The organism is Geopseudomonas sagittaria (genome assembly GCF_900115715.1).
GTDB classification, from domain to species: Bacteria; Pseudomonadota; Gammaproteobacteria; order Pseudomonadales; family Pseudomonadaceae; genus Geopseudomonas; species Geopseudomonas sagittaria.
In genome coordinates this window covers 172,141-287,483 of sequence record NZ_FOXM01000003.1, presented here as the reverse complement: position 1 = coordinate 287,483, position 115,343 = coordinate 172,141, and the positions used below count along the sequence as shown (strand labels likewise).

General features: G+C 67.0%; 90 protein-coding genes, 4 tRNA genes and 2 pseudogenes (2 of these 96 only partly in view). 53 read left to right on the top strand and 43 right to left on the bottom strand.

Translation table 11 applies throughout. From position 1 onward, the window contains the following. Together BM297_RS05445 and BM297_RS05440 are read right to left on the bottom strand one after the other, a co-directional pair. A protein-coding gene (locus BM297_RS05445) for an SDR family NAD(P)-dependent oxidoreductase (protein ID WP_092429083.1) crosses the window boundary here: on the bottom strand, positions 1-50 show its start. It extends 718 nt beyond the left edge of the window; only the first 50 of its 768 coding nucleotides appear in the window; the start codon lies at positions 48-50; the stop codon falls past the left edge of the window. Positions 51-111: 61 nt separating this feature from the next. Next, positions 112-1,710 (bottom strand): AMP-binding protein, encoded by a 1,599-nt coding sequence (locus tag BM297_RS05440; protein ID WP_217648242.1) that lies wholly within the window; start codon positions 1,708-1,710, stop codon positions 112-114. A gap of 331 nt (positions 1,711-2,041) precedes the next feature. Between BM297_RS05440 and BM297_RS05435 the strand changes: the two genes are divergently transcribed. The 10 genes and pseudogenes from BM297_RS05435 (at position 2,042) to BM297_RS05390 (ending at position 12,949) form a co-directional block, all read left to right on the top strand. Further along, on the top strand, positions 2,042-2,818 hold the full coding sequence (locus tag BM297_RS05435; protein ID WP_092429079.1) for an enoyl-CoA hydratase: 777 nt from the start codon (positions 2,042-2,044) through the stop codon (positions 2,816-2,818). Between the two features lie 70 nt (positions 2,819-2,888). After that, positions 2,889-3,731: pseudogene (locus BM297_RS05430) on the top strand (enoyl-CoA hydratase-related protein); the annotation flags it as partial. Positions 3,732-3,796: 65 nt separating this feature from the next. Next, positions 3,797-4,978, top strand: coding sequence for an acyl-CoA dehydrogenase family protein (locus BM297_RS05425; RefSeq protein WP_092429075.1), 1,182 nt, complete (start codon positions 3,797-3,799; stop codon positions 4,976-4,978). Positions 4,979-4,989: 11 nt separating this feature from the next. After that, entirely contained in the window at positions 4,990-6,132 is a 1,143-nt protein-coding gene (locus tag BM297_RS05420; protein ID WP_092429073.1) for an acyl-CoA dehydrogenase family protein, read from the top strand. 29 nt (positions 6,133-6,161) lie between these two features. Further along, a complete protein-coding gene (locus BM297_RS05415; RefSeq protein WP_092429071.1) occupies positions 6,162-6,911 on the top strand; it encodes an electron transfer flavoprotein subunit beta/FixA family protein in 750 nt (249 codons plus the stop codon). Next, on the top strand, positions 6,911-7,855 hold the full coding sequence (locus tag BM297_RS05410) for an electron transfer flavoprotein subunit alpha/FixB family protein (RefSeq protein ID WP_092429069.1): 945 nt from the start codon (positions 6,911-6,913) through the stop codon (positions 7,853-7,855). Before BM297_RS05415 ends, BM297_RS05410 begins: the two co-directional genes overlap by 1 nt. 56 nt (positions 7,856-7,911) lie before the next feature. Further along, positions 7,912-9,435, top strand: coding sequence for a 3-hydroxyacyl-CoA dehydrogenase (locus BM297_RS05405; RefSeq protein WP_092429068.1), 1,524 nt, complete (start codon positions 7,912-7,914; stop codon positions 9,433-9,435). After that, positions 9,432-10,634 carry a 3-oxoadipyl-CoA thiolase gene (locus tag BM297_RS05400; protein WP_092429066.1) on the top strand — a complete coding sequence of 401 codons (1,203 nt, stop codon included), beginning with the start codon at positions 9,432-9,434 and terminating at the stop codon, positions 10,632-10,634. The genes BM297_RS05405 and BM297_RS05400 overlap by 4 nt, the downstream gene beginning before the upstream one ends. A 40-nt stretch (positions 10,635-10,674) precedes the next feature. Continuing rightward, complete coding sequence (locus BM297_RS05395) at positions 10,675-11,856, top strand: acyl-CoA dehydrogenase (RefSeq protein WP_092429064.1); 1,182 nt, start codon at positions 10,675-10,677, stop codon at positions 11,854-11,856. A gap of 277 nt (positions 11,857-12,133) precedes the next feature. Next, positions 12,134-12,949 carry an alpha/beta fold hydrolase gene (locus tag BM297_RS05390; protein WP_092429062.1) on the top strand — a complete coding sequence of 272 codons (816 nt, stop codon included), beginning with the start codon at positions 12,134-12,136 and terminating at the stop codon, positions 12,947-12,949. An 18-nt stretch (positions 12,950-12,967) separates the two neighbouring features. On the opposite strand, the gene BM297_RS05385 is transcribed toward BM297_RS05390, so the two are convergent. From BM297_RS05385 to BM297_RS05360, 6 genes are all read right to left on the bottom strand, one after another. After that, positions 12,968-18,115, bottom strand: a complete 5,148-nt coding sequence (locus BM297_RS05385; RefSeq protein WP_092429060.1) for a RecQ family ATP-dependent DNA helicase — start codon at positions 18,113-18,115, stop codon at positions 12,968-12,970. A gap of 175 nt (positions 18,116-18,290) precedes the next feature. Then, a complete protein-coding gene (locus tag BM297_RS05380; protein ID WP_092429058.1) occupies positions 18,291-19,961 on the bottom strand; it encodes a bifunctional protein-serine/threonine kinase/phosphatase in 1,671 nt (556 codons plus the stop codon). A 118-nt stretch (positions 19,962-20,079) separates the two neighbouring features. After that, entirely contained in the window at positions 20,080-21,291 is a 1,212-nt protein-coding gene (locus tag BM297_RS05375; protein WP_092429056.1) for a nitrate/nitrite transporter, read from the bottom strand. 467 nt (positions 21,292-21,758) lie between these two features. Then, a complete protein-coding gene (locus BM297_RS05370) occupies positions 21,759-22,553 on the bottom strand; it encodes an ABC transporter ATP-binding protein (RefSeq protein WP_175526605.1) in 795 nt (264 codons plus the stop codon). A 22-nt stretch (positions 22,554-22,575) separates the two neighbouring features. Next, complete coding sequence (locus tag BM297_RS05365; RefSeq protein ID WP_092429052.1) at positions 22,576-23,568, bottom strand: ABC transporter permease; 993 nt, start codon at positions 23,566-23,568, stop codon at positions 22,576-22,578. Between the two features lie 59 nt (positions 23,569-23,627). Then, on the bottom strand, positions 23,628-24,995 hold the full coding sequence (locus tag BM297_RS05360) for a CmpA/NrtA family ABC transporter substrate-binding protein (RefSeq protein ID WP_092429050.1): 1,368 nt from the start codon (positions 24,993-24,995) through the stop codon (positions 23,628-23,630). Between the two features lie 444 nt (positions 24,996-25,439). On the opposite strand from BM297_RS05360, the gene BM297_RS05355 reads away from it, so the two are divergent. Further along, a complete protein-coding gene (locus BM297_RS05355; RefSeq protein ID WP_092429048.1) occupies positions 25,440-26,366 on the top strand; it encodes a 1-phosphofructokinase family hexose kinase in 927 nt (308 codons plus the stop codon). 398 nt (positions 26,367-26,764) lie between these two features. On the opposite strand, the gene alaC is transcribed toward BM297_RS05355, so the two are convergent. From alaC to BM297_RS05340, 3 genes are all read right to left on the bottom strand, one after another. Further along, on the bottom strand, positions 26,765-28,000 hold the full coding sequence (alaC, locus tag BM297_RS05350; protein ID WP_092429046.1) for an alanine transaminase: 1,236 nt from the start codon (positions 27,998-28,000) through the stop codon (positions 26,765-26,767). 173 nt (positions 28,001-28,173) lie between these two features. Further along, positions 28,174-28,752: an ANTAR domain-containing response regulator gene (locus tag BM297_RS05345; RefSeq protein ID WP_092429044.1), complete on the bottom strand. Its 579-nt coding sequence runs from the start codon at positions 28,750-28,752 to the stop codon at positions 28,174-28,176. Positions 28,753-28,770: 18 nt separating this feature from the next. Then, complete coding sequence (locus tag BM297_RS05340) at positions 28,771-29,982, bottom strand: CmpA/NrtA family ABC transporter substrate-binding protein (RefSeq protein WP_092429042.1); 1,212 nt, start codon at positions 29,980-29,982, stop codon at positions 28,771-28,773. A gap of 234 nt (positions 29,983-30,216) precedes the next feature. On the opposite strand from BM297_RS05340, the gene xdhA reads away from it, so the two are divergent. The 4 genes from xdhA (at position 30,217) to BM297_RS05320 (ending at position 35,427) form a co-directional block, all read left to right on the top strand. Then, positions 30,217-31,674 (top strand): xanthine dehydrogenase small subunit, encoded by a 1,458-nt coding sequence (xdhA, locus tag BM297_RS05335; RefSeq protein ID WP_092429040.1) that lies wholly within the window; start codon positions 30,217-30,219, stop codon positions 31,672-31,674. Continuing rightward, positions 31,661-34,021 (top strand): xanthine dehydrogenase molybdopterin binding subunit, encoded by a 2,361-nt coding sequence (gene xdhB, locus BM297_RS05330; RefSeq protein WP_092429038.1) that lies wholly within the window; start codon positions 31,661-31,663, stop codon positions 34,019-34,021. The genes xdhA and xdhB overlap by 14 nt, the downstream gene beginning before the upstream one ends. Beyond that, complete coding sequence (gene xdhC / locus BM297_RS05325; RefSeq protein WP_092429036.1) at positions 34,014-34,799, top strand: xanthine dehydrogenase accessory protein XdhC; 786 nt, start codon at positions 34,014-34,016, stop codon at positions 34,797-34,799. The genes xdhB and xdhC overlap by 8 nt, the downstream gene beginning before the upstream one ends. Before the next feature lie 160 nt (positions 34,800-34,959). After that, on the top strand, positions 34,960-35,427 hold the full coding sequence (locus BM297_RS05320) for an RNA methyltransferase (protein ID WP_092429034.1): 468 nt from the start codon (positions 34,960-34,962) through the stop codon (positions 35,425-35,427). Between the two features lie 122 nt (positions 35,428-35,549). On the opposite strand, the gene acnB is transcribed toward BM297_RS05320, so the two are convergent. Then, positions 35,550-38,159, bottom strand: a complete 2,610-nt coding sequence (gene acnB / locus BM297_RS05315) for a bifunctional aconitate hydratase 2/2-methylisocitrate dehydratase (protein ID WP_092429032.1) — start codon at positions 38,157-38,159, stop codon at positions 35,550-35,552. Between the two features lie 329 nt (positions 38,160-38,488). Here acnB and BM297_RS05310 point away from each other — a divergent pair, with 329 nt between their 5' ends. Then, positions 38,489-38,965 carry a DUF1289 domain-containing protein gene (locus tag BM297_RS05310; protein WP_092429029.1) on the top strand — a complete coding sequence of 159 codons (477 nt, stop codon included), beginning with the start codon at positions 38,489-38,491 and terminating at the stop codon, positions 38,963-38,965. A 90-nt stretch (positions 38,966-39,055) separates the two neighbouring features. Here BM297_RS05310 and BM297_RS05305 read toward each other — a convergent pair whose 3' ends face one another. Further along, positions 39,056-39,922, bottom strand: coding sequence for a universal stress protein (locus BM297_RS05305; RefSeq protein WP_092429027.1), 867 nt, complete (start codon positions 39,920-39,922; stop codon positions 39,056-39,058). 139 nt (positions 39,923-40,061) lie between these two features. Here BM297_RS05305 and miaE point away from each other — a divergent pair, with 139 nt between their 5' ends. After that, positions 40,062-40,664, top strand: a complete 603-nt coding sequence (gene miaE, locus BM297_RS05300) for a MiaE family protein (RefSeq protein ID WP_092429025.1) — start codon at positions 40,062-40,064, stop codon at positions 40,662-40,664. Between the two features lie 12 nt (positions 40,665-40,676). On the opposite strand, the gene BM297_RS05295 is transcribed toward miaE, so the two are convergent. The 3 genes from BM297_RS05295 to BM297_RS05285 are packed head-to-tail and all read right to left on the bottom strand — an operon-like array spanning position 40,677 to position 45,122. Continuing rightward, positions 40,677-42,029: a TolC family outer membrane protein gene (locus tag BM297_RS05295; RefSeq protein WP_092429023.1), complete on the bottom strand. Its 1,353-nt coding sequence runs from the start codon at positions 42,027-42,029 to the stop codon at positions 40,677-40,679. Next, entirely contained in the window at positions 42,030-43,376 is a 1,347-nt protein-coding gene (locus tag BM297_RS05290) for an HlyD family type I secretion periplasmic adaptor subunit (RefSeq protein WP_092429021.1), read from the bottom strand. A 6-nt stretch (positions 43,377-43,382) separates the two neighbouring features. Next, entirely contained in the window at positions 43,383-45,122 is a 1,740-nt protein-coding gene (locus BM297_RS05285) for a type I secretion system permease/ATPase (protein ID WP_092429019.1), read from the bottom strand. 918 nt (positions 45,123-46,040) lie between these two features. Here BM297_RS05285 and BM297_RS05280 point away from each other — a divergent pair. After that, the gene (locus tag BM297_RS05280; RefSeq protein ID WP_092429017.1) at positions 46,041-56,627 is read left to right on the top strand and encodes a peroxidase family protein; all 10,587 of its coding nucleotides are present in this window, start codon (positions 46,041-46,043) and stop codon (positions 56,625-56,627) included. A 103-nt stretch (positions 56,628-56,730) separates the two neighbouring features. Beyond that, a complete protein-coding gene (locus BM297_RS05275; protein WP_092429015.1) occupies positions 56,731-57,393 on the top strand; it encodes a response regulator in 663 nt (220 codons plus the stop codon). 9 nt (positions 57,394-57,402) lie between these two features. Here the strand turns inward: BM297_RS05275 and BM297_RS05270 are convergent, their stop codons facing one another. Next, entirely contained in the window at positions 57,403-58,899 is a 1,497-nt protein-coding gene (locus BM297_RS05270; RefSeq protein ID WP_092429013.1) for a sensor histidine kinase, read from the bottom strand. Positions 58,900-59,065: 166 nt separating this feature from the next. After that, positions 59,066-59,722 (bottom strand): hypothetical protein, encoded by a 657-nt coding sequence (locus tag BM297_RS05265; protein ID WP_092429011.1) that lies wholly within the window; start codon positions 59,720-59,722, stop codon positions 59,066-59,068. 63 nt (positions 59,723-59,785) lie between these two features. Here BM297_RS05265 and BM297_RS21455 point away from each other — a divergent pair, with 63 nt between their 5' ends. Beyond that, the gene (locus tag BM297_RS21455) at positions 59,786-60,064 is read left to right on the top strand and encodes a hypothetical protein (RefSeq protein ID WP_139231021.1); all 279 of its coding nucleotides are present in this window, start codon (positions 59,786-59,788) and stop codon (positions 60,062-60,064) included. 55 nt (positions 60,065-60,119) lie between these two features. Here BM297_RS21455 and lpxH read toward each other — a convergent pair whose 3' ends face one another. Both lpxH and BM297_RS05255 read right to left on the bottom strand, forming a co-directional pair. Next, the gene (lpxH, locus tag BM297_RS05260; RefSeq protein WP_092429009.1) at positions 60,120-60,845 is read right to left on the bottom strand and encodes a UDP-2,3-diacylglucosamine diphosphatase; all 726 of its coding nucleotides are present in this window, start codon (positions 60,843-60,845) and stop codon (positions 60,120-60,122) included. Positions 60,846-60,849: 4 nt separating this feature from the next. After that, positions 60,850-61,347: a peptidylprolyl isomerase gene (locus BM297_RS05255; RefSeq protein ID WP_092429007.1), complete on the bottom strand. Its 498-nt coding sequence runs from the start codon at positions 61,345-61,347 to the stop codon at positions 60,850-60,852. Positions 61,348-61,503: 156 nt separating this feature from the next. Between BM297_RS05255 and BM297_RS05250 the strand changes: the two genes are divergently transcribed. Both BM297_RS05250 and cysS read left to right on the top strand, forming a co-directional pair. Then, the gene (locus BM297_RS05250; RefSeq protein ID WP_092429294.1) at positions 61,504-63,177 is read left to right on the top strand and encodes a glutamine--tRNA ligase/YqeY domain fusion protein; all 1,674 of its coding nucleotides are present in this window, start codon (positions 61,504-61,506) and stop codon (positions 63,175-63,177) included. Next, positions 63,178-64,563 carry a cysteine--tRNA ligase gene (gene cysS, locus BM297_RS05245; RefSeq protein WP_092429005.1) on the top strand — a complete coding sequence of 462 codons (1,386 nt, stop codon included), beginning with the start codon at positions 63,178-63,180 and terminating at the stop codon, positions 64,561-64,563. A 66-nt stretch (positions 64,564-64,629) separates the two neighbouring features. Here the strand turns inward: cysS and BM297_RS05240 are convergent, their stop codons facing one another. The 3 genes from BM297_RS05240 to BM297_RS05230 all read right to left on the bottom strand — a co-directional run bounded on the left by BM297_RS05240 (position 64,630) and on the right by BM297_RS05230 (position 66,032). Continuing rightward, a complete protein-coding gene (locus BM297_RS05240) occupies positions 64,630-65,052 on the bottom strand; it encodes a DUF6306 domain-containing protein (protein WP_092429003.1) in 423 nt (140 codons plus the stop codon). A gap of 214 nt (positions 65,053-65,266) precedes the next feature. After that, entirely contained in the window at positions 65,267-65,479 is a 213-nt protein-coding gene (locus tag BM297_RS05235; RefSeq protein WP_090308277.1) for a cold-shock protein, read from the bottom strand. A 463-nt stretch (positions 65,480-65,942) separates the two neighbouring features. After that, a tRNA-Ser gene (locus BM297_RS05230) sits at positions 65,943-66,032 on the bottom strand. A 169-nt stretch (positions 66,033-66,201) separates the two neighbouring features. On the opposite strand from BM297_RS05230, the gene earP reads away from it, so the two are divergent. Beyond that, the gene (gene earP, locus BM297_RS05225; RefSeq protein ID WP_092429001.1) at positions 66,202-67,347 is read left to right on the top strand and encodes an elongation factor P maturation arginine rhamnosyltransferase EarP; all 1,146 of its coding nucleotides are present in this window, start codon (positions 66,202-66,204) and stop codon (positions 67,345-67,347) included. A gap of 34 nt (positions 67,348-67,381) precedes the next feature. Further along, positions 67,382-67,954, top strand: a complete 573-nt coding sequence (efp, locus tag BM297_RS05220) for an elongation factor P (protein WP_092428999.1) — start codon at positions 67,382-67,384, stop codon at positions 67,952-67,954. Between the two features lie 58 nt (positions 67,955-68,012). On the opposite strand, the gene BM297_RS05215 is transcribed toward efp, so the two are convergent. Beyond that, positions 68,013-68,966, bottom strand: coding sequence for a LysR family transcriptional regulator (locus tag BM297_RS05215; protein ID WP_092428997.1), 954 nt, complete (start codon positions 68,964-68,966; stop codon positions 68,013-68,015). Positions 68,967-69,064: 98 nt separating this feature from the next. On the opposite strand from BM297_RS05215, the gene BM297_RS05210 reads away from it, so the two are divergent. After that, positions 69,065-69,820 (top strand): sulfite exporter TauE/SafE family protein, encoded by a 756-nt coding sequence (locus BM297_RS05210; protein ID WP_092428995.1) that lies wholly within the window; start codon positions 69,065-69,067, stop codon positions 69,818-69,820. Here BM297_RS05210 and BM297_RS05205 read toward each other — a convergent pair. Beyond that, entirely contained in the window at positions 69,810-70,661 is an 852-nt protein-coding gene (locus BM297_RS05205; protein ID WP_092428993.1) for a LysR substrate-binding domain-containing protein, read from the bottom strand. The genes BM297_RS05210 and BM297_RS05205 overlap by 11 nt on opposite strands. A 96-nt stretch (positions 70,662-70,757) precedes the next feature. Here BM297_RS05205 and BM297_RS05200 point away from each other — a divergent pair, with 96 nt between their 5' ends. Continuing rightward, positions 70,758-70,979, top strand: coding sequence for a DUF1127 domain-containing protein (locus BM297_RS05200; RefSeq protein WP_245768213.1), 222 nt, complete (start codon positions 70,758-70,760; stop codon positions 70,977-70,979). Positions 70,980-71,030: 51 nt separating this feature from the next. Here BM297_RS05200 and BM297_RS05195 read toward each other — a convergent pair whose 3' ends face one another. Then, complete coding sequence (locus BM297_RS05195) at positions 71,031-72,377, bottom strand: class II 3-deoxy-7-phosphoheptulonate synthase (RefSeq protein WP_092428989.1); 1,347 nt, start codon at positions 72,375-72,377, stop codon at positions 71,031-71,033. A gap of 142 nt (positions 72,378-72,519) precedes the next feature. Here BM297_RS05195 and BM297_RS05190 point away from each other — a divergent pair, with 142 nt between their 5' ends. Both BM297_RS05190 and BM297_RS05185 read left to right on the top strand, forming a co-directional pair. Continuing rightward, positions 72,520-73,266, top strand: coding sequence for a spermidine synthase (locus BM297_RS05190; protein WP_092428987.1), 747 nt, complete (start codon positions 72,520-72,522; stop codon positions 73,264-73,266). A 258-nt stretch (positions 73,267-73,524) separates the two neighbouring features. Further along, positions 73,525-75,242, top strand: a pseudogene (locus tag BM297_RS05185) (DEAD/DEAH box helicase). 120 nt (positions 75,243-75,362) lie between these two features. Here BM297_RS05185 and BM297_RS05180 read toward each other — a convergent pair. Then, on the bottom strand, positions 75,363-76,130 hold the full coding sequence (locus tag BM297_RS05180) for a DODA-type extradiol aromatic ring-opening family dioxygenase (protein WP_092428983.1): 768 nt from the start codon (positions 76,128-76,130) through the stop codon (positions 75,363-75,365). 109 nt (positions 76,131-76,239) lie between these two features. Between BM297_RS05180 and BM297_RS05175 the strand changes: the two genes are divergently transcribed. Then, complete coding sequence (locus BM297_RS05175) at positions 76,240-76,896, top strand: thiopurine S-methyltransferase (RefSeq protein WP_092428981.1); 657 nt, start codon at positions 76,240-76,242, stop codon at positions 76,894-76,896. A gap of 36 nt (positions 76,897-76,932) precedes the next feature. On the opposite strand, the gene BM297_RS05170 is transcribed toward BM297_RS05175, so the two are convergent. The 4 genes from BM297_RS05170 to BM297_RS05155 all read right to left on the bottom strand — a co-directional run bounded on the left by BM297_RS05170 (position 76,933) and on the right by BM297_RS05155 (position 80,383). Beyond that, positions 76,933-77,580 (bottom strand): DUF2959 domain-containing protein, encoded by a 648-nt coding sequence (locus BM297_RS05170; RefSeq protein ID WP_092428979.1) that lies wholly within the window; start codon positions 77,578-77,580, stop codon positions 76,933-76,935. 121 nt (positions 77,581-77,701) lie between these two features. Continuing rightward, positions 77,702-78,577: a protease HtpX gene (gene htpX, locus BM297_RS05165; RefSeq protein ID WP_092428978.1), complete on the bottom strand. Its 876-nt coding sequence runs from the start codon at positions 78,575-78,577 to the stop codon at positions 77,702-77,704. A gap of 90 nt (positions 78,578-78,667) precedes the next feature. Then, complete coding sequence (locus BM297_RS05160) at positions 78,668-79,120, bottom strand: hypothetical protein (protein WP_092428976.1); 453 nt, start codon at positions 79,118-79,120, stop codon at positions 78,668-78,670. Between the two features lie 51 nt (positions 79,121-79,171). Then, positions 79,172-80,383: a pyridoxal phosphate-dependent aminotransferase gene (locus BM297_RS05155; protein ID WP_092428974.1), complete on the bottom strand. Its 1,212-nt coding sequence runs from the start codon at positions 80,381-80,383 to the stop codon at positions 79,172-79,174. A gap of 171 nt (positions 80,384-80,554) precedes the next feature. Between BM297_RS05155 and msrB the strand changes: the two genes are divergently transcribed. Further along, positions 80,555-80,950 (top strand): peptide-methionine (R)-S-oxide reductase MsrB, encoded by a 396-nt coding sequence (gene msrB, locus BM297_RS05150; RefSeq protein ID WP_092428972.1) that lies wholly within the window; start codon positions 80,555-80,557, stop codon positions 80,948-80,950. Between the two features lie 119 nt (positions 80,951-81,069). On the opposite strand, the gene BM297_RS05145 is transcribed toward msrB, so the two are convergent. Next, positions 81,070-83,394 carry a hybrid sensor histidine kinase/response regulator gene (locus BM297_RS05145; protein ID WP_092428970.1) on the bottom strand — a complete coding sequence of 775 codons (2,325 nt, stop codon included), beginning with the start codon at positions 83,392-83,394 and terminating at the stop codon, positions 81,070-81,072. Positions 83,395-83,501: 107 nt separating this feature from the next. Here BM297_RS05145 and BM297_RS05140 point away from each other — a divergent pair, with 107 nt between their 5' ends. Further along, on the top strand, positions 83,502-84,404 hold the full coding sequence (locus BM297_RS05140; RefSeq protein ID WP_092428968.1) for an ATP-binding protein: 903 nt from the start codon (positions 83,502-83,504) through the stop codon (positions 84,402-84,404). A 61-nt stretch (positions 84,405-84,465) separates the two neighbouring features. On the opposite strand, the gene BM297_RS05135 is transcribed toward BM297_RS05140, so the two are convergent. Continuing rightward, positions 84,466-85,140 (bottom strand): glutathione S-transferase family protein, encoded by a 675-nt coding sequence (locus BM297_RS05135; RefSeq protein ID WP_092428966.1) that lies wholly within the window; start codon positions 85,138-85,140, stop codon positions 84,466-84,468. 276 nt (positions 85,141-85,416) lie between these two features. Here BM297_RS05135 and BM297_RS05130 point away from each other — a divergent pair. The 3 genes from BM297_RS05130 to BM297_RS05120 all read left to right on the top strand — a co-directional run bounded on the left by BM297_RS05130 (position 85,417) and on the right by BM297_RS05120 (position 85,738). Further along, positions 85,417-85,492 (top strand) — tRNA-Glu (locus BM297_RS05130). Positions 85,493-85,497: 5 nt separating this feature from the next. Continuing rightward, a tRNA-Gly gene (locus BM297_RS05125) sits at positions 85,498-85,573 on the top strand. Between the two features lie 89 nt (positions 85,574-85,662). Further along, positions 85,663-85,738: transfer RNA gene (locus BM297_RS05120), tRNA-Gly, on the top strand. Between the two features lie 109 nt (positions 85,739-85,847). Here BM297_RS05120 and BM297_RS05115 read toward each other — a convergent pair. Then, entirely contained in the window at positions 85,848-86,258 is a 411-nt protein-coding gene (locus BM297_RS05115; RefSeq protein WP_092428964.1) for a PA2817 family protein, read from the bottom strand. A gap of 153 nt (positions 86,259-86,411) precedes the next feature. Here BM297_RS05115 and BM297_RS05110 point away from each other — a divergent pair, with 153 nt between their 5' ends. From BM297_RS05110 to queF, 3 genes are all read left to right on the top strand, one after another. Then, on the top strand, positions 86,412-87,341 hold the full coding sequence (locus BM297_RS05110) for an ABC transporter ATP-binding protein (protein ID WP_092428962.1): 930 nt from the start codon (positions 86,412-86,414) through the stop codon (positions 87,339-87,341). Then, positions 87,342-88,121, top strand: coding sequence for an ABC transporter permease (locus BM297_RS05105; protein WP_092428960.1), 780 nt, complete (start codon positions 87,342-87,344; stop codon positions 88,119-88,121). An 82-nt stretch (positions 88,122-88,203) separates the two neighbouring features. Further along, the gene (gene queF, locus BM297_RS05100; protein ID WP_092428958.1) at positions 88,204-89,034 is read left to right on the top strand and encodes an NADPH-dependent 7-cyano-7-deazaguanine reductase QueF; all 831 of its coding nucleotides are present in this window, start codon (positions 88,204-88,206) and stop codon (positions 89,032-89,034) included. Positions 89,035-89,109: 75 nt separating this feature from the next. Here the strand turns inward: queF and BM297_RS05095 are convergent, their stop codons facing one another. Further along, positions 89,110-89,376: a DUF4404 family protein gene (locus BM297_RS05095; protein ID WP_092428956.1), complete on the bottom strand. Its 267-nt coding sequence runs from the start codon at positions 89,374-89,376 to the stop codon at positions 89,110-89,112. Positions 89,377-89,586: 210 nt separating this feature from the next. Between BM297_RS05095 and BM297_RS05090 the strand changes: the two genes are divergently transcribed. The 3 genes from BM297_RS05090 (at position 89,587) to rssC (ending at position 92,148) form a co-directional block, all read left to right on the top strand. Next, positions 89,587-90,288: an MlaA family lipoprotein gene (locus tag BM297_RS05090; RefSeq protein ID WP_092428954.1), complete on the top strand. Its 702-nt coding sequence runs from the start codon at positions 89,587-89,589 to the stop codon at positions 90,286-90,288. 190 nt (positions 90,289-90,478) lie between these two features. Continuing rightward, on the top strand, positions 90,479-91,669 hold the full coding sequence (gene rssB, locus BM297_RS05085; RefSeq protein WP_092428952.1) for a two-component system response regulator RssB: 1,191 nt from the start codon (positions 90,479-90,481) through the stop codon (positions 91,667-91,669). Then, complete coding sequence (rssC, locus tag BM297_RS05080; protein WP_092428950.1) at positions 91,666-92,148, top strand: anti-sigma factor antagonist RssC; 483 nt, start codon at positions 91,666-91,668, stop codon at positions 92,146-92,148. Before rssB ends, rssC begins: the two co-directional genes overlap by 4 nt. 69 nt (positions 92,149-92,217) lie before the next feature. Here rssC and tal read toward each other — a convergent pair whose 3' ends face one another. From tal to BM297_RS05065, 3 genes are all read right to left on the bottom strand, one after another. After that, positions 92,218-93,144: a transaldolase gene (tal, locus tag BM297_RS05075; RefSeq protein WP_092428948.1), complete on the bottom strand. Its 927-nt coding sequence runs from the start codon at positions 93,142-93,144 to the stop codon at positions 92,218-92,220. Between the two features lie 69 nt (positions 93,145-93,213). Beyond that, entirely contained in the window at positions 93,214-94,209 is a 996-nt protein-coding gene (gene dusA, locus BM297_RS05070; protein WP_281250235.1) for a tRNA dihydrouridine(20/20a) synthase DusA, read from the bottom strand. A 387-nt stretch (positions 94,210-94,596) separates the two neighbouring features. After that, positions 94,597-94,776 (bottom strand): hypothetical protein, encoded by a 180-nt coding sequence (locus tag BM297_RS05065; RefSeq protein WP_092428946.1) that lies wholly within the window; start codon positions 94,774-94,776, stop codon positions 94,597-94,599. A gap of 380 nt (positions 94,777-95,156) precedes the next feature. Between BM297_RS05065 and tcuA the strand changes: the two genes are divergently transcribed. Genes tcuA through BM297_RS05040 form a run of 5 tightly spaced genes read left to right on the top strand, consistent with a single transcriptional unit; the run spans position 95,157 to position 100,669 of the window. Further along, a complete protein-coding gene (tcuA, locus tag BM297_RS05060; protein ID WP_092428944.1) occupies positions 95,157-96,665 on the top strand; it encodes an FAD-dependent tricarballylate dehydrogenase TcuA in 1,509 nt (502 codons plus the stop codon). A 10-nt stretch (positions 96,666-96,675) separates the two neighbouring features. Continuing rightward, on the top strand, positions 96,676-97,494 hold the full coding sequence (locus BM297_RS05055) for an aspartate/glutamate racemase family protein (protein WP_092428942.1): 819 nt from the start codon (positions 96,676-96,678) through the stop codon (positions 97,492-97,494). 12 nt (positions 97,495-97,506) lie between these two features. Further along, positions 97,507-98,880 (top strand): FAD-dependent oxidoreductase, encoded by a 1,374-nt coding sequence (locus BM297_RS05050; protein WP_092428940.1) that lies wholly within the window; start codon positions 97,507-97,509, stop codon positions 98,878-98,880. A gap of 14 nt (positions 98,881-98,894) precedes the next feature. Beyond that, positions 98,895-99,686: an electron transfer flavoprotein subunit beta/FixA family protein gene (locus tag BM297_RS05045; protein ID WP_092428938.1), complete on the top strand. Its 792-nt coding sequence runs from the start codon at positions 98,895-98,897 to the stop codon at positions 99,684-99,686. Continuing rightward, on the top strand, positions 99,683-100,669 hold the full coding sequence (locus BM297_RS05040; RefSeq protein WP_092428936.1) for an electron transfer flavoprotein subunit alpha/FixB family protein: 987 nt from the start codon (positions 99,683-99,685) through the stop codon (positions 100,667-100,669). Before BM297_RS05045 ends, BM297_RS05040 begins: the two co-directional genes overlap by 4 nt. Before the next feature lie 109 nt (positions 100,670-100,778). On the opposite strand, the gene BM297_RS21445 is transcribed toward BM297_RS05040, so the two are convergent. The 4 genes from BM297_RS21445 to BM297_RS05025 form a co-directional block, all read right to left on the bottom strand. After that, positions 100,779-102,851 (bottom strand): hypothetical protein, encoded by a 2,073-nt coding sequence (locus BM297_RS21445; RefSeq protein ID WP_139231019.1) that lies wholly within the window; start codon positions 102,849-102,851, stop codon positions 100,779-100,781. Positions 102,852-103,326: 475 nt separating this feature from the next. Then, positions 103,327-104,541 (bottom strand): type II toxin-antitoxin system HipA family toxin, encoded by a 1,215-nt coding sequence (locus BM297_RS05035; RefSeq protein WP_092428934.1) that lies wholly within the window; start codon positions 104,539-104,541, stop codon positions 103,327-103,329. Continuing rightward, on the bottom strand, positions 104,538-104,855 hold the full coding sequence (locus tag BM297_RS05030; protein ID WP_092428932.1) for a helix-turn-helix domain-containing protein: 318 nt from the start codon (positions 104,853-104,855) through the stop codon (positions 104,538-104,540). The genes BM297_RS05035 and BM297_RS05030 overlap by 4 nt, the downstream gene beginning before the upstream one ends. 57 nt (positions 104,856-104,912) lie before the next feature. Continuing rightward, entirely contained in the window at positions 104,913-105,875 is a 963-nt protein-coding gene (locus tag BM297_RS05025) for a LysR family transcriptional regulator (protein ID WP_245768211.1), read from the bottom strand. An 86-nt stretch (positions 105,876-105,961) separates the two neighbouring features. Here BM297_RS05025 and BM297_RS05020 point away from each other — a divergent pair, with 86 nt between their 5' ends. From BM297_RS05020 to BM297_RS05005, 4 genes are all read left to right on the top strand, one after another. Further along, positions 105,962-107,407 carry an FAD-dependent oxidoreductase gene (locus BM297_RS05020; RefSeq protein ID WP_092428930.1) on the top strand — a complete coding sequence of 482 codons (1,446 nt, stop codon included), beginning with the start codon at positions 105,962-105,964 and terminating at the stop codon, positions 107,405-107,407. Position 107,408: 1 nt separating this feature from the next. Continuing rightward, on the top strand, positions 107,409-108,140 hold the full coding sequence (locus BM297_RS05015) for an SDR family NAD(P)-dependent oxidoreductase (protein WP_092428928.1): 732 nt from the start codon (positions 107,409-107,411) through the stop codon (positions 108,138-108,140). Positions 108,141-108,165: 25 nt separating this feature from the next. Continuing rightward, positions 108,166-108,741: a cysteine hydrolase family protein gene (locus tag BM297_RS05010; protein WP_092428926.1), complete on the top strand. Its 576-nt coding sequence runs from the start codon at positions 108,166-108,168 to the stop codon at positions 108,739-108,741. Between the two features lie 136 nt (positions 108,742-108,877). Beyond that, complete coding sequence (locus BM297_RS05005) at positions 108,878-109,384, top strand: DUF1993 domain-containing protein (protein ID WP_092428924.1); 507 nt, start codon at positions 108,878-108,880, stop codon at positions 109,382-109,384. A gap of 139 nt (positions 109,385-109,523) precedes the next feature. On the opposite strand, the gene BM297_RS05000 is transcribed toward BM297_RS05005, so the two are convergent. Further along, positions 109,524-111,377, bottom strand: a complete 1,854-nt coding sequence (locus BM297_RS05000; RefSeq protein ID WP_092428922.1) for a sigma-54-dependent Fis family transcriptional regulator — start codon at positions 111,375-111,377, stop codon at positions 109,524-109,526. Between the two features lie 368 nt (positions 111,378-111,745). Between BM297_RS05000 and BM297_RS04995 the strand changes: the two genes are divergently transcribed. The 4 genes from BM297_RS04995 to BM297_RS04980 all read left to right on the top strand — a co-directional run. Further along, positions 111,746-112,645, top strand: coding sequence for a VOC family protein (locus BM297_RS04995; RefSeq protein WP_092428920.1), 900 nt, complete (start codon positions 111,746-111,748; stop codon positions 112,643-112,645). A 22-nt stretch (positions 112,646-112,667) separates the two neighbouring features. Beyond that, positions 112,668-113,546, top strand: coding sequence for an alpha/beta fold hydrolase (locus tag BM297_RS04990; RefSeq protein WP_092428918.1), 879 nt, complete (start codon positions 112,668-112,670; stop codon positions 113,544-113,546). Positions 113,547-113,629: 83 nt separating this feature from the next. Beyond that, entirely contained in the window at positions 113,630-114,850 is a 1,221-nt protein-coding gene (locus BM297_RS04985) for an acyl-CoA dehydrogenase family protein (RefSeq protein ID WP_092428916.1), read from the top strand. Between the two features lie 109 nt (positions 114,851-114,959). Further along, positions 114,960-115,343, top strand: the 5' portion of a protein-coding gene (locus BM297_RS04980) for a DUF1302 domain-containing protein (RefSeq protein ID WP_092428914.1). 1,308 nt of this gene lie beyond the right edge of the window; only the first 384 of its 1,692 coding nucleotides appear in the window; it begins with the start codon at positions 114,960-114,962; its stop codon lies off the right edge, out of view.

Below are 115,343 nucleotides of genomic sequence, written 5' to 3'. Positions count from 1 at the left end.
CCGCCGCCGCCGCCGGTGACAATTACGGTTTTTCCATTCAGACCTTTCATCGCTTGTCTCTCTCTTGTCGGATGACTGCTTGTCGGAAGATTGCGCACGCTGCTGCCGGACTCAGGCATGGGCCTGCTGGTTGTGGAAGATGTCCTTGGCCATGTCCCGCAGCTTGAATTTCTGGATCTTCCCGGACGGGGTGCGCGGCATGGCCGGCAGCACCTCGAGGTATTCGGGCAGGTACTGGCGGGTGAATCTCTGCTCCATCAGGAAGTCGGTGACGTCCTTGAGGGTCAGCATGGCGCTGGCGTCGTGCAGGGTGACGTAGGCGCACAGGCGCTCGCCCAGGCGTTCATCGGGCGCGCCGACCAGCGCGACGGCCTGGATCGCCGGGTGCTGGTACAGGCTGTTCTCGATGTCAGCGATCGGCAGGTTCTCGCCGCCGCGGATCACCACGTCCTTGCTGCGCCCGGTGATGCGGATGTAGCCGGCCGCGTCCTTGCGGGCGATGTCGCCGGTGGCGAACCAACCCTCGGCATCGACGCTGTACATGTCCGGCTGGCGGAAGTAGCCGACACACTGGCTGGCGCCGCGCACCAGCAGGTCGCCTTCCTCGCCGGCCGGCAGTTCGTTGCCGTGCTCGTCGACGATCTTGATCTGCATATAAGGCAGGGCCACGCCGTCGAAGTTGACCGCGGTGGTCTGCGGGTCCTCGGGGCGGGTGGTGGTTACCGCGCCGTTCTCGGTCATGCCCCAGGCCGAGATGACCTTGGTGCCCTGCATCACGCTGGCGGCCTTCTCGACCAGGGCGCCGGGAATCGGTGCGCCGGCGGAGATGAAGGTCTTCAGGCTGGCCAGACGGCCGCGCTCGGTGCGGGCCTGCTCGGCCAGGTCGGCGAGGAAGGGGGTGGAGCCCAGGGTCAGGCTGCAGCCTTCCTCGGCGATCACCCGGACGGCGAATGCCGGCTCCCAGACGTCCTGGAGGATGGCGGTGGCGCCGAGGTACATCGGCAGCATCAGGCCATAGAGGAAGCCGAGCTGGTGGGCCAGCGGCGAGGGCATCAGGATGATGTCGTCGGCACACAGGCGCTGGCGCTCGCTGAACGGACGGATGTTGCTGAGCAGGGTGTTGGAGGTGTGCATCACCCCCTTGGGCTTGCCGGTGGTGCCGGAGGTGTACAGCAGCTGCACCACATCGTCGGCGCTCGGCCGGCGCTCGGCGAACAGCCGGGTGGTGTCGACTTCCTCTTCCCAGGCGCGCTGCAGCAGCACCTTGTCGAACGACTGCTCGTCGTCGCTGTCGATCACCAGCACGTGCTTGAGGTCCGGCAGCTCGCTGCGCAGGCCGCGGAGCATCGCCTGGTGGTCGAAGTTGCGGAAGGTCTTGGGGACCACCGCCACCTTGCTCTGCGCATGGGCGAGCATGTACTGCATCTCGTGCTCGCGGAAGATCGGCATCAGCGGGTTGCACACCGCACCGATGCGCACGCAGGCCAGGAACAGGGCGCTCATCTGCCACCAGTTGGGTAGCTGGCAGGACACCACATCACCCTTGTCGACGCCCAGGCCGGCCAGGCCGGCGGCCATGCGGGTGATCTGTCGATCCAGCTCGCTGTAGCTCAGCGAAACGCGATCGTCAGCATGAACCCGGTAGCCGGTCAGGGCGATCTTGTGCGGCGTCGCTGTGACCGCCTTCTCAAAGCAATCTGTAATGATCATGTCATTCCAGGCGCCGCATGCGTACATCTCCGTACGCCGCCCTTCGTGCATGTTTGTTCTTATTTTCATGCATTCCCTCACTTTATAGAGGTTTATCGGTTCTTTTAGGCAAACCACTGCGTTCCTGCTGAGAGCCAAGATAAGCCCTGCAATTTTAATATGTCAACATGTTGTCTTTAATTTTGAGCGGGACTATTCTCGGGTCACGGTTCGGGGATCACCACGAGCCGAGCGTCATGCGCGAAACCTTGCCGGTCGGTGTGATCAGGCACGACAAGAACAAGAAGCTGACCCGGACCTGATGGGTTCGGGAGCTGCAGAGGAGCAGGTCATGGAGTTCGACAACATTCAGATAGAGGTCCAGGGGGCGGTCGGTCTGATCCGCCTGCATCGACCGGAAGTCCACAACGCGCTGAACGGCGCGCTGATGCGCGAGCTGGGCGCCGCCTTGCGGCTGTTCGAGCGGGAAACGAACGTCCGCGCCATGGTCATCACCGGCAGCGACAAGGCCTTCGCCGCCGGTGCGGACATCTCCGAGCTGCAGTTCAAGACCTTCTCCGACGTCTATCTGGAGAACTTCGTGACCGCCACCTGGGAGGAGGTGACCCGCTGCCGCAAGCCGGTGATCGCCGCGGTGGCCGGCCTGGCGCTGGGCGGCGGCTGCGAGCTGGCGATGATGTGCGACTTCATCATCGCCGCCGACAACGCGCGCTTCGGCCAGCCCGAGGTCAAGGTCGGCACCCTGCCGGGGGCCGGTGGCACCCAGCGCCTGACCCGCGCGGTCGGCAAGGCCATGGCCATGGACATGTGCCTGACCGGCAGAACCCTGGATGCTGAGGAGGCCGTGCGCTTCGGCCTGGCCAGCCGGGTGGTGCCGCTGGACAAGCTGCTCGACGAGGCCATGACCTGCGCCGCGCAGATCGCCAGCTACTCCGGCATGGCGGTGCGCCTGAACAAGGAAGCGGTCAACCGCGCCTTCGAGACCACCCTGGCCGAGGGCGTGGAGTTCGAGCGCCGCCTGATGCACGCCAGCTTCGGTTCCGAGGATCAGAAGGAAGGCATGCAGGCCTTCGTGCAGAAGCGCAAGCCGCTGTGGCGGCACCGCTGAGCCGCACGTAGTACCGACTCCACCGCACAACAACAAGAACGCAGGCCCGCGAGCCTGCAGGAGCTGATCGATGTCATCCCTTGTGCAGTATTCCCGCCAGGGCGCCATCGCCCTGATCACGGTCGACAATCCCCCGGTCAATGCCCTCGGCCACGCGCTGCGTGCGGCCCTGCTGGACGCCTTCCGCCAGGCCGAAGCCGACGCTGCGGTACAGGCCGTAGTGCTGAGCTGCGCCGGGCGCACCTTCATCGCCGGCGCGGACATCCGCGAGTTCGGCCAGACCCCGCAGGCGCCGCTGCTGCCGGAGCTGGTCGAGGCCATCGAGGCGTGCCGCAAGCCCTGCGTCGCCGCCATCCACGGCTCGGCCCTCGGTGGCGGGCTGGAAGTGGCGCTGGCCTGCCACTACCGCATCGCCCGCTGCGACGCCAGCCTCGGCCTGCCGGAGGTCAAGCTTGGGCTGATCCCCGGCGCCGGCGGCACCCAGCGCTTGCCGCGCCTGGTCGGCGTGGCCCGCGCGCTGCGCATGATCACCAGCGGCACGCCCATCGCGACCGCCGAGGCGCTGGCTTGCGGATTGGTCGACGACTACTTCGACGGCGAGGCGCAGGCCGCCGGGCTGGCTTTTGCCGAGCGCCTGCTGGCCGAGGGGCGCGGCCCGCGGCGCAGCGGCGAGCGCCGCGAGCAGCTGCAGGTCAGCGATGCGGCGGGGCTGTTCTCCGCCCGGCGCAGCGAGCTGGCGCAGCAGGCGGAAGCCTTCGCGCCACTGCGCGCCGTCGACGCCATCGAGGCCGCTACCCTGTTGCCGCTGGCCGAGGGCCTCAAGCGCGAGCGCGCGCTGTTCGAGCAGTGCCTGCAGTCGCCGCAGCGCGCCGCCCTGGTGGCGGCTTTCTTCGCAGAGCGCGCCGCGCGCAAGGCGCAACCGGCCGCCTGATCCCAGTCACCGTGGGCGGCCCGGCCGCCATCAATCGAGGAGTCTTCATGGACATCAACTACAGCGCGGAAGAACTCGCCTTCCGCGACCAGGTGCGCGAGTTCCTGCGCGCCGAACTGCCCGCGGACATCGCCGAGCGGGTGCGCCTCGGCAAGCATCTCGGCAAGGACGACCACCAGCGCTGGCAGCGCATCCTCAATACCCGCGGCTGGTATGCCGCCAACTGGCCGGTGGAGTTCGGCGGCACCGGCTGGAGCGTGGTGCAGAAACACATCTTCGAGGAGGAGTGCGCCGCCTTCGGTGCGCCGCGGCTGATCTCCTTCGGCGTCAACATGGTCGCCCCGGTGATCATCAAGTTCGGCAGCGCCGAGCAGAAGGCCCACTACCTGCCGCGCATCCTCGACGGCAGCGACTGGTGGTGCCAGGGCTACTCCGAGCCGGGCGCCGGCTCCGACCTGTCCTCGCTGAAGACCCGCGCGGTGCGCGAGGGCGATCACTACGTGGTCAACGGCCAGAAGACCTGGACCACCCTCGGCCAGCACGCCAACTGGATCTTCTGCCTGGTGCGCACCGACCCGCAGGCCCAGCAGCAGCGCGGCATCTCCTTCCTGCTGATCGACATGGCCAGCCCCGGCATCAGCGTGCGGCCGATCATCACCCTGGACGGCGAGCACGAAGTCAACGAGGTGTTCTTCGACAACGTGCGGGTGCCGGTGGGCAACCTGGTCGGCGAGGAGAACCAGGGCTGGACCTGCGCCAAGTACCTGCTCACCCACGAGCGCACCGGCCAGGCCGGCATCGGCATCTCCAAGGCCGCGCTGGCCCACCTCAAGCAGGTCGCCGCCCGCGAGGGGCGCCTCGCCGACCCGCTGCTGCGCGCGCAGATCGCCGAAGTGGAGATGCAGCTGCTGGCCATCGAGGTCAGCACCCTGCGCATCCTCGCCGCCGCCCAGGCCGGCGGCGTGCCGGGCGCGGAAAGCTCGATCCTCAAGATCAAGGGCTCGGAAATCCGCCAGGCGATCAGCCACCTGCTGCGCAAGGTCATCGGCCCCTGCGCGCTGCCGTTCCTCGAGGACGAGCTGGCCCCGGCCTTCGCTGGCGCGCCGCTGCACGGCGACTACTGCGCCGGCCCGGCCAGCCAGTACTTCAACCTGCGCAAGCTGTCGATCTACGGCGGCTCCAACGAAATCCAGAAGAACATCATCTCCAAGATGATCCTCGATCTGTAGGAGAGCACCCCATGGACTTCAAATTGACCGAAGAGCAGCAGATGTTGCAGGATACCGTGGCCCGTCTGGTGCGCGACAGCTACGGCTTCGAGCAGCGCGAGCATTTCTACCGCAGCGAGGCGGGTTTCAGCCGCGAGTTCTGGCAGCAGCTGGGCGAGCTGGGCCTCTGCGGCGTGCCCTTCAGCGAGGCCCACGGCGGCTTCGGCGGCAGTGGCGTGGACAACATGCTGATCATGACCGAGCTGGGCCGCGGCCTGTGCCTGGAGCCCTACCTGCAGTCGCAGATCCACGCCGGCGGCCTGCTGCAGCAGCTGGGCAACGCCGAGCAGCACGAACGCCTGCTGCCGGTGGTGACCAGCGGCGAGCTGCAGCTGGCAGTCGCCCTCGAGGAGCGCCAGAGCCACTACCACCTGCACGACGTGCAGACCCGCGCCGAGCGGGTCGACGGCGGCTGGGAGCTGAGCGGACGCAAGGTGGTGGTGATCGGCGGGCACAGCGCCAGGATGCTGCTGGTATCGGCCCGCACCCGCGGCGCGGCGCGCGACGAGCAGGGCATCTCGCTGTTCCTGGTCGACGCCCAGGCCGAAGGGCTGAGCCGCCGGGTCTACCCGACCATCGACGGGCCGAAGGCCTGCGACCTGCTGCTCGACCGCGTGCTGGTGCGCGACAGCGACCTGCTCGGCGAGCCGGGCCAGGCGCTGGCGGCGCTGCGCTACCAGCAGGGCCGCGCCATCGCCGCCCAGTGCGCCGAGGCCATCGGCAGCATGCAGGAGGCCTGCCAGCTGACCCTCGACTACCTGAAGACCCGCCAGCAGTTCGGCGCGCCGATCGGCAAGTTCCAGGCCCTGCAGCACCGCATGGTCGACATGCGCACCGAACTGGAGCTGGCCACCTCCATGGCCATCCTCGCCGCCTGTGTGGCTGACCAGGCCGACAGCCTGGAGCGCAGCCGGCGCCTGGCCGCCGCCAAGTTCATCGTCACCCGCGCCGCGCGCTTCATCGCCGAGCAGGCGATCCAGCTGCACGGCGGCATCGGCATGACCTGGGAATACAGCCTGGCCCACCACGCCAAGCGCCTGGTGATGCTCAGCCACCAGCTGGGCGACGACGACCATCACCTGCAGGCTTACTCCGAACTGCTGCACAGCGCCTGAATTCCATCCGAAGACCTGAGGACAACAAGATGAAGATACTGGTCGCGGTAAAACGAGTGGTCGACTACAACGTCAAGGTCCGCGTCAAGGCGGACGGCTCCGGCGTCGACCTCGCCAACGTCAAGATGGCGATGAACCCCTTCTGCGAGATCGCCGTGGAAGAAGCCGTGCGCCTGAAAGAGAAGGGCGTGGCCAGCGAAGTGGTGGTGGTCAGCATCGGCAGCAACGCTGCCCAGGAACAGCTGCGCACCGCCCTGGCCCTCGGCGCCGACCGCGCCGTGCTGGTCGAGTCCAACGACGAGCTGAACTCGCTGGCGGTGGCCAAGCTGCTCAAGGCCGTGGTCGACCAGGAACAGCCGCAGCTGGTCATCCTCGGCAAGCAGGCCATCGACAGCGACAACAACCAGACCGGGCAGATGCTCGCCGCACTGACCGGCTTCGCCCAGGGCACCTTCGCCTCCAAGGTGGAAGTCGCCGGCGACCAGCTCAACGTCACCCGCGAGATCGACGGCGGCCTGCAGACCGTCGCCCTCAAGCTGCCGGCCATCGTCACCACCGACCTGCGCCTCAACGAACCGCGCTACGCCTCCTTGCCCAACATCATGAAGGCCAAGAAGAAGCCGCTCGACGTGCTGACCCCGGAGGCGCTGGGCGTGTCCGTCGCCTCCACGGTGAAGGTACTCAAGGTCGAGGCACCGGCCACGCGCAGTGCCGGCATCAAGGTGGGCTCGGTCGCCGAGCTGGTCGACAAACTCAAGAACGAAGCGAAGGTGATCTGATGGCCATTCTCGTCATTGCCGAGCACGACAACGCCGCCCTGGCCGGCGCCACCCTGAACACCGTGGCTGCGGCGCAACAGATCGGTGGCGACATCCACCTGCTGGTCGCTGGCGCTAACTGCGGAGCCGTGGCCGAGGCCGCCGCCAAGGTCGCCGGGGTGGCCAAGGTGCTGGTCGCCGACCACGCCGCCTACGCCCACCAGCTGGCGGAGAACCTCGCCCCGCTGGTGGCCGAGCTGGTCTGCGGGACCTCGCCGGCCGCCTACAGCCACGTGCTGGCCCCGGCCACCACCAACGGTAAGAACCTGCTGCCGCGCGTCGCCGCGCTGCTCGACGTCGACCAGATCTCCGAGATCGTCAGGGTCATCGCGCCGGATACCTTCCAGCGGCCGATCTATGCCGGCAACGCCATCGCCACCGTGCAGTCTTCGGCCACCGTGAAGGTGATCAGCGTACGCGGCACCGGCTTCGACGCCGTGGCCGCCAGCGGTGGCTCGGCCAGCATCGAGACCATCGCCAGCGTCACCGATGCCGGCATCTCCCGCTTCGTCGGCGAGGAGATCGCCAAGTCCGAACGCCCGGAGCTGACCGCCGCCAAGATCATCGTCTCCGGCGGTCGCGGCATGCAGAACGGCGAAAACTTCCAGCTGCTCTACAGCGTGGCCGACAAGCTCGGCGCCGCGGTCGGCGCCTCGCGCGCGGCGGTGGACGCCGGCTTCGTGCCCAACGACATGCAGGTCGGCCAGACCGGCAAGATCGTCGCGCCGCAGCTGTACCTCGCCGTCGGCATCAGCGGGGCGATCCAGCACCTGGCCGGCATGAAGGACTCCAAGGTCATCGTGGCGATCAACAAGGACGAGGAGGCGCCGATCTTCCAGGTCGCCGACTACGGCCTGGTCGGCGACCTGTTCGAGGCGGTTCCCGAGCTGGAGCGCCAGCTCTGAGGACGCTTTCCGACCGCCCTGCGGGGCGGTCATCCAGCCCAGGTGAAGGAGGCAGGATGTTCAAACGAATTGGCGTGATCGGCAGTGGTGCGATGGGGCGTGGCATTGCCCAGTTGTTCGCCACCGCCGGGGTCGAGGTGCTGCTGCATGACAGCCGCAGCGAGGCCATCGACCAGGCGCTGGCCTATAACCGCGAGACGCTCGAGCGCGCGGCGGCCAAGGGCCGGCTGAGCCCCGAGCAGCTCGAGGCGACCCTGGCGCGCCTGCGCCCGGCGGCAAGCCTGGCGGAACTGGCCGACTGCGACCTGCTGATCGAGGCCATCGTCGAGAACCTCGAGGCCAAGCAGGCGCTGTTCCGCGAGCTGGAGGCGCTGGTCGCCGCCGATGCGGTACTGGCCACCAACACCTCGTCGCTGTCGGTGACCCGCATCGCCAGCGGCTGCCGGCACCCCGAGCGGGTCGCCGGTTTCCATTTCTTCAACCCGGTGCCGCTGATGAAGATCGTCGAGGTGGTGCGCGGCGAGCGTACCGACCCGGCGGTGATCCGCCGTCTGGCGGCGCTGGCCGAGCAGGCCGGGCACTTCCCGGCGAGCACCCCGGATACCCCCGGCTTCTTGGTCAACCACGCCGGCCGAGCCTACGGCACCGAGGCGCTGCGCATCCTCGCCGAGGGCGTGGCCACGCCGGCGCAGATCGATCGCATCCTGCGCGACAGCCTGGGCTTTCGCATGGGGCCGTTCGAGCTGCTCGACCTGATCGGCCTGGATGTCACCCAGGCGGTGATGGAATCGGTGTACCAGCAGTTCTACCAGGATCCGCGCTACACGCCGTCCTACCTGGTGGCGCCGCGCCTGGCCGCCGGCCTGCTGGGGCGCAAGAGCGGCGAGGGTTTCTACCGTTACGTCGACGGCCAGATCCAGCACGAGGCCGAGCCGGCCCCGGCGCCGGTGGCCATCGAGCGGCCGTTCTGGCTGGACAGCCGCGATCCACAGGTGCGCGGGCAGGTCGCCGCGGTGCTGGCCGCCGCCGGCGCGGTGCTGGAGGAGGGCGCCCAGCCCTCGGCGCAGGCCATCTGCCTGGTCACCCCGCTGGGCGAGGACGCCAGCAGCTGCATTGCCCGCCAGCAGCTGCCCGCCGCGCGCAGTCTGGCGCTGGAAACCCTCGCCGGCTTCGCCACGCGCCGTGTGCTGATGCGCCAGCCGGGGCTCGACCCGCAGCTGCTGGCCCAGGCCCGTCAGGCGCTGGGCGCCGATGGCGTGCCGGTGGAAGTGATCAACGACTCGCCCGGCTTCGTCGCCCAGCGCGTGCTGGCCGTCATCGTCAACCTCGGCTGCGAGATCGCCCAGCGGCGCATCGCCAGCCCGGCGGTGCTCGATCGCGCCGTGCAGCTGGCGCTGGGCTATCCCCATGGCCCGCTCGGCTTTGGCGAGCAGTTTGGCGCGGCCCGCGTCGAGCAGATCCTCCATGAGTTGCACGAGCAGTATCAGGAGCCGCGCTACCGGGTCAGCCCGTGGCTGCGTCGGCGCGTGCAGCTCGGCCTGCCGCTCACCACCCCGGAAGATCAGGAGCCATCGGCATGACTGCCTACATCTATGACGGCCTGCGTTCGCCCTTCGGCCGCTATGCCGGTGCCCTGGCCTCGCTGCGCCCGGACGACCTGCTGGCCAGCGTGGTCCGCGCCCTGGTGGCGCGCAATCCGTTCACCGGCGAGGTCTACGAGGACATCGTCGCCGGCTGCACCAACCAGGCCGGCGAGGACGCGCGCAACGTGGCGCGGCATGTCGGCCTGTTGTCCGGCTTGCCGTTGTCGGTGGGTGGTCTCACCGTCAACCGTCTGTGCGGCTCAGGACTGGCGGCGGTGCTGGATGCCGCGCGCGCCGTGCGTACCGGCGAGGGCGAGCTGTTCGTAGTCGGCGGCGTGGAAAGCATGAGCCGCGCGCCCTTCGTGCTGGCCAAGAGCGAAAGCCCCTACGCCCGCGAGCTGCGCGTGTTCGACAGCACCATCGGTGCGCGCTTCGCCAACCCGCGGGTGGAGGCCGAGTTCGGCGCCGACTCAATGCCGGAAACCGCCGACAACGTGGCGCAAGCGCTAAACATCAGCCGCGAGGCGGCCGACCGCTATGCTGCGCGCAGCCAGCAGCTGTATGCCGCGGCCGCCGCGGCGGGCTTCTACAGCGGCGAGATCCTGCCCATCGAGGTGACGCAGGGCCGCAAGCAGCCGCCGAAGGTGGTGGCGAGCGACGAGCATCCGCGTCCGGAAAGCACCTTCGCGGCGCTGTCGCGGCTGAACCCGCTGTTCGAAGGTGGCGTGGTCACCGCCGGCAATGCCTCCGGGGTCAACGATGGCGCCGCGGCGCTGCTGATCGGCTCCAAGGCCATCGGCGAGCGCTTCGAGTGCCAGCCGCGGGCGCGCATCCTCGCCGGCGCCATCGCCGGGGTGGAGCCGCGGCTGATGGGCCTCGGTCCGGTGCCGGCGATCCGCAAGACGCTGCAGCGCAGCGGCCTGACCCTGGGCGACATGGACGTGATCGAGATCAACGAGGCCTTCGCTGCCCAGGTGCTCGGCTGCACCCGCGAGCTGGGCCTGGCCTGGGACGACCCGCGCCTCAACCCCAATGGCGGCGCCATCGCTCTCGGCCACCCGCTGGGCGCCTCCGGTGCACGCCTGGCGCTGACCGCGCTGCGCCAGCTGGAACGCACCGGCGGGCGCCATGCGCTGGTCAGCCTGTGCATCGGCCTGGGGCAGGGCATCGCCTGCGTCATCGAACGGCTCGATTGAATCCATACCCATAACAAGACCCATACCGAGGACTACCGACATGGCCAACAAGGCAAGCTTCAACTGGGCAGATCCGCTGCTGCTCGACCAGCAACTCAGCGAAGAAGAGCGCATGGTGCAGGACAGCGCCCGCAAGTTCGCCGCCGACCGCCTGGCGCCGCGAGTGCTGGAAGCCTTCCGTCACGAGCACACCGACCCGGCGATCTTCCGCGAGATGGGCGAGACCGGCCTGCTCGGCGCGACCATCCCGGTCGAGTACGGCGGCAGCGGCCTCAACTACGTGTGCTACGGCCTGATCGCCCGCGAGGTCGAGCGCATCGACTCCGGCTACCGCTCGATGCTCAGCGTGCAGTCCTCCCTGGTGATGGTGCCGATCAACGAGTTCGGCAACGAGGCCACCCGGCAGAAGTACCTGCCGAAGCTGGCCAGCGGCGAGTGGATCGGCTGCTTCGGCCTGACCGAGCCGAACCACGGCTCCGACCCGGGCTCGATGATCACCCGCGCCAGGACGGTCGACGGCGGCTACCGGCTGACCGGCAGCAAGATGTGGATCACCAACAGCCCGATCGCCGACGTGTTCGTGGTGTGGGCCAAGGACGACGCGGGGGAGATCCGCGGCTTCGTGCTGGAGAAGGGCTGGCAGGGCCTGTGCGCCCCGGCGATCCACGGCAAGGTCGGCCTGCGCGCCTCGATCACCGGCGAGATCGTCATGGACAACGTGTTCGTCCCCGAGGAGAACGTGTTCCCCGAGGTGCGCGGCCTCAAGGGTCCGTTCACCTGCCTGAACTCGGCGCGCTACGGCATCGCCTGGGGTGCACTGGGCGCCGCCGAGGCCTGCTGGCACACCGCGCGCCAGTACACCCTCGACCGCCAGCAGTTCGGCCGCCCGCTGGCCGCCAACCAGCTGATCCAGAAGAAGCTGGCTGACATGCAGACCGAGATCACCCTGGCCCTGCAGGGCTGCCTGCGCCTGGGCCGCATGAAGGACGAGGGCACTGCGGCGGTGGAGATCACCTCGATCATGAAGCGCAACAGCTGCGGCAAGGCGCTGGACATCGCCCGCCTGGCCCGCGACATGCTGGGCGGCAACGGCATCAGCGACGAGTTCGGCGTGGCCCGCCACCTGGTCAACCTCGAGGTGGTCAACACCTACGAGGGCACCCACGACATCCACGCGCTGATCCTCGGCCGCGCGCAGACCGGCATCCAGGCGTTCTACTGAGCCTGAACCCCGGACTCGCAGGATGGGTTGAGCACAGCGATACCCATCAATCCGCCCGATGGGTTACGCCGCACGGCGGCTAACCCATCCTACGCTCTGAGTGCCACTGGGCGGGGAGCCGGGTCACCCCCGGTTCCCGCCATTTGCGGGCACCACTGCGGGGGGCGAGCAGTGGTGTCCGACTTTTTGCCTATGCCCGTGATGTCCCGGCGCTGGCCGGCGCCGAGCGAGGCACGGCACATTCGCCGGCCGACAAGAACCATCAGGAGCGTTCCCCATGCATGACGTCGAGTGGCTCGACCTTGCCCATGCCCGTCTCGAATACCAGCAGATCCCGGCTCGCGCGGCGGGGCTGCCGACCCTGGTGCTGCTGCACGAAGCCCTCGGCGGCATTGCCCACTGGAAGGATTTCCCCCGTCAGCTGGCCGAGCACAGCGGCTGCGCGGTGCTGGCCTACAGCCGTCAGGGCCACGGCCGCTCCAGCCCGGCGCCGCAGCCGCGGCCCCTCGACTACCTGAGCGTCGGCTGCCCCGACGAACTGGGCGCCTTGCTCGAAGCCCTCGACCTGCGCAACGTGGTGCTGGTCGGCCACAGCGACGGCGCCTCCATCGCCCTGGCCTACGCCGCGCGCAACGACCCGCGGGTGCTCGGCGTGGTCGCCATGGCGCCGCACGTGATCGTCGAGGAGGCCACCCTGGCCGGCATCCGCGCGGCCGACGCGCATTTCAGCAACAGCGACCTGCTCGAGCGCCTGCGCGTCTACCACGGCGCCAACCTCGAGGGCGTCTTCCATGGCTGGGTGGATACCTGGCAGCAGCCCGAGTTCGCCGCCTGGAACCTCGACCGCGAGCTGGCGCAGATCCGCGTGCCGCTGCTGGCCTTCCAGGGCGAGGGCGACCAGTACGCCACCGCCGAACAGCTGGCGCGCATCGCCCGCGGCGTCGCCGGCCCCTGCCGCACCGCGCTGCTCGGCGACTGCCGGCACATCCCGCACCGCGAGGCGGGCGCAGCGACCCTGCGCTTGATCGGGGAGTTTCTGGCGCAGAACGGGCTGGTTGCGGCCGAGGCGCTGGGGGCGATGGAGCCGGTCTGAGTCGGGGGCGGCGCCGAGCTACTGACGGCTATCTCGCCCACGCAGGCGCGGCACGACGATCTCCCATTGCCCGCACCTTAGGCGGTCGCGGAACTCCTCGCTGCTGTCGTCGGCGAAGCGGGTGACGATGCCTGCCACCTCGCAGTGCTCGGCGTGCAGGGTGGGGCGGAAGGCGCGGGCGGTACGGCCGACGGTGCGGCCCTGGCGGTCGAGGATCTGGTAGCGCCTGCCGTCCTCCTGCAGCTGCAGGGTATCGCCGGTCTGCAGCTCCCGGATCGCCTGGTGGATAGGCGCCTGTGTGCTGTGCCGGCCGGGGTAGTCGATGTCGATCTCCTGCAGGCCGAGCATCTGGTAGCGGATCTCCAGTTGTGGATCATGGCGGCCGGCGAACTCCTGCTCCAGTACTGCGCCGGCCAGCGAGCGGGTGAACGGGTTGCCGGGCTGGAACTCGCCGAGGGTCAGGGTTTCCCGGGCGCGAGTCATTCCGACATAGTACAAGCGGCGCTCCTCTTCCAGATGCTGCGGGCTGCGGCTCCAGCCACCGTCGAGCAGCACCACATGGCGGAATTCCAGGCCCTTGGCCGAATGCACCGTGCCCAGGTACAGTCCGGGGCGCGCTTGCTGACGCAGCTCGCGGGCGTAGTCGTAGAGCCAGTCGGTCAGTGCGGCCGTGGACAGCCGGCAGTCGCCGAACTCGCCCTGGAGCTGCTCGACAGCGGTGGCGAAGAACGCCTGCCAGGGAGCGTCGAGTGCCAGTTCGCCAAGGCGCTCGCGCACGCCGGCGACATCGAACTGCGGCTTGCCGCCACGCAGCTGGTCGATGGCCTGGATGAAGCCGCGCTGTCGGGTCAGCGGCAGGCTGACCTTGTCGTCGGCGAGGTGGTAGGCGATGCCCTGCTGCTCGCACCAGGCCTGCAGCGGCTGCAGGTAGCGGTGGCTGCGCGCAAGGATGGCGCAGTCCTGCCAGTCGTCGCCACGTTGCTCCAGGTCCAGCAGGCGCTTCAGCTCGCCGAGCACGGCCTGGGCCTGCAGGTTGCCGTGTTCTCGATCGCCGGCCGGCAGGCGCAGGCACAGCACTCGGCCCTCGCGCGCAAGATCGAGACTCTGCCAGTGGCCGCTGGCGGGGTCCTCCTCGCGTTGCTTGTCGATGCGGATCGGCTGTGCGGCCTTGAGCCGCGCCGGGTTGTGCTCGATCAGCTGGTTGGCGGCGGCGATGATCGTCTGGCTGGAGCGGTAGTTCTCCACCAGGTAGCTGATGTCGGCCTGGTATTCCGCTCGGTAGTTTTCGATATGCCGGTTGCTGCCGCCGCGCCAGTGATAGATGTTCTGGTCGTCGTCGCCGACGGCGAGGATGCACAGCGCGGCGTCGCTCTCACTGTCGCCGCGCCGTTTGGCCAGGGCGCTGACCAGACGATACTGGTGCTCGTCAATGTCCTGGTATTCGTCCACCAGGATGTAGCGGTAGCCGCGCAGCAGGCGCTCGCGCAGGTCGTCCTCGCCCTCCACCAGATGCTGCCCTTCGAGCAGTTCGGCGGCACGCTCGAGGAGGGCCTGCAGCTCGCGCTCCTCGACCTTCTCGCGGCGCTCGAAGCGGGTACCGGTGAGGCGCATGGCCATGGCGTGGTAGGTCAGCACGGTCAGCCCCCACGCTTCCTGGCCGACCAGTTCGAGCAGGCGCCGGCGGATCTCGTTGGCGGCGTGGCGGTTGAAGGTCAGCGCGATGATGGCGCTGGCCGGCACCCGGCGCACCCGCAGCAGGTAGGCGATGCGGTGCACGATCACCCGCGTCTTGCCGGAGCCGGGGCCGGCGAGGATCAGCCGGTTGCGGTCGTCGTGGTCGGTGACGATGAGCTTCTGCGTGGCGTTGAGCGACCCGACGATGGACTTCCACGAGGCCTCGCTGGTGGCCAGGGCGAGCACTTTCTCCTTGCCGGCGAAATAGCGGCGCAGGAACTCCTGCTTGCTGTCGCTGAAGTAGTGCAGCACCAGGCCCAGGGCGGCGGCCATTTCCTTGAGGGCGATTTCCGCATACTCGCGCATTACGTGCACCTGGATGCGCCGCTCGCGGTAGTGCTCGTCGAGGCGCTGGAAGTCCTCCTTGAGATAGCGCTGGCCCTGGCGCTCCGGGCTGATGGCGATGGTCATGGCCCGACGCATCACGGTCATGCCGTGGTTGAGGGTCAGCACTTCCTGCTGGTGCAGGTACAGCAGCGTATGTTCGATGGCCGCCTGGCGCTGCTCCGCCGGGATATAGGTGCGCAGCTCGAGGTCGGTGTCGAGCAGCTGGAGCAGTTCGCCGAAGGTGGTCTGCACCAGCAGGTCCTTGCCGCGGGCGCCGGCGGGCAGCTTGTCGAGCAGGAAGGGCAGCAGGGCGGCGGCGATGGCGCGACGCCTGTCCCCCTGGCGCGCCAGCTGCTGCCAGCTGCGACCGTTGCGCAGGCGCAGCTTGAGGTAGTCATGGTTGATCTGGCGTAGCTCGAGGGTGCTGCCCTGCTGGCGGTCGCCGTCGCGATCCTGCGCTAGGCTGTGCAGCAGGCGCAGGATGTGCAGCGGCAGCAGGTCGGCCAGGCCGCTGACCTCGCGCAGGCGGGCGCTGAGCGCCGGCAGATGGACGTCCTGCCAGCCGCCCTGGTCGGCATCCGGGGCCTGTTCGCGCATCTCGTCGAGCAGCGCCTGCTCCAGCTGCAGCGACTGCTTGAGCCGCTCGGCGGACGCGCCGGCGATGGCGTGGCGCAGGTAGAGGGTCAACTGGGTGTCGTTCTCCAGCAGGCCGAGGTCTTCCAGCTGGCGCAGGCTGCCGGCGACTTCCTCGGCGGTCTGCCCGGTGAGCGCCATCAGCTGGTCGGTGTTGATGCGCTCGTCGGCCTCGGCGGCGTAGAGGAACTGCAGGATGGCGCGGAACTCCTCCAGGCGCCGGGCCGGCAGGTCGGCCAGCGCCAGGCGCGCCTCGGCCTGCTCCTCCGGCAGCTTCAGGCGCGCCGGAAACACCCGCGTGTGGTTCTCCTCGCGGCGCAGAAAGCGGCCGCGCTCCAGCCAGGCGATGGCGGTGGCCACCTTGGTTTCGGCGTCGCGGTCGTCGGCGTCGAAGCTGGTCTGCACGCTGTCGTCCTGGAGGATCTCGCCGGCGGTGATGACCAGCTGGCCGCCCTTGCGTCGGCCGCTTTCAGCGCGCAGCTTGGCGAGGATCTGCTGGATGTCGCGCTGGCTGAGCTGCGAGCGCTCGCTGAGGCCGAACTGGGTCTCGATGTCCTGCGGGTCGTAGAGCAGCACACAGCGCGCCTGCTGCTGGTCGCGGCCGGCGCGGCCGGCTTCCTGCAGGTAGTTCTCCAGCGAGCCGGGGATGTCGGCGTGCACCACCAGGCGCACGTCCTGCTTGTCCACGCCCATGCCAAAAGCGTTGGTGGCGACGATCACCCGCAGTCGGCCATCCTTGAACTCGTCCTGGATGTCCTTCTTCTCGTGGGGCTGCAAGCCGGCATGGAAGAAGCGGCAGGCCCAGTCCTGGCGCTGCAGGAACTCGGCCAGGGTCTCGGCGTTCTTGCGGCTGGCAACGAAAACCACCGCGCCGCCGTCGCGCTGCCCCAGCTCGTCGCCCAGCAGCTGGTGGGTGCGCGGCCACTTCTCGCCGGCGCCGACCGGCAGCACCTCGAAGCTCAAATTGCTGCGCTCGGGCGTGCCGATGAAGTCGCGGAAGGTGATCCCCAGTTCGTCGCGAAAGTGCGTGCGGATGTCCTCCAGCACGTCTTGCTTGGCGGTGGCAGTGAAGCAGCCGATCGGCGCCAGGGGCTGAGCGACGCTGAACTCGCGGATGAAACGGGCGGCGTAGAGATAGTCCGGGCGGAAGTCGTTGCCCCACTTCGACAGACAGTGCGCCTCATCGAAGATCCAGGCGCCGATCTGGCGCTGGGCGATGGCGCCGCGCAGGGCCTTGTTGCGGAACTGCTCCGGCGACACCAGCAGCAGGCCGATGTCGCCCATCTGGATCTTCTCCAGTACATCGGCACGCTCGGGCAGGGTCAGCAGGCCGTTGAGGGCGGCGGCGCACTGCACGTTGCGCGCCAGCAGGCCGTCCACCTGATCCTTCATCAGCGACTGCAGCGGCGAGATGATCACCGTCAGGCTGCCGTTGCGGTGGTAGCGATTGAGTGCCGGCAGCTGGTAGCACAGCGACTTGCCGCCGCCGGTGGCGAGCACCGCCAGCACCGACTGGCCCTGCATGCCGGTCTGCACGATGTCCTGCTGCGCGCTGCTGCCGTCCGCCTCGCGGCGGAAATCGTCGAAGCCGAAGTAGCGCTTGAGTTCGTGGCGCGGGTCGTGGGCGCTGCGGCAATACTGGCAGGCGGGATCGCTGCACGGTTGGTCGCGCAGTTCGCCGATCAGCTGGCTGACCGCAGGGAACTGGTGGCGCACCCAGGGCGCCAGCACTGAGTTGCCGCCGGCCACTCGCAGCCAGGCCAGGGCGTAGGCCAGTGGCCAGTGCCGCTCGGGTTGGTGCAGGTCATCGACCAGCAGGCGCTGCAGGCGGGTGCGACAGACCTTGAGATCGCGCGCCAGGGTCGGATCGTTCTCGCGCAGCAGGTCGTGCAGCAGTTCGTTCAATCGCTCGATGGGTAACGGCCGCTGGCCGCTCATGTGCATGAAGAAGTTGCCGAGACCTGCGCCGACCTGCGGAGCGATCAGCGCCTGGTAGCAGAGCAGTTCCTCGGGGCGGCTGGTGTTGAGTTGACGGAAGGCCTGGTGCTGGTCGAGAAACAGCGCCAGGGTCGCCCGGCAGTCGGCCAGCGGCGAGTTGAGGCTGGCGCGGATCAGCTTGTAGTCCTTGATCAGCCGGTGATAGGGATTCTGCGGAAAGGCCAGCGGCGACAGGCGCAGGGTGTCGACCGCCGGCAGACGCAGAAGGGCGAGTTGCGGAGCGAGCGCCTCGAGCAGTGGCAGATCGTGGACCTGCAGGTTGTGACCGAGCAGGAAGCTGGCCCCCTCGGCCATCCGTTCCAGCTGGGCGAGGGCGGCGTCGAGCCGCTGCCGGGACGGGGTGTCGAGTTCCAGCTCCTCGCCGGTGTCGGGGCGCAGGGCGCCGAGCTTGATGATCCGCGCCGGCTGCTCCGGGGTTTCCGGTACCACCTCCAGATCGAATACCAGGCATTTCGGTTGCGGAGGTAGTGCCATGAGTCGAGTCGTCCCTGAGAGCAAAGCTGCAAAGGCGGCGACTTTACCCCAGAGGCCCCGATGCCGGGAGGGGTTGGTGCAGGGAAAGCGCCGTGCTGGCTGTATCCGCTAGATGACGCTCCACGCCCTGCGCCGACACCGGCTGCGAGCGCGAGTCTCGCTGGCCGGGCCGGCCTCAATGCCTGAGCAGCAGCACCAGCAACGCCAGATTGACCAGCAGCGAAACCAGCGCCAGGCCGCGCCAGAACTTCAGCGGCTCGCGCTCGAGCAGCGGGCGGGCCGGCAGGTCCTGGGCGCGGCGCTCGCCCTGGTCGAGGGCCAACAGCCATTCCTCGGTGGTCTCGAAGCGCTGCGCGGGGTTGTTGGCCAGCGCCTTGAGGAGGATTTCGTCGAGCCAGGCCGGCAGGTCCGGGCGATAGCGGCTGGCCGGCGTCGGCGCGCGATTCGGCGGCTGCTGGAAGGCTTCGACCTCGCCGTAGGGGTAGTGGCCGGTCAGCAGGCGATAGAGGGTGACCCCGGCGGCGAACAGGTCCTGGCGCTCGTCCGGCGGCTGGCCGGCGAAGGCCTCCGGGGCGATGTAGCTGGGCGTGCCCGGCAGGCTGTGGGCCTCGTCCTCGGAGAGGCCCGGGCAGTAGGCCAGGCCGAAGTCGAGCAGGCGCAGCTCGCCGTCGGCGCCGACCAGCAGGTTCTCCGGCTTGATGTCGCGGTGCAGGATGTTGCGCCGGTGCAGCTGGCCCAGCGCGCGCAGCAGGCTGCGCGCCAGCGCCAGCCAGTCGGCCAGCGGCAGCGGGCCCTGCTGCTCCAGGCGCGCCGCCAGGGTCTGCCCGGCGTATTCGCGCATGACGAAGTACAGGTGCTGGCGCTGCGCCAGGCCGTGCACCTCGGGAAAGCTGCGCCCGGCCACGCGGCGCAGGAACCATTCCTCCAGCAGCAGGGCTTGCTGGGTGTGCGGATCCTCGGCCAGCGCCGGGGTCAGGGTCTTCAGCAGCCAGGGGCGGCCCTGGCCGTCACGCACCCGATAGAGCAGCGACTGGCGGCTTTCGCCGAGCAGGCGCTCCACCTGCCAGCCCTCGAAGCTCTGGCCGTCGCGCAGGCGTGGTGGCAGCGGCCACTGCTGCAGGCGGGCGAGGGCGTCGGCCAGGCTGCTTTCCGGCAGCGCGTCGATGCGCACCAACAGGGCGCTGGCGTTGTCCTGGCTGCCGGCGCGGTGGGCGGCGCCGACCAGCGCGGCCGCGGCGGCCTGCGGTTCGGGTTCGGCTTCGAGGATGCTGCGGATGATCGAGTCGTTGAGCACCGCCCAGACGCCGTCGCTGACCAGCAGGAAGCTTTCGCCGACCTGCAGGTCGCCGTCCAGATAGTCCATCACCAGATGCTGGTCGAGGCCGAGGGCGCGCTTGAGCACGTGCTGCATGCCCTCCTGCTCCCACACGTGCTCGCTGGTCAGGCGCTGCAGCTTGCCGGCGTGCCAGCGATAGGCGCGGCAGTCGCCGACGTGGGCGAGGGTGAAGCGTCGGCCGCGCAGCACCAGCGCGGTGAGCGTGGTGAGCAGCGGCTGGCCACCGCCGGCCGCCTGCAGCCAGCGGTTGTGCGCCAGCAGCAGGCGGTCCAGTGATTGCGCCACCGGCCAGGTTTCCGGCGTGGCGTAGTAGTCCAGCGCCAGCGCCTGCAGGGTGGCACGCGCCGCCAGGCCGCCGTCGGCGCACTGGCTGACGCCGTCGGCCAGGGCCAGCAGATGGCCCTTGCTGGCGGCCAGCGCCGGCGCCGGGGTCACCACGCGCAGGGCGTCCTGATTCTCGCTGCGCGGGCCGGTGGCGCTGGCTTCGCCGGTGGTCAGTTGCAGGGGCATGGGCGGGTCCGTGGTGATTGGCGGGGTGCGGGGAGGTGTTGGGGATCGTCTGTGGCACCACCCAACCTACGCCATTGCACAGGATGGGTGGTGCGCAGCGCTCGCCATCGGCTGCCGATCAGACCCGTGCGGCGGTCACCGCCGCCGAGCCCCAGGTGGTTCTCCAGCGCAGCTTGACGCCGTGCAGGCCGATCCAGGCGACCACGCCGAGGGCGGCGAACAGCCACAGGCCGAGCTGGTAGTCGCCGGTGGCCTGCTTGATCGCGCCGAGGCCTGCGGTCAGGGCGAAGCCGCCGATGCCGCCGGCCATGCCGATCAGCCCGGTCATCACGCCGATCGACTGGCGGAAGCGCTGCGGCACCAGCTGGAACACCGCGCCGTTGCCGGCACCCAGGCTGAGCATGGCGACCACGAACAGGGCCAGGGCGGCCGCCGAGCTGGACAGGTTGAAGCCGACCACGGCGAGGCACAGCGAGGCGATGGTGTACATCACCAGCAGGGTGCGGATGCCGCCGATGCGGTCGGCCAGCGCACCGCCCAGCGGGCGCAGCAGGCTGCCGGCGAACACGCAGGCGGCGGTGTAGTAGCCGGCCTTGACCGGGTCGAAGCCGTACTGGTCGTGGAAGTAGCCGGGCAGGGTGCTGGCCAGGCCGAGGAAGCCGCCGAAGGTCACGCTGTAGAACAGCATGAACCACCAGCTGTCGCGGTCGGTCAGCGCCTTCAGGTAGTCGGCGCCCGACTTGGGCTTGGCCCGCTCGGGGGCGTTCCTGGCCACGCTGGCAAAGATGATCAGGGTCAGTACCAACGGGATCAGCGCCAGGCCGAACACGTTGCCCCAGCCGAAGGCGCTGGCCAGCACCGGCGCGAACAGGGCGGCGAGCACGGTGCCGGAGTTGCCGGCGCCGGCGATGCCCATGGCCTTGCCCTGGTGCTGCGCCGGGTACCACTGCGAGGCCAGCGGCAGGGCTACGGCGAAGGAGGCGCCGGCGAAGCCGAGGAACAGGCCGAGCAGCAGCGCCTGCTCATAGCTGTGCACGCCGTGCAGCCAGGCCACCGCCAGGGCGGCGATGACGATCACCTGGCCGACCAGGCCGGCGCTCTTCGGCGAGGTGCGGTCGGCCAGCATGCCCATCAGGAAGCGCAGCACCGCGCCGGCGAGGATCGGCGTGGCGACCATCATGGCGCGCTGCTGGGTGGTCAGGCCGAGGTCGGCGGCGATCTGCACGCCCAGCGGGCCGAGCACGTACCAGACCATGAAGCTCAGGTCGAAATAGAGAAATGCGGCGAACAGGGTTGGCGTATGGCCGGCTTTCCAGAAACTCGTGTTCATCTGACACCTCGAATCCAAAGTTCGCAAAAGGCCGGGGGCTGGCGTGGAACCGAGCCTGGTCGGATGGTCCGCGCCTGCCTCCGGGTACGCCGGGCTTGTGGCCAGGCGCTGGTGGCATGGCCACCCAAGGGGGAAGGGTTACTGGGCAGCGGTGCGGATCGCGCGCCCGCCGCCCGCCCCGGGCATTGGGGCGTGCAACGAAAAAGGCGTCGCAGCACGCCAGCCGGAGCTGGGTGATGCGACGCCTTTGTCTTGGTCGACCACCGCCATTGGTTGTCGATGCGATGGTTATTGCAAGTGATGGGCCAACTTTCTGCGACGCTGGCCTGGCGCGGCTTTGCCGGCGATGGCCTGGTTCACTTCACGAGGTTGGCGAGCAAAAAGGGGGCGGCTGGCGGTATTGCTGCGTTGTTCTGGTGCGTGGTGCGCCCGGCTGTCCGGGCCGGGCGCTGGTCAGGAATAGCCACTCAGGCCGCCGGCCGGCGCTGACGCTGGTAGAGGAACTCCAGCACCGCCGCGCGGTACTCGTGGTAGCGCGGGTCGTGGGCCAGCGCCATGCGCTCGCGCGGGCGCGCCAGGTCGACCTTGAGGATGTCGCCGACGGTGGCCGAGGGGCCATTGCTCATCATCACGATGCGGTCGGAGAGCAGCACGGCCTCGTCGACGTCGTGGGTGATCATGATCACCGTGTTGCCCAGATCGGCGTGGATCTCCATCAGCGAGTCCTGCAGGTGGGCGCGGGTCAGCGCGTCGAGGGCGCCGAACGGCTCGTCCATCAGCAGCACCTTGGGCTGCATGGCCAGCGCGCGGCCGATGCCGATGCGCTGCTTCATGCCGCCGGAGATCTCGCTGGGGCGCTTGTCGCGGGCGTGGGTCATGTGCACCAGGGCCAGGTTGTGCTCGATCCACTCGCGCATCTCGGCCTTGCCCTTCCTGCCCTTGAACACCTGCTGCACGGCCAGCTCGATGTTCTGGTAGCAGGTCAGCCAGGGCAGCAGGCTGTGGTTCTGGAACACCACCGCGCGCTCGGGGCCGGGTGAATTGACCTCCTTGCCGTCGAGGATCACCCCGCCGGTGCTGGCCTGGTAGAGGCCGGCGACGATGTTGAGCACGGTCGACTTGCCGCAGCCGGAGTGGCCGATCAGCGAGACGAACTCGCCCTTGTCGATCTTCAGGTTGACGTTCTGCAGGGCGCAGAACAGGCCCTTGTCGGTGGGGAAGCTGATGCCGACGCCGGTCAGTTCGAGGTGGTTGTGGTTCATGGCGATCTCCTTGGGGCGGCGCTTAGCGCAGGTCGGCGTTCTTGTCCCAGCTGACGCGGCGCTGCAGCGCGAGCATGAGACGGTCGAGGACGAAGCCGATCAGGCCGATGACGATCACGGCGACCATGATGCGGCCGAGGGAGTTGGAGCTGCCGTTCTGGAACTCGTCCCAGATGAATTTGCCCAGCCCCGGGTTCTGCGCCAGCATCTCGGCGGCGATCAGCACCATCCAGCCGGTGGCCAGCGACAGGCGCAGGCCGGTGAAGATCATCGGGATGGCCGCCGGCAGGACGATGCGCCGCACGTGGCTGAGCGGCGACAGGCTGAGCACGCGGCTGACGTTGAGTAGGTCCTTGTCCATGTTGGCCACGCCGACCGTGGTGTTGATCACCGTCGGCCACAGGCAGCACAGCGCCACGGTGAGGGCCGAGGTGACGAAGGACTTGGCGAACAGCGGATCGGTGCTGGTGTACACGGCGCTGACCACCATGGTCACCAGCGGCAGCCAGGCCAGCGGCGACACCGGCTTGAACACCTGGATCAGCGGGTTGATGGCGTTGTAGATCGGCCGGCTCAGGCCGCAGACGATGCCCAGCGGAATGGCGATCAGCGAGGCGATGGCGAAGCCGGTCATCACCGTGTACAGGCTGGTGAGGATCTGCTTGAAGAAGGTCGGCTTGCCGGTGTACGGACGCACGGTCACCTTGGCGTCGGGGTCCCTGGCCAGGCGCTCGGCGTTGCGCGTCTCCTGGCGCTGGTAGAAGGCGTCGGCCTTGCGCTGCTCGGCGATGTGTTCGTCGACCAGGCTGGAGAACTGGCTGACCGCCTGGGCCGGGCCGGGGAACTTGCCGAGGCTGGTGTCGATGCTGCCGGCAGCGAGCTGCCAGAACAGCAGGAAGGCGAGCAGGCCGACCACCGGCAGCAGCAGGGCGGGCAGCCAGCGCTTGACCAGAGCCGCCTTGCGCGCGGTTTTCAGGGTGTCTTGGATCGGTTGGGCGACGGCAGGGTTGCTCATCGTCGTGTCCTCGGATTCATGGGGAGCCGGTTTTACCGGCTCCCGCTGCATGGGCAATGTCACAGTTTGCTGTCGGCTTTCAGGCCGATGCCGAACTGCTCGATGTAGGCATTCGGCTGGCGCCCGTCATAGGTCAGGCCATCGATGAAGTCGCTGCTCGGGGCGCGGAAGCCTTCCTCGCCGGCCGCCGGGAAGTCGGCGGCCTTGGCCTTGCCTTCGGCGACCAGTTCGCTGGCGGCGGCCTGGTAGATCTCCGGCAGGTAGACCTTCTTGGCGGTCTCGAAGTACCAGGCGTCCGGCTTGGCCTCGCCGATCTGCCCCCAGCGGCGCATCTGGGTCAGGTACCAGATGGCGTCGGAGTAGTAGGGATAGGTCGCGTTGTGGCGGAAGAACACGTTGAAGTCCGGTACCTCGCGCTTGTCGCCCTTCTCGTACTCGAAGGTGCCGGTCATCGAGTTGGCGATGACCTTGGCGTCGGCGCCGACGTATTCCGGACGGGCGAGGATCTCCACCGCCTCGGCGCGGTTGGCGTTGCCGTTCTCGTCCAGCCACATGGCGGCGCGGATCAGTGCCTTGACCAGGCGCTTGTGGGTTTCCGGGTTGGCCTCGGCCCAGGCCTTGGACACGCCGAGGACCTTTTCCGGGTTGTTCTTCCAGATCTGGTAGTCGGTGATCACCGGCACGCCGATGCCCTTGAACACCGCGGCCTGGTTCCACGGCTCGCCCACGCTGTAGCCGTGGATGGTGCCGGCCTCCATGGTGGCCGGCATCTGCGGCGGCGGCGTCACCGAGAGCAGCGCGTCGGCGCTCAGGGTGCCGGTGATGTCGCCCTTGGCCGGGGCGTAGTAGCCCGGGTGGATGCCGCCGGCGGCCAGCCAGTAGCGCAGCTCGTAGTTGTGGGTGGATACCGGGAACACCATGCCGAGGTTGAACGGCTTGCCCTGGGCCTTGTACTGCTCGATTACCGGCTTGAGCGCGTCGGCCTTGATCGGGTGCACCGGCTTGCCGTCCGCCATCGGCACGTGCTTCTTCATTTCCGCCCACACCGCGTTGGACACGGTGATGGCGTTGCCGTTGAGGTCCATGGAGAAGGCGGTGACCACGTCGGCCTTGGTGCCGAAGCCGATGGTTGCGCCCAGCGGCTGGCCGGCCAGCATGTGCGCGCCGTCCAGCTCGCCGGTGATCACCCGGTCGAGCAGCACCTTCCAGTTGGCCTGGGCCTCAAGGCTGACGTACAGCCCCTCATCCTCGAAGAAGCCCTTCTCGTAGGCGATGGCCAGCGGGGCCATGTCGGTGAGCTTGATGAAGCCGAGCTTGAGTTCTTCCTTCTCCGGATCGGCGGCCAGGGCGATGGAGCTGGCCAGCGGCGCAAGCAGCAGGGCGGCGGCGGCCAAGGCATGCTTGAAGAGGCGACTGCGAATTTTCATGGCGATTTCCCAAAGGTCAGAAACGAAAAAAGACGTCGCAAGCGCGCCGATCCTGCAGGGATCAGCCGGCTTTTGACGTCTTTGTCAGTTCGTCCCGATCACCGCCGTTGGCGATCCGAAGACGGATGTACGGTCACTGTAGCAAGGGGCTTGCCAGTTTTTCGGCTCAGCGGCACACATTCGCCTGGACCCGCCCCTGCTGCCCGGTTTCTACCGATAAGCGCTGTTGAATCAATGGCTTGCTGTTTTCTGCGGGCAGGCGGGCGGTTGCCGCGCAGCGACTGCCGCGCTGGCGCGCTGGGTCATGGCTGTGCGTGGGTGGTGCGCACTGGGCATTTTTGGTTCATGACGGCCGCTTGGGGCAGAATGGGCCCTGGCTGACCGCAAGGCTGAAAACCCCTGTTTCGGTCGCCTGTCCGCCGACCGAACCGCCTGGAGCACCCGATGTCCCGCATTGCCACCCTGACCCTCAACCCGGCGATGGATCTCTCGACTGGCGTCGAGCGGGTCGAGCCGACCCGCAAGCTGCGCTGCAGCCTGCCGCACTACGATCCGGGCGGCGGCGGCATCAACGTGGCGCGGGTGGTCGCCACCCTCGGCGGCGCCGCCGTGGCGGTCTACCCGGCCGGCGGTCCGTTCGGCGACATGCTGCAGCGCATGCTGGCAGCGCTCGGCGTGGTGCAGGTACGGGTGCCGATCGCCGGCGACACCCGCGAGAGCTTCACCGTCGACGAGGGCGCCACGGGCCGGCAGTTCCGCTTCGTGCTGCCCGGTCCGGAGCTGGCGGCGGCCGAGCAGCAGGCCTGCCTGGCGGCCATCGCCGCGCTCGATCCGTTGCCCGGCTATGTGGTGCTCAGCGGCAGCTTCCCGCCCGGCGTGGCGCCGAGCTTCTTCGACGCGGTGGCCGCGCTGGCGCGGCGCATCGGCGCGCGCCTGGTGCTCGACTGCTCGGGCGAGGCGTTGCAGTACGCGGCCGGAAAAGGCGGCATCCATCTGCTCAAGCCGAGCCTGAGCGAACTGGCCACCCTGGTGGGAAGCAAGGTGGAGGGCGAGGCCGCGCAGGAAGCGGCGCTGCGCCGCCTGATCGAGCGGGGCGTGGCGGAGATCGTGGTGCTGTCGCTGGGCGGCGAGGGCGCCGTGCTGGCGAGCAGGGAAGGGATCGAGCGCTTCGCGCCGCTGGACGTGCCGGTGTGCAGCGCGGTGGGCGCCGGCGACAGCATGGTCGGCGCCATGGTCCTCGCCCTGAGCCGCGGCTGGAGCCTGCAGAAGGCCGTGCGCTACGGCATCGCCGCTGGTTCGGCGACCATCATGCGCCCGGGCACCGAGCTGTGCCGGGCGGAGGATGTGCAGCGCTTGTTTGGTGCGGATTGAAAGACGTCGCGGCGCCGCTCTTGTAGAAGGCCCGACCCCGGGGCGATGCTTTTTGCCCTTGGCGGTCCTGCGGCCCGCATCGCCGCGAGGGCGCGCCTCCTACACCATACCCGGCGCTGCCTGATGCGCCTGTAAAATGCCCGGCGCTGACTAACACCTTGTGTAGGAGGCCCGACCCCGGGGCGATGCTTTTTGCCCTTGGCGGTCCTGCGGCCCGCATCGCCGCGAGGGCGCGCCTCCTACAACATGCCCGGCGCTGCCTATGCGCCTGTAAAATGCCCGGCGCTGACTAACACGTTGTGTAGGAGGCCCGCCCCCGGGGCGATGTTTTTTGCCCTTGGCGGTCCTGCGGCCCGTAGCGCCGCGAGGGCGCGCCTCCTACAACATGTCGTTTCGTCTTAGCCGGCGCTGTCGCCCTTGGCCGCCTTCGGCGGCAGCAGGCCGTCGGCGCGGAACATGGCCTTGATGCCGCGGATCGCCTGGCGGGTGCGGTCGAGGTTCTCGATCAGCGCGAAGCGCACGTGGTCGTCGCCGTAGTCGCCGAAGCCGATGCCGGGCGAAACGCAGACCTTGGCCTCCAGCAGCAGCTTCTTGGCGAACTCCAGCGATCCGAGGTGGGCGTAGGCTTCGGGAATCTTCGCCCAGATGTACATCGCCGCCTTGGGCTTCTCGACCATCCAGCCGATCTCGTGCAGGCCCTTGACCAGCACGTTGCGCCGCTCGCAGTACTTGTCGGCGATCTCGTGCACGCACTGCTGGTCGCCTTCCAGCGCGGCGATGGCGGCCACCTGCAGCGGGGTGAAGGTGCCGTAGTCGTGGTAGCTCTTGATCCGCGCCAGGGCGCTGACCAGCTCCGGGTTGCCGACCATGAAGCCGATCCGCCAGCCGGCCATGTTGTAGCTCTTCGACAGGGTGAAGAACTCCACGGCGACGTCCTTGGCGCCCGGCACCTGCATGATCGACGGCGCCTTCCAGCCGTCGAAGACGATGTCGGCGTAGGCCAGGTCGTGCACCACGAGGATGTCGTACTGCTTGGCCAGCGCCACCACGCGCTCGAAGAAGTCCAGCTCCACGCACTGCGCGGTGGGGTTGGAGGGGAAGCCGATGATCATCATCTTCGGCTTGGGGATCGACTCGCGGATCGCCCGCTCCAGCTCGGCGAAGAAGTCCACACCGGGCACCAGCGGCACCGAGCGCACCTGGGCGCCGGCGATCACCGCGCCGTAGATGTGGATCGGGTAGCTGGGGTTGGGCACCAGCACGGTGTCGCCATGGTCGAGGGTGGCCAGCATCAGGTGCGCCAGGCCTTCCTTGGAGCCGATGGTGACGATGGCTTCGCTGTCCGGGTCGATCTCCACCTGATAGCGATCCTGGTACCAGCGCGAGATGGCGCGGCGCAGGCGCGGGATGCCGCGCGAGGTGGAGTAGCCGTGGGTGTCGTCGCGCTGGGCGACCTGCACCAGCTTGTCGACGATGTGCGGCGGGGTGGCACCGTCGGGGTTGCCCATGCTGAAGTCGATGATGTCCTCGCCACGGCGGCGGGCGGCCATCTTCAGTTCGGCGGTGATGTTGAAGACGTAGGGGGGGAGGCGATCGATGCGCGCGAAGCGGCGCCCGGAACGGGAGTCGGTCATGAATTTTCTCGAATACGTAAGCGCCCGGAACCGTCCGAGCGACGTTGGCCAGTGCGCTGGCCTGCGCGCAGAAACATACGCCGGCGCGCGCGGGCTGTCGAGAGGGACTGACGCGGTTTGACCGTTGCCGCCCGTCCGTGGGGCAACGGTCAACCGGGCGAGTTGGAATCGGCTCAGTTGCCGAGCATCTCGTGCATGGAGATGATCTGCTCGGCCACCTGGATCAGTTTCTGCTGCTTGCTCATGGCCTGGCGGCGCATCAGCGTGTAGGCCTCTTCCTCGTTGCACTGGCGCATCTTCATCAGCAGGCCCTTGGCCAGCTCGATGCGCTTGCGCTCGGCCATCTGCTGGTCGCGGGCGTTGAGCTGGGCGCGCAGGGCCTGGTCGCTTTCGAAGCGCGCCATGGCCACGTCGAGGATCGGCTGCAGGCGCTGGGCGTGGATGCCCTCGACGATGTAGGCGCTGACCCCGGACTGGATGGCCTGGCGCATCACCTTCGGGTCGTGCTCGTCGGTGAACATGACGATCGGGTGCGGCTGGTCGCGGCTGAGCAGGCAGACCTGCTCCATCACGTCGCGGCCCGGCGATTCGCTGTCGATGAGGATCACGTCCGGGCGTACCGCGGCGACCCGCGCCGGCAGGTCGATGGTCAGCCCGGACTCGTCGACCACCTCGAAGCCGGCTTCGATCAGCGCGCTTCGCAGGCGGCCGACCTTCTTCGCGGTGTCGTTGATCAGGAGAATGCGCAACATGGACAGGTCTCCTGCGGATCAGAGGGCCAGTGACTGGCGTTCGGCCAGCGCGTGCAGCGCGAAGCTGCGGGCGTAGCCAGCCGGGTCGCTGCCGTCCCAGACCTTGCCATCCTGCAGGGTGGACCTGCGCATGGGCTGCGGCACGGCAATGCCCAGCGCATCCGCGGCTTCTCGGTACAAGGCTAGCTGATGCACTTCGCTGGCCAGTTCATGGTACGCCGGATCGTCGCGCAATAGACCCCAGCGGCGCAGTTGGGTGAGAAACCAGATGCCGTCGGACAGGTAGGGCATGTTCACCGTGCCTTCGGCGAAGAAGCGCAGCGGGTGGGCATCCAGCCAGGCGTGGCCGAGGCCGTCCTGGTAGTGGCCGAGAAAGCGCGGCTCCAGGGTGCTCGCCGGCGCGTTGACGAACTCCGCGGCGCTCAACAGCTGGGCGGTGCTGCGGCGGTTCTCCGGGCTCGCGTCGATGAAGCGACTGGCCTCGAGCAGCGCCATGCTCAGGGCGCGCGCGCTGTTGGGGCACTGCTCGACGAACTCGCGGGTGACGCCAAGGACCTTTTCCGGGTGATCCGGCCAGATCGACTGGCTGGTGGCGATGGTGAAGCCCAGACCCTCGTCGACCGCGTGGGCGCCCCAGGGGTCGCCGGCGCAGAAGCCGTCGATGCGTCCGGCGCGCAGGTGGGTGACCATCTGTGCGGGCGGCACCACCACGCTGTTGACGTCGCTGAGCGGATGGATGCCGTGGCCGGCCAGCCAGTAGTACAGCCACAGGGCATGGGTGCCGGTGGGGAAGGTGTGGGCGAAGGTGAGTTTCGCACCGTGGTGGTGCGTATGCTCGCGCAGTGCCTCGGCAGAGGTCACGCCGGCCTCGCGCAGCGCCGTGCTCAGGTTGATCGACTGGCCGTTCTGGTTCAGGCCCATGAGGATGGCCATGGGCGTGGCCGGGCTGCCGATGCCCAGATGGGTGCCGTAGACCTGGCCATAGAGCATCTGCGCCGCGTCCAGTTCGCCGCTGACCAGCTTGTCGCGCAGGCCGGCCCAGGAGGCCTGGCGGTGCAGGTTGAGGGTCAGGCCGTAGGGCTGGGCGAAGCCCTGGGTGGCGGCGACGATCAGCGACGCCGAGTCGGCCAGGGCCATGAAGCCGAGGTCGAGGACGTTCTTTTCCGGGGCGTCCGAGCCGGCGACCCAGGACAGGGCATCGTGGCGGGGGGCGGGGGTATGGTCGGGCATGACAGGTTCCAGAGACGGGCAGGGCAGGCGGGCTGCATGCCAGCGATAAAGCAAGCCGTATGCCAGTCTGGCAGCCGGTCGCGCCAACGATGCCGTTGCCCGTCCCGTGGCGCACGCCCGTGCAGTAGGGGGCGCTACCGCCGACGGCGATGGCCAGGGGTGGTTGCTCAGGCGCGCCGGGCTCACTACAGTCCTTTCAAGGGCTTATCGAAAAAGCCAAGGCAGGGGGCCGCCGTGATCCAGTTTCTGCTCAACCGCGAGCTGCGCTGCGAGACTGCGCTCGATCCTAACCTGACGGTGCTCGAATACATGCGCCGCCATCTCGGCCGCAGCGGCACCAAGGAGGGCTGTGCGTCGGGCGACTGCGGAGCCTGCACCGTGGTGGTCGCCGAGCCGGACCCGGCCGCCCGCGGCGAGCGCCTGCGCTACCGCAGCCTGAATGCCTGTCTGACCTTCATGTCCGCGCTGCACGGCAAGCAATTGCTCAGCGTCGAGGATCTTGGCCAGCCGGGCCATCTGCACGGCGTGCAGCAGGCGATGGCCGACTGTCACGGCAGCCAGTGCGGCTTCTGTACGCCGGGCTTCGTCATGTCGCTGTTTGCCCTGCACAAAGGTGGCAACGCTTACGACCGCGCGCAGGCAGTCGATGCGCTGACCGGCAACCTGTGCCGCTGTACCGGCTATCGGCCGATCCTCGCCGCCGCCGAACAGGCCTGCACGGACAAGCAGGCGGACACCTTCGATCGCCATGCCGCCGAGACCCTGGCCGCCCTGCGCGCCATCGCCAGCCAGGACGAGGCCGGGCTGGCGCGGGGCGAGCGGCGCTGCTGGCTGCCGCAGACGCTGGACGAGCTGGCGGAGCTCTATCGGGCCCAGCCGCAGGCGCGCCTGCTGGCCGGCGGCACCGACCTGGCGCTGGAAGTCACCCAGCAGCACCGCGCCTTGCCGCTGCTGATCGACCTCGGCCGGGTGGCCGAGCTCAAGCGTATCGCGGTGACCGACAGCCACCTCGAGATCGGCGCGGGCGTCGCGCTGAGCGACTGCCAGGCCGTGCTGGCCGGCGAATATCCGGACTTCGGCGCGCTGCTGGCGCGCTTTGCCTCGCGGCAGATCCGCAACCGCGGCACCCTCGGCGGCAATCTCGGCAACGCCTCGCCGATCGGCGATACGACGCCGCTGCTGATCGCCCTCGGCGCCGAGCTGCTGCTGCGCTGCGGATCGGCGCGCCGCACCCTGGCGCTGGAGGACTTCTTCCGCGACTACCGGGTGACAGCGCTGGCGCCCGGCGAGTTCATCGAGTGCATCCGCGTGCCGCGGGCCACGGCGGGGCAGGCGCTGCGCGCCTACAAGGTCAGCAAGCGTCTGGACGACGACATCTCCGCGGTCTGCGCGGCGTTCAGTCTGCACCTGCACGACGGCGTGGTGACGCAGGTGCGCATCGCCTTCGGCGGCATGGCGGCGACGCCCAGGCGCGCCTTGCAGTGCGAGCAGGCGCTGCTCGGCACGCGCGGCGAGGCGGCGGCCATCGAGGCGGCCTGCCAGACGCTGGCCGGCGAGCTCACCCCGCTCAGTGACCAGCGCGCCAGCGCCGCCTATCGCCTGCAGGTGGCGCAGAACCTGCTGCGCCGCTGCTTCATCGAGCTGCAACAGCCTTCCGTGGCTACCCGGGTGTACCAGCATGAACAGGCCTGAACGCTCTCCTGACCAGCCATCCCAGCAGGAGCTGGCGGAACGCTTCCGCGCCGGCATCGCCAGCGGCGTCGGCCGGCCGCTCAAGCACGAGAGCGCCGACAAGCACGTGTCCGGCACGGCGCTGTATGTCGACGACCGTCTGGAGTTCGCCAACCAGCTGCACGTCTGCGCGCGGCTCTCCGAGCACGCCCATGCGCGCATCCTGCGCATCGACACCTCGCCCTGTTACGAATTTCCTGGCGTGGCCATCGCCATCACCAGCCGCGACGTGCCCGGAGAGCTGGACATCGGCGCGGTGGCGCCCGGCGATCCGCTGCTGGCCGACGGCATCGTGCAGTACGCCGGGCAGATGGTGCTGGCGGTGGCCGCCGCCGACCCCGAGATCGCCCGCCAGGCGGCGCAGGCCGCGCTGATCGACTACGAGGTGCTGGAGCCGCTGCTCGACGTCGAGGAGGCGCTGCGCCGTGGCGAATTGGTGCGCGACAGTCACCGCCAGCAGCGCGGCGATGCCGATGCGGCGCTGGCCGGCGCGCCGCATCGCCTGCAGGGGCGTCTGCGCGTCGGTGGCCAGGAGCATTTCTATCTGGAGACCCAGGTCTGCGCGGTGCTGCCCAGCGAGGACGGCGGCATGCTGGTGTATTCCTCGACGCAGAACCCCACCGAGATCCAGAGCCTGGTCGCCAAGGTGCTCGGCGTGCCGATGCACCAGGTGGCGGTGGACATGCGCCGCATGGGCGGCGGCTTCGGCGGCAAGGAAACCCAGGCCGCCGGCCCGGCCTGCCTGTGCGCGGTGGTCGCCCTGCTGACCGGGCGGCCGGCGAAGATGCGCCTGTCGCGCGCCGACGACATGCGGACCACCGGCAAGCGCCATCCGTTCCTGATCGACTACGACGTCGGCTTCGACGAACAGGGCGTGCTGCAGGGCATCGACATCCAGCTGCTGGCCAACTGCGGCTTTTCGCCGGATCTGTCCGGGGCGATCGTCGATCGCGCCATGTTCCATGCCGACAACGCCTACTACCTGGGCGGCGCGCGGGTCACCGGCCATCGCTGCCGCACCAACCTGGCGTCGAACACCGCCTTTCGCGGCTTCGGCGGCCCGCAGGGCATGCTCGGCATCGAGGAGGTCATGGAGCGCATCGCCCGCCATCTGGGCCTCGATCCGCTGGAAGTGCGCAAGCGCAACTACTACGGCGCCGCGCCGCGCAACGTCACCCACTATTACCAGACGGTGGAGCACAACCTGCTGGCCGAGCTGACCGCGCAGCTGGAGGCGAGCTGCGACTATCGGGCCCGCCGCGCAGCGATCCGCGCCTTCAATGCCGCCAGCCCGGTGCTGAAGAAGGGCCTGGCGCTGACCCCGGTGAAATTCGGCATCAGCTTCACCTCCAGCTTCCTCAACCAGGCCGGCGCGCTGCTGCACATCTACACCGACGGCAGCATCCACCTCAATCACGGCGGCACCGAGATGGGCCAGGGTCTGCACACCAAGGTGGCGCAGGTCGTCGCCGAGACCTTGCAGGTGGACATGGCGCGCATCCACATCAGCGCCACCCACACCGAGAAGGTGCCGAACACCTCGCCGACCGCCGCCTCCTCGGGCAGCGACCTCAATGGCAAGGCCGCGCAGAACGCCGCCTTGATCATTCGTCAGCGTCTGGTGGCCTTCGCCGCCACGCACTTCGAGGTCGATCCGGACCAGGTCGAGTTCGGCAACGGTCAGGTGCGGGTGGGCGAGCGCTACCTGAGCTTCGACGAGCTGATCGCGCTGGCCTATGTCGGCCAGGTGTCGCTGTCCAGCACCGGCTTCTACGCCACGCCCGGCGTGCACTACGACCGCGAGCAGGCGCGTGGCCGGCCGTTCTACTACTACGCCTTCGGCGTGTCCTGCTCCGAGGTGCTGGTGGATACCCTGACCGGCGAATACAAGGTGCTGCGCACCGACATCCTCCACGACGTCGGCGACTCGCTGAATCCGGCCATCGACATCGGCCAGATCGAGGGCGGCTTCATCCAGGGCATGGGCTGGCTGACCTGCGAGGAGCTGGTCTGGGACGCCCAGGGCCGGCTGCTGACCGACAGCCCGGCGACCTACAAGATTCCCGCGGTGGGCGACCTGCCGGCGGATCTGCGCGTGCAGCTGGTGGCCAACCGGGGCAACCCGCAGGACACCGTGTTCCACTCCAAGGCGGTCGGCGAGCCGCCGTTCATGCACGGCATTTCGGTGTGGTGCGCGCTCAAGGATGCGCTGGCCAGCCTCGCCGACTACCGCGTGCATGCCGAACTGGACGCCCCGGCCACCCCGGAGCGGGTGCTGTGGGCGGCGGAGCGTCTGCGCCATGCATGACTGGATCGAAACCCTGGCCGCACTGCAGCGTCGCGGCGAGCCCTGCGTCTTGGTGACCCTGGTCGAGGAGCAGGGCTCCACCCCGCGCGATGCCGGGGCCAAGCTGCTGGTCACCGCTGAGCGCAGCTACCACAGCATCGGCGGCGGCCATCTGGAGCTGCGCGCCATCCAGATTGCCCGCGACCTGCTCGCCAGCGGCGCCCGCACGCCGCTGCTGGAGCGCTTCAGCCTGGGCGCCAGCCTCGGCCAGTGCTGCGGCGGCGTCACCCTGCTGCTGTTCGAGCCGCTGGGGCGGGTGTGCGCCGAGGTCGCCGTGTTCGGCGCCGGACATGTCGGTCGCGCGCTGGTGCCGCTGCTCGCCGGCCTGCCGTGCCGGGTGCGCTGGATCGACTCGCGCGCGGGCGAATTCCCTGAGCAGCTGCCGCCGGGCGTCGAGCAGGTGGTCAGCGAGGAGCCGGTCGACGAGGTGGACGAGCTGCCGCCCGGAAGCTACTGCATCGTCATGACCCACGACCATCAGCTCGATCTGGCGCTGGCCGAGCGCATCCTGCGCCGCGGCAACTTCGCCTATTTCGGCCTGATCGGCTCGCGGACCAAGCGCGCGCGCTTCGAGCATCGCCTGCGCGAGCGCGGCCTGGCGGCGGAGGCGATCGCGCGCATGCGCTGCCCGCTGGGCTTGCCCGAGGTGCGCGGCAAGCTGCCGCTGGAGATCGCCATTGCGGTGGCGGGGGAGGTGATCGCCACCTACGGCGCCGAGCGGGACAGGCAGGGGCAGTAGGCCGCGGCGGCAGGTGTGGAGAGCAGGGTGCGCTGTCGCGGATGAGCGTGGCGCGCGGGGCTGAATGCCCGGGCCGAGGTTGGCGGCCTGACCCAGCCCATCCGCTTTTCCGCCGGGCCGGCACCGGCCCGGTATAATCGGCGCTTTTGCGAGTATTCCCGTGGCCAACAAGAGATACAGCTGTATCGGTCTGAGCAATCCCAAGTCGCCGGAAAATGTCGGATCGATCATGCGCGCGGCGGGCTGCTATGAAGTCAGCTCGGTGTTCTATACCGGCACCCGCTACGACCGGGCGCGGGATTTCGTCACCGACACCAAGAAGGTCCACCAGGACATTCCGCTGATCAACATCGACGACCTGCGCAAGATCCTCCCCCTCGGCTGCACGCCGGTGGCGGTGGAGCTGGTCGAAGGCGCGCGTTCTCTGCCCGAGTACACCCATCCGGATCGGGCGCTGTACATCTTCGGGCCGGAAGACGGCTCGCTGGACAAGCAGATCCGCGACTGGTGCGAGGACGTGATCTACATCCCCACCAACGGCTGCATGAACCTCGCCGCCACGGTCAACGTGGTGCTCTACGACCGGCTGGCCAAGGGCAACAATACCCGCTCCGGGCCGCTGTTCTAGCCGGTGGTTTTTTCAACAGCCTGCGAGAGAACCCCCGAAATCACCGGATCCTGAAAAAAAGAAACCCCGCCGAAGCGGGGTTTCTTTCAGTGCCGGGGCACTACAGCCGGGTCATTGCAGGCTCAAGCCTGGATGACCGGGATGTTGGCCTTGGCAGCCGCGTCGCGGTACTCGGCCATCTGGTCGAAGGACAGGTAGCGGTAAACGTCGGCAGCCATGCTGTCGATGTTCTTCGCGTAGCCCATGTACTCCTCAACGGTCGGCAGCTTGCCGATGATGGAGGCAACAGCCGCCAGCTCGGCCGAGGCCAGGAACACGTTGGTAGCGTCGCCCAGACGGTTCGGGAAGTTACGGGTCGAGGTGGAGACCACGGTCGAACCGGTCTGTACGCGAGCCTGGTTACCCATGCACAGCGAGCAGCCCGGCATTTCCATGCGCGCGCCAGCCTTGCCGTAGATGCCGTAGTAGCCTTCTTCGGTCAGCTGGTGGGCGTCCATCTTGGTCGGCGGAGCCAGCCACAGACGGGTCGGGATGCCGCCCTTGACCTTGTCCAGCAGCTTGCCGGCAGCGCGGAAGTGACCGATGTTGGTCATGCACGAACCGATGAACACTTCGTCGATCTTCTGACCGGCAACGGTGGACAGCAGGCGGGCATCGTCCGGGTCGTTCGGCGCGCAGAGAACCGGCTCGGTCACTTCGGACAGGTCGATCTCGATCACGGCCGCGTATTCGGCGTCGTTGTCGGCTTTCAGCAGCTTCGGATCGGCCAGCCAGGCTTCCATCGCCTGGGCACGACGCTCCAGGGTGCGGGCATCGCCGTAGCCTTCGCCGATCATCCAGCGCAGCATGGTGATGTTCGAGCGCAGGTATTCGGCGATGGCCTCTTCCGGCAGCTTGATGGCGCAACCGGCAGCGGAACGCTCGGCGGAGGCGTCGGACAGCTCGAAGGCTTGCTCGACGGTCAGGCCGTCCAGACCTTCGATCTCGAGGATGCGGCCGGAGAAGATGTTCTTCTTGCCCTTCTTCTCGACGGTCAGCAGGCCAGCCTTGATCGCGTAGTAGGGGATGGCATGCACCAGGTCACGCAGGGTGATACCCGGCTGCATCTTGCCCTTGAAGCGCACCAGCACGGATTCCGGCATGTCCAGCGGCATCACGCCGGTGGCGGCGGCGAAGGCGACCAGGCCGGAACCGGCCGGGAAGGAGATGCCGATCGGGAAGCGGGTGTGCGAGTCGCCACCGGTGCCGACGGTATCCGGCAGCAGCATGCGGTTCAGCCAGCTGTGGATGATGCCGTCACCCGGACGCAGGGACACGCCGCTGCGGTTCATGATGAAGTCCGGCAGGGTGTGGTGGGTGATGACGTCGATCGGCTTCGGGTAGGCGGCGGTGTGGCAGAAGGACTGCATCACCAGGTCGGCGGAGAAGCCCAGGCAAGCCAGGTCCTTCAGCTCGTCGCGGGTCATCGGGCCGGTGGTGTCCTGGGAGCCGACGGTGGTCATCTTCGGTTCGCAGTAGGTGCCCGGACGTACGCCCTGGCCTTCAGGCAGACCGCAGGCACGGCCAACCATCTTCTGGGCGAGGGAGAAGCCCTTGCCGCTGTCGGCCGGAGCAACCGGCTTCTTGAACAGGGTGGACGGAGCCATGCCCAGTTCGGCGCGCGCCTTCTCGGTCAGACCGCGGCCGATGATCAGCGGAATACGGCCACCGGCGCGGACTTCGTCCAGCAGCACGTCGGTCTTCAGCTCGAAGGTGGTGACCAGCTCGTCGCTGCCGTGACGACGGACTTCGCCCTTGTACGGGTACACGTCGATGACGTCGCCCATGGCCAGGTTGGTGCAGTCGAATTCGATCGGCAGGGCGCCGGCGTCTTCCATGGTGTTGTAGAAGATCGGGGCGATCTTGGTGCCGAAGCAGAAGCCACCGGCGCGCTTGTTCGGCACGTTCGGGATGTCGTCACCGAAGAACCACAGCACGGAGTTGGTGGCGGACTTGCGCGAGGAACCGGTGCCGACCACGTCGCCGACGTAGGCGACCGGGAAGCCCTTGGCCTTCAGCTCTTCCATCTGCTTCAGCGGGCCGACCGAGCCCGGGACGTCCGGGTTGATGCCGTCGCGGGCCATCTTCAGCATGGCCAGGGCGTGCAGCGGGATGTCGGGGCGCGACCAGGCGTCCGGAGCCGGCGACAGGTCGTCGGTGTTGGTTTCGCCCGGGACCTTGAACACGGCCAGGGTGATCTTCTCGGCCAGCGCCGGACGGTTGGTGAACCACTCGCCCTCGGCCCAGGAGGCCATCACGGCCTTGGCCGCGGCGTTGCCCTTCTTGGCGCGCTCGGAAACGTCGTGGAAGGCGTCGAACATCAGCAGGGTGTGCTTGAGCTGAGCGGCAGCGACTTCGGCCAGTTCGGCGTTGTCCAGCAGCTCGACCAGGGTGGCGATGTTGTAGCCGCCCTGCATGGTGCCCAGCAGCTCGACAGCGCGCTGCTTGCTGATCAGCGGAGAGGCGGTCTCGCCCTTGGCGACAGCGGACAGGAAACCGGCCTTGACGTAGGCGGCTTCGTCGACGCCCGCAGGAACGCGGTTGGTGATCAGGTCAACCAGGAATTCTTCTTCGCCGGCCGGCGGGTTCTTCAGCAGTTCAACCAGGCCTGCGGTCTGCTCGGCGTTCAGCGGCTGGGGCACGACGCCCTGGGCGGCACGCTCTTCTACGTGTTTGCGGTAGGCTTCAAGCACAGTATTACCCTCATCAGTGGTCCCATGCGGGAGTCCGGGACTCTCATCCAGAAGCTGTTTTCAAAGTTTTACGCCGGACTGTGACGAAAGTGTGTCGGTGGGTGCGAGTCTGCCGATACGCTGCCCACCAACCGCTTCCTGCCGGGTTTACTGTGCTCGTGACGCTTTGAAAACAGCTTCTTGCGGACATTGGCGCCTGTTACAAGGCACGCGGATTCTACTGGAAAGACCGGCATAAGTTAAGCAACCCTCCCGGCCGACGGCGGATGACCCAGCTTAGACAAAGGGCTAACATGCCGCTCTGTTTTCGTTGCAGCGCCTCATTTGTCATGCCCAACCAGCGCATCAAGACCCCCTGTGTCGGCCTCTGTTCCACGGTTTATGGCGACCTGGTGTGCCGCGGCTGCAAGCGCTTTCACCACGAGGTGGTGAACTGGAACCTGTACCGTGAAGAGGAAAAGCGCGCGGTGTTGCTGCGTCTGGAGAGCCTGCTGGTCCAAGTGATGGCGGCCAAGCTGGAGGTGTTCGATCCGGCGCTGCTGTGCCGGCAGCTCGAGCAGCGGCAGATCCGCTTCGCCCCCCAGCAATCGCCGTACTGCTGGGCCTACCTGCTGATCGCCCGCGGCGCGCGGCTGATCCAGCAGCTGGATGCCTACGGCATCGTGCTGCTGCCGGAATTTCGCGACAGCAGCCTGCCGGAACTGCGCGATGCCATCGATCGCGAGTACTTCCTGCTCTCCGAGGCGCACTACCAGCGCTACATCGCGCCGCGCTTCCTGGTGGATGGCGAGGACATCCGCGTCTGATGGCGCCACCGCTGTTGCAGGAGCGAATGTTGCAGGAGCGAATTCATTCGCGACAGGGTCGCAGGTGAATCTGCTCCTGCAGGGGGTGGCTCAGGGTTGTTCTTCGATCAGCTTCTCCAGCTGATCGCAGATATCGTCCGGCTTGAGCACCAGCACGTCGCTCTCCAGCACGTCCAGCACCACTTCGGCGGTGTTGCCGATCAGTGCGCCGGACAGACCGGTGCGCGCCACGCTGCCGATCACCGTGACCACCGCATCCAGCTGCAGCGCCAGTTGCGGAATCAGCAGGTCGGCCGGACCCTCGGCGATGTGCAGCTGGCGGTTGCTCAGGCCGTACTCGTCCTGGAAGCTCTGGCAGGCCTCGCGATAGCGCGCGGCGATGGTTTCGCGCAGCTGGAAGGTCGGGTCGGCGGCGGAGAGCAGCGGCGCCGGATGGGCGCTGAGCACGTGCAGTTCGCCCTTGGCCAGGTGGGCGACGTCGTGGGCATGGCAGACGATGCTGGCGTGCAGGGTGCGATGCTCGGGATCGTCGTTGCCCACGTCCACCGCCGCCAGCACATTGCCGCCGGTCCACGGGCGGTCGGTCTTGACCAGCAGCACGGGGCAAGGGCAGTAGCGCAGCAGCTTCCAGTCGTCCGGGGTGAGCAGGGCCTTCTTCAGCGGGTTGTCCGGGTAGTGCTGCTTGATCACCAGGCCGCAGCCCTCGGCCTGCTGGGCGGCGATGATGGTCTGGTGGGTGCTTTCCTGCCAGTCCTGGCGGGTCGAGACGCTGTAGCCTTCCTCGCGCAGGTCGGTGGCGAGCTCGTCGAGCCAGGCCGCATGGTCGTGCTGTCCGTCGCAAACCACCAGGTGCAGCTCGGATTGCGTGGCGCCGGCAATCAGCCGTGCCCGCTTGAGGGCCAGCCCTTCCGGCTGGCCGGGTTCCAGCACAACCAGGATGCTGCGGATCTCTTGCATGGTCGTCTCCCTGTAGGCATTCGACTTCACTCTAGACGCAGGACAGCCACGCACCGCTTGATGTGCGTCAAGCGGCAGGCATGCTCGCAGCGACCGGCCCCCGTATAATGGCCGGCTTTCCAAGACTAGCCGGATTGCCATGTCCCTGCTTCCCGAGATCGAGAGCTTCCTGCTCTGCCCGACCCCCCAGGCCTGGATCGACCAGGCGCTGCAGCATCCCGAGATCCTGCTGATCGATCACGCCAACTGCGAGAAGAAGGCCGCCAGCACGGCGCTGACCCTGCTGTACCGCTATGTCGAGAAGGAAGACCTGCAGTACAAGCTGTCGCGCCTGGCACGCGAGGAGTTGCGCCATTTCGAGCAGGTGGCGGCGCTGATGAAGAAGCGCGGTGTGGCTTACCGGCCGGTCAGCGCCTCGCTGTATGCCCAGCGCCTGCATGCGCATATCCGCAAGCACGAGCCGGGCAAGCTGGTGGACACCCTGATCGTCGGCGCCTACATCGAGGCGCGTTCCTGCGAGCGCTTCTACCGCCTGGCGCCTTACCTGGACGAGGAGCTGGGCAAGTTCTACATCTCCCTGCTCAAGTCCGAGGCGCGCCACTATCAGGACTACCTGAAGATGGCCCAGCAGTACGCCGGCGAGCCGATCGACGAGCGGGTGGCGTTGTTCGCCGAGATCGAGCGCGAAGCGATCCTCACGCCGGACAAGGAGTTCCGCTTCCACAGCGGTGCGGCGGCCTGACGTGCTCCGCCTTCAGTTGTTCAGGACCAGCTCGGGCCCCAGGTAGGCATTGGCCTGCAGGATGTCGTCCTCGCCGAGCAGGCCCACGGCGGTGGCCAGCTGCAGGCGGGCCTGCAGGTAGCGCAGCTTGGCTTCGAGCAGATCGCGGCGGGCGATGAATACCTGCTCCTCGGCATTGAGGATGTCGAGGTTGGTGCTGGTGCCGGCGAGAAAGCCCTTGCGCGCCGAGTCCTGGGCGCGCTCGCTGGAAATCACCGCCCGTTCCAGCGCGCGTATGCGCATCTCGCCGCTTTGTACGCCGCGAAATTGGCGGGTGGTGGCCGAGAGCACTTCCTCGCGGGTGGCGTTGAGTTCCTCTCCGGCCTGTTCGCGGCTGGCGACGGCCTGGCGCACGCGGGCGCTGACGCCGCCGCCGGCGTACAGCGGCATGTTCAGCTCCACCCCGGCCGAGGCGTAGCGGTTCTGCTGGTCGATGGTGGAGACCGAGTCGCTGTCGCTGTCGGTATAGCCCAGCACCAGGTCCAGGGTCGGCCAGTGCCCGCCTTTGGCCCGGTTGACTTCCTCTTCCGCCAGCCCGTGATTGAACTGCTGGGCGCGCAGGCTCGGATTGTTGGCCTTGGCCTGGCTCAGCCATTCCGGCAGGCTGGCGGGCTGCAGGCCCGGCGTGGGGAACTCCTCGCGCAGGGTGGCGAGGTTTTCCGGCTGCTGGCCGAGGATCTCCTGCAGCAGGCGCAGGGCGACCACCTGCTGGTCCTGTGCCTCGATCAGCTCGGCCTGGGCCAGATCGCGGCGGGCGGTGGCCTGGTCGACGTCGATGATGGTGCCGTCGCCCAGGTCGAAGCGCCGCTGCGCCGCGCTGACCTGCTGCTCGAAGGCCTTGAGCTTGGCCGCAGCCAGGTCGATGGTCTCGCGCGTCAGCAGCACGTCGAAATAGCGGCCGCTCAGGGTCACCGCCAACTGCTGGGTACTGGCATCGAATACCGCCTCGCTGTAGTCCGCGCGCTGCTTGCCCTGGCGGTACTCGGCGAACTTCTGGCGGTTATAGAGCGGCTGGCGCAGACGCACGATGTAGGCCTCGGCGTCGTAGTCGAGGTCGCTCTCGGTGTTGCGGCCGAGGAAATCCTTCTCTTCGCGGGTGCCGTCCACCCGGCTGCGGCTGGCGCTGGCGCTGAGTTGCGGCAGCAGGCCGGCCCGGCCGATGGCACGGTTCTCCAGGCCGGCATCGCGCTCGTGCACTGCGGCACGGTAGGTGGGGCCCTGGGCTTGCAGGAGTTCCCAGGCCTGCTGCAGATCCAGGGCGCTGGCGGGCAGGCTGGCCAGTCCGGCCAGTCCGGCCAGGCAGGCGAGGGCGAGGCGGACGGCCATTCATTGCTCCTTGAAGGCACTGTCGATACGAGCCAGCAGCGGCTTGAGCAGGTAGCTCAGCAGGTTGCGCTCCCCGGTCTTGATGATCACCGTGGCCGGCATCCCGGCACGGATCCGGTTGCTGCCGAGCCGCGCCATGCCTGCCTCGGTCACCTCGACCTGGGCCAGGTAGTAGGGCTCCTTGCTGGCTTCGTCGACCAGCCGGTCGGCCGCGATGGTCAGCACGCGGCCGGGAATGTTCGGCGTCTGGGCATGGTTGAAGGCGGGGAAGGTGATGTCCACCGCCAGTCCTGGCGCCATCTTGTCGATGGCCTGCACCGGGATCATGGCGTCCACCTGTAGCGGCTCGTCGGCGGGCACCACGCTCATCAGTTCCGCGCCCGGCTGGATCACCCCGCCGACGGTGGAGACGTTGAGGCCGAGTACGATGCCGTCGATCGGCGAGCGGATCACCGTGTGCGCCACCTCGTAGTCCAGGGCGCGCAGGCGGTCGGCCTGGGCGCTGACCTCCTTCTGCACCTCGGTCAGCTGCGACTGCACTTCCTTCTGGTAGTCCTGCTGAAGCTGCAGGATGCGCAGCTTCAGCTCGGCAATCTGGTTGTGGGTGCGGCCGATGTCGGCCACGCTCTGCGCCCGCTGGGCGTTGAGGTCGGCGGCGCTGCGTTCCAGCTCGAGCATGCGGTTGCGTGCGACGTAGCCTTCGGCGGCGAGGTCGCGCACGCCGTTCAGTTCCTGGGCGAGGAAGTTGATCTGCGCGCTGCGTGCCGACTGCACCTGGCGCAGGCCCTTGAGTTGCTCCTCGGCGCCGCGGATGTTCTCGCGCAGGATGCCGGCCTCGCCGGTCAGCGCCGCCCGACGGGTGGTGAACAGGCGCTGTTGCAGGGTGGTCGCCTCCTGCAGGCGCGGGTCGCCGGCGAAGCGGGCGAGCAGTTCGGGGTCGAAGGTCACCTTGTCCAGGCCGTCCCGTTCGGCCTGCAGGCGATTCTCCACGGTCCGCGCCACGATGTACTGGGCGCTGACCACGCCCTGCTCGGCGATGGCTCGGGTGCGGTCGAGCTCGATCAGCGGCTGGTCGCGCTGCACCCGGTCGCCCTCGCGGACCAGGATGCTGCCGACGGTGCCGCCGCTCAGGTGCTGGATGGTCTTGCGGTTGTCGGTGACGTTGACCGTGGCATTGGCCACCACGCCGGCATCCAGCGGCGCCAGGCTGGCCCAGAGCAGGAAGCCGCCGAAGCCGGCGACCACCAGCCACACCCCCCAGCGGCGCGGGCGGCCATCGTCGATGTCGATCACCCGTTCGCTGCCCGGCAGCGCCAGGCCCTTGTGTTCTCCCCCGAGATTCGACATGGCTGGTCACTCCTTGGTCTTGACTGACGTCAGGGGCGTGCCGCCCGCGGGTACCGAAGCCACGCTGGCCTGGCGCAGGGCGGCAAACACCTCGTCGCGGCTGCCGAACATGTGCACCGTGCCTTCACGCAAGAGCAGGATCTTGTCGACGATGTTCAGCACCGTCGGCCGGTGCGAGATCAGCACCAGGGTCTTGCCGCGCCGCTTCAGCTCGCTCAGGGCGTGGATCAGCGCCGCTTCGCCGACATCGTCGAGGCTCGAATTCGGTTCGTCGAGAACGATCAGCGCCGGATCGCCGTACAGCGCCCGAGCCAGGCCGACGCGCTGCTTCTGGCCGCCGGACAGCGAGCCGCCGTCGGCGCTCAGGCGGGTGTCGTAGCCCTGCGGCAGGCGCAGGATCATCTCGTGCACGCCGGCCTGGCGGGCCGCCTGGATCACCGCGTCGCCGTCCACCGCGCCGAAGCGGGCGATGTTCTCGGCGATGGTGCCCTCGAACAGCTCGACATCCTGTGGCAGGTAGCCCAGCCAGGGGCCGAGCTCCTCCTTGTTCCACTGGAACACGTCGGCGCCGTCGAGGCGGACCTTGCCGGCCTGGGCCGGCCAGATGCCGACCAACAGGCGGGCGAGGGTCGACTTGCCCGAGGCCGACGGGCCGATCACGCCCAGCGCCTCGCCGGGCGACAGGTTGAAGCTGATGGCGCGCAGGATCGGCAGGTTGCTGCCCGGCGCGTTGGCGAAGGCGCCTTCCACGCTGAGGATCCCGGTGGGCTTGGGCAGCGGCATGGACTCCTTGCGGGCCGGAAAGTCCTGCAGCAGGGCGGACAGCCGAGCCCACGCCGTGCGGCTGGACAGCAGCTGCTTCCAGGTCGCGATGACCTGCTCGACCGGCGCCAGGGCGCGGCCGCCGAGAACGGAGCAGGCGATCATCATTCCTGGGGTGATCTCGCCCTGGATTGCCAGCAGCGCGCCGGCGCCGAGCAGCAGCGACTGCAGGGTGATGCGCACGAAGCGGGTCAGGCCGTTGATCCAGGCGGCGCGATCAGAGGCCAGGCTCTGCAGTTCGAGAATCCGCAGGTGATTGCCGAACCAGCGCTGGCGGATGGCCGGCAGCATGCCCATGGCCTCGATGACCTCGGCATTGCGCAGGTTGTTGTTGGCGTAGGCGGCGGAGGCCATGGCCGCCTGGTTGGCTTCGGCCAGCGGCTTGCGGGTGCTGGTCTCGGTCAGCCAGGCGAGGCCGACCAGCAGCAGCGAGCCGACCAGGGTGATGACCCCGAGCAGTGGATGGACCAGGGAGATGACCACCAGATAGATGGGCGTCCAGGGTGCATCGAAGAAGGCGAACAGGCCGTTGCCGGTGAGGAACTGGCGCACCTGCGACAGGTCCTGCAACGCCTGCGACGGGTTGCCACCGGCGCGGCGCAGGTTGCGCTCGAACGAGGCGGTGAACACGCGCTGGTTGAGCATCATGTCGAGCCGGTTGCCGACGCGGATCAGCACGCTCGAGCGCACCACCTCCAGCAGCGCCATCAGCACGAACAGGCCGATCACCAGCAGGGTGAGCATCAGCAGGGTGGTGACATTGCTGCTGACCAGGGCGCGGTCGTAGACCTGCAGCATGTACACCGCCGGCGTCAGCATCAGCAGGTTGATCACCCCGCTGAAGGCGGCCAGGGCATAGAAGGTGCGGCGCAGGCGGAACAGCGCCTCGGCCAGCTCGGAGCGGGGGGATGACAACAGGTCCATCTGGATCCTCCGGTACTGCAGGTGGCTGAGGCCCGCTTGCCAATGCACTTGCCCCGTACCCGGAGCAAAGGCCGCAAGATTGAGTGGCTCCCCAATGTATAGGCGGGCTTTACGGCTTCTGCCACCACCTTGGGGCGAGACTTGCGGATAGTGCATGGCGTGAATACCACCAGTGCACAGGGTGCCGGCGGGTTGGGGAAGGTATGGCGGTTTGTCCTGGCTGTATTGTTCGGATGATTGTCGCTGCGGTGGTTGCGGAAATATATCTGCTGGCTGTTTGCGTAATTTATCAATTGATGGGTGGTTTTCTGGTGATTTGATTGCTGATGTTTTTCATGGGCTTGGGGAATTATTGGGTGCTGCGTGAGTATTTGCCGTTGAGTTGTATGGAAGGTTTTTTGGCAATAATGAGTGTGCCTGATTTGATAATAGCGAATCACTTTTAGATATATTTCATTTGAGAATAAAACGTACTGACTTGCTTCCTTGACAGGGCCAAGGTCCGGGACTTTAGTCTTAAACGTGAATCTCGGCTAAACCAGCATGCTGTGGGCATCGGGCTCGCGGCAGGTCGGAGCCTTTGCGTCAAGGAAACAGGATGAACACAGTCCGGTTCAACCTCGAAATGAGGTCCGCATTGCCTGGGCACTTCGGTGTCCTGCCACTGCATGGCCCGCCACGGGGCTGAGTTGCAACTCCGGGTTTTCAGCTCGCCGTTGTCGTTGCATGGGACAAGTATCAGGGTTCGGATGATTGCCGATAGCTGAAAGTATATCGGCGCGGCCGAGTATTGATCTTGTTTTGGTTGCCCGCTGTTTCTGTCGATGCTGCTTTTGTTCAGGCTGCAGCGTCGTGGATGAGCTCTTGCTTAATTATTTTGTGTCCCGGGCTTTGTCGCGCGGGCAGCGAGGAAATGAAATGGCCACCTATTCCAAGTCAGATCTCGAATTCATCCTTGAGCAAATACTGATTGCGGAATCCCATGCCGCCGGACAAAGCCTCAGTGAATTGCTGCCCAACTCGCAGGTGCCTTGGGGGTTGCGGACGGTCGACGGTACCTTCAACAACCTGACCGAGGGCAACAGCACCTATGGGGCCGCGGACCAGGGCTTCGTGTTCCTGAGCGAGCAGCAGTACCTCGCGGCCTACGATCCCGACCAGCAGTTCGTGAGCGATGCCGCGCCGCGGATCATCTCCAACCTGATCGTCGATCAGACCATCAGCAATCCCGCGGCCGTGCAGGCCTACGTCGACGCCGGGCTGGGCACGCTGGACGCCAACGGTGTGCTGCTCGACCTCGAGGGCGTGGCGATCCCGGCCGGCCAGCCGCTGTTCATCCCCAACACCGCACCGGACGAGGGCCTGTCGGCCGGCTTCAACACCTGGTTCGTGTTCTTCGGCCAGTTCTTCGATCACGGCCTCGATCTGGTCGCCAAGGGCGGCAACGGCATCGTGTTCATTCCCCTGCAGCCGGATGACCCGCTCTACGATCCGAACAGCCAGACCAACTTCATGATCGTCAGTCGCGCCACCAATACTGCGGTCCATGCCGGGGATGACGGCGTGCTCGGCACGGCTGACGACGTGATGGGGCAGGTCAACCTGACCACGCCCTTCGTCGACCAGAACCAGACCTACAGCTCGCATGCCTCGCACCAGGTATTCCTGCGCGCCTACGAGCTGGACGCCGACGGCCGGCCGGTCTCCACCGGCAAGCTGCTGACCAACCGCGACCTCGGTGCCGACGGCCGCTTCGGCACGGCGGACGATGTCGAACTGGGCGGCATGGCCACCTGGGCTGTGCTCAAGGCCCAGGCGCGCGACCTGCTGGGCATCCAGCTCGACGACGTCGACGTCGGTCGGGTGCCGCTGCTGGCCACCGACGCCTACGGCAACTTCCTGCGTGGCCCCAACGGCTTTCCGCAACTGGTGACCGCCAACGGCCTGGTCGAGGGCAACCTGCTGACGCCGGTCGATGCCTCGCAGGCGCTGGCCACCGGCCATGCCTTCCTCGACGACATCGCCCATGCCGCCAACCCGTTCAACAGCCAGACCGGCTTAGCGCTGGGCGCCGATGCCGACGACCTGGCGGGACCGATCGCCAACCCGGCGTTCGATCCCAACCAGCCGGTGGGGCCAGACAACCAGCCGTTCCTGGCCCAGCCGGCCGGCAGCTACGACAACGAACTGCTGGACGCCCACTACATCGCTGGCGACGGCAGGGTCAACGAGAACATCGGCCTCACCGCCGTGCACCACGTGTTCCACGCCGAGCACAACCGCTTGGTCGAGCACACCAAGACGGTGATCCTCGAGGCGGCCGCCAGCGACCTGGCCTTCCTCAATCAGTGGCTGCTGGAGCCGGTCAACGCGGTGCCGGCCGACCTGTCGACCCTGGTGTGGGACGGCGAGCGGCTGTTCCAGGCCGCCAAGTTCGGCACCGAGATGCAGTACCAGCACCTGGTGTTCGAGGAGTTCGCGCGCAAGGTGCAGCCGCAGGTCGATGTCTTCCTCGCCCCGACCGGCTACGACGCCACCATCAACCCGGCGATCCTCGCCGAGTTCGCGCATACCGTGTACCGCTTCGGCCACTCGATGCTGACCGAGACGGTGGACCGCCTCGACCCCAACTTCGTGTCCAGCGAGATGGGCCTGATCGAGGCCTTCCTCAATCCGCTGGCCTTCGCCGCGGGCGGGCTCAGCCCCGAGGAAGCCGCGGGAGCCATCGTGCGCGGCACCACCCGCCAGCTGGGTAACGAGATCGACGAATTCGTCACCGATGCGCTGCGCAGCAACCTGCTCGGCCTGCCGCTCGACCTGGCGGCGATCAACCTGGCCCGCGGTCGCGACACCGGCATACCCACCTTGAACGTTGCGCGCGCCCAGTTCTACGAGATGACCGGCGACAGCCAGCTCAAGCCCTATATCAGCTGGCTCGACCTGATGCAGAACCTCAAGCACCAGGCGTCGATCGTCAACTTCATCGCCGCCTACGGCACCCATGCCAGCATCACCGGCGCCGACACCCTTGAGGCCAAGCGCGCCGCCGCGACCGATATCGTCTTCGGTGGCGGCGCGATCGGCGATGCCGAGCGGCTGGCCTTCCTCAATGGCCCGGCGGCGGAGACCGGGGTCAACGACATCGACCTGTGGATCGGCGGCCTGGCCGAGAAGATCATGCCGTTCGGCGGCATGCTCGGTTCGACCTTCTCCTTCGTCTTCGAGACCCAGATGGAGTCGCTGCAGAACGGCGACCGCTTCTACTATCTGGCGCGCCTGGCCGGGCTGAACTTCCTCACCGAGATGGAGGACAACTCGTTCGCCAAGCTGGTGATGCGCAACACCGACGCCACCCACCTGCCGGCCGACATCTTCTCCACCCCGGGCTTCATCCTCGAGGTCAATCCGGCCCTGCAGTTCACCGGCCTGGGCACCGACGGTCGCGCCGACCCGCTCGGTGACGATCCGCTGGTGCCGCTGGTGATCCGCGACAACCCGGCCACGGCCACTGCCGACAGCAACTACCTGCGCTACACCGGTGACGAGCACGTGGTGCTCGGCGGTACTGACGGCGACGACATCCTCATCGGCAGCATCGGCGACGATTCGCTGTGGGGCGATGCCGGCAACGACCGCCTGGAGGGCGGCGACGGCAACGACAACATCGAGGGTGGCGACGGCGACGACATCATCACCGACAAGGGCGGCGACGACGTGCTCAAGGGCAACGCCGGCAACGACGTGATCCATGGCGGCAACGGCTTCAACCTGATCCTCGGCGGTGCCGGCAATGACTTCATCATCACCGGCGAGGACGTGTCGGAAACCTTCGGCGGCAGCGGCAACGACTTCATCCTCGGCGCCAAGGGCAACCTGCAGACCGCCGGCAACGAGGGCGACGACTGGATCGAGATCGGCACCCAGGACGGTGCGCCCGGCGACAACCTGGCGCCGTTCTCCACCGACGAGATCAAGGGCCATGACGTGTTCATCGGCGGCGGCGGCTTCGACGAGGTGATCGGCGAGGGCGGCGACGACATCATGGTCGGCTCGGAAGGTGCCGACCACTTCGACGGCAACTCCGGCTTCGACTGGGTCAGCTACGAACACGACGGCCTGGGCGTGAAGGCCGACCTGATCGTCAACGACGCCCTCGAGCCGCCGGTGACGCCGTCCAATGCCGGCGCTCTCGACCGCTTCGCCGAAGTGGAGGGTCTGTCCGGCTCGGCTCATGCCGACATCCTGCGTGGCGACAACGCCGACGCCAACCTGATCGCCAACTCCACGCCCCAGGGCAGCGTGCTGACCGACATCGCCCTGATCGATGGCCTGCAGGCGCTGCTCGACCGCTTCCTCGGTGCCGGGCAGACCTCGTTCGGCAGCGGCAACATCATCCTCGGCGGCAGCGGCAGCGACATCCTCGAAGGGCGCGGCGGCGACGACCTGCTCGATGGCGACCGCTGGCTCAACGTGCGGGTCAGCGTGCGTGACCGCGCCAACCCCGAGCAGGAGATCGACAGCGTCGAGAGCATCCGCGACCTGGTGCCGCGTATGCTGTCCGGCGAGATCAATCCGGGCCAGCTGGTGATCGTGCGTGAAATCCTCGAGGGTGCCCCCGACTTCGATACCGCGACCTTCTCCGGCGCGCGGGCCGACTACGAGATCGAGACACTGGGCGAGGTGACCACGGTCAGCCACCTGGTGGCCGATGTCGACGGCAACCTGACTCCGGGCATCGACGGCGTCGATCGGGTGATCAACATCGAGCGCCTGCAGTTCGCCGACATGGCCCTGGTGCTGGTCGGTGGCCAGTTCGTCCCGGAAATCCCCGGGGTGCAGGCGGCCGGCAACTTCGCGCCGGAGGGCGAAGTGCTGATCCTCGACGCCGACGGCGAGCCGCTGGTCGGCGCGCCGGCGGTGGGGCAGCGGCTGCTGGTCTCGGTGGCCGGGGTCAGCGATGGCGACAACGTCTCGGCCAGCAATCCCGACGGCAGCATCGGCGGGCGCCCGACCAGCTATGTCTGGCAGGTCGAGACGGTGCCCGGCTCGGGCATCTTCGAGGACATCCTGGTCGACGGCGGGGTGCTGCCGGCCACGGTGGACGGCCGCTCGTTCACCGTGTTGCCACAGGTCGACGGCCTGGCACTGCGGGTCAAGGTCATCTACAAGGACGCCGATGGCGTGCTGGAGAGCATCGCCTCCGGCGCCACCGCGGCGGTCGAGGGCGTCGTGCTGCCCCCGCCGGTGGCGCCGATCCCCGCGGAAAGTGCGGTGGTCAGCCCCGGCGGCGGGCTGCATTTGATCCGCGCCGACCTGCAGTTCATCCTCGAGCAGATCTTCATCGCCGAGCGCCACGCCGGCGGCGAGGACCTGCTGGACATCCTGCCCAACTCGCGGCTGGCCCTGGGCCTGCGCACCGTCGATGGCTCGTTCAACAACCTGGTGACCGGGCAGTCGCACTACGGCTCGGCGGACCAGCCGTTCACCCTGCTGCTGGATCAGCAGTTCCTCGACGAGCAGGACGGCGAGAGCTTCGATATCAACGGTCCGGCGCCGGGGGGTGTGGTCGACAACACCAACTACGCCGCCAGCGGCCCCGGCGGCAGCGTGGTGGACTCCAACCCGCGGATCATCTCCAACCTGGTGGTCGACCAGACCATCAGCAACCCGGCGGCGGTGCAGGCCTATGTCGACGCCGGTCTGGGCACGCTGGACGCCAACGGCGTGCTGCTCGACCTCAACGGCGTGCCGATCCCGGCCGGCCAGCCGCTGTTCATTCCCAACACGGCGCCGGACGAGGGCCTGTCGGCGGGCTTCAACTCCTGGTTCACCCTGTTCGGCCAGTTCTTCGACCACGGCCTGGACCTGGTCAACAAGGGCGGCAACGGCCTGGTGGTCATTCCGCTGCAGGCGGACGACCCGCTGGTGCTGGGCGCCGACGGCCTCGCCGGCACCGCCGACGACCTGCCGGTCAACCAGCGCTTCATGCTGCTGACCCGGGCCACCAACAGCGCGGTGCAGGCCGGCGCGGATGGCGAGTTCGACACCGCCGACGACGTGCACCTGCACGTCAACCAGACCACGCCCTTCGTCGACCAGAACCAGACCTACACCTCGAACCCCTCGCACCAGGTGTTCCTGCGCGAATATGCGCTGGATGCCGCCGGCCGACCGGTCGCCACCGGGCGCATGCTCGACGGCGCCGACGGCGGCCTGCCGACCTGGGCCGAGGTCAAGGCCCAGGCCGAGGCGATGCTCGGCATCACCCTCACCGATGCCGACGTGACCAACCTGCCGATGCTGCTGGTCGATCCCTACGGCAAGTTCATTCCCGACGCCGACGGCTGGCCGCAGTTCGTCACCGGCACTGGCCTGGTGTCGGCACAGCCCGGCGGCCTCGCCGTGCCCGCCAACGTGGTACGCACCGGCCATGCCTTCCTCGACGATATCGCCCACAGCGCCAACCCGCGCAATCAGGCCGGCGCACTGCTGACCGCCGATGGCGACGATGTGGCGGGGCCGATTGCCAACCCCGCGTTCGATCCCAACCAGCCGGTGGGGCCGGGCAACCAGCCGTTCCTGGCCCAGCCGGCCGGCACCTACGACGACGAGCTGCTCGACGCCCACTTCATCACCGGCGACGGCCGCGGCAACGAGAACATCGGCCTGACCGCGGTGCACCACGTGTTCCACGCCGAGCACAACCGCATGGTCGGCCACATCCAGGACGTGGTGATCGCCAGCAACGATGTGGCGTTCATCAACCAGTGGCTGCTCGAGCCGGTGAGCACGCTGCCGAGCAGCCCTGACGGGCTGGTATGGAACGGCGAGCGGCTGTTCCAGGCCGCGCGCTTCTCCACCGAGATGCAGTACCAGCACCTGGTGTTCGAGGAGTTCGCCCGCAAGGTGCAGCCGCAGGTGGACGTGTTCTTCAACGCCACCCAGGTCTACGACACGGCGATCAATCCGGCGATCTTCGCCGAGTTCGCCCACGTGGTGTACCGCTTCGGCCACTCGATGCTGACCGAGACGGTGGAGCGCCTGGACGCGAACTTCGTCTCCAGCGAGATGGGCTTGATCGAGGCCTTCCTCAACCCGCTGGCCTTCAACCAGCTCAGCGATGGCAACGGCGGCACCGTCAGCGTCAGCGCCGAGGACGCCGCGGGCGCCATCGTGCGCGGCATGACCCGCCAGCTGGGCAACGAGATCGACGAGTTCGTCACCGAGGCGCTGCGCAACAACCTGCTCGGCCTGCCGCTGGACCTGGCGACCATCAACCTGGCGCGCGGCCGCGATGCCGGGGTGCCTTCGCTCAACGTCGCCCGCGCCGAGTTCTACGCGATGACCGGCGACAGCCAGCTGACGCCGTACAGCAGCTGGGTCGACTTCGCGATGAACCTCAAGCACCAGACCTCGGTGGTCAACTTCATCGCCGCCTATGGCACCCACGGGACCATCACCAGTGCGACCACCCTGGAGGCCAAGCGTGACGCCGCCTTCGCCCTGGTGTTCGGCGGCGAGGGGGCGCCGGACGATCGCCTGGCCTTCCTCAACGGCACCGACGCCTGGGCCGGGGTGGAAACCGGACTCAACCTGGTCGACTTCTGGATCGGCGGCCTGGCCGAGAAGCAGATGCCGTTCGGCGGCCTGCTCGGCTCGACCTTCAACTTCGTGTTCGAGACGCAGATGGAGATGCTGCAGGACGGCGACCGCTTCTACTACCTGGAGCGGCTCGCCGGGCTCAACCTGCTCACCGAGATGGAGAACAACTCCTTCGCCCGCATGGTGATGGCCAACACCAGTGCCACCCACCTGCCGGCGGACATCTTCTCCACCCCGGGTTTCATCCTCGAGGTCAACCCGCTCCTGCAGCACACCGGCCTGGGCCTTGACGGCCGCGCCGATCCGCAGGGCGACAATGCGCTACTGCCCGAGGTGATCCGCGACAATCCGCTGACCGCCGGTCCCGACAGCAACTACCTGCAGTACACCGGCGACGAGCACGTGGTGCTGGGCGGCAGCAACGGCGATGACATCCTCATCGGCAGCCTCGGCGACGACACCCTGTGGGGCGACGCCGGCAACGACCGCCTGGAGGGCGGCGACGGCAACGACAACATCCTCGGCGGCGCCGGCGACGACATCATCACCGACCGCGGCGGCGACGACATCATCCGCGCCGGCGACGGCAACGACGTCGTCCACGGTGGCAACGGCCTCAACCTGATCATCGCCGGCCACGGCAATGACTTCGTCATCTCCGGCGAGGATGCCTCGGAGATCTTCGGTGGTCCGGGCAACGACTTCATCCTCGGTACCCGCGGCAACGAGGCGCAGTTCGGCAACGAGGGCGACGACTGGCTGGAGCTGGGCGGCCCGGACGGCAACGCCGGCGACAACTTCAACGAGTTCGGCCTGGACAACGTCATCGGCAACGACGTGTTCATCGGCGAGCGCGGCATCATCGACCGCATGGACGGCGAGGGCGGTGACGACCTGATGATGGGCAACGGTGGCGAGGGCGACCGCTACGTCGGTGGCTCCGGCTTCGACTGGGCGGCGTTCCGCGACGATCCGTACGGGGTCAACATCGACCTGCGCCTGCGCGCCTTCGACGAGACGCCGGTGCCGGCCTCAGGTGCCTCGATCCTGACCCGCTTCGAGTCGATCGAGGGGCTGTCCGGCTCGCACCACAGCGACATCCTGCAGGGCGACGAGTTCGATGCCGGCGGCATCGCCACCTCCGGCCTGCACGGCAGCGTGCTGACCAACATCAGCCTGATCGCCGGCCTGCAGGAGCTGCTGGATGACATGCTCGGCGCCGGGCAGACCTCGTTCGGCGCCGGCAACATCATCCTCGGTGGCAACGGCAGCGACATCATCGCCGGCAACGGCGGCAACGACCTGATCGACGGCGACATGTGGCTGAACGTGCGCATCAGCGTGCGGGAAAACCGCGACGGCAGCGGCAACGAGATCGACAGCGTCGAGAGCCTGACCGAGCTGGTGCCGCGGATGCTGTCCGGCGAGATCAATCCCGGGCAACTGGTGATCGTGCGCGCGATCCGCGAGGGCGATGGCGGGTTCAACTTCGACACCGCGCAGTTCTCGGGGCTGCAGGCCAGTTACAGCATCGTCGACAACGGTAACGGCACCTGGACGGTGACCGACAACGTCGGCCTCGACGGCACCGACACCCTGCGCAACATCGAACGCCTGCAGTTCAACGACGGAGCGGTGGTGCTGGTGCCGGGCGTGAATGGTGAGGCCGAGGGCACCCTGCGCATCAGCGACGGCTCGCCCAGTGTCGGCCAGGTGCTGAGCGTGGCGCCCTTCGCGCTGCGCGATGCCGACAACATCAGCGCCGCCAACCCGGACGGGACGGTCGGCGGTCCGGTCACCTACTACTGGCAGGCCGATCTGGCCGGTGACGGCACCTTCGAGGACATCGTGCTGGCCAACCTGGGTGGCGAGGCCATGCGCGCCACCGGCACGACCTTTGCGGTGACGGCCGACCTGCTCGGCGTGGCGTTGCGGGTCAGGGCGGTCTACCAGGACGCCCGCGGCGTGCTGGAGACCGTGCTGTCGGCGCCGACCACCGCGGTCACCGCGACCGGCGTGGCCAACCGCCTGCCGCTCGGTAGCGTGCAGATCAGCAACACGCTGCCGCGGCCGGGGCAGGCGGTCACCGCTGTGCTCGCCTTCGCCGATGCCGACGGGCTGGCCGGCGTGCAGTTCGCCTACCAGTGGCAGGCCGGCGACGGCGTTACCTTCAGCGACATCGACGGGGCCACGGATGCCAGCTTCACGCCGGGAGCGGCGCAGAGCGGCCAGCAGCTGCGCGTGGTGGTCAGCTACACGGACAACGGCAATACCCTGGAGTCGGTGACCTCGGTGGCCACCGGCATCGTCGGTGGCATCTTCATCGGCACCGAGGCCGGAGAGGTGCTGAACGGTACGCTCGGCAGCGATGTGCTCGAAGGTCGCGGTGGCAACGACACCCTCAATGGCCTGGCCGGCCATGACCTGCTCGACGGTGGTACGGGGGCTGACATCCTCAATGGCGGTGCCGGCGACGACACCTACGTGGTCGACAACCCGGGCGACCAGGTGAACGAGGCGCTGGACGCCGGCATCGACACCGTGGAGACCACTCTGGCCAGCTACACGCTGGGCGACAACGTCGAGCACCTGACCAAGGTCGACGGCGGCGCCTTCACCGGCACGGGCAACGCCCTGGCCAACACCCTCACCGGCAACACGGGCAACGACACGCTCAATGGTCTGGGTGGGGCCGACCTGCTGATCGGCGGAGCGGGCAACGACACCCTGGACGGTGGCACCGGCGATGACCGGATGGAGGGTGGCAGCGGCAACGACACCTACGTGGTCGACAGCCTGGGCGACCAGGTGGTCGAGGCGGCGGACGCCGGCAGCGACACGGTGCTGACCACCCTGGGTAGCTACATCCTCGGGGCCAACGTCGAGAACCTGACCAAGATCAATGGCGGCGCCTTCACCGGTACCGGCAACACCCTGGCCAACGTCATCACCGGCGGTTCGGGGAACAATACCCTCAACGGCCTGGGTGGCGCCGACCTGCTGATCGGCGGGGCGGGCAACGACACCCTGGACGGTGGCCTCGGCGATGACCGGCTGGAGGGGGGCGCCGGCAACGACAGCTACGTGGTCGACAGTCTGGGCGACCAGGTGGTCGAGGCGGCGAACGCCGGCAGCGACACGGTGCTGACCACCCTGGCCAGCTACACGCTGGGCGACAACGTTGAGAACCTGACCAAGAGCAACGGCGGCGCCTTCACTGGCACTGGCAACGCCCTGGCCAACACCATCACCGGCAACAGCGGCAACGACATCCTCGATGGCCTGGGCGGCGCCGACCGCCTGGTCGGCGGCGCCGGCAACGACACCTACTGGGTCGATGTGGCGGGGGACGTGGTGGTCGAGAGCGGCAATGGCGGTACCGATACGGTGCGCTCGACCAGCGCGGTCTACAGCCTGGTGGCCAACGTGGAGAACCTGAGCTACGAGGGGACCGCCGCGGCCGTGCTCACCGGCAACAACCAGGACAACCTGATCCAGGGCAACGTCGGCAACGATACCCTCAATGGCCAGGGCGGCAACGACACGCTGCTGGGCGGTGCCGGCAACGACACCCTCAATGGTGGGGCGGGCAATGACCGACTCACCGGCGGCGCCGGCAATGACCTGCTGGACGTCAGCCAGGGCAACGATGTGCTGGTGTTCGGCCCGGCCTTCGGTGCCGACCGGGTCATCGGCTTCGACGCGGTCGCGGGCGGCGGGCAGGATCGCCTGGATATCTCGGCCTACAACCTGACCGGCGCCACCTTCGCCAGCCGGGTGACGATCAGCGATGTCGGCGCAGACACCCTGGTGACGATCAATGGCGCCGACGGCGGCACCATCACCCTGGTCGGGGTTGGCAACGCCACCACCGTGACGATTGCCGACTTCCAGCTGACCTGAGCCCGACGGTGGTGGGTGGCCAGGGAGGCCCCACCACCGCCCGGCAGGGTAGCCGTGGCGTGCTAGGGTTGACGGAGGAAACCTCATGGGGGAGGGGGTGCGTATGAATGCCAGGATTCGCATCGGCATCGTCGATGATCATCCGTTGCTGCGCCAAGGGGTGGCAGCGACCCTGAAGAGCGTGGTCGATTTCGATCTGGTGGCGGAGGGGGGCACGGCCGACGACGCGCGGGACATCGCGGCCCGCCATCTGCCCGATGTACTGCTGATGGATGTGAGCATGCCCGGGGATACCTTCGGCGCCGTGCGGGCGATCAGCAAGGCCCAGCCGACGGTGCGGGTGATGATGCTGACTGTCTCCGAGGCCGAGGACGATGCCTGCTCGGCTTTCGAGGCCGGCGCCCAGGGCTACGTGCTCAAGGGCGTGAGCGGGCCGGAGCTGGTGCAGGCGATCCGCCAGGTGGCCGGGGGCGAGACCTTCGTCACCCCCTCGCTGGCCGCCCATCTGCTGAGCCAGTTACGCCGCCACGAGAGCGAGGCGCGCGGGGTCGATCTTTCCCACCGTGAGGAGCAGGTGATCCGCGAGGTGGCGCGCGGCATGACCAATCGCGAGGTGGCGGACAAGCTCGGCCTCAGCGAGAAGACCGTCAAGCACTACATGACCAGCGTGATGCACAAGCTGCATGCGCGCAACCGGGTCGAGGCGGTCACTGCCGTGCAGCGCCACTGGGAGGCGCAGAAGGCTCGCGGGCCGGGGTCGTCCTGAGCGCCGCGCTCAGGCCGTCACCGGGGCGGCGGCCGAGTGGGCGGCGGCCAGATTGAAGCGCACGCGGATGCGCGTGCCTTGGCCGGGTGCCGAATCGATGCTGAACAGTCCGCCCAGGGATTCGACCCGATAGCGCATGCCCACCAGGCCGAGTCGCACGCGGTCGTGGCGCTGGGAGTGCAGGGGCGCCTCGGCGATGCCATCGCCGCCGTCGGCGATCTCCACTTCCAGCACGCCGCCCTGCCAGGAGGTACGAACCCGCTGCTCGCGGCCGCCGGCGTGGCGGAAGGCGTTGTTGAGGGCTTCCTGCACCAGGCGATAGATGCAGATCTTGTAGGGCAGGGCAACCTCGGCGGGCAGGCTGTCGAGGGTCAGCTGCACCTGGGTCTGGGTACGCTGCTCATGGCGCTGGGTCACCAGGCGCAGCTCCTCTTCCAGATTCAACGCATTGATTTCCGGCAGGGCCAAGCCGCGGGAGATGTCGCGGATTTCCCGCAGGCTTTCCTGGGCCGCGCTGCGGATGGTTTCCAGGGCTTCGCTGGCGCAGGCGGCCGACTGCGGGCAACGATCGCGGATCGCGCTCAGCTCGTCGAGACGCAGCAGGATCAGGGTCAGCAACTGCGCCGGACCATCGTGCAGGTCGGCGCCCAGGCGGCGGTGGGTCAGTTCGTTGATGGTGGCGAACTCGTGGTTGGCGCGGGTGACCTTCTGTTGCAGCAGCTCGTTCTGCCGGTGCAGTTCGGCTTGCGCGTTCATCTGCCGGCACAGGGCAACCTGCTGCTGCTCGATGATCCGGTCGCCACGACGGACGATGAAGAACAGCAGGGTGAGCATGGCCAGGGTGGCGCCGCCGATGGTCACCCAGACTTCCTGATGGATGCTGCCGATCTCGTGTTCCATCTCGTAGAACTCGCCCACCGCCAGCACCCGCCCGCTGCCGACCTCGCGCAGTGGTACATAGGTTTCGTAAAGGGGGATATTCAGGCTGCGCTCGTAGGCGTGCTCCTCGTTTTCCAGCTCGCTCAGCCCGGTGACGATGCGGCCCTGCAGGGCTTGGCGGATTTCGTCCATGGGCGAGCGCGGGTATTCCGGCAGCTTGCTGCTGCTGTAGATATTGGTGCCATCGGGCAGCCAGATCTTCACGGAAACCACGTGCTGTTTGAGCGAGGTGTCGCGCATCAGCGAGTCGATGGCCTGGATGCTGGCTGAGGAAAGTTGCCGCGCGCTGGTCAGTTCCTGAATGTACTCGTCGAGGTAGGCCTCCATGTAGATCGCGGCTCCTTCGCCGGCGCTATGCGCGGCGGCCAGGCGGATCTGCTGGCTGACCAGATTGCCGACGAAGCTCATGGTGACGCCGAGGATCAACGCGGCGGCAATCACGAACTGGGTGGAGCGGCGGCTCGCCGCCAGCCAGCGTCGCCAGGCTGGACGGGCCGGGAGCGCGAGCTGGAGTTCCGACTGGGAGCTGGCGGTGGTGTTAGATTCGACCTGCGCATCTGCAGACATTGGTGCCACTCCCGTGCTGTCCTGAGTCTCAGCGGCGGCCTTGCCGTGATGATCTTCCAACAAACTAGTTCAGGATGGCGGGGTTGGCCGGGTCGTGGCGCCAGGCGGTCGGGGCGAGAAGCGGGAAGGAGGGGAGGAAGGCGGCGGACGTCCCTGTCCGGGGTATTCAGCGCGCCACGGCGAACGTGCCGGCGTGCCAGTCGCCTTGGTGCTGGTTGCGGCGCTCGGCCCAGCTGCACAGCAGTTGCATGGCGAGGAAGCCGGCGATGATGAGCAGGGGGTAGGCGGCCATCAGTTCGACCAGCGAGTACTTCCACGCCAGCGGGCGGCCGATGCCGAGCATGGCGGCGTAGAACCAGGACACCGCGGAGACTGAGCCGGCGAACAGTGCCAGGGTGCGCAGGTTCGGCGTCAGCTGCAGCAGCGAGCCGGCCTTCTGCAGGGCGGGCAGGATGGTGCCGTGCAGCAGGAAGCCGTTGAGGGTCAGCAGGGTGACGATGGTCACCTTGGCCTGCAGCTTGGGATTGAGGAAGTACTCCATGCCCTTGCCTGCGTAGTCGAGGCCGACGATGCCGATGCCGCTGACCCACAGCACGATCAGGGCGAGCGACACGCTCTTCTTCAGGTGCTCGAGGTGGTGGGCCTGCTCGGGCTCCGGCGCGCCGCCGCGCAGCAGGTTGCGCACCAGGGCCACGTCGCTGGTCAGGATCAGGCCGACGGCCACGCAGCAGGCGATCAGGTGGACATAGACGATGCCCATGCGCGTCAGTTCGACGGCGGCTTCCTGCTGCATGAATGTTTGAAGGATGTTGCTCAGTTCCATGGTTGCCTCTCTGTTTCTTGTTCCGGTGCCCAAGGGCACTTGCGAGTGATTGAGCGGAGGTCCTTGTTCCTGGTGGATGCATCGGCAGGGCGCTCGCCGCACGCTGCGGCTTCAGATGGGTCGCCTTGCCCAGTTCTGCTGGCGGGGCATCGTTGTCCCGCGGTGTTTGGATCGATCCTCTCTGTATCCGAGGTGGTGCTGTTGCGGCAGGTGCGGGGAGGAGCGCTGCGCCGCACTGCCGTGAAGGCAGCGAAAAATGAGAGTGAAAATTTTGTGAAATGGTTCGCAGAAATTCGCCAAAAGGCGACGAATGGAATGATTTATGCTTGCATTAATCATTAATTGATGGGTGTGGCGCCTGCCTTGCGCGGACGCCAGAACTGCTCTGGGACGGGGCTCAGCCCAGGGGAAAGGGAGCCAGGTGGTAGCCCTGGGCGTCCACTTCCAGCGCCCAGCCCTGCCGGTCCCAGTCGCCGAGGACGATGCGCTGTGCACTCTGGCCGTCGACCAGCAGCTTGTGCACGGCGGGGCGGTGGGTGTGGCCGTGGATCAGGGTGCGCACGCCGCGCTCGGCCATCACCTGCGGCACCACCTCGGGGGTGACGTCGATGATCTCGGCGGCCTTCTCGCGGGTGCGCATGCGGCTGGCGTCGCGCAGCTTGCGCGCCAGCTTGTGGCGGGTGCTGAGTGGCAGGTTGCGCAGCAGCCACAGCGAGAACGGGTTGCGCAGACGCTTGCGCAGGCGCTGGTAGCTCTCGTCGCGGGTGCACAGGCTGTCGCCGTGCAGCAGCAGCACCGGCTCTCCGTTCAGCTCGATCACGCTGCCTTCCCTGAGCAGGGTGCAGCCGGCTTCGCGGCAGAAGCCCTGACCGAGCATGAAGTCGCGATTGCCGTGCATCAGGAAGATGCGCGTGCCGCGGTCCGCCAGCTGGCGCAGGGCCTGGGCGATGGCGCGCTGGAATTCATCCATGGCGTCGTCGCCGACCCACACCTCGAAGAAGTCGCCGAGGATGTACAGTGCTTCGGCGCGGCTGGCGCGGGTCTGCAGGAAATGCAGAAACGCCCGGGTGATGTCCGGGCGTTCCACTTCGAGATGCAGGTCCGCGATGAACAGGACGCTCATCGAATCACTCGGCGACGACTTCGGCCTTCTCGATGATCACGTCGTCCAGCGGCACATCGCCGTGGCCCATGCGGTTGCCGGTGGCCACGGCCTTGATCTTCTCGACCACGTCCATGCCCCCGACCACTTCGCCGAATACGGCGTAGCCCCAGCCCTGGGTGGTCGGCGCGGTGTGGTCGAGGAAGCTGTTGTCGGACACGTTGATGAAGAACTGCGCGCTGGCCGAGTGCGGATCCATGGTACGGGCCATGGCGACGGTGCCGACCTTGTTGGACAGGCCGTTGTTGGCCTCGTTCTTGATCGGTGCGCGGGTCGGCTTCTGCTTCATGCCCGGCTCGAAACCACCGCCCTGGATCATGAAGTTGCCGATCACGCGGTGGAAGATGGTGTTGTCGTAGTGGCCTTCCTTCACGTACTGCTCGAAGTTGGCCGCGGTTTCCGGGGCCTTGTCGGCGAACAGTTGCAGGGTGATGACGCCGTGGTTGGTGTGCAGCTTGATCATGAATAGGGTTCCGCTTTGTAGGTGAAGAGTGCCCGGACGGCTTCAAGCCGGCGTTGTTGCCGCCGGATATCTGTCAGGGGCTTGACGGGTTCGCTATCATAAGCGCTTTGCATTGGCCGGCCTACCCTGACCGGCGCCGACATGTTCAAGGATCCCATGAGCAAGCCCGAGACTTCCGCCGCTGCCGCGAACTTCCTCCGTCCGATCGTCCAGGCCGACCTGGAAGCCGGCAAGCACGCCAAGATCATCACCCGCTTCCCGCCGGAGCCCAACGGCTACCTGCACATCGGCCACGCCAAGTCGATCTGCCTGAACTTCGGCCTGGCCAAGGAATTCGGCGGCGAGTGCAACCTGCGCTTCGACGACACCAACCCGGCCAAGGAAGACCAGGAATACATCGACGCGATCAAGGCGGACGTGCAGTGGCTGGGCTTCCAGTGGGCCGGCGAGGAGCGCTACGCCTCCAACTACTTCGACCAGCTGTACGCCTGGGCCGTGCACCTGATCGAGGCCGGCAAGGCCTACGTCTGCGACCTGTCGCCGGAAGAGGCGCGCGCCTACCGCGGCAGCCTGACCGAGCCGGGCAAGAACAGCCCGTTCCGCGAGCGCTCGGTGGCGGAGAACCTCGACCTGTTCGCGCGCATGAAGGCCGGCGAATTCCCCGACGGCGCCCGCGCGCTGCGGGCGAAGATCGACATGGCCTCGCCGAACATGAACCTGCGCGACCCGATCCTCTATCGCATCCGCCACGCCCATCACCACCAGACCGGCGACAAGTGGTGCATCTATCCGAGCTACGACTTCACCCACGGCCAGTCGGACGCCATCGAGGGCATCACCCACTCGATCTGCACCCTGGAGTTCGAGGATCACCGCCCGCTGTACGAGTGGTTCCTGGCCAACCTGCCGGTGCCGGCCCAGCCGCGCCAGTACGAGTTCGCCCGCCTCAACCTGAACTACACCATCACCAGCAAGCGCAAGCTCAAGCAGCTGGTCGATGAGAATCATGTGCATGGCTGGGACGACCCACGCATGTCGACCCTGAGCGGCTACCGCCGCCGCGGCTACACCCCGGGCTCGATCCGCCACTTCTGCGATCTGATCGGCGTCAACCGCGCCGGCGGCGTGGTCGACATCGGCATGCTCGAGTTCGCCATTCGCGAGGACCTCGACGCCAACGCTTCGCGCGCCATGTGCGTGCTCAAGCCGCTGAAGGTGGTGATCACCAACTACCCCGAAGGCCAGGTCGAGAAACTCGAGCTGCCGCGCCATCCCAAGCAGGACATGGGCGTGCGCGTACTGCCGTTCTCCCGCGAGATCTACATCGACGCCAGCGACTTCGAGGAAGTCCCCCCGGCCGGCTACAAGCGCCTGATTCCCGGCGGCGAAGTGCGCCTGCGCGGCAGCTACGTGATTCGCGCCGACGAGGCGATCAAGGACGCAGCCGGCAACATCGTCGAACTGCGCTGCAGCTACGACGAGAACACCCTCGGCAAGAACCCGGAAGGCCGCAAGGTCAAGGGCGTGATCCACTGGGTGCCGGCGGCCGGGAGCGTCGAGTGCGAAGTGCGTCTGTACGACCGTCTGTTCAAGTCCGCCAATCCGGAGAAGAGCGACGAGGAGGGCGGCAGCTTCCTCGACAACATCAACCCGGAATCCCTGGTGGTGCTCAAGGGCTGCCGCGCCGAGCCGTCGCTGGCCAATGCGCAGCCGGAAGAGCGCTTCCAGTTCGAGCGCGAAGGCTACTTCTGCGCCGACCTGAAGGACTCCAAGCCCGGTGCCCCGGTGTTCAACCGTACCGTCACCCTGCGCGATTCCTGGGGGCAGTAAATGACGCTTTCCATCTACAGCACCCTGTCCAAGAGCAAGGACGAATTCAAGCCTCTGGAAGGCAACAAGGTGCGCATGTACGTGTGCGGCATGACTGTCTACGACTTCTGCCACATCGGCCATGCGCGGGTGATGGTGGCGTTCGACGTGGTCGCCCGCTGGCTGCGCCATCGCGGCTATGAACTGACCTACGTGCGCAACATCACCGACATCGACGACAAGATCATCAAGCGCGCCAACGAGAACGGCGAGTCGTTCCAGGATCTGGTTGGGCGCATGATCGCCGCCATGCACGAGGACGAGGCGCGCCTCAACGTGCTGCGCCCGGACCTCGAGCCGCGCGCCACCGACCACATCGCCGGCATGCACGCGATGATCCAGACCCTGATCGACAAGGGCTTCGCCTACGCTCCGGGCAACGGCGACGTCTACTACCGGGTCGGCAAGTTCGAGGGCTACGGCAAGCTCTCAAGGCGCAAGATCGAGGACCTGAAGATCGGCGCGCGCATCGAGGTCGACGAGGCGAAGGAAGATCCGCTCGACTTCGTGCTGTGGAAGGGCGCCAAGCCGGGCGAGCCGAGCTGGGAATCGCCGTGGGGTCCGGGGCGTCCGGGCTGGCACATCGAGTGCTCGGTGATGTCCACCTGCTGCCTGGGCGAGACCTTCGACATCCACGGCGGCGGCCCGGACCTGGTGTTCCCGCACCACGAGAACGAGATCGCGCAGAGCGAGGCGGCCACCGGCAAGCTGTACGCCAACGCCTGGATGCACGCCGGCGCGGTGCGCGTCGACGGCGAGAAGATGTCCAAGAGTCTCGGCAACTTCTTCACCATCCGCGAGGTGCTGGAGAAGTACCACCCCGAGGTGGTGCGCTACCTGCTGGTGTCCAGCCACTACCGCAGCCCGATCAACTACTCCGAGGACAGCCTGCGCGAGGCCAAGGGCGCGCTGGAGCGCTTCTACAACGGCCTCAAGGGCCTGCCCGAGGCGGCGCCTGCCGGTGGCGAGGAGTTCGTCGCGCGCTTCGGCGCGGCGATGGACGACGACTTCAACTCGCCGGAAGCCTGCGCGGTGCTGTTCGAGATGGTCCGCGAGGTCAACCGCCTGCGGGAGTCGGATCTCGCCGCCGCCGCCGCGCTGGCCGCGCGCCTCAAGGATCTGGCCGGCGTGCTCGGCGTGCTGCAGCTCGAGCCGGAGGCCTTCCTGCAGGCCGGTGCCGCGGGCAAGGTCGACGCCGCCGAGGTCGAGGCGCTGATCGCCGCGCGCCTGCAGGCGCGCGCCGAGAAGAACTGGGCCGAAAGCGATCGGATCCGCGACCAGCTCACCGCCATGGGCGTGGTGCTGGAGGACGGCAAGGGCGGCACCACCTGGCGCCTGGCCGAGTAAGTCGATCCGCTGTGCCGAAAGGGGCTGCCGTGAGGCGGCCCTTTTCGTTTGTCGCGGGAATCGGCCTCAGCCTTGAGCTGCCGCGCTGTTCACTTCATGAATCCGCAGCATCTGCTCCAGCTCGCGGCGGATCAGCGCGTCGTCGCAATCCGGCAGGTATTCGCGCAGCTTGCGGATCACCCATTGCTGGCCCCTGTCGACGAATAGCAGGCGTTCCTCCAGCGACTCGATGGCCATGGCCTTGGCGTAGAAGGCGCCGGTTTCGCGGTTGGGCTCCAGGCCCAGGTGGCGCAGGCAATTGAGCAGATGCAGGCAGCTGTCGCCTTCGCCCTTGAGGACCTGCTGGAGCAGCTCGCGCTGTTTCGGGTCGCTGGCCTGGCGCAGGCTTTCGCCAGCGACCTTGGCGCCGGCACGTTCGGCGCTGAGCAGGGTCTGCAGCAGCGCGGCCTCGTCTTCGGCGCTATAGGTTCGGTTGGCTGAGTCATTCATGGCGGGGCTCCTGGGGTCTGGCTGGGGCGCCGGGGTTGGGCGGCGTGTCCTGCCGGACAGAGTAGCCGGTTTGCTGCGGCGGCGGGCTTTGCGTGCTCGCGGCGGCTGCGGGGGAGGGGGGCAAGGGGTGCGGCGGGTCGATCGGGGCTTGGGAGGCAAATTGCAGGCACAAAAAAGCCCCGCATTGCGGGGCTCTTTTTAAATACGCTTGACCTTAGTCTACGCGTACTTCTTCAGCCTGCATGCCTTTCTGGCCTTTGGCTGCAACGAAGCTTACCTTCTGGCCTTCGGACAGGCTCTTGAAGCCGTCGCTCTGAATGGCGCGGAAGTGAACGAACAGGTCAGCGCTGCCGTCAGCCGGGGTGATGAAGCCGAAGCCTTTTTCATCGTTGAACCACTTGACGGTACCGGTTTGGCGATTGGACATGGTGTATCTCCAGGGTGTAAGGGTAGGGTGACTCTGGCGGTCAGAATGAATGACCAGAGTCGCTACTGAGTTGCGAGAGCAAGTGGAGCCGAGGAGATGAAACGATCGAAATCAGAACACCAAGTCGCGAATCACGGTGACAATTGCAGCACAGCGACGCCACCTTACACTGTTTTCCCGGGGAGTACAGGTTTATTTTGATTTTCTTCCTGCGCGCGCCGGGGTGTTTTCGGCAAGGCCTGATCCGCGGCAGAGGCGTGTCGGCGTCGGCTGGAGCTTGAAAGATGCTGCAGGCGCGGGTGCGGGCGATGTCGGCTACTTGCCCAGAAAAGGGCGGGAGCTTGTGGGGTGGGGCTGAACGAATGCTTTGCTGGGCGGCCGTCAGGCGCATTGCCCTGGGGGTCGTTGGCGGCACCAACGAAAAACCCCTGAACCGGTGAAGATTCAGGGGTTTGTCTAAATATGGCGGTGAGGGTGGGATTCGAACCCACGATACGGTTTCCCGTATACACACTTTCCAGGCGTGCTCCTTCAACCGCTCGGACACCTCACCATATTTGCGTCGCAAGGGGTGTGCCCTGTCGACGGCGCACAATGTAGTCGAAGCCTTTTCCGAATGCAAAGGTTTTTTCAAACTTTTCATTGGCTTAGGGCTGGGGCGGCGTTCTGGTGGCAGCCGCGTGCCTGCTAGACTGCGCGCCGGTCGAGCGAAGGAGAGAGGCGTGGCGAGCTGGGACATTTTCTGCAGTGTAGTGGACAACTACGGCGACATCGGGGTGACCTGGCGGCTGGCCCGCCAGCTGGCTGCCGAGCATGGCCATCGGGTGCGCCTGTGGGTCGACGAGCCGGCGGCCTTTGTTGCGCTCTGCCCCCAAGCCGATGCTCGTCTCGAGCGCCAGCAGCTGGCGGGCGTGGAGGTCTGTCACTGGACGGCGGACTGGCAGTCCGAGACGCTGGCCGACGTGGTGATCGAGGCCTTCGGCTGCACGCTGCCTGAGGCCCAGGTGGCGGCGATGCGCGCCGCCGCGCGGCAGCCGTTGTGGCTGAATCTGGAATATCTCAGCGCCGAAGCCTGGGTGGTCGGTTGCCACGGCCTGCCATCGCCCCAAGGGCAGGGCTTGCAGAAGTACTTTTTCTTTCCCGGCTTCGTTGCCGGGACCGGCGGCGTGCTGCGTGAGCGCGAGTTGCTGGCGCAGCGGCAGGCGTTCCAGGCTGATGCGGCGGCGCGGCGGGCGTTTCTCGCCGGTCTCGACGTCACCTCGCTGGACGGGGCGCGCCTGATCTCGCTGTTCGCCTACGAGAATCCCGGCCTGGGCGAGTGGCTGGATGCGCTGGCCGCCGATCCGCAGGCGACCCAGCTGCTGGTGCCGCGCGGGCGCATTCTCGGCGATCTGCGCCAGTGGCTGGGCGAGGCTGGCGATCTGCAACCGGGCTTCGTTGCGCGGCGCGGCAATCTGCAGGTGCAGGTGCTGCCGTTCGTCTCCCAGGATGACTACGACCGCCTGTTGTGGTGCTGCGATTTCAACGCGGTGCGCGGCGAGGACTCCTTCGTGCGCGCGCAGTGGGCCGGCCGGCCGTTGCTCTGGCACATCTATCCGCAGGAAGAGGGCGCCCATTGGGACAAGCTGGACGCATTCCTGGCGCTCTATCTGCAGGGCTTGTCGTCTGCGGCGGCGCAGGCTGTGCATGAGTTGTGGCGGGCCTGGAATGCCGGGACGGGGATGGGGGCGGCCTGGGCGGCGGCGCGACCGCACTGGCCGGAGTGGCGGGAGCATGCGGAAAAATGGTGCGCGGAGCAGGCCTCCCGTCCTGATCTTGCTGCGGCGCTGGAACAGTTTTACCAAAATTCGCTATCATGCGCGGCTTAGATCTTGTACCTCCAGTCAAATCCGGATATTTCGCATGAAAACCGCACAAGAAATGAAGGCCAACAGCGTAGCCCTGATCGACGGCCATCCGTGGCTGATTCAGAAAGCTGAGTTCACCAAGTCCGGTCGTAACAGCGCCATCGTCAAGATGAAGCTGAAGAACCTGATCAACGGTTCCAAGACTGAAACCGTTTACAAGGCCGACGACAAGATGGAGCCAGTCATCCTTGATCGCAAGGAAGTGACCCTGTCCTACATCAGCGGCGACGACTACGTGTTCATGGATCCGGAGTACAACTCCTACGAACTGCGTGCGGAAGATCTGGAAAGCGTTCTGCCGTTCATCGAAGAAGGCATGACCGACGTCTGCGAAGCCGTGTTCTTCGAAGGCAAGGTGATCTCCGTCGACCTGCCGACCACCATCGTGCGTCAGGTTGTCTACACCGAAACCGCCGCCCGTGGCGACACCAGCGGCAAGGTGATGAAGCCGGCCAAGCTGCGCAACGGCACCGAAGTCAAAGTGGCTGATTTCGTGAACATCGACGACTGGATCGAAATCGACACCCGCGACGGCTCCTACAAGGGTCGTACCCAGGCTCCGGCCTGAGTCTGACGCGAGTGCACAAGAGCCCGGCCTAGCGCCGGGCTCTTGCGTTTCTGCGGGTCTATTTGCCTAAGTCGGCCTGCAGGGCCAGGTCCCAGGGCGGCACGGGGCCGAAGCGGTTTTTCAGGAACTCCAGCAGCAGGCGGGTGCGCGATGAGTTGGCCTGCTGCAGGCGCAGGGCATAGATGCCGCTGGGTTCTGCCGGCGGCAAGCCGTCGTCGCAGAACAGCGGCACCAGTTCGCCGCGCAGCAGGTAGTCGCTGATCAGCCAGGTCGGCAGGTGGGCGATGCCGAGGCCGGCGAGGGCGGCGGACAGCAGCGCTTCCGCATTGTTGGCGGTCATGCGCAGGCGGCCTGGGCGGATCGATCGGCTCTGGCCGTCGAGGGTAAAGCGCCAGGCATGCGGCGGCGCCAGGGCATCCCAGTCGAGGCCGTCGTGTTCGCGTAGCTGGCGCGGATCGGTGGGTGTGCCGCGACGCTTGAGGTAGTCCGGGCTGGCGCAGGCGATGCGGCGCATGGGCGCCAGCGATGTGGCGACCAGGCGGGTGTCGGCCAGTGGGCCGATGCGCAGGACCAGATCGACCTGGCCCAGGTGCTCGCCCTGCGGGTCGACGAAGCTGTCGATCAGGCGCAGTTGCACGTCCAGGCCCGGGTAGGCAGCCAGGAATTCGGCGATGGCGGGTGCCAGGTGACGGCGGCCGAACGGCGCCGGCGCGTCGATGCGAATCAGCCCTTCCGGTGCGCTACTCAGTGATACCGCCTCGGCGCGGGCCAGGCGCAACTCGTCGAGGATGCGCCGGGCACGCTCGGCGAAGGCCAGGCCGGCCGGGGTGGCCTTGACCGCGTGGGTGCTGCGCTGGAACAGCGTGCTGCCAAGGGCCTGTTCCAGGGCGTCGATGCGCCGCGCCACCGCCGAGGGGGTGAGCTGCTGGCGGCGAGCGGCGGCCGAGAAGCTGCCGCAGGCCAGTACGTCGAGGAACAGGTCGAGCTGGCTGGTCAGGGCGTCCGGGTTCATTGCGAGACTGCTTTGCAGGATTGGCACAGCCATTGTGCATGGCTATGCGTTTCGCGGATAGCCGTGCCTGCGTAGCATCTGCCTTTTCCGGAGGTGTTATGACCCTGCTGCAGTTTTTCCTCGATATCGCCCTCGGCCTGCTGCTCGGCGCCCTGGGTGGGCTGTTCGGCATCGGTGGCGGCCTGCTGGCCATCCCGGCGCTGGGTCTATTGTTCGGCCTGGACCAGCAGCTGGCCCAGGGCACGGCGCTGGTGATGGTGGTGCCCAACGTGTTGCTGGCGCTGTGGCGCTACCACCAGCGCAACCGCATCGACTGGCGGCATGCGCTGCTGCTCGGGCTGTCCTCGTTTGCGCTGGCCTGGGTTGGTGCCGCGGTCGCGGTAGGGCTGGACGCCGAGGCGATGCGCCGCGGCTTCGTCGGCTTCCTGCTGGCGCTGGCTGCGTGGAACCTGATCCAGGCGTTCCTGCGCGCCGGCAGCGCAAGCAGCGAGCTGGGACGCCCCTGGCCGTGGCTGGGCGTGCTCGGTGGCGGTTCCGGGCTGGTCGGCGGGTTGTTCGGAGTGGGCGGCGCGGTAGTGGCCACACCGATCCTGACCTTGGTGTTTGGCGTTAGCCAGGTGGTGGCCCAGGGCCTGGCGCTGGCGCTGGCGGCGCCGAGCACGGCGGTGGCGCTGGCGACTTACGGCATGCACGGCCAGGTCGACTGGGCGACTGGGCTCCCGTTGGCCATCGGCGGCCTGCTCAGCATCGGCTGGGGCGTCCGCTTGGCCCATGCCCTGCCGCAACGCCTGCTGCGGGTACTGTTCACCCTGTTCCTGCTGCTCTGCGCCGGGCTGCTCGGCTTCAAAGCCTGAAGCCCTCGGCGATGTACTCGGCGAGGGCGTCGGTGACGGGAGACCCCGAGCCTGGCCGGCGCAGCAGCACAATGCTGGTGGCCGGTAGTGGCGGCAGGCCCTCGGCCTCGCCGAGGATGCGCAAATCCGGGGTGAGCAGGCTCTGCAGTTGGGCGGTGACCGCCAGGCCGGCGCTGACTATCGCCAGGATCGCCGCGAGGCTGGGGCTGCTGTAGGCGATGCGGTAGGGGTGTCCCAGGGCATCCAGGGCATTGCACGCCCAGGCGCGGCAGAAGCAGCCGCTGTTGAACATCGCCAGCGGCATCGGCGTCTGTTCGTGCGGGCTGAAGCCGCGGGCCTCGGCCCAGACGAAGCGTTCCTGGCGCAGCAACTGGCCGATCTCGCTGCCTGGTTCGCGGGTGACAATGCTGAAGTCGAGATCCTGGCGCTGCAGCAGCTGATACGACGGTTCGCAGTGCACCTCCACCTGCACCAGTGGGTGGCTCTGGGCGAAGCGCGAGAGGATGCCCGGCAGGAAGCGCATCACGTAGTCGTCCGGGGTGCCGATGCGTACCGCGCCGACCATGTGCGGCTCGCGCAGGGTGGCGAGCAGCTCGCCATGCAGCTTGAGGATGCGCCGCGCGTAGCCCAGCAGCACCTGGCCTTCCGCCGTCAGCTGTACCTGGCGGCCGTCGCGCTCGAACAGCCTGCGCTGCAGCACGTCTTCCTCCAGGCGTTTCATCTGCATGCTCACTGCCGACTGGGTACGGTTGACGAACTCGGCCGCGCGGGTGAAGCCGCCGTGGTCGGCGATGGCGACGAAGGTGCGCAGCAGCTCGCTGTCGATGCTCGAATAGCTCATTCATCAATCTCCGAGATGCGATGCATAACAAGTATTCGTTGGATTGATCGTAATCCCGCGCCGAGACTGAATCCACAAGCGGTGGAGGGTCCGACGATGAAAGGGCAAGTAAAGCTGGTGAGGAGCGAGCGGCAAGGACTGGAAGAGAGGCGGCCGGCGTGGTGGCGGCGGGTGTGGCAAAAAGTGCGGCGCTGGCGGCAGCTGGCGCGTCAGCGCCGCCAGCTCGCGATGCTGAGCGACGCGACGCTCAAGGATATCGGCCTCGGTCGTGCCGATATCTGGACGGAAAGCCATCGGCCGTTCTGGGATGACCGCTGAAGGCATCGCCCCGTCAACGTACCCCTTGCGCGGTGCTGACGGGGCGGGCGCTCAGCGCCGCACCTGCTTGAGGGTTTCGGCGATCAGGAACGCCAGCTCCAGCGACTGGTCGGCGTTGAGGCGCGGGTCGCAGTGGGTGTGGTAGCGGTCGGAGAGGCCGGCCTCGGTGATCGGGCGGGTGCCGCCGATGCACTCGGTGACGTTCTGCCCGGTCATCTCGATATGGATGCCGCCCGGGTAGCTGCCCTCGGCCTGGTGGACCTGGAAGAACTGCTTCACCTCGGCGAGCACCTGGGCGAAGTCGCGGGTCTTGTAGCCGCTGCTGGCCTTGATGGTGTTGCCGTGCATCGGGTCCGAGCTCCACAGCACCAGGCGACCCTCATCCTCGACCGCGCGGATCAGGCGCGGCAGGTGCTGCTCGACCTTGTCGGCGCCCATGCGCACGATCAGGTTGAGGCGGCCCGGATCGTTGTCCGGGTTGAGTATGTCGATCAGGCGGATCAGCTCGTCGCTGTCCATGCTCGGGCCGACCTTGACGCCGATCGGATTGCCGACGCCGCGCAGGAACTCGACGTGGGCGCCATCCAGCTGGCGGGTGCGGTCGCCGATCCACAGCATGTGCGCTGAGCAGTCGTACCAGTCGCCGGTCAGGCTGTCCTTGCGCACGAAGGCCTGCTCATAGTTGAGCAGCAGCGCCTCGTGGGCGGTGAAGAAGCTGGTTTCGCGCAACTGCGGGGCGTTCTCCAGGCCGCAGGCGCGCATGAACGCCAGGGTCTCGTCGATGCGGTTGGCCAGCTGGCCGTACTTCTCGGTCAGCTCGGAGCTGGCGATGAAGTCGAGGTTCCACTGGTGCACCTGATGCAGGTCGGCAAAGCCGCCCTGGGCGAAGGCGCGCAGCAGGTTGAGGCTGGCGGTGGACTGGTGATAGGCCTGTAGCAGACGCTCCGGATCCGGGATGCGGCTCTTCGCGTCGAAGCCGATGCCGTTGACGATGTCGCCGCGGTAGGCGGGCAGGGTCACGCCGCCGAGGGTTTCCTCGCCGGAGGAGCGTGGCTTGGCGAACTGGCCGGCCATGCGTCCGACCTTGACCACCGGGCAGCCGGCGGCGAAGGTCATGGCGATGGCCATCTGCAGCAGCACCTTGAAGGTGTCGCGGATCTTGCCGGCGGAGAACTCGGCGAAGCTCTCGGCGCAGTCGCCGCCCTGCAGCAGGAAGGCGCGGCCCTGGGTCACCTCGGAGAACTGCCGGCGCAGCTCGCGGGCCTCGCCGGCGAACACCAGCGGCGGATAGCCGGCCAGGGTCCGCTCCACGCTCGCCAGATGCGCGGCGTCGGGGTAAACGGGTTGCTGCTGGATAGGCTTGCTTCTCCAGCTGTCGGGGCTCCAGGTCTGGCTCATCGGGCTACTCGGCTTGCGGCTGACTATATGCGGCTATGGTAACTGATCGATCCGTCCCTCGGGGCGATGGCCGCGATAGAGCCAATGCATCGTCCGGGCGCGCGGTCTGCTAGGATGCCGGGCAGTTTTCCGGAGAGGCAACATGAGCAACTACCAGCAGCTGGCCGAGGTGCACGACGACTACGGAGTGATCCGCGTGGTGGAGTCGGGCGACTACCGCTTTCTCGAGTTCGGCGACGAAGTCGAGCAGAGCTGCACCTATGTCCCCGATCCGGCCTGGCTGGAGTACGACTACACCCGTGCCATGCTGCTCGGTGCGCTGCTGCCCGAGCGCGCCGAGCGCGTGCTGTTTCTCGGCCTGGGCGGTGGCAATCTGACCCAGGCCTGCCTGAAGTTCCTGGTCGCGGAGGCGGTCGAGGCGGTCGAGCTGCGTCCGGCAGTGCCGCAGCTGGCCCGCGAGTTTCTCGGCCTGGCCGACGATCCGCGGCTGACCATCCACATCGGCGATGCCTGCACCCGGCTGGCCGAGTGTGCGCCGGCCGACCTGATCTATCTCGACCTGTATACCGACACCGGGCCGGCGCCGGCGCACATCGCCTGGGGCTTCCTCGAGGCCTGTCGCGCGCAGCTGCGCCCGGGCGGCTGGCTGGTGATCAACCAGTGGAGCGCCACCGACGGCAAGCCGCTGGGCGCGCCCCTGCTGCGCGGGCTGTTCCGGCACAGCTACTGGGAGTGCCCGGTCACCGAGGGCAACGTCATCCTCTATGTGCCGGCCGACGGCGAGCAGGTGCTGGATACCGAGCGTCTGCGCCAGCGCGCCGAGGCTCTGGAGCCGCGGCTGGGTTACGCGCTGAGCGGGTACATCGGCGCGCTGCGTCCGGCGACCTGAGTGCTCTGTGGCGGGCTTTGCCAGACGCGCGGGACAAAAACAGCGAGACTCGGCACGTATTTTGCGTTATAGTGCGCGCCGGCTTTGACGCGCCCTGTTCAAACTCTGCACCATCAGGAAGCGCTGCTTCCGCCGTGCGTCCGTCTCTACGGACTCGTCTTGACGAACTATCCTTTCCACGCGATTTCGCAAATCCCCGCCGACCAGGCTGCCAGGGTGACCCTTCGGGTCTTGCTTTTGGCTGGCGCAGCGCTGGCCATGGGTCTTTGCGGATGTACATGAGGCAAACACCCATGACCGAATCTATCGTTGGCGGCTTCGCCGCGCTCAATCTTCACCCGGCTGTGCTTTCCGCGATCACTGCGGTGGGCTACGAAGAGCCGTCCGCCATTCAGGCCCAGTCGATTCCGGTGATCCTCGCCGGTCACGACATGATCGGCCAGGCGCAGACCGGCACCGGCAAGACCGCGGCCTTCGCCCTGCCGCTGCTGTCGCTGCTCGACCCGGCCCGGCGCGAGCCGCAGATCCTCATCCTGACCCCGACCCGCGAGCTGGCCCTGCAGGTCGCTGCGGCCTTCGAGCGCTACTCCAGCGACATGGGCGGCGTGAAGGTGCTGGCGGTCTACGGCGGCGCGCCCATGGGCCCGCAGCTCAAGGCCCTGCGCCAGGGCGCCCAGGTCGTGGTAGCGACCCCGGGCCGCCTGTGCGACCACCTGCGTCGTGACGAGAAGCTGCTGTCCACCGTCGATCGCCTGGTCCTCGACGAGGCCGACGAGATGCTCAAGCTCGGCTTCATGGAAGACATCGAAGCGATCTTCCAGGCCCTGCCTGAAAGCCGCCAGACCGTGCTGTTCTCCGCGACCCTGCCGGCCTCGATCCGTGCCATCGCCGAGCGCAACCTGAAGTCGCCGAAGCACGTCAAGATCGCCACCAAGACCCAGACCGTCGAGAGCATCGAGCAGGCCCACCTGATGGTGCATGCCGACCAGAAGCAGGCCGCCGTGCTGCGTCTGCTGGAAGTCGAGCAGTTCGATGCGTTGATCGGCTTCGTGCGCACCAAGCAGGCCACCCTCGACATCGCCGAGATGCTCGAGCGCAACGGCTACCGCGCCGCCGCGCTGAACGGCGACATCGCCCAGGCCCAGCGCGAGCGTGTGGTCGAGTCGCTCAAGGACGGCACCCTGGACATCGTGATCGCCACCGACGTCGCCGCCCGCGGTCTCGACGTGCCGCGCATCACCCACGTGTTCAACATCGACATGCCGTACGACCCGGAGTCCTACGTGCACCGCATCGGTCGTACCGGCCGTGCCGGGCGTACCGGTCGCGCGCTGCTGCTGGTGACCCCGCGCGAGCGCCGCATGCTGCAGGTGATCGAGCGTGTCACCGGGCAGAAGGTTGCCGAGATCAAGATGCCGGACGCCGAAACCGTGCTGGAAGCGCGTCTGCAGCGTCTGACCAACAGCCTCAAGCCGCTGCTGGAGGGCGCCGAGGCTGCCCGTGGCGAGATCGGTACCGAGCTGTGCCGTCGTCTGGAGTGCACTCCGGAGCAGCTGGCTGCCGCCCTGCTGGCCAAGCTGACCCAGGGCCAGGCCCTGGATCTGGAAAGCGTGCGTCGCGAGCAGCCGGCAGCGCCGGCTGCGGCCCGCGAGCGTCCGGCTGGTGATCGCCCCGAGCGTGCCGGCGAGCGCAGCGGTGAAGCCCGTCCGCGTCGTCCGATGGAGCCGCTGGCCGAAGGCCGCGTGCGCTGCCGTACCGCGCTGGGCAAGCGCGACGGCATCGCTGCCAAGAACCTGCTCGGTGCCATCATCAACGAGGGCAAGATGGTCCGCGAGGCCATCGGTCGCATCCAGGTGCGCGAGACCTTCAGCCTGGTCGAGCTGCCGGAAGAAGGCCTGGATCGCCTGCTCGGTCGTCTGAAGGAAACCCGTGTCGCCGGCAAGGCCCTGCGCCTGCGTCGTTACCACGAGGAATGAGCATTCGCTGACTGAGTGCCGGTAATGCCAAAACGCCCCGACTTGTCGGGGCGTTTTCGTTGCTGGGTCCGCCTGGCGGACTGCTCGGGCGTCCGCCGAGGAGCGGCTGGGCTGTCCCGGTCAGTCGAAGCGATAGATATCCATGCTGATCGTCGCCTTGCTGAAGCCCTGGTACTCGATGCGGAATTCGCCACCGGCGCCGCGGGCGAAGAACAGCGGCAGCAGGTGCTCGTCGCTGGGATGGCTGCGCACCGCCCAGGGCGCCTGCTGGCGATAGTCGTGCAGGGCGGCCTCGTCGTCGGCCTGCAGGCGCTCCACCAGCCAGTCGCGGAATTCGCGGGCCCAGGGCTCGACCACCTCCGGGCCGGCATCCCAGTCCAGTTCGCGCAGGTTGTGGGTGATGCTGCCCGAACCGATCAGCAGGATGCCGCGCTCGCGCAGGCCACCGAGGAGGCGGCCGAGGCGGGTCTGCAGCGCCGGCCCCTGGCGGCTGGGCAGCGACAGCTGCAGCACGGGAATGTCGGCTTGCGGATACATCATCCGCAGCGGCACCCAGGCGCCATGATCGAGCGGGCGCTGCGGGTCGAGCTGCGCCGGCAGACCGGCGGCCTCCAGCAGCTGGACGATTTCCCGAGCCAGTTGCGGCTCGCCCGGCGGCTCGTAGTCGAGGGCATAGAGCGCCGGCGGGAAGCCGTAGAAGTCGTGCCAGGCCTGCTGGCGGGGTGCCGAGGTGAGGCGCAGGTCGGCGGTTTCCCAGTGTGCGGAAACCACCAGGATCGCCGTGGGGCGCGGCAGCTCGCCAGCGAGGCGGGCGAGGGCGCGGCCGGTGTCGCCGGGCTGCAGGGCGACCATCGGCGAGCCGTGGGAGATGAACAGGCTGGGCAGCATGGGGGTGTCTCTGGATGGCGATGTTGCTATCTTCGGCAGGTGAATCATCGAAATCCAGTATAAGTTTTCGACCGTTTGAATCGAATCAGGCAATCAAAGGGAGGCCCCGATGCACGAGGAGTTCTGGCAGGCGCGCTGGGCGCGCAACGAGATCGGCTTTCACTGCGGCGAGGTGAATCCCGCACTGCAGGAATACTGGCCGCAACTGCAGCTGGCGCCGGGCAGTCGGGTGCTGGTGCCGCTGTGCGGCAAGAGTCTCGATATGCCCTGGCTGGCGGCCCAGGGCTACGCGGTGCTGGGTGTCGAGCTGGCGGAGAAGGCGGTTCAGGACTTCTTCGCCGAGCAGGGCCTGAGCGCGCCGGCCATGGCCGACGGTGCCCTGCGCCGCCATCAGGCCGAGGGCGTCGTCGTGCTGCAGGGCGACTTCTTTGCCGTCACACCGGCGCAGACGGCGGGCTGTGTCGGCTACTACGACCGTGCGGCGCTGATCGCTCTGCCGCCGGAGATGCGCCGGCGCTACGTGGCGCAGCTGCGCTCGCTGCTGCCCAGCGGCTGCCGTGGTCTGCTGGTGACCCTCGACTACCCGCAGGAGGAGCGCAAGGGGCCACCGTTCGCGGTGAGCGACGGCGAGGTGCGCGAACTCTACGGTGAGGACTGGCGGATCGAACTGCTCAAGGACGAGGACGTGCTGGCGGAAAACGCCGGCTTCCTGGCGCTGGGAGTGAGTGGTCTGCGCGAGCGCGTCTATCGCCTGACACGCCTGTAACAGCCGAAGGGGCCGCCCGTGGCGGCCCCGCGTACATCAGTTGCCGCTCTGCAGGCGCCGCACGAAGGCATCCGACTCGTCGATGGCACGCTGCATGTCGCGCAGCAGCTGGTCGACGTTGCCCTGCAGGGTGCGGTACTCGCCCTTGAGTGCGCCGATGGCGCGGGCGTTGAGGTTGTGCTTGAGGAACAGCACCTGGTCGCGCAGCACGCTGAGCACCGGCTCGATGCGCCGCTCGGCGGCCTGCATGCGCTGGATCAGAGTGCGGTAGTCCTGACGGGTGCGCGCCAGCTCGCGGGCGCTGGTGCTGCGCAGGCTGGCGTTGCTGTACTGCTCGAGTTCGGCCTCCCATTCGTCGAACAACGCCTCGGCGACGTCCTCGACCGCCTTGATGCGCTGGCGCACGGCCTTGGCGCTTTCCTCGCTGGCCAGGTATTCGCTGTTCAGGGCGTCGTAGCGCGCCTCCAGCTCGCCGCCGTTGACCTGCACCACGCTGCGGTAGCGCTCGAGGGCGTCGCGGAACTGCTCCTTGGCGTCCAGCTGGGCGTCGCGGGCTTCCTCGACGCGGTCGACGAGGATGTCGCGCTTGTGCACGCCGACCTTTTCCATGGCGGCGTAGTAGGTGCTCTGGCAGCCGGAGAGCAGGAGCAGGGCGGCGAAGACGAGGGCGGCGGGGCGGCGCATCGGGGGTTTCTCGCAGGCGGATGACCCGGCCATGGTAGCGGCGGAACAAAAAAAGGGCGACTCGCGTCGCCCTGTCCCAATGTGAAACCTGTCCCGCCGTGCAGCGGGAGTCGCCCGGCAATCAGCGGCCGCGCTGGCGCAGGGCCTCGATGCGGTCTTCCAGCGGCGGGTGGGTCATCAGCAGGCCGGCCAGGCCGTGCTTGAGACCACCGTTGATGCCGAAGGCGGTCATGCTTTCCGGCATGTGCACCGGCACGCCTTGTTCGGCGCGCAGGCGCTGCAGCGCGGCGATCATGGCGCCGGTGCCGGCCAGGTCGGCGCCGGACTCGTCGGCGCGGAACTCGCGTTTGCGCGAGAACCACATGACGATGATGCTGGCGAGGATGCCCAGCACCAGTTCGGCGAAGATGGTCGCGACGAAGTAGCCGATGCCCGGGCCTTCCTCGTTCTTGAGGATCACCTTGTCGACGAAATTGCCGAAGATGCGCGCGAAGAACATCACGAAGGTGTTCACCACGCCCTGGATCAGCGCCAGGGTGACCATGTCGCCGTTGGCCACGTGACCGATCTCGTGGGCCAGTACCGCCTTGACCTCATCCGGCGAGAAGCGCTCGAGCAGGCCCTGGCTGACCGCGACCAGCGCGTCGTTCTTGTTCCAGCCGGTGGCGAAGGCGTTGGCCTCGTAGGCGGGGAAGATGCCGACTTCGGGCATCTTGATGCCGGCATCGCGCGACAGTTGCTCGACGGTCTGCAGCAGCCACTGCTCGTGGCGGGTGCGTGGCTGGCTGATGATTTCGGTGCCGGTGCTCATCTTCGCCATCCACTTGGAGATGAACAGCGAGACCAGCGAGCCGGCGAAACCGAACACGGCGCAGAACACCAGCAGGCTGCCGTAGTTCTGACCGGTGAAACGGTCGACCCCGAGCAGCTTGAGGGTGATGCTGGCAATTACCAGCACGGCCAGGTTAGTGGCCAGGAACAGCAGAATACGCATCATGATTAAAACCGTCTCCTTGCGGCAGAGTCGCGATGAGTCTGTGCGGCTATATAAGGGAGCCCGCGGGGGTAATTCAACAGGAGCGCTATTTCAAACTGTGTCGCCCGAGCCGCTCTGGCTCGCGTTGAACAGCAGGCGGGCGAGCTGCGACAGCTGCTCGTCGTCGCCGCGCGCCAGGGTTTCCTGCAGCTGGCGGGCCAGCGTGCCGCGCATGGACGGCCCGTTCGTGGACAGGTCGCGGTGTTGCAGTGCGGCATCGCCGATGCGGGTGCTCAGGCGCAGGAAACCCTTCTCGCTGAGTACCGCCTGCTCCAGCGCCTCGTGGTGGAGGGTGCCGGCATGCCGCAGGTAGCCTTCCTCGCCGAGCCACAGCAGGGTGCCCAGGCAGCTCTGGTGGCGCACGTGGGGCAGGCCGTACTCGTCGGGCTCGTGGTAGCCGATCAGGTCGTCGATGTAGAGGGTGGTCTTGCGCGGGAACACCCGGTAGAGGGTGAGCAGGGCGCGGCTGGCGTCGTGGTAGAAATCGGTGATCTGCAGATCCATGGCGGGGACTCGCACCAGCCACCCGGGCGGGTGGCTGGCTGACAGGCTGGGTTACTGGCGGTAGCCCTTGAGGAAGTTGCCGATGCGGCCGATGGCCAGCTCGAGGTCGTCGACCCGAGGCAGGGTGACCACGCGGAAGTGGTCCGGCCATGGCCAGTTGAAGGCGGTGCCCTGGACGATCAGCAGCTTCTCGGAGAGCAGCAGGTCGAGAACGAACTTTTCGTCGTTGTGGATCGGGCAGACCTTGGGGTCGATCTTCGGGAAGGCGTAGAGCGCGCCCATCGGCTTGACGCAGCTGACCCCGGGGATGTCGTTGAGCAGCTCCCAGGTACGGTTGCGCTGTTCGAGCAGGCGCCCGCCGGGCAGGACCAGGTCGTTGATGCTCTGGTAGCCACCCAGGGCGGTCTGGATCGCGTGCTGCGCCGGCACGTTGGCGCACAGGCGCATGTTGGCGAGGATGTCGAGACCCTCGATGTAGCTCTTGGCCTTGTGCTTGGGGCCGGAAATGGCCACCCAGCCGGAGCGGAAGCCGGCCACGCGGTAGGACTTGGACAGACCGTTGAAGGTCAGGCACAGCACGTCCGGGGCCAGCGAGGCGGTGCAGATGTGCTGGGCGTCGTCGTAGAGGATCTTGTCGTAGATCTCGTCGGAGAAGATCACCAGGTTGTTCTGGCGGGCGACCTCGATGATTTCTTCGAGCACTTCCTTCGGATACACCGCGCCGGTCGGGTTGTTCGGGTTGATCAGCAGGATCGCCTTGGTGTTGCTGGTGACTTTCGCCTTGATGTCGGCGATGTCCGGATACCAGTTCGCCTGCTCGTCGCACAGGTAGTGCACCGGCTTGCCGCCGGCCAGGGCGGTCGCGGCGGTCCACAGCGGGTAGTCGGGGGCCGGGATCAACACCTCGTCGCCGTTGTTGAGCAGCGCCTGCAGGACCATGACGATCAGCTCGGACACGCCGTTGCCGAGGTAGATGTCCTCGATGCCGATGCCTTCCACCTGCTTCTGCTGGTAGTACTGCATCACCGCCTTGCGCGCGCTGAACAGGCCCTTGGAATCGCTGTAGCCCTGGGAGATCGGCAGGTTGCGGATCACGTCCTGGAGGATTTCCTCCGGCGCTTCGAAGCCGAACGGTGCGGGGTTGCCGATGTTCAGCTTGAGGATGCGCTGGCCCTCGTCTTCGAGGCGTTTGGCGTGCTTGAGTACCGGCCCGCGGATGTCATAGCAGACGTTGGCGAGCTTGTTGGATTTGCTGACCTGCATGAGGGAACCCCGATATAACCAGCGCCCGGCATTCGGCGCTGGCGCAAATCGTCCGGGGGCGGCTTGGCAGGCTCAAACGCGGGTGACAGACTGAAAGCCGAGCATCATACGACTGCCCCGGGCCCGGTGAAAGGGAAGGGGTGGGCTTTTTTCCAAGGCGAGGTGTTTTACATGCAAAAGGTCGAAAAGCCCCTGGATGAGTGGCGCGAGGAGTTGTCGGAAAGCCAGTTCCAGATCTGCCGACTCAAGGGCACCGAGCGCGCCTTCAGCGGCGAGTACTACCACTGCAAGACCCCGGGCATCTACCACTGCGCCTGCTGCGATGCGCCGCTGTTCGACTCGGATGCCAAGTACGACTCCGGCAGTGGCTGGCCGAGCTATTTCCAGCCGGTTTCCGCCGACGCGCTGCGCCGGGTGGAGGATTTCAGCCATGGCATGCACCGCATCGAGGTGCTCTGTGCGCGTTGCGATGCCCACCTGGGGCATGTGTTCCCGGACGGGCCGGAGCCGACCGGATTGCGCTACTGCATCAACTCGGTGGCCCTGCGCCTCAAGCCCGTCGAGTGAGAGAATGCATTCAGTTGCCAGTGTAAGGTACTGAAATAAAAGCATATTTTCTTTAAGTTAAAGTGATTTGTGCGCAGTGCTGCGCTGGCCAGATGCCGTGGCCAGGAGTGGTCGGCTCCTCAGCTTGGTTGCGGGCAGCCCTGTGGCAGCCAGCGTTCGAGGACGGCCTCCAGTTCCTCGCGGCGCAGCGGCTTGCTCAGGTAATCGTTCATGCCGGCCCGCCGGCAGCGCTCGCGCTCCTCGGGCATGGCGTTGGCGGTGAGGGCGATCACCGGCAGGCCGGTCTGCCGGCCGCTGCGGCGAATCTCGCGTGTGGCCTCGTAGCCATCCATCAATGGCATGTTGCAGTCCATCAGGACCAGATCGAAATCCTGCTGGCGCAGGATCTTCAGGGCCTCTTCGCCCTGGCGGGCAACCTCCACCGTCAGGCCGAGCCGGCCGAGCAGGCCCTTCACCACCAGCTGGTTCACCGGGTTGTCCTCCACCAGCAGGATGCGCGGAGGGCGGCCGGGCTGTGTGCTGCTGGCCACTGCCGACGGTGCCATGCAGCGGCTCAGGCCGCGCTGCAGGGCCTGGTACAGCGCGGCGCGGGGTAGCGGCCTGGGCAGCTGTTCCAGCGGTTGCAGGCGCTCGGCTTCCTCGTCGGGGAGGAAGTCGCCGTAGGCGCTGACCAGCAGGATGGGTGCGTCGACCAGCGGGCGGCGGCCGAACAGGCAATCCGGGCAGTCGGAGATCAGCAGGTCGACCTCGATCCCCCTCAGGCTGGCATCGGTATCCAGACGCTGGAAAGCCACCCCCCAGCTCGGCAGCCAGGTTTCCAGCAACTCGCTGAGACCGCTGCGCCGCGAGCACAGCGCGACCACCTTGCCGTGCAGTGGCGGCAGGGCGGTCGCTGCGGCGTGGGTCGCCAGTGGCAGGCGCACGCTGAAGCGACTGCCCAGGCCTGGCTGGGAATCCACCTCCAGGGTGCCGCGCATGGCTTCGCACAGGCGCCGGGTCAGGGTCAGGCCCAGGCCGGTGCCGCCGAACTGGCGGCTGATGCCGGCTTCGGCCTGGACGAAGGGCTGGAAGATTCGCGACAGCGCTTCGCGGGAGATGCCGATGCCGGTGTCGCGCACTTCGAGCAGGATGCCGTCGGGATTGGCGATCAGGCGGACATCCACGCGGCCATGGCGGGTGAACTTGAGGGCATTGGACAGCAGGTTGCTGACGATCTGCCGGATGCGCAGCGGGTCGCCGACGACCTCGCCGGGCAGGTCGGGCGCGACCAGGCAGGTCAGCTCGACCCCGGGTGCGGCATTCTGCGCCAGCAGGCCGGCGGTTTCTTCGACCAGGCTGGCGAGGTCGAAGGGCGTCTGCTCCAGTTCGAGCTGGCCGGCGTCGAACTTGGACAGGTCGAGCACGCCGTTGAGCAGTTCCACCAGGGTGCGTCCGGAGTCGTGGGCGATGGTCAGTTGTTGGCGCAGCTGCGTCGACAGCGAATTGTCCAGCGCGAGGGACAGCATGCCGAGCAGGCCGTTGAGCGGGGTGCGTATTTCGTGGCTCATGCTGGCGAAGAAGTGCGCGCGTGCCTGGGCCATTTCCAGGGTGGTGCGTTGCGCCTGCTGCAGCTCGCGGTTGGCGCCGAGCAGCTCGCGATTGCTGCTTTCCAGTGCGCGGGTGCGTTCGTGTACGCGCTCTTCCAGCTCGCCCAGCGAGAGGGTCAGGTGCTCTTCGGCGGCGCGGCGCTGGGCGATCTCGTTGCCAAGCAGGGCCAGTTGGCGGTTGCAGGAGTCGACCAGTAGGCCGATTTCGTCGTGCTGGTGGCCGCTTGGGCAGCGCAGCGGCGGCTGCTCGGCGAGGCGTGGGTCGCGCTTGCCGAGGTCGTTGATCAGGCTGCTCAGCGGGCGGGTCAGCAGCAGATAGGACAGGCCGAACAGGGTCAGGCTGAGCAGCAGGCTGCTGACAAAGCCGCCGGCCAGGGTGATGCCTGCGCGATGGAGAAAGCGGCTGCCGTAGCTATAGGTGTCGATCTCGATGCGCTGCAGGCCGGGCTGGGCCCTGGAATGCTGCGGCAATGGCAGTGGGTCGACGAAGCTGCGCCGGCTGCCGAACAGCAGGTCGCTGAGGCGGCGTTGCCAGCCATCCGGGTAGGCGTCGCGGCGGGCGCTGGCCAGCGGCATGCCGCCGTGATCGAGCAGTTCGGCGTGCAGTACCGCGGGCGCCTGCAGCAGTCCCTGCATCAATTCCCCGGCCAGTTTCTCGTCCCAGTTGTAGAGCACCCGCGCCGCCGGGGCATGGCTGATCGCCAGCAGGGTGCGGGCTTCGTGGTTGATGGTGGCATCCTCGCTGGCATAATCGAGGGCCACCTGGATCAGGCTGAACAGGGCGCCGAGGACAAAGGCGACGACGACGGCGAGGCCGGCCTGCTTGAAGGAGAGCCGCTGCGTGAGAGGAATATCCATATAAATTAAGCTGGTGCAGCCCGATGTGCGGAGCGGAGGCGAAGAATAGCCGATTGCGCGTCTGCCCCGGCACTGCGGGTGTCTCAGTTCGTAACAGGGAGTCGTGCGTGGACAATCGTTTGAGTGAATTTCTGGCGCGCGTCGAGCAGGTGCTCGAGCGCGTGCAGCCGCTGCTGCCGGAACCGGCGCAGCGGATCGACTGGAACACCTGCCTGGCAGCCCGCTGGCAGCGTGAAGGGCGGCACGGCACACTGCGGCCGCTGCAGGTGCGCCTGGATCTGCACCTGCACGATCTGCTCGGTGTCGATCGCCAGCGCGAGCAGTTGGGGCGCAATACCCGCCAGTTCGTCGCCGGCCTGCCGGCCAACCATGCACTGCTGTGGGGCGCGCGGGGCACCGGCAAGTCCTCGCTGGTACGGGCGCTGCTGGCCGAGTATGCCGAGGACGGGCTACGCCTGATCGAGATCGAGCGCGACGATCTGGCCGAGCTGCCGCGGGTGGTCGAGCAACTGGCCGGCTTGCCGCAACGCTTCGTGCTGTTCTGTGACGACCTGTCCTTCGAGGCTGGCGAGGGTGATTACCGGGTGCTCAAGAGCGTGCTGGACGGCTCGCTGGAGCAGGCGCCGGACAATGTATTGCTGTACGCCACCTCCAACCGCCGCCACCTGCTGCCCGAGCGGCAGAGCGACAATCTGGACTGGCAGCAGGTCGATGGCGAGGTGCATCCCTCCGAGGCGGTGGAAGACAAGGTCGCCCTGTCCGATCGCTTCGGCCTGTGGCTGTCCTTCTATCCGTTCACCCAGCCGGAATACCTGCAGGTGGTGCAGCACTGGGTGGCGACTTTGGCCATGCAGGCAGACTTGCGCTGGCAATGGAGCGAGGCGCTGGAGAAGGCGGCGATCCGCTGGGCCACCGGGCGCGGCAACCGCAACGGCCGCTGCGCCCAGCAGTTCGCCCGTCACTGGGTCGGCTGCGCGCTGCTCGACGGTGGCGAGTCGTCGCCGGGTTGAGCTGGAGCCAGGCCCGTGATGAGCGCCGTTGCCGGCCTGGCGGTTGACTCAACCAGGCGGCTCAGGCGGTAGCCTGGGCGCGGGCCAGCAGTTTTTCCAGAATGCGGCACTCGTCCGGCAGGATGGCCTGGATGCTGTCGCGCTGGCACAGACGCGCCTGCAGGGCGGCCAGTCCCGGCCAGCGGGCGGCGTCGAGCGACTCGCGGCCATGCTGCATGTTGATCAGCTGGCAGGCGAAGGCCAGGTCGGCCGCGCTCAGGCGATTGCCGACCAGATAGTCGCCACCGTCGAGAGCCTTCTCCAGGTAATCGAAGTGCTTCGGCAGCTTCTCGACCAGCGCCTTCTGCACCGCTTCTTCATTGCAGGCCTTGCCCATGGTCGGGTTGAGCGCGCGGTTGAGGAATATGGCGAAGGTGGTCAGCGGTGCCAGCTCGTAGTCGGCGTATTTCTCCAGCCAGCGGATACGCGCCTTTTCCGCCGCGGTCTGGCCGTACAGCGTGGGCGCCTCGGGATGCTGCTCCTCGATGTACTGGCCGATCACGCTGGAGTCGGCGAGGGCCAGATCGCCATCCTTGAAGCCGGGAATGCGGCCCAGCGGGCTGATCTCGAAGAACCAGTCGGGCTGGTGGAAGGGGGCGACGATTTCCAGCTGGTAGTCGAGTCCCTTTTCCGCCAGCAGCAGGCGGACCTTGCGCACGAAGGGGGATAGCGGCGCGCCGTAGACGGTCATGCTCATGGGGTAGGTCCTGTTTGTTCGGTGGGTTGGCTGCCGCTTTTATAGCATGCGCAGACGGGCTGTCACTGCGCCTCGAAACGCTTGCGGCGATGCCCGGTTTTCAATGCAACCCATTGATTTAAAAAAACATTCAAATTGGGGTTGACGATCTCGAGGTGGCTCCCTAGAATGCGCGCACTTCCCAAGCAAAGCGCGAAACAAGGCGAAAGCCGAAGTAAGTGTCAAGCGGGAAGGTTGGAAATGTGGCAGTCATGGCTGTTATAAGTTCCAGGCCGCGTCCCCTTCGTCTAGTGGCCTAGGACACCGCCCTTTCACGGCGGTAACAGGGGTTCGAGTCCCCTAGGGGACGCCACTTTTGCGGGAATAGCTCAGTTGGTAGAGCACGACCTTGCCAAGGTCGGGGTCGCGAGTTCGAGTCTCGTTTCCCGCTCCAAATTCAACGCAACGCGCAAGCGATGCGTGATCCAGAGGCGAAAGCCGGGATCAGCAGGCAGCGATGCCTGAGCGCCCGAAAGGGTTATTGCGGGAATAGCTCAGTTGGTAGAGCACGACCTTGCCAAGGTCGGGGTCGCGAGTTCGAGTCTCGTTTCCCGCTCCAGATACGAAAAAACGCCACCTCCCGGTGGCGTTTTTTTATGCGCGTTTTTCACGCAAGGCCTGCGCCGGGCAGCTCCCGACCTGGCAAGGTCGGGGAGGCTGCTGGCGGCTCAGTGGCGCGGGCTGTCGTCCGGCAGGGCGAGCAGCTGCTTCTCCCGCTCCCAATCGAACTCCTCGCCATCCTCCTCGGCGGCGAAGCGGCGCTCGTCGAGTTGCTGGTACAACTCGATCTCCTCGTCCGGCATGTAGTGCAGGCAGTCGCCGGCGAAGAACCACAGCAGGTCGCGCGGGATCAGGTGGGCGATCTGCGGGTAACGATGGAACACCTGGACGATCAGTTCCTGACCCTGCGCCATGGCATCTTCAGGCTGGCGCGGCAGCTCGGCCATCAGCTCGTCGAAGCGCTCGAGAAACAGCGCGTGGTTCTCTTCCGGTACCTGTTCGGCCTCGCCCAGGGCAGCCAGGATGGTGCGCAGGTGGGTGAGCAGGGCGAGGTGATGGTCGATGTAGGTGGTGGCCATGGCAGAATCCGGCAGTAAAACGGCGGGCGAGTATAGCAGCTGCAAGGAGTGCGATTAGCGCCCGCAAACGCGGCTGTCGGTGGCCCTGGAGGTTGCATTTGCGGCGGCGAACCCCTATCTAGTGCACTCGATTTTCCGCGCGTGCATCCCTTCATGACTTCCGCATTGACCATTCGCCAGTTGACCAAGACCTACGGCAACGGCTTCCAGGCCCTCAAGGGCATCGATCTGGATGTCGCCGAAGGCGACTTCTTCGCCCTGCTCGGCCCCAACGGGGCGGGCAAGTCCACCACCATCGGCATCCTCTCCACGCTGGTGAACAAGAGCGGCGGTACGGTCGAGGTGTTCGGTCACGATCTCGACCGCGATCCGTCCGGGCTCAAGCGCTGCCTCGGCGTGGTGCCGCAGGAGTTCAACTTCAACCAGTTCGAGAAGGCCTTCGACATCCTCGTCGCCCAGGCCGGCTACTACGGCATTCCGGCGCGCATCGCCGGCGAGCGCGCCGAGCACTACCTCACCGAGCTGGGGCTGTGGGACAAGCGCAACGTGCCCTCGCGCATGCTCTCCGGCGGCATGAAGCGCCGCCTGATGATCGCCCGCGCGCTGATCCACCAGCCGCGCCTGCTGATCCTCGACGAGCCCACCGCCGGCGTCGACATCGAGCTGCGCCGCTCGATGTGGACCTTCCTGACCGAGCTGAACCGCCAGGGCATCACCATCATCCTCACCACCCACTACCTGGAGGAGGCCGAGCAGCTGTGCCGCAACATCGGCATCATCGACCACGGGCGCATCGTCGAGAACACCAGCATGCGCGAGCTGCTGATGAAGCTGCATGTGGAGACCTTCCTGTTCGACCTGCGCAGCCCGCTTGCCGCACTGCCCGCGCTGGCCGGTTATCCGGCCCAGCTGGTCGATCCGCTGACCCTCGAGGTGCAGGTGGAGAAGAGTCAGGGCCTCAACGAGCTGTTCGCCCAGCTCGCCGCGCAAGGCATCGAGGTGCTCAGCCTGCGCAACAAGACCAACCGCCTGGAGGAGCTGTTCGTCTCCCTGGTGGAAAAGAATCTCGCCGGAGGCCAGTGAATGTCTGTCGAACTGCGTGCCAACTGGGTCGCCCTGCAAACCATCGTGCGCAAGGAAGTGCGCCGTTTCACCCGCATCTGGCCACAGACCCTGCTGCCTCCGGCGATCACCATGGTTCTGTACTTCGTCATCTTCGGCAACCTGATCGGCCGGCAGATCGGCGACATGGGCGGGTTTTCCTACATGGAATACATCGTCCCCGGTCTGATCATGATGTCGGTGATCACCAACTCCTACGGCAACGTGGTATCGAGCTTCTTCGGCGCCAAGTTCCAGCGCTCGGTCGAGGAGCTGCTGGTATCGCCGACCTCGCCGCACGTGATCCTGGTCGGCTTCGTCCTCGGCGGCGTGCTGCGCGGCCTGGCGGTGGCGGCCATCGTCACCACGCTGTCGCTGTTCTTCACCGACCTGCAGGTGCACCATGCCGGCGTCACCGTGCTGGTGATCCTGCTGGCGGCGACCATCTTCGCGCTGTGCGGGTTCATCAACGCGGTGTATGCGCGCAACTTCGACGATATCTCGATCATCCCGACCTTCGTGCTGACGCCGCTGACCTATCTGGGCGGGGTGTTCTACTCGATCAGCATGCTCTCGCCGTTCTGGCAGACGGTATCGCTGGCCAACCCGATCCTGCACATGGTCAATGCCTTCCGCTATGGCATCCTCGGCGTCTCCGACATCCATATCGGCACCGCCCTCGGTCTGATGCTGCTGGCGGCGGCCGTGCTGTACATCGCCTGCTACCAGCTGCTCAGCCGTGGCATCGGCATGCGCCAGTAAGGGCGAGCGGCCGCCGGGCGGGCTTGCGTTTGCCGCCCGCGGCCGTCACGCTTCAGCGTTTTCTTCGTTTATCGAGCAGGTCATGGCGCAAGACGTCCATCATTCCCCGCTGGGCAAGACCACCGAGTACGTGGCCGAGTATGCCCCCGAGTTGCTGTTCCCCATCCCGCGCACGGCCAAGTGGCTGGAGCTGGGTATCGATCCGGCGGCGCTGCCGTTCCAGGGCGTCGATCTGTGGAACTGCTACGAGCTGTCCTGGCTGACCGAAAAGGGCAAGCCGGTGGTGGCCATCGGCGAGTTCGCCATTCCGGCGCACTCGCCCTGCATCATCGAGTCCAAGTCGTTCAAGCTGTACCTCAACTCGCTGAACCAGACCCGCTTCGCCAGCCGCGCGGCGCTGGTCGAGGTGCTGGCGCGCGACCTGTCGGCCGCTGCCGGTGCGCCGGTCGCGGTGCGCGTGCGCAGCCTGGATGAAGTGGCGGAGGAGGGCGTGGCGCGCCCGGCCGGCGACTGCCTCGACGAGCAGGACATCGCCATCGACCACTACGGTCCGCCGGATGCCGGGCTGCTGCTCTGCGACCGCTCGCGCGTGGTCAGCGAAACCCTGCACAGCAATCTGCTCAAGTCCAACTGTCCGGTCACCGGCCAGCCGGACTGGGGCACGGTGGTCATCGACTACACCGGCCCGGCGCTGGATCGCGCCGCGCTGCTGGCCTATGTGGTGTCGCTGCGCATGCATGGCGACTTCCACGAGCAGTGCGTCGAGCGCATCTATCTCGATCTCAAGACCCTGCTGCAGCCCGAGCGCCTGAGCGTGCATGCGCGCTACGTGCGCCGCGGCGGGCTGGACATCAATCCGTACCGCAGCACCCATGCGCCCAGTCCGGACAACCGGCGCCTGGTGCGCCAGTAGCTTGCCGATGCCGCAGACATGAAAAAGCCGGCCTGGGAAACAGGCCGGCTTTTTCACTTTCATTGCGGGTGAAACTCAGATGCCCATGTTGGCCAGGGTCTGCAGGATCGAGCGCAGGCTCCCGGCCAGGGTCGGATGGCTGACCTCGAAGCGCTCCACCGCCAGGTTGACGCCGTCGACCAGGCTGGCGTCCGGCGCGCTGGCCAGTTCGCGGGCCAGCTGCACCTCGATCTCACTCATCAGTTCGATCAGCGCGGCCTTGTCCTCGTCGCTCAGTGGCGGATCCTCGGCCAGCTGGTTGCGCAGGTCTTGCAGTTGCTGCTGGAGTTGGCGTTCGGGCATTGCGATCTTCCTTCTGCAGTGGTTCGGCCGGGGCTGCGACGGCCAGCTTCTGTTTGCAAGACTAACCTACCGCGCGGCTTTGCGGGTGATCCGCATCAAGGCTCATTGGTCGGTAGTGGCTGCAAAAAATTTCGACAAGCATATACTGCGCGGCTGAAATATGGTCGGTCGAGGCGGCCGGTCATGCTGGAAGCTCAAGGAGACAAGTACATGCGTGATCATTGCACGAACGGGGCGGCTCGCTCCCTGCGCCTGTTGGCCATGGCCGGCCTGGCGCTGCTGCCCGTCGTCGCCCAGGCCAGCGAGGAAGACCCCTGGGAGTCCTTCAATCGCCCGGTCTTCGTGTTCAACGACACCCTGGACACCTACGCCCTGAAGCCGCTGGCGCGTGGCTACCAGGCGGTGACCCCGCAATTCCTCGAGGATGGCATCGGCAACGTGTTCGCCAACCTCGGTGAGGTTGGCAACTTCGCCAACAACACCCTGCAGGGCAAGTTCCACGATGCCGGCGTCGATACTGCGCGCTTCCTGATCAATACCACGGCTGGCGTGGGCGGCTTCTTCGATGTGGCACGGCATGCCGGTCTGCCGCGCAACGACGAGGACTTCGGCCAGACCCTGGGCGCCTGGGGAGTGCCCAGCGGGCCCTACCTGATGCTGCCGTTCTTCGGGCCGAGTTCGCCGCGCGATGCCTCGGGCATGGCGGTCGACAGTCTGCACTCGTTCTACGGGGCGATCGACCATGTGCCGACGCGCAATACCACCCGCGGCGTCGACGTGATCGACACCCGCGCCGATCTGTTGTCGGCCGAGAAGGTCATCAGCGGCGACAAGTACCTGTTTATCCGCAATGCCTACCTGCAGAACCGCGAGTTCAAGGTGCAGGATGGTCAGGTCGAGGACGACTTCTAAGACGCGCCACCGGCGGTCTGCAGGGATGCGCCATAAAGGACGCTGTAAGCAGATATATCCGCAGCCGGTGCCCGGCTTGAACGCCGATGCCGATGCGAGTAGTGTCGCGCCATATATCGGCAGCCGCAGGCGACCGATGTGTTCAACCTGTCTTCTGAGCCGCGTGCGGCGCCGTTTGCCTGGATGATTCATGCACACAATCAGTGCCAAGTTGCTGGTCATTGATGACGACGAAAAGGTGCGCGCCAGCCTGCACGCCTGCCTCGAGGAGGCGGGTTTCTGTGTGCTGGAGGCGGCCACGGGGCGTCGCGGCCTGGAGCTCTTCGAGCGGGAGCAGCCCGATCTGGTGATCTGCGATCTGAACACTCCGGAGCTCGATGGCCGGGGGTTGATCCAGCGGATTGCCGAGCTCGACAGCGACGTGCCGGTCATCGTGATCTCTGCGGCCGGGGTGATGAGCGATGCGGTCGAGGCCCTGCGCCTGGGGGCCGCCGACTATCTGGTCAAGCCGCTGGAAGATACCGGCATGCTCGAGCACTCGGTGCGCCGGGCGCTCGACCGTGCGCGTCTGCGTCAGGAAAATCGCCGCTACCGCGAGCGCCTCGAGTCGACCAATCGGGAGCTGCAGGCCAGCCTGAGCCTGCTCCAGGAAGACCAGAATGCCGGGCGCCACGTGCAGATGAACATGCTGCCGGTGACCCCCTGGGAGGCTGGCGAATTCCATTTTGCCCACCAGATCATTCCTTCGCTGTACCTGTCCGGCGACTTCGTCGACTACTTCCGCGTCGACGAGCGGCGAATCGGCTTCTACCTGGCCGACGTCTCCGGGCACGGGGCCTCCTCGGCCTTCGTCACCGTGCTGCTCAAGTTCATGACCACGCGCCTGCTCTACGAGTCGCGGCGCTACCGCAATCGACCGCTGCCGGAGTTTCATCCCTCCGACGTGCTCAGCCACATCAACCGTGGCCTGATCAACTGCAAGCTGGGCAAGCACGTGACCATGCTCGGTGGGGTGATCGACGAGAGCACCGGCAAGCTCACCTACAGCGTTGGCGGTCACCTGCCATTGCCGGTGTTCTACAGTGATGGCGAGGCGCATTATCTCGAGGGGCGCGGCTTGCCGGTCGGCCTGTTCGAGCAGGCGACCTACGAGGATCGCGAACTGATGTTGCCGGAACGTTTCAGTCTCACCCTGTTTTCCGACGGGATCTTCGACCTGCTGCCGGGCGAGACGCTCAAGGACAAGGAGGCGATCCTGCCGCAGATGGTCTGTCAGGCGGGTGGTAGTCTGGAAGGCTTGCGTCGGGTATTCGGGCTGGCCAACCTCGGCGAGATGCCGGATGATATCGCCTTGCTGGTGCTGAGCAGGAAGTTTGCATGAGTACGGGTAAGATCCAGTTTGCCGAGCAGCAAGGCACTTTCGTTCTGAAGTTTGTCGGTGAAGTGCGCCTGACCCTGTGTTCGGCACTGGATGCCACCATCGAGAAGATCTTCGGGGCGCGTAATTTTTCGTCGATCGTCATCGATCTGACGGAGACGTCCAGTATCGACAGCACCACCCTGGGACTGCTGGCCAAGCTGTCCATCCTCTCGCGGCAGAAGGTCGGCCTGCTGCCGGCCCTGGTGACCACCAACCCGGACATCACCCGCCTGCTGGAGTCGATGGGCTTCGATCAGGTGTTCAACATCCTGGGGACGCCGCTGCCCTGTCCGGAGTGTCTGAGCGACCTGCCGCCGCAAGATGTCTCCGAAGAGCAGGTGAAGGCCAAGGTGCTGGAAGCGCACCGCATCCTCATGGGGCTCAACGAGCACAACCGCCAGGCCTTCCGCGATCTGGTGACGGCGCTGGAGCGCCACTGACGCGTTCACTGATTCTGAAATAAAAAAGCCGCGCTGATCAGCGCGGCTTTTTTATTGCGCAGCGGCAGCTCAGGCCTTGGCGGCCAGCAGCGCCTCGAGCTTTTCCTGATCGCGGGCGAACAGGCGGATGCCCTCGGCCAGCTTCTCGGTGGCCATGGCGTCCTCGTTCATCCGCCAGCGGAAGCTGCGCTCGTCCAGGCTTTCGCGCGCCTCGCTGGCGGCGCCCGGACTCAGGCGGCGCGGCAGCTCGCCCGTATCGGCAGCCAGCTGCTGCATCAGCTCCGGGCTGATGGTCAGGCGGTCGCAGCCGGCCAGTTGCTCGATCTGGCCGAGGTTGCGGAAGCTCGCGCCCATCACCACGGTCGCGTAGCCATTGGCCTTGTAGTAGTTGTAGATGCGCGTCACCGACTGCACGCCCGGATCCTCGGCGCCGACGTAGTCGCGGCCCTCGGCCTTCTTGTACCAGTCGTAGATGCGCCCGACGAAGGGCGAGATCAGGAACACGCCGGCGTCGGCGCAGGCCTGCGCCTGGGCGAAGGAAAACAGCAGGGTCAGGTTGGTCTGGATGCCGTCGCGTTCGAGCTGCTCGGCGGCGCGGATGCCTTCCCAGGTCGAGGCGACCTTGATCAGCACCCGCTCGCGGCCGATGCCCGCGGCCTCGTACAGGCCGATCAGGCGCTTGGCGCGCTCGATGCTGGCCTGGCTGTCGAAGGACAGGCGCGAGTCCACCTCGGTGGAGATGCGCCCCGGAATGATCTGCAGGATTTCGCTGCCGACGGCCACGGCAAAGCGATCGCAGGCCAGTCCCAGATCCTGCCCGGCGCCGGCGATGGCCGCCTGCAGCTGCCCGGCATAGCGCGGCAGCGCAGCGGCCTTGAGCAGCAGCGAGGGGTTGGTGGTGGCGTCCACCGGCTGCAGGCGCGCAATGGCGTCGAAGTCGCCGGTGTCGGCGACCACGGTGGTGTACTGCTTGAGTTGCTCCAGCTTGGAAGTCATCTGACAAAAGCCCTGTCGTTACAGATCACCCGACATTAACCGAGTGGAGCCTCCCTGCTCAATGCCCTTTCAATGACTGCCGAGCAGCTCGATGGCGTGATCGAACACGCCGAGCGGCTTGTCGGTCTTGTGCACGTCCACCGACAGCACCTGACGGAAGCGCCGCGCCCCGGGGAAGCCCTGGGCTAGGCCGAGGATATGGCGGGTGATGTGGTGCATCGCGCCGCCTTCGGCCAGATGCCGCTCGATGTACGGCCGCAGCTGGCGCATCACCTCGCCGCGCGTCGGCACCGGGCGCTCGACGCCGAACAGCTCCTGGTCGACACGGGCTAGCAGGTAGGGGTTGTGGTAGGCCTCGCGGCCGAGCATCACCCCGTCGAAGGTCTCCAGGTGCGTCCTGCACTCCTCCAGCGTCTTGATCCCGCCGTTGAGGATGAACTCCAGCTCCGGGAAGTCGCGCTTGAGCTGTGCCGCCACCTCGTAGCGCAGCGGCGGCACCTCGCGGTTGGCCTTGGGCGACAGCCCCTCGAGAATGGCGATGCGTGCATGCACGGTGAAGCTGCGACAGCCGGCCTCGGCCACCTGACCGACGAAGTCGCACAGCTCGGCATAGCTGTCGCGGCCGTTGATGCCGATGCGGTGCTTGACCGTCACCGGAATGCTCACCGCATCCAGCATCGCCTTCACGCAGTCGGCCACCAGTGCCGGATGGCCCATCAGACAGGCGCCAATCAGGTTGTTCTGCACCCGGTCGCTGGGGCAGCCGACGTTGAGATTCACCTCGTCGTAGCCAGCTTCCTCAGCCAGCCGCGCGCAGGCCGCCAGCTCCGCCGGCACGCTGCCGCCGAGCTGCAGGGCCAGCGGATGCTCGCTCTGGTCGTAGCCGAGATGACGCTGGCGGTCGCCATGCAGCAGCGCGCCGGTGGTGACCATCTCGGTGTAGAGCAGGGTGTGTTGGGAGAGCAGACGCAGGAAATACCGGCAGTGACGGTCGGTCCAATCCATCATCGGCGCAACGGAAAAGCGCCGAGAAATGGACCGTGGGGATTTGATGGGGGCGCTCAATGGAGAAATCTCTGGAAATTTGCCAAGCGTAAGGGGGCACCCTACATGGTCGACAAGCAGGAAATGCAAGAGCAAATCTTACAGGAGCCTCAGCCTCCATGCGCAATCAAAGACCATGGACGCTTCACCGTGCTGAATCGACGGCGTTAGGCCGCTGGCGGTCCTGGTCCTCGTAGTTCGAGCGCTTCTGCATGACACTGAGCTGGACCTCGGGGCCAGGCTGCGCGCCCAGCAGCTGAGTGGCGACTTTCGAGTCCGGCTGCAGAGCCTTCTGGCAGTGGGCATGACGCGGGGCCGTGCGGTGATTGCCCGCGCGGGCATAGGCGAAGTGTGGGGCGAGTAGCGGCCGTCAGCAGACCGGCCGTCTGCTCATGCCCACGGGAGAGGCTAGGGAAGCGTGACCGGCCAGCCACCGGGGTGTGGCAGGAAACAGCTCTGACTGCTGACGGCTTCCGGACACGCATGCGCCAGCCAGTTGCTCCTGGTGTTCTCGTAGTCGCCACCGAAGGCGATCACCAGGCCGACGACCAGTGCTCCCGCCAGCAAGGGATAGGCATCGATGATCATGGCACGCTCCTTCAGTTTTCTTTTTTGTTGTTGGTCGAGGAGTGCATTCCCTGCGCTTTACCGCAGGCGCCGGAGATAGGGCGCTGGGGTCCGGCGTGGCGTAGGCCACGGGTCCTTGCACTGCCAGCTTAGCCCGGCGCTGTTGCCCGTTGTATTCAGGAATGGCGAATAGTGCTTTCGCTTTTACTGCACATCGCCGAGAGCCATGGTCACCCTCTGGCATCGGAGGCGACGCGGGGCAGATGGCTGGTCGGCGCAGGCGCAGGCACCCGTCACCTTGCAACTTTACTGAACAGCCCCTTCGAGCCGGCTGCCTGTCCTCTCCGCGGTCCCCCTGCAAATAATTCGGCCATCGGTGATCGGATTCGAGGAAGCGGACCATGCAGGATTTCGACGTCATAGTGATCGGCGGGGGCAACGCGGGGCTGTGCGCCGCGCTGTCGGCCCATGAGCAGGGCGCCCGGGTGGCGCTGCTGGAGCGCGCCCCCGAGGAGTTGCGCGGTGGCAACTCGGCGCACACCGGCGGCGCCTTCCGCGTCGCCTATCGCGGGGTGGACGACCTGCGCCGGCTGATGCCCGACCTGCTCGACAGCGAGATCGAGAGCAGCGACTTCGGCAGCTACACCCAGGACGACTTCTACGACGAGCTGGCCGCGCAGAGCCAGTACCGCGCCGACCCGGAAGTGCTCGACACGGTAGTCAGCGAGAGCCTCGACACCCTGAGCTGGATGACCCGCCAGGGCGTGCGCTTCATGCCGATCTACGGCCGCCAGGCGTTCAAGGTCGATGGCAAGTACAAGTTCTGGGGCGGCCTCACCGTCGAGGTGTCCGGCGGCGGCCTGGGCCTGGTCGAGGCGCTGATGCGCCGCGCCGAGCGCAGCGGCATCGAGCTGCACTATGGTTGCCGCGCGCAGCAGATCGGCCGCGCCGATGGCCGCTGGCAGATCGAGTGCGCCAACGGCCAGCGCTTTTCCGCCGCCGGGCTGATCCTCGCCACTGGCGGCTTCCACGCCAACCTCGAATGGCGCGCCAAGTACCTGGGGCCGGGCTGGGACCTGGCCAAGGTGCGCGGCTCGCGCTTCAACACCGGCGACGGCATCCGCATGGCCATGGACGTCGGCGCGGTGGCCCACGGCAACTGGTCGGGCTGTCACGCGGTGTTCTACGACGTCAACGCCCCCGAGCTGGGCGACCTCGACCTGCTCAACATGCAGAAGAACTACTTCCACCTCGGCGTGGTGGTGAACGCCGACGGCAAGCGCTTCGTCGACGAGGGCCTGGATTTTCGCAACTACACCTACTCGGGGATGGGCGCCAAGGTGCTGCAGCAGCCGGGTGGCGTCGCCTGGCAGCTGTTCGACCAGCACAGCGAACACCTGCTGCCCGACGAATACCGCGTGCGCCACGCCACCCGCATCCAGGCCGACACGCTCGAGGAGCTGGCCGGCAAGCTCGAAGGCGTCAACGTCAACGCGCTGCTCGACACCCTCAGGGAATTCAACGCTGCAGTGCGCCGCGAGGTGCCGTTCAACCCGGCGATCCGCGACGGCCGCTCGACCCAGGGCCTGGCGATTCCCAAGTCGAACTGGGCCAACCCGCTGGAGCGCGGCCCCTTCGTCGCCTACGCGGTGACCTGCGGCATCACCTTCACCTTCGGCGGCCTCAAGGTGAACAGCCAGGCCCAGGTGATCGACGAGGACGGCCAGGTGATTCCCGACCTGTACGCCGCCGGCGAGCTGGTCGGCAACCTCTACTACGTCAAGTACGCCGGCGGCGCCGGCCTCACCTCCGGCTCCGTGCTCGGCCGCATCGCCGGTGCCGCCGCAGCGGCCCGCGCCGCGGCGCCAGCGACCCCGCCGGCCCGCGCCGCTGCCAGCCAACAACAATAAGGAACTCCCCATGACCATCCGCATCTGGCACCAGAGCTTCACCGTGCTCAGCGACCTCGGCGCCTACGACGCCGCCCTGCGCGCCCACTTCAGGAAGGTCGCCCGTCCCGACACGGTGATCGACATGCACGGCATGCAGCCGGGCACCTACCGCAGCAACTACCCGGGCGACGACATCAAGTACGGCGCCATCCAGTACCTGCACGGCCTGCAGTTCATGGCCGCCGGCCTCAACGCCGAGCAGCAGGGCTACGACGCCTACGCCATCAGCACCCTGCCTGAGCCGGCGCTGCGCGAGATCCGCAGCCTGCTCGGCATCCCGGTGGTCGGCTACGGCGAGTCGGCGATGCTCACCGCCTGCACCCTGGGCCGCAAGTTCGGCGTGCTGGTGTTCATCGACGAGCTGGCCGAGCTGGTCACCGACAACGCCCAGCGCCACGGCCTCGGCCAGCGCCTGGCCGGCGTGCGCCACGTCGGCTTCCGCTTCGCCGACGTGCTGGCCGCGTTCAGCGATCCGGCCTCCCTGATCGACCGCTTCCGCACTGCCGCCCGCGCGCTGATCGCCGACGGTGCCGAGGTGATCATTCCCGGCGAGGCGCCGCTCAACGTGCTGCTCGCCACCCACGGCATCAGCGAGGTGGACGGCGTGCCGGTGCTCGACTCGCTCGGCGCCTGGATCAAGCAGGCCGAATCGATGGTCGACCTGCAGCGCGCCAACGGCACCCGTACCTGCAACCGCGGCTACTTCTCCGCCCAGCCCGACCCCGAGCGGGTGCGCGAGATCTTCGCCTTCTATGGCCTGGGCCAGCGTTTTCTCGAGCCGCGCTGAGGAGCGACCGACATGAGCGAGATCCTGAATACCCAACTGCTGGTGATCGGCGGCGGCCTGGCCGGCTTCGCCGCGGCCCTGAGCGCCGCCGAAGCGGGGCTGGACGTGCTGCTGCTGGAGAAGACCGCCGCCACCGGCGGCTCCTCGGCGATGAGCGGCGGCTGCCTGGCCTTCGCCGGCACCGACCTGCAGAACGAGCGCGGCATCGAGGATTCCTCCGCGCTGCTGCTGCGCGACCTGATCGAGGTCGGCAAGGGCGAGTGCGACGAAGAAATCGTCCGCGCCTACACCGACCACCAGCTGGCCACCTACGAATGGCTCAAGGCCCACGGCGTAGTGTTCCAGCCGGTGATCGAGACCGCCTCCGGGCAGTCGGTGCCGCGCGTGCACAACGTCGATCCGGCCGACATGGTGCGCCAGCTGGAGCTGGTCGCGCTGAACACCGGCAAGGTCGAGGTGCTGCGCAACACCCGCGCCCGTCGCCTGCTGCGCAGCGCCGGCGGGCGGGTGGTCGGCGCCAGCGCCGAGCGCGATGGCCTGCCCCTGGAAGTGCGCGCCGCGCGCGGGGTGATCCTCGCCTGCGGCGGCTTCGTCCACGACCGCGAGCTGATCCACCGCTTCGCCCCGCTGTACGACAACGCGGTGTTCATCGGCGGCGAGGGCAACCAGGGCGACGGCCTACGCATGGCCTGGGCGCTGGGCGCCGATGTGCGCGACATGGTCCACATCAAGGGCACCTTCGGCAAACACCCGATGGACGAGAACAACCACCACGCCTGCCTGGCCGTGTACAAGGGCGCCATCGCGGTCAACCAGGAGGGCCGCCGCTACGTCGACGAATCACTGTCCTACAAGCTGCTCGGCGATGCCTGCATGCAGCAGTCCTACGGCGTGACCTACCAGATCCTCGACCGCGACATCATGGAAAGCGGCGACGACCGCGTGCGGATCCTCGACTTCGAGCGCCGCCTGGAGGAAGGCCTGTTCGTCGAGGCCGACAGCCTGGAACAGCTGGCCAAGCTGCTGGAGCTGCCGGTCGACGACTTCCTCGCCGAGGTGGCCGCCTACAACGCCGCGGTCAGCCAAGGCGAGCCTCCGGCCTTCGGCCGCCGCCACCTGGTCCACCAGCACGGCGCGCTGCGCACCATCGCCCGCCCGCCGTTCTACGCCTACCCGTCCAGCGCCGCGGTGTTCGGCACCTACTGCGGGGTCAAGGTCGATGCGCAGATGCGCGTGCACGACGTGTTCGGCGCGCCCATCGACGGACTGCTGGCCGCCGGCGAGATGGTCGGCGGACTGCACGGCGCCGCCTACATGACCGGCTCGGCGCTGGGCAAGGCGGCGATCTTCGGCCGCCTGGCCGCCACCACCGCCTGCAACGGCTGAAGGGGGAAGGGCCGATGAACATCTTGGTACTGCTGGCCGGCGTGGCCGACGTCCGCTACCCGCTGCACGACATCCGCATCGACGCCGCCGGGCTGATCGAGGAGAGCGGCCAGTCGCGCCGCCAGCTCGGCCCGTTCGACGAGGGCGCCCTGGAGCTGGCGCTCAAGCTGCGCGACGCCCGCGAGGACTGCTGCATCGAGGTGCTGGTGCTCGGCGGCAGCAACAACGACAACCTGCTGCGCAGCGTCGCCGCCTTCAAGCCCGACCGCCTGCGCCTGCTCGACCTGCAGCCGTGCCGGCCGTGGGACGCGCGCCTCAGCGCGGCGCAGATCGCCGGGCTGATCGCTGCGGAAGGCAGCCCCGACCTGCTGCTGATCGGCCGCGAGTTCGGCGACCTCGACGAGGGCAGCCTGCCGGTGCTGCTCGCCGCGCGCCTCGGCCTGCCGCTGTTCGCCCTGGCCCAGTACGCCGAATGGCAGGACGGCCGCGTGCGCCTGCTGCGCGAGCGCGGCATCCGCCAGCAGTGGCACAGCGTCGCCGGCCCGCTGCTGGCCACGGTGACCAACGACCGGCGCAACAAGCTGCGCCACCCGCTGATGAAGAACGTGATGCTGGCCAAGAAGATGACCTTCGACAGCGTCACCGCCAGTGCGGCAGCGGACAGCGACGTCCGCCTCGCCGACCTGGCCCCGGCCCGCGAAGTGCAGCGCGGCGGTCAGTGCCGGCTGCTGCACGGCGACGTGCCGAGCCAGGCCCGTGCGCTGGCCGGTTACCTGCGTGGCGAAGATGAGGAGAACGCGGCATGAGCGCGCAGCGCGAGATTCTGGCCCTGATCCCCCTGGCCTGGGGCGAGGACGCCCTCGACATGACCCTCGGCGCCGCCCAGCGGGTGGCCGCCGACGCCGGCCTCGGTTTCGCCGCGCTGCTGCTCGGCAACGCCGGCAACGAGGAAGGCGCCCGCCGCGCGGCCGCCGCCGGCGCCGCGCGCATCTGCCTGGCCGCGCATGGCGGGCTGGCTCTCGACGCCGAACCCGCCGCCCTGGCACTGGCCGGCGCCGACGCGGTGCGCCGTCAGCCCGCCGCCGCGCAGCGCCTGCTGCTGGTGCCGCCGGGCGCCGACGGCGAGGAGTTGGCCGCACACCTGGCGGCGGCGCTGGACGCCCAGCCCCTCGGCCGCTGCAGCGCGCTGCGCTGGACGGTGGAAGGGTTGCAGGCCGAACGCGCCACCTGGGGCGGCCGCCTGCGTCTGGGCGTGACCCAGGCCAGCGGCAACGCCGTCGCCTGCCTGCGCCTCGGCAAGGCCGAGCCGGCCGCTGGCGCCGAGCCGCCGTGCGAGCGCCTGGAGCTGGACACCGAGCTGCCCGCGCCGCTGGCGGTGGAGGAGAGCACCAGCGGCCAGCGCCTGCCGCCGGTGGAGAGCGCGCGCATCGTGGTTTCCGGCGGCCGCGGGGTCAACGAACAGGGCTTCGCCCTGCTCGAGGAACTGGCCGAACGCCTGTACGGCAGCCTCGGCGGCAGCCTGCCGGCGGTCGACGCCGGCATGGTCCCGGTGGTGCGCCAGGTCGGCGTCTCCGGCAAGTTCGTCAGTCCGGACATCTACCTCGCCGTCGGCATCTCCGGCACCCCGCAGCACCTCGCCGGCATCAGCCCGGACACCCGCATCGTCGCCATCAACAAGGACCCGGCGGCGGACATCTTCAAGGTCGCCAGCGTTGGTGTGGTGGGGGATTGGGAGCAGCTGTTGCCGGAGTTGTTGAGGGTGGTGGGGGAGGGAGGGGTGGTGTCCTGAGACTTGGGATGTTGGTGGGGATGCTGGGAGGCGTTTCCACCATACCTACTCTGGCCGTATGTCCGGAAATGACCCCCGCCCAGATATTCACGTTAACCTCACGGCACCATTATTCGCTGAGCATGTTCCGAAGTGCGGGGCCGGATCGGCTGCCGCTCGGTATTGCTAAGACCTCTGAATAAAGCGCAATGATAGCCGCGCAGAGTGAGGCGGGATCATCCTTATGGTTAGCCGGATTCGCCAAAACCTCAAGTGTCCACGGGTACTCCTGCACAACCCTCATAACTGCCGCTTCCAAATCGGACTGAATCTGGGGGGTGGATCCAGATTCTTGCGGATTCGTTCTGGCGCCTTTGATAACGGCCGCCAATGCATCAAAGTTTTCAATTAGCATGTCTTTAGGTAGTAGATGCTGAAAGTCTAGAGTGGATTTCGCGAGCTCCGGGTATGCAAAGTCAGTGCAGTATTGCGGGTTCAGTTTTGCAAGGTGTATCATCTGCGCGATCTGGGAGCGCCAGTATCGGATTAGCGCCTCGTTGGGTGCCTTCTTGAGGTACGTCGGAATCAATTCACCCAAGAATATAGAGCGGATTTCATTCTGAATTTCGATTTCTGCTCGTCCCTTCTGAATCCCGGCGACAAAAATGTTTCGCAGTCTTGCGTAGTTCGGTTGGTCATATTGAGCGAGTGCTGAAAAGGCCGGGTTAGTGAGCAAGCCCGACTCAATTTTTTGAGCATCTCTCCATTGAGTGACGCCAGATAGTCCGAAGTGCCGTGAGTCGACAACTGAATCGATAATCTTTGCTCTTAATAGTTCATCCTTGCTTGGGTACCACATATCCTTCGGCGAAGTGGACAGAGCATGATCGATAAAGCTGTTGGGCGCACCATGATCTTTTAACGTTCTCCGGAATTCGTCGTTAATTTCTTTAAGTGCTTCTCCGCTCAATTCGCCGAGTGACATGCTGTGAAAACCAAGTCGGCCACTTTCACCGAGATACCTTTCTCGGCCTGCAAGGAAGGCGAAAGAACAAGCACTGACGCAGTCGGCCGACGTGTATGTGATCAAACCTTTTTCTTTGATCGTTTTATAGAGCTGGTATGCCTCATTCATTCGGCCTCCTTGGCTATTTAAGTGAATTACCTGAATGGCTGGGGCTGCATCGAGGAACTTCTTGATAGCATCGGTAGTTCCGAATGGCATTCCGCCTGCTAACTCTAGCTCAGTGCCATCCCGAAGGAGGCGAATTGCATGTGGAGGTGTACTGTCTAGACCTGCAAGCAACTTGGCGCCCTCGGATATGAGGGGGACTCCCATGGTGGTGAAGTCAACCGCCGCGCGCAATAGTCCTAAAATTACCATCACTTTCGCAAGACTAGCCCAGATTGCTTTTCCACCCCTCTGACTATGCTTGTTGGCTGACCTCCATATTCCGACCAGTTGCCATAATGATAATGGGATGATGAATCCATAAAATGCCAAGATGACAGCGCCAGAAGTCCTTGGTCCGAGTTCTCGCAATCCGTTAATCGAACCAGTCGCTGCACTTATGGCGACCACGACAATAGTAAGCAAAGAACCGATGACCCAATACGAAAAGCCCAGAGAGTAGTCGCCTCTCCAATGCGTCACAAGGAAGTTGGTCTTTCGTGCTGACGGTCGGCGGGTATTGCTGGTTGATTCGGTTGCTCCTTTGACAGTTTCTCTCAAGTGCAGTAACCCTGCCGACGGAGACTCGACTTGCGACAGCTGGGTGCCACACTTATAGCAATAGCCAGCTTCGGTTGAATTGTCGGTGCCGCATTTTGCACAGAGCAATCTTCCTCTTATCTGCAACTCTAATTCTTGAATTGAGCCGTGTTGCTCAGCGGCGTCGGCTTGAATGGGCTGTGAGGCGGTCTTGTGCGTCAAGTGCTGTTTGATCGCCCACGCAACGGTTACTAAAAAGGCCAGAAGTCCGCCTGGATTAATTTGTTCTCCACCGCCAACGTACCCGGCGTATACAAAAAATGCTGCGACCAGTATTGACAGAACTCGTAGGGTGATCGAGGTTCCCGGTTTGCGTTTGGGCGAGCCTGCGAACTGAAGCAGAATGGAGGACGCAACCATGGGAATGATGAACCCAGCAGACCAAAATCCAAGTTGGCTCGCTGTCGTGTTCATGAGCGAAGTGTTGTACATACTCCCTCCATCTTTGTGCCTTTTCGTTGCGCGGAGTCGTAGGTGCAGCCGCCTAATTCTAAATAGACCCCAAGCGGGGTGATAGTGCCTTCGCGGGCTTGGCGGATAGCATTCCTTGTTCTCTCGCCCACCCTCTGACTAGACCGGGCATTGTGACAGCCTGGTAACTGCTGAAAGTGGGGCATGCGCCATGGACGGAAAGCCCAATCTGCTCAATCAGTTCCGGCAGTAGAAGGAAGCATAGCTACTCAATCCCCACCCCCTCCACCCCACATGCAACCCCACACTCGCCCCCGGCGCCGGTCGGCGCTGGGCGTCCAGGCTCGCCAGCAGGAACTTGATGCAGGCGCGGGTGCGTGGGGTGACGAAGCGGGACTTGGGGTGACGGTGAAGAAGGTGCGCCCGCACGCCTGCCAGCCGGCGAATAGTTCCACCAGCTTGCCGCTCTGGTCGAGCGGCCGGGAAGCATGCCCGGCTATGCCACTGCACTGCGACAATCCTCAATCACCTGTGTGATCTGCGCCACCGTATTGCGCCGGATCGGGTGTCCGCTCGCCCGCTGGCGGAAATGCCCGGCCTGTTCGAGGATGCGCTCGATGATCGCGTTGGCTTCGGCAGGCTCCACCCCGCCCTGGCTGGCGAGGGTGAGCAGGTGGGTGCGGGTGATGCGGCGCCCTTCGCCGCAGATGTCGGTCTGGTGTTCGCCGCCCGGTCCCTGGCTGAAGGTCAGGTCGTAGGCCGGGGCGAGGCGCCAGCGGCGGTCGCTGTCCAGCCGGTAGGCGAAGTTCTTCGCGTGGTCGTCGCGGTTGTGCAACACCACGTTGAATACCGCGTGGGCGAAGGCCTGTTCCACTTCGCGCTGGTCTCTGGTCATCAGGCGGGTAGCGCGCAGGAGGGTGGTGTAGTCCACCGAGGGCAGGCGGAAGTCGGTATGCAGCAGACCGGCCAGGCTGTGCACCGGCACACGCTGTTCGCCGGCGCGGTCGAAGCGGGCAATGCCGAAGCCGGCCAGCTTGGGCGACAGGTCGAAGTAGGTGGTGGCGGGCATGCGTAGCCCGCAGGCGCGCGCCAGTTCGGCGTACAGGTTCTCGATGGCGCACACCTCCTTGTGCTCGCCCTGGGCCTGGAACTTCACCAGCCAGGGTTCGCCGGGGGCGTCGGACAGGGTGCTGACCTGCTGCGCCTGCAGGTCATACTGCACCAGCGCCTTGGGGCGGGCGCCCTGGGGCGATCCGCCGGTGAGCACCAGCTCCATCAGCACGGCGGATTCCTCGCCGGCGAGCACCTGCTGCGATTCCTGCGCCAGCGCCAGCAGCTGCAGCTCGGCTTCCGGCAGCGGCGTGTCTGCGGCGGGGACGAAGCTCAGCGCCCCCAGAGCACGGTCGCCGATGAAGGCCAGACGGTCGAGTGGGCCGGGGCTGATGCCCTGCCTGCGGAACAGCCGATCCATCAGCAGCAGGCCCCAGCCATCGGGGAGGGCGTCGGCCACCAGTCCCGGCAGGCGGTGCTGGTAGGCCGGAAAGCCGCCGTATGCCTGCGCGCGCAGCTTGAGGTGGCGGGGCGACAGCTCCAGCTTCTGGGCCAGTGCCTCGGTGGAGTACTCGAACAGCAGGCTGGTGCCGTCGTCGGCCAGGGTGCCCAGCCGCCAGTGCTCGCCCCAGCCGCAGTAGTAGACGTCGAGCTTTTTCATGGGCGCTTTCTCCGCGGCGCCCGTACCCGCTGGGTCTGCCGGGCCTGTTCGGCCTGCTCCATCTGGGCGATGGATTGGCTGGGCAGCACGAACAGCGCTTGCAGCTCATCGGTCAGCCCGAGAGCCTGTACCACGCGCACCACGGTTTCCAGCGAGGAGGTGCCGTTGCCCTCCAGCTTCTTGATGGTGCCGGGAGCGACACCGGCCATACCGGCCAGCTCCTGCTGGGTCAGCGCCTGGGCCAGTCGCTGGAGGCGCAAGCGCTGCCCCAGTTCCTGCAGAATCTCGCTGCGGTCTGCGAATGAGAAGTCCACTATATTGACCCTTGGCAGGTGAATATCCGGTTAAAGGATATCATAGTGGCTCTAATCTCACCCCCGCCCCCGTCTCCCCACATGCAACCCCACACTCGCCCCCGGCGCCGGCCGGCGCTGGGCGTCCAGGCTCGCCAGCAGGAATTCGATGAAGGCGCGGGTGCGCGGGGCGACGAAGCGGGACTTGGGGGTGACGGTGAAGAAGGTGCGGCCGTAGGTCTGCCAGCCGGGGAACAGTTCCACCAGCTTGCCTTGGGAGAGCAGTCGGTTGACGAAGACGTCCAGCACGTAGATGAAGCCCTGGTCGGCCAGCGCGGCGTCGATCAGGGCGTCGGTGCTGTTGAAGTGCAGCTTGCCCACCGGCTGCAAGTCGTGGGCTTCCTGGCCGTGGGTGAACGACCACGCCGCCGGGGTGAAGCTGCCCTTGCGGAACAGGCCCAGGCACTGGGCCGGGTCGAGCTGGCTGGGGTGCTCCGGGGTGCCCAGGCGCTCCAGCAGCGCCGGCGTGGCGCAGGCGACGTAGTGGGCCTGGTACAGCGGGCGGGCGACCAGGTCGGCGTCGTTGACCGAGTCGATGCGGATGGCCATGTCGGTGCCGCTCTCGATCAGCCCCTCGGGGTGGTCGGTCAGGCGCAGGGCGATGCGCAGGTCCGGGTGGCGGGCGCCGAATTCGGCGAGCAGCGGCGCCATCACGTCCTTGCCGAAGGCGGCCGGCGACTCGATGCACAGCTGGCCCTGGACGCTGGCGGTCTGCTCCATCACCTCGGATTCGGCCTGCTCGACCTGGCGCAGCAGCTCGACGCAGTGCTTGAAGTAGCGCTCGCCGGCGTCTGTCAGGCGCAGGGTGCGGGTGTTGCGGCTGAGCAGGGTGACGCCCAGATGGGTCTCCAGGTTGCGCACGCTGGCGGTCACTGTGGCGTTGGCGATGTCCAGCGATTCGGCGGCGCGGTTGAAGCTGGCGCATTCCACCACGCGGGTGAACACCTGCATGGCCCAGAGTTTGTCGATCCGGCTCTTCATCTTTTTCTAATGCCCCATTAGTTCAGCCGGCCTCGAATCGAGACGCGCGGATTTCTATCGTAACAACCAGCTCAAGGAGGCACAAAATGACTGATCTTAATTTCGACCTGATTGTGGTTGGTTGCGGCGCCGCGGGGCTTTCCACCGCGGTATCGGCGGCGGAAAACGGTCTGCGCGTGGCGGTGCTGGAGCGGGCGAGGAAGGAGGAGCGCGGCGGGCAGACCCGCTTCACCGAGGCCTACTTCCGCATGAAGAGCCACGAGGAGGTGACCGACGACTTCGACGCCTTCCTGGCGGAAAACTCGGGCTTCTACCAGGACCCGGACTTCGTCGCCGAGAGCCTCAGCGAGCGCAGCGCCTGGTCGGTGCAGACCCGCGCGCTGGCGGCCATCGACGCCAACGTGATCGGCACCTTCGCCGCCGAGGTGCCGGGCACCGTGCAGTGGCTGAAGGACAACGGCGTGAAGTTCGACTTCCTGCCCACCCAGTTCCTCACCAGCACCCAGCCGCGCCTGCTGCCGGTGGGCGGCGGCGAGGCCATCGTCGAGGCGCTGGCGGCGCGTGCCGAGGCGCTCGGCGCCGAGTTCTTCTACGAGACCACGGCGCGCGGCCTGCTCACCGCCGGCTGCAACGAGGTGGTCGGCCTGCGCGCGTACTCGCCGGCACGCGGCGAGATCCGTTTCGGCGGCGCGGTGATGCTGGCCTGCGGCGGCTTCGAGGGCAACCTGGAGATGCTCAGCCGCTACGTCGGCCCGCGCGCCTCCTTCATGCGCCCGGTGTGCAAGGGCGGCTACTACAACCGCGGCGAGGGCATCCAGATGGCGCTGGAGATCGGCGCCGCCGCCGCCGGCGAGTACGGCAGCTACCACGCCGAGCCGGTCGACCCGCGCTCGGGCATCTCCGAGCCGTCGATCTTCATCTTTCCCTACGGCGTGCTGCTCAACAAGGAAGGCCTGCGCTTCACCGACGAGGCGCCGGGCACCGTGGACGCCTGGTACGAGCGCGTCACCCGCAAGATCTTCGCCCAGACCGATGGCATCGCCTGGGTGATCCTCGACCAGAAGGTCAAGGACATCCCCAACTACCGCCTGGGCATCCGTACCGACCAGCCGGCCATCGAGGGCGCGAGCCTGGCCGAACTGGCGACCAAGCTCGGCCTGCCGGTGGCGGCGGTGGAGCGCAGCGTGGCCGAGTACAACGCCGCCTGCCGCCCCGGCGAGTACCGCCCGCTGCAGCTCGACGGCCTGGCCACCGAGGGCCTGCATCCGCCGAAGAGCAACTGGGCGCTGCCGCTCGACAAGGGCCCGTACCTGGCGTACCCGATCATCTCGGCCAACGTGTTCACCTTCGGCGGCCTGAAGACCGACGAGCAGGCGCGGGTGATCAATGTCGACGGCGAGCCGATCCGCAACCTGTACGCCGCCGGGGAAACCGCCGGCATGTACTTCGGCAACTACTGCGGCGGCACCTCGGTGCTGCGCGGCCTGGTGTTCGGCCGCATCGCCGGCCACACCGCTGCGGAGCGCCGCTGAGATGGCCGTGGCAGTGGTGACCGGCGCCGGCGGCGCCATCGGCAGCGCGGTGTGCCGGCTGCTGGCGGCGCAGGGCTACCGGGTGGCGGCGCTCGACCTCAGCGAGCCGGCGACGCTGCCGGCCGGCACCTGGTTCCGCGCCTGCGACGTGTCCGCGCGCGCCGCCGTGGCGGCGGCGGTGGAGGAGGTCGAGCGCGAGCTGGGCGAGATCGACGCGCTGGTCAACGTGGCCGGGGTGGTCTCCAGGGGCAGCGCGCTGGATCTGGACGAGGCCGAGCTGCAGCGGGTGCTGCGCATCAACGTGCAGGGCACGCTGATCCCGTGCCAGCTGGTCGGCCGGCGCATGGCCGACCGTTGCCGCGGCGCCATCGTCAACATCGGCTCGGTGGTCGGCAAGAACGGCGGCAATGCCCGCCCGTGGCTGGACCCGGCCGAGCAGGCCAGCGCCGGCAACGTGGCCTACGGCATGTCCAAGGCGGCGGTGCACAGCCTGACCCAGTTCCTCGCCAAGGAGCTGGCCAGCCGCGGCGTGCGGGTCAACGCCGTGGCGCCCGGCCCGATCGCCACCGACATGACCACCACCTTCCCCGAGACCCTGCGCGCGCTGATCCCGCTCGGGCGCATGGGCCGCGCCGAGGAGGTCGCCGAGGCGGTGGCCTTCCTGCTCTCCGACAAGGCCGGCTTCATCAGCGGCGAAATCCTCGACATCAACGGCGCCCTGTGGTGCGACTGATTCAACCCAGCAGAGACTTGAAACAATGAAGAGCATCTATCTGGTTCTGGACATGCAGAACGACCTGATCCACGAAGACGGCGCCAGCGGCAAGTCGCCGCTGGGCGAGCAGGTGCGCTCGCGCGAGATCATTGCGCGCACCGCCGCGGCCATCGAGAAGGCGCGCGGCAAGGGCATCCCGGTGGCCTTCGTGCGCGTGGCGTTCTCCGACGATCACCGCGAGGCCAACCCGAACTCGCAGGTGTTCGGCCCGATCGCCAGGAACGGCATCCTCAAGATGAACGCCTGGGGTGGCCAGGTGCACGCGGCGCTGGCGCCGCAGGCCGGCGAGTGGGACATCGTCAAGCACCGCGTCTCGCCGTTCTACCAGACCCGGCTGGAGCTGCTGCTCAAGCGCGAGGGCATCGAGCGCATCTACTGCAGCGGGGTGAGCACCCAGGCGGTGGTCCAGGCCACCGTGCGCGACGCCCACGACCGTGACTTCGACGTGGTGCTGCTGGAGGACTGCTGCGCCTCGCCGTCGGCCGAGGAGCACGCCAACTCGGTGGCCAGCATCGCGCGCTTCTGCACGGCGGCCAATTCCGAGACGGCCTTCGGCTGAGGGGAGCAACCCGTGCGCTGGCGCTCATGCAGGGTGGGCGCCATCGGCTATCTTGAAGTCGTCAACGCCGAGCAGCACGGCGTTATTGCAACCCCGGATCGGGCGCCAGCCCGATCCCCCTGCCAGGAATCAGCGCATGTCCCTCTCCATGTACCAAGCTTCCATCCCGATGCTCCTCCGTGGCCTGGATAATCTGGCGGCCATCCTCGCCAAGGCTGCCGCCCATGCCGCCGCGCGGAAAATCGCCCCGGAAGTCTTCCTTAACGCCCGGCTCGCTCCCGACATGCTGCCGCTGGTGCGTCAGGTGCAGATCGTCTCCGACACGGCCAAGGGCTGTGCCGCGCGTCTGGCCGGTATCGAGGTGCCGAGCTATGCCGATACCGAAACCAGCTTTGCCGAGTTGCAGGAACGCCTCGCCAAGACCGTGGCCTTCCTGAAGAGCGTGGCGCCGGAGCAGGTCGACGGCAGCGAGGAGCGCGCCATCGTGCTCAAGGCCCACGACCAGGAAATCCACTTCACCGGGCGAACCTATCTGCTGGGCTTCGTCCTGCCCAACTTCTATTTCCACCTGACCACCGCTTACGCCATCTTGCGCCACAACGGTGTCGAGCTCGGCAAGAAGGACTATCTGGGCGAGGCTTGACGCTCGGCAGGGCCGGGATGGCTCGCGGATCGCCGCGGGCTGTCCGCAGGCTTGCAGGGCGATCCCGCTGCCGCTAGCGGCCACGGGTGCCTTTCTTCCGGGGCCGATGGCAACGCCGCAAGCCTGAGGCGCCGAGCTTTCAGGACTCCCCGCTCGGCGCCATCTTCTTCAGCCGGTAGTCGAGTTGGGCGCGGGTCATGCCGAGCAGGGTGGCGGCCTTGGACACGTTGCCCTCGCACTGCTCCATGGCGACCTCGATGTACACCTCCTCGATATCCGGCAGCTTGACCGGCCCGCGCTGCAGGGTGCGCTTGGCCAGATTGAGCAGTTGCTCGTGGCTGGCGTTTTCCTGCTGGGCGAGGCCGACCCCGGACGGCTCGCTTTCCGGCAGGCGGATGCCGATGGCCGGACCGGCCTCCCAGCTGACCGTGCCAACGCGCTCGCGCTGTCCGCTCTGGTTGAGGCCGGAGAGGTGGCGCAGGTCGATGGCGTCGTCGTCATCGGCGAGGATCACCGCGCGTTCGATGACGTTCTCGAACTCGCGGATATTGCCCGGCCAGTGATGGTCGAGAAGCGCCTGCAGCGCCCGCGGGGTGATGCCGGCCAGCCGCCGGCCGTGCAGCGCCGACAGCTTGGTGACGCACACGTCCAGCAGCAGCGGCAGGTCGTCCTTGCGCTCGCGCAGCGGGGCGATGGTCACCGGGAACACGTTGAGCCGGTAGAACAGGTCGCTGCGAAAGCGTCCCTCCTTGACCGCCACGGTCAGATCCTCGTTGGTCGCGGCGATCACCCGCACGTCCACCTTGATGGTCTTGTTGCTGCCCAGGCGCTCCAGCTCGCCGCTCTGCAGCACCCGCAGCAGCTTGCTCTGCGCGGTCATGCTGAGGGTGCCGATCTCGTCGAGGAAGATGGTGCCGCCATCGGCGTATTCGAAGCGCCCGGCGCGCGGTTCGGTGGCGCCGGAGTAGGCGCCGCGCTGCACGCCGAACAGCTCGGACTCGATCAGCGCCTCGGGGATGGCCGCGCAGTTGATCTCCACGAAGGGGCCGTTCACGCGCCGGCTGTTGGCATGCACCTCGTGGGCGAACATGGTCTTGCCCACGCCGCTCTCGCCGAGCAGCAGAACGGTGGCGTTGGTGGTGGCCACCCGCAGGATCTTGTGCAGCGCCGAATGATAGGCCGCCGAGCTGCCCACCGGGCGATCCAGCTCGACCAGGCTGCTGCGCGGCTGGGTCAGGCCGAAGGGCGCGGCGACCAGGCTGGGCGCCGCGGGTTTCTCGGAGGGTTGGGGTGCCGGCGCGCCGCGGCGATGGTCGGCGGCGCGCGGCTGGAAGTACTTGAGGTCTGCCTCGGCGTCGTCCCATTCCTCCACCGGCCGCGCCACGGCCCGACAGACCTCGTCGCCGCAGGCCCCGCACTCGGTCTCGCGCACCAGGATGCGCTTGCCCATCAGGCGGGTCAGGAAGCCCGAGCTGTAGCCCACTTCCATCCAGCAGACCGGATCGCTGCTGGTGCCGTTGCTGGCCACGTGCAGGTCGCTCTCCACCGAGTGCTTCCAGAGGAACTCGCCGTACAGGTAGCCCTTGCTCTGGTCGAATTCGATGCATATCGGGGTGACCTCGACCATGCCGGCCAGGGCGTGCAGCTGCGCACCGGCGGCGAGGATGTCGAGCTGGGTGCCGCTGGTGCGGGTCTTGATGGCCAGGTCGGCATCGCGCAGGCCGGTGAGATAGCCGATGCGGGTGAACACGCCGCGGGTGAACTCGACCCCCATGGAGTCGATCAGCTCCTGGCGCAGGGCGCCGACGGCTTCGGCTTGCAGCAGGAGCATGCGTTTCTCGCCGAGCCAGATCATCCCTTCCTGGGGGTTGAAGAACAGGTGCTCGGTGAGGTCCTGCATGTCGGGGAAACGCAGGTCGGTGATGATGCCACGCGAGTCGCTGCGCCTTCCCTTGCGTGCGCCTGCGCCGTCTTCGCTCGTGGTCGTGCTCATGTATGTGCCTGTGCTGCTTGTAGTTATCCGCAATTCGCTGCCGAGATTGGTCGCCAGCATCTCCTGTTCGGGAGGCTCCGGACAAGCGTCGTCGACGATTTCACATTTTTCGTTCCGAATTTTCGGTGCCTGCGGAAAATTCGCAAGGGCTGTCCGCCGCAAGGGGCTGCGCAATGCGCCCAGAAATCTCTTTAGCCAAATCCTATCTCGTTGAAAACAAACGGATTCTCAGGATTTGTCGGCGCCTTTTCAGGTGCTGGCACGGGCGTTGCTCTATCTAGGGAAAGCGCCGGCAGCTCTCTCGGCGCAACAGGCCGGGGCGGTGGGCAAGGGTCTCCGGAACAATAAAAACAACAGAGGAACGTGAAGTGGCAGAGATCAACTCACTGGGTTATGTCGGCCTGGGTGTCAGCGATCTGGATCAGTGGCAGTGGTTCGCCACCGAGATCCTCGGTCTGCAGGTTGGCCAGCGCGACGCGCAGGGCATGAGCCTGCGCATGGACGAGCACCAGCAGCGCATCTTCCTGGAAGAGAACAGCATCGACGACCTGCTGGTCGCCGGCTGGGAGCTGAAGACCGAGCGGGCCCTCGAGGAGTATGTGGCCGAGCTGCGCGACAAGGGCGTCGAGGTCACCGCCGTACCGCCGCAGACCCTGCAGCGGCGCAAGGTGGAAAAGGCCTACGCCTGCCAGGACCCCAACGGTTTCACCCATGAGTTCTTCTTCGGCCCGCACGTGGCCAGGCTGCAGGACCCGTTCCGCTCCACTGTGCTGAAAAGCCGCTTCGTCTGCGGCGAGCTGGGCGTCGGTCACATCCTGCCGTTCGCCAAGGCCGGCAAGGGCGAGCAGACCGTGAGCTTCTACAAGGACGTGCTCAAGCTGCGGGTCAGCGACTACATCCGTGAGGAGGTCATGCCCGGCGTGCTGGTGGATGCGACCTTCTTCCACTCCGCCAGCGGCCGCCACCACTCGATCGCCACCGCCGAAAACCCGATGGCCACCAAGACCCTCAACCACCTGATGTTGCAGGTGGAAGACCTCGACGACGTCGGCCTGGCCTATGACCGCACGGTGAAGGCCGGCATTCCGGTGGCCCTGGAGCTGGGTCATCACCCGAACGACCGCATGTTCTCCTTCTACGCGCGCACGCCGTCGGGCTTCAACTTCGAAATGGGCTGGGGCGGCGTGGTGATCGACGACGCCGACTGGGAAGTGCGCAGCTACTCCCAGCTCAGCGACTGGGGCCACAAGCGCAACGTGATTGCCTGACCGAACAAGCGGAGAACCGAACATGAGCATCTGGCTGGACTTTCTGGGCGCCGAGATCCGCTACGTCGATCTGCCCACCTATGGCCGCACCCGCATCGCCGAAGCCGGCCACGGCAAGGCCGAAACGCTGATCCTGATGCACGGCATCGGCGGTCACCTGGAGGCCTACGCCAAGAACGTGGTGGCTCTCGGTGAGCACTATCACGTGATTGCCTTCGACTACGTCGGCCACGGCCTGTCGGCGAAGAAAACCGACATCGAGTACTCGATTGCCGACTACGTCGAGCAGCTACGCGAGCTGATGGATGCGCTGGACATCCCGCAGGCGCACATCTCCGGCGAGTCGCTGGGCGGGGTGGTCACCGGCGACTTCGCGGTGCGCTATCCGCAGCGCATCAAGCGTGCGGTGCTCAACACCACCGGCGGCATTCCGGTGGTCAGCGACAAGGGCCGCGCCGACCTCAAGTACCTGGCCGAACTGTCGGCCCGCAGCTTCGGTCAGGCGCCGACCTTCGAGAGCATCCGCGAGCGCATGCAGTGGCTGCTCTACGAGGGCAACTGGCACCTGCTGACCGACGAGCTGATCCAGTCGCGGCTGACCTTCTACTCCTCGGCGGGCTACCAGCAGTGCGCGCCGCTGATCTACGCGCGCCTGAAGAAGGTCAAGGACGGTGGCAAGCCGGACATGATCGAGCTGGAAAAGGTGCAATGCGAAACCCTGCTGCTGTGGACCACCCACAACCCGATCCACGACGTCGCCGCCGCCGAGGCCGCCCTGCCGCGCCTGCCCAAGGGCCAGTTGTACGTGATGCAGACCGAGGCCGGGCACTGGCCGCAATACGAGGATCCGCAGGAGTTCAACCGGGTGATGTTGCAGTTCCTGGCCAGCGGAAAGCTGTGACGCCCGCCGAACAGGACAGACCTGCCGTTTCGATCCGGATTCCCGATCCGGCTAGCCAATAAAAATAATTGCGAGATACCAACATGAGCCAAGTCCTGAAGAAGTCCGAAGTCATGGCCTGCCAGCAGATTCCCAGCGAGGCCGAACTGCTGCAGCGCGCCCGCGACCTGATCCCGATGCTGCTGGAAAAGGCCACGTCGGTGGAAAAGAACCGCATGGTCTCGAAGGAAACCATCCAGGCGTTCGTCGATGCCGGGTTCTTCAAGATCCTCCAGCCGGCCCGCTTCGGCGGCTGGGAAATGAACCCCAGCGTGTTCTACAAGGTGCTGATGGAACTGGGCCGCGGCTGCTGCAGCAGCGCCTGGAACATGATGATCCTCGGCATCCACCAGTGGGAATTCGGCAGCATGCCCGAGCAGGCCTGCCTGGACGTGTGGGGCGCTGACGACCGCACCATCATCGCCTCGTCCTACCCGCCCTTCGGCAAGGTCGAGGAAGTCGAGGGTGGCTACCGCATCAGCGGCACCTGGAAGACCTCCAGCGGCTGTGACCACGGCCAGTGGGCCTTCCTCGGCGGCCTGCGCAAGGACGCCGACGGCAAGGTGATCGACCGCCTGTCGATGCTGGTGTCGGCCGACGACTACGAGATCATCGACGACTGGCACACCTTCGGCCTGGCCGGCACCGGCAGCAAGAGCCTGCTGGTCAAGGATGCCTTCGTGCCCTATCACCGCGCGCACAGCCTGATCAAGTACGAGTACAGCGAGCGCGGCAACCACTACCTGTACCCGTTCAACCAGGTGTTCTTCGGCGCGGTGTCCTCGCTGATCGTCGGCATGGCCCAGGGCGGCGTCGACGAGTACATCCGCCAGATGAGCGTGCGCACCAACACCACCGACGGCAACAGCGCGGCGCTCAGCCCCTACGTCAAGGACCGCCTGGGCAATGCCGTGGTGCGTGTGCGCACCGCCCGCGCCCGCCTGCTGCAGATGATGGCCGAGAGCACCGAGATCGTGGAGCGCCGCGAACTGGTACCGACCTTCGAGCGCGTCCACTACATGCTCGACATCGCCCGCGTCGGCCGCGAGTGCGAGGAAGCGGTGATGCTGCTGTTCAAGGCCACTTCGGCGCGCGGTATCTACTTGGACAACCCGCTGCAACGCATCCTGCGCGACGTCATCGCCGCCGCCAACCACATCACCCAGAACGCCGACGACACCGCCGGCATGCTCGGTGCCTACCTGCTCGGCCAGCAGTTGCCGCCGATGATCTTCGGCCTCGAGCCGGTATCGATCAACGACTGAGCTGTTCGGGGGAACTTGTGTAATCGGATGTATGCCACTGCCGGCAGCCTGGCTCCGGCAGTCACCCCATAACAATAAAAGACGGGTTACCGTCATTCGAGGTGTTCAAATGGCTAATAAAAGACAGTTCACTGTCGGCTCTGCCTGCGTGGTTGAAAAAGCTTTCAAACTTTCTGCCCTGAGCGTCGCAATCCTGTTGCTGCCCAATATGCCGGCGCAGGCCTTCCAGTTCGAGACTGGCAACGATTGGGAAGTGCGCTGGGACAACACCGTTAAATACAGCAATGCCTGGCGGGTTAAGGACCAGCACGACAAGCTGGTCGCCGACCCGAACCTGGACGATGGCGACCGCAACTTCGATCAGGGGATCATTTCCAATCGCGTCGACCTGCTCTCCGAGCTGGATGTCTCGCGCAACGGCGCCGGTTTCCGCGTCAGCGGCGCGGCCTGGTACGACGATGTCTACAACAAGGACAACGACAACGACTCCCCG

Coding starts and splice junctions, on each gene's coding strand:
- BM297_RS05440 (WP_217648242.1), bottom strand. CDS start 1,710: ATGATCATTACAGATTGCTTTGAGAAGGCGGTCACAGCGACGCCGCAC.
- BM297_RS05435 (WP_092429079.1), top strand. CDS start 2,042: ATGGAGTTCGACAACATTCAGATAGAGGTCCAGGGGGCGGTCGGTCTG.
- BM297_RS05425 (WP_092429075.1), top strand. CDS start 3,797: ATGGACATCAACTACAGCGCGGAAGAACTCGCCTTCCGCGACCAGGTG.
- BM297_RS05420 (WP_092429073.1), top strand. CDS start 4,990: ATGGACTTCAAATTGACCGAAGAGCAGCAGATGTTGCAGGATACCGTG.
- BM297_RS05415 (WP_092429071.1), top strand. CDS start 6,162: ATGAAGATACTGGTCGCGGTAAAACGAGTGGTCGACTACAACGTCAAG.
- BM297_RS05410 (WP_092429069.1), top strand. CDS start 6,911: ATGGCCATTCTCGTCATTGCCGAGCACGACAACGCCGCCCTGGCCGGC.
- BM297_RS05405 (WP_092429068.1), top strand. CDS start 7,912: ATGTTCAAACGAATTGGCGTGATCGGCAGTGGTGCGATGGGGCGTGGC.
- BM297_RS05400 (WP_092429066.1), top strand. CDS start 9,432: ATGACTGCCTACATCTATGACGGCCTGCGTTCGCCCTTCGGCCGCTAT.
- BM297_RS05395 (WP_092429064.1), top strand. CDS start 10,675: ATGGCCAACAAGGCAAGCTTCAACTGGGCAGATCCGCTGCTGCTCGAC.
- BM297_RS05390 (WP_092429062.1), top strand. CDS start 12,134: ATGCATGACGTCGAGTGGCTCGACCTTGCCCATGCCCGTCTCGAATAC.
- BM297_RS05385 (WP_092429060.1), bottom strand. CDS start 18,115: ATGGCACTACCTCCGCAACCGAAATGCCTGGTATTCGATCTGGAGGTG.
- BM297_RS05380 (WP_092429058.1), bottom strand. CDS start 19,961: ATGCCCCTGCAACTGACCACCGGCGAAGCCAGCGCCACCGGCCCGCGC.
- BM297_RS05375 (WP_092429056.1), bottom strand. CDS start 21,291: ATGAACACGAGTTTCTGGAAAGCCGGCCATACGCCAACCCTGTTCGCC.
- BM297_RS05370 (WP_175526605.1), bottom strand. CDS start 22,553: ATGAACCACAACCACCTCGAACTGACCGGCGTCGGCATCAGCTTCCCC.
- BM297_RS05365 (WP_092429052.1), bottom strand. CDS start 23,568: ATGAGCAACCCTGCCGTCGCCCAACCGATCCAAGACACCCTGAAAACC.
- BM297_RS05360 (WP_092429050.1), bottom strand. CDS start 24,995: ATGAAAATTCGCAGTCGCCTCTTCAAGCATGCCTTGGCCGCCGCCGCC.
- BM297_RS05355 (WP_092429048.1), top strand. CDS start 25,440: ATGTCCCGCATTGCCACCCTGACCCTCAACCCGGCGATGGATCTCTCG.
- alaC (WP_092429046.1), bottom strand. CDS start 28,000: ATGACCGACTCCCGTTCCGGGCGCCGCTTCGCGCGCATCGATCGCCTC.
- BM297_RS05345 (WP_092429044.1), bottom strand. CDS start 28,752: ATGTTGCGCATTCTCCTGATCAACGACACCGCGAAGAAGGTCGGCCGC.
- BM297_RS05340 (WP_092429042.1), bottom strand. CDS start 29,982: ATGCCCGACCATACCCCCGCCCCCCGCCACGATGCCCTGTCCTGGGTC.
- xdhB (WP_092429038.1), top strand. CDS start 31,661: ATGAACAGGCCTGAACGCTCTCCTGACCAGCCATCCCAGCAGGAGCTG.
- xdhC (WP_092429036.1), top strand. CDS start 34,014: ATGCATGACTGGATCGAAACCCTGGCCGCACTGCAGCGTCGCGGCGAG.
- BM297_RS05310 (WP_092429029.1), top strand. CDS start 38,489: ATGCCCAACCAGCGCATCAAGACCCCCTGTGTCGGCCTCTGTTCCACG.
- BM297_RS05305 (WP_092429027.1), bottom strand. CDS start 39,922: ATGCAAGAGATCCGCAGCATCCTGGTTGTGCTGGAACCCGGCCAGCCG.
- miaE (WP_092429025.1), top strand. CDS start 40,062: ATGTCCCTGCTTCCCGAGATCGAGAGCTTCCTGCTCTGCCCGACCCCC.
- BM297_RS05295 (WP_092429023.1), bottom strand. CDS start 42,029: ATGGCCGTCCGCCTCGCCCTCGCCTGCCTGGCCGGACTGGCCGGACTG.
- BM297_RS05290 (WP_092429021.1), bottom strand. CDS start 43,376: ATGTCGAATCTCGGGGGAGAACACAAGGGCCTGGCGCTGCCGGGCAGC.
- BM297_RS05285 (WP_092429019.1), bottom strand. CDS start 45,122: ATGGACCTGTTGTCATCCCCCCGCTCCGAGCTGGCCGAGGCGCTGTTC.
- BM297_RS05280 (WP_092429017.1), top strand. CDS start 46,041: ATGGCCACCTATTCCAAGTCAGATCTCGAATTCATCCTTGAGCAAATA.
- BM297_RS05275 (WP_092429015.1), top strand. CDS start 56,731: ATGAATGCCAGGATTCGCATCGGCATCGTCGATGATCATCCGTTGCTG.
- BM297_RS05270 (WP_092429013.1), bottom strand. CDS start 58,899: ATGTCTGCAGATGCGCAGGTCGAATCTAACACCACCGCCAGCTCCCAG.
- BM297_RS05265 (WP_092429011.1), bottom strand. CDS start 59,722: ATGGAACTGAGCAACATCCTTCAAACATTCATGCAGCAGGAAGCCGCC.
- lpxH (WP_092429009.1), bottom strand. CDS start 60,845: ATGAGCGTCCTGTTCATCGCGGACCTGCATCTCGAAGTGGAACGCCCG.
- BM297_RS05255 (WP_092429007.1), bottom strand. CDS start 61,347: ATGATCAAGCTGCACACCAACCACGGCGTCATCACCCTGCAACTGTTC.
- BM297_RS05250 (WP_092429294.1), top strand. CDS start 61,504: ATGAGCAAGCCCGAGACTTCCGCCGCTGCCGCGAACTTCCTCCGTCCG.
- cysS (WP_092429005.1), top strand. CDS start 63,178: ATGACGCTTTCCATCTACAGCACCCTGTCCAAGAGCAAGGACGAATTC.
- BM297_RS05240 (WP_092429003.1), bottom strand. CDS start 65,052: ATGAATGACTCAGCCAACCGAACCTATAGCGCCGAAGACGAGGCCGCG.
- BM297_RS05235 (WP_090308277.1), bottom strand. CDS start 65,479: ATGTCCAATCGCCAAACCGGTACCGTCAAGTGGTTCAACGATGAAAAA.
- efp (WP_092428999.1), top strand. CDS start 67,382: ATGAAAACCGCACAAGAAATGAAGGCCAACAGCGTAGCCCTGATCGAC.
- BM297_RS05215 (WP_092428997.1), bottom strand. CDS start 68,966: ATGAACCCGGACGCCCTGACCAGCCAGCTCGACCTGTTCCTCGACGTA.
- BM297_RS05210 (WP_092428995.1), top strand. CDS start 69,065: ATGACCCTGCTGCAGTTTTTCCTCGATATCGCCCTCGGCCTGCTGCTC.
- BM297_RS05205 (WP_092428993.1), bottom strand. CDS start 70,661: ATGAGCTATTCGAGCATCGACAGCGAGCTGCTGCGCACCTTCGTCGCC.
- BM297_RS05200 (WP_245768213.1), top strand. CDS start 70,758: ATGAAAGGGCAAGTAAAGCTGGTGAGGAGCGAGCGGCAAGGACTGGAA.
- BM297_RS05195 (WP_092428989.1), bottom strand. CDS start 72,377: ATGAGCCAGACCTGGAGCCCCGACAGCTGGAGAAGCAAGCCTATCCAG.
- BM297_RS05190 (WP_092428987.1), top strand. CDS start 72,520: ATGAGCAACTACCAGCAGCTGGCCGAGGTGCACGACGACTACGGAGTG.
- BM297_RS05180 (WP_092428983.1), bottom strand. CDS start 76,130: ATGCTGCCCAGCCTGTTCATCTCCCACGGCTCGCCGATGGTCGCCCTG.
- BM297_RS05175 (WP_092428981.1), top strand. CDS start 76,240: ATGCACGAGGAGTTCTGGCAGGCGCGCTGGGCGCGCAACGAGATCGGC.
- BM297_RS05170 (WP_092428979.1), bottom strand. CDS start 77,580: ATGCGCCGCCCCGCCGCCCTCGTCTTCGCCGCCCTGCTCCTGCTCTCC.
- htpX (WP_092428978.1), bottom strand. CDS start 78,577: ATGATGCGTATTCTGCTGTTCCTGGCCACTAACCTGGCCGTGCTGGTA.
- BM297_RS05160 (WP_092428976.1), bottom strand. CDS start 79,120: ATGGATCTGCAGATCACCGATTTCTACCACGACGCCAGCCGCGCCCTG.
- BM297_RS05155 (WP_092428974.1), bottom strand. CDS start 80,383: ATGCAGGTCAGCAAATCCAACAAGCTCGCCAACGTCTGCTATGACATC.
- msrB (WP_092428972.1), top strand. CDS start 80,555: ATGCAAAAGGTCGAAAAGCCCCTGGATGAGTGGCGCGAGGAGTTGTCG.
- BM297_RS05145 (WP_092428970.1), bottom strand. CDS start 83,394: ATGGATATTCCTCTCACGCAGCGGCTCTCCTTCAAGCAGGCCGGCCTC.
- BM297_RS05135 (WP_092428966.1), bottom strand. CDS start 85,140: ATGAGCATGACCGTCTACGGCGCGCCGCTATCCCCCTTCGTGCGCAAG.
- BM297_RS05115 (WP_092428964.1), bottom strand. CDS start 86,258: ATGGCCACCACCTACATCGACCATCACCTCGCCCTGCTCACCCACCTG.
- BM297_RS05110 (WP_092428962.1), top strand. CDS start 86,412: ATGACTTCCGCATTGACCATTCGCCAGTTGACCAAGACCTACGGCAAC.
- BM297_RS05105 (WP_092428960.1), top strand. CDS start 87,342: ATGTCTGTCGAACTGCGTGCCAACTGGGTCGCCCTGCAAACCATCGTG.
- queF (WP_092428958.1), top strand. CDS start 88,204: ATGGCGCAAGACGTCCATCATTCCCCGCTGGGCAAGACCACCGAGTAC.
- BM297_RS05095 (WP_092428956.1), bottom strand. CDS start 89,376: ATGCCCGAACGCCAACTCCAGCAGCAACTGCAAGACCTGCGCAACCAG.
- BM297_RS05090 (WP_092428954.1), top strand. CDS start 89,587: ATGCGTGATCATTGCACGAACGGGGCGGCTCGCTCCCTGCGCCTGTTG.
- rssB (WP_092428952.1), top strand. CDS start 90,479: ATGCACACAATCAGTGCCAAGTTGCTGGTCATTGATGACGACGAAAAG.
- rssC (WP_092428950.1), top strand. CDS start 91,666: ATGAGTACGGGTAAGATCCAGTTTGCCGAGCAGCAAGGCACTTTCGTT.
- tal (WP_092428948.1), bottom strand. CDS start 93,144: ATGACTTCCAAGCTGGAGCAACTCAAGCAGTACACCACCGTGGTCGCC.
- BM297_RS05065 (WP_092428946.1), bottom strand. CDS start 94,776: ATGATCATCGATGCCTATCCCTTGCTGGCGGGAGCACTGGTCGTCGGC.
- tcuA (WP_092428944.1), top strand. CDS start 95,157: ATGCAGGATTTCGACGTCATAGTGATCGGCGGGGGCAACGCGGGGCTG.
- BM297_RS05055 (WP_092428942.1), top strand. CDS start 96,676: ATGACCATCCGCATCTGGCACCAGAGCTTCACCGTGCTCAGCGACCTC.
- BM297_RS05050 (WP_092428940.1), top strand. CDS start 97,507: ATGAGCGAGATCCTGAATACCCAACTGCTGGTGATCGGCGGCGGCCTG.
- BM297_RS05045 (WP_092428938.1), top strand. CDS start 98,895: ATGAACATCTTGGTACTGCTGGCCGGCGTGGCCGACGTCCGCTACCCG.
- BM297_RS05040 (WP_092428936.1), top strand. CDS start 99,683: ATGAGCGCGCAGCGCGAGATTCTGGCCCTGATCCCCCTGGCCTGGGGC.
- BM297_RS21445 (WP_139231019.1), bottom strand. CDS start 102,851: ATGTACAACACTTCGCTCATGAACACGACAGCGAGCCAACTTGGATTT.
- BM297_RS05035 (WP_092428934.1), bottom strand. CDS start 104,541: ATGAAAAAGCTCGACGTCTACTACTGCGGCTGGGGCGAGCACTGGCGG.
- BM297_RS05025 (WP_245768211.1), bottom strand. CDS start 105,875: ATGAAGAGCCGGATCGACAAACTCTGGGCCATGCAGGTGTTCACCCGC.
- BM297_RS05020 (WP_092428930.1), top strand. CDS start 105,962: ATGACTGATCTTAATTTCGACCTGATTGTGGTTGGTTGCGGCGCCGCG.
- BM297_RS05015 (WP_092428928.1), top strand. CDS start 107,409: ATGGCCGTGGCAGTGGTGACCGGCGCCGGCGGCGCCATCGGCAGCGCG.
- BM297_RS05010 (WP_092428926.1), top strand. CDS start 108,166: ATGAAGAGCATCTATCTGGTTCTGGACATGCAGAACGACCTGATCCAC.
- BM297_RS05005 (WP_092428924.1), top strand. CDS start 108,878: ATGTCCCTCTCCATGTACCAAGCTTCCATCCCGATGCTCCTCCGTGGC.
- BM297_RS05000 (WP_092428922.1), bottom strand. CDS start 111,377: ATGAGCACGACCACGAGCGAAGACGGCGCAGGCGCACGCAAGGGAAGG.
- BM297_RS04990 (WP_092428918.1), top strand. CDS start 112,668: ATGAGCATCTGGCTGGACTTTCTGGGCGCCGAGATCCGCTACGTCGAT.
- BM297_RS04985 (WP_092428916.1), top strand. CDS start 113,630: ATGAGCCAAGTCCTGAAGAAGTCCGAAGTCATGGCCTGCCAGCAGATT.